Source organism: Paenarthrobacter sp. AB444, from assembly GCF_028736865.1.
Classification (GTDB): Bacteria; Actinomycetota; Actinomycetes; order Actinomycetales; family Micrococcaceae; genus Arthrobacter; species Arthrobacter nicotinovorans_B.
Map to the genome: position 1 here is coordinate 1 of NZ_JAQZBY010000005.1, position 111,736 is coordinate 111,736.

The window sequence follows — 111,736 nt, forward strand, 5'->3', positions numbered from 1 at the left end:
CCGGCTACGAGAGGCATGCGTTGTTCCTTTGGCGGGGGTTGCGGTGGTGGGAGTGGCTTAGCGGGCGCCGAGGAGGTGTTCGATAGCCAGCTGGTTGAGGCGGATGAACGCGAACGAGCGCTCAGCTGCCTTGTCGGCGTCGAACGTGTCGAAGGCGCTGGCGTCAGCCAGCAGGTCAGCGGTGGTTTCGCCTGCACCCAGGGTGCTCTCGCCGAGCTCGAACACGCCCGAGGTTGCCAGGGCTTCCTGTACTTCGGGATCCGCGCGGAAGGCCAGGGCGCGTTCCTTCAGCAGGAGGTACATGGACATGTTGGACTTGGCCGATTCCCAGACGCCGTCGTAGCCATCGGTACGGGAGGGCTTGTAGTCGAAGTGGCGCGGGCCCGTGTACTTGGGGCCGCCGTTGGGGAAGCCGTTCTCCAGGAGGTCCACAGTGAAGAAGGCGCTGGTGAGATCGCCGTGGCCGAAGACGAGGTCTTGGTCGTACTTGATGCCACGCTGGCCGTTGAGGTCAATGTGGAAGAGCTTGCCGGCCCACAGTGCCTGGGCGATGCCGTGGGTGAAGTTCAGCCCGGCCATCTGCTCGTGGCCCGTTTCAGGGTTGAGGCCCACGATGTCGCCGTGCTCCAGCTGGGCAATGAACGCAAGGCCGTGGCCCACGGTGGGGAGGAAGATGTCGCCGCGTGGCTCGTTCGGCTTGGGTTCCAGGGCGATGCGCAGGCCGTAGCCCTTCTCCTTGATGTACCCGGCGGCGGTGTCAACGCCTTCCTTCATGCGGTCCAGTGCCGCTGCGAGATCCTTTGATCCGTCGTACTCGCTGCCTTCGCGGCCGCCCCACATGACGAAGGTTTCGGCGCCAAGCTCAGCCGCGAGGTCGATGTTCCGGAGGATCTTGCTCAGTGCGAAGCGGCGGATGGAGCGGTCGTTGGAGGTGAATCCGCCGTCCTTGAAGACCGGGTGGCTGAAGAGGTTGGTGGTGACCATGGGCGTCTTCAGTCCGGTTTCGGCCAGGGCTGCCTTGAAGTTCTTCAGGATGAGTTCGCGCTCGGAGGCGCTCGCATCGAAGGGAATCAGGTCATTGTCATGGAAGGTGATGCCGTAGGCGCCGAGTTCGCTCAGCTTGTGGACTGCTTCGACCGGATCCAGTGCCTGGCGCGTCGCCACGCCGAAGGGGTCGGCGCCGGTCCAACCGACCGTCCAGAGACCAAAAGTGAACTTGTCTGCAGGGGTGGGCTGCGGGGTCATGATTGCTCCTTTGCAAGGCAACGGGAAAGAAATGAAAAACAGCGTTCCAATTAGTTTTCAATCTGAACTATATGGGGGATGATGGATCATGGTCAATGGAAGTCCGCAAGAAATTTTTCAATCGATGAGGAGGTCCCTGCCGATGAATGAGCCAACAGCGCCCGGACGCGTGGGTGACGTCCGCCGTCGAAATCTTTCGCTGGTGTTGGACTCGATTGCCAAAACCGCTGACGCCAAACCCAGCCGCGCGCAGCTCGCTGCCGGCACCGGGCTCACCAAGGCCGCGGTCTCCAGCCTTGTGGCGGATCTTGTCGAGTCGGGGCTGGTGTCCGAGGTCGGCCTTTACCGTGATGGCGAGCGGGGACGGCCGGGGCAGGGCTTGGAACTGAACTCCCGCCGGGGTGTGGTCGGCATGGAGATCAACGTCGATTATCTGGCCGTGGGCCTGGTGGACCTCGCGGGAAACCTTCGTTTCCATTCTGCCGTTGAGTCGCGGAACCGCGCAGTGCCGCCCGCACAGGTCATGGACCAGCTGGCTGTTTTGGCCGCTGAAGCCAAAGCTGCGGCAGCGGCCGAGGACATTGCCATCCTGGGCGGGGGGTTGGCGGTGCCGGGTCTGGTGGATGACAAGGGTGACGTCGTGCTGTCCGCCCCCAACCTTCATTGGGAGCATGAGAAGTTGCGTCCTCAATCCCTGCTGGAGGGCGCACCGCTGGGCGTCAAACTCTCCAACGAAGCCAACAGCGCAGCCCTCGGCGAGCTTTGGTATGGCGGAGGGCCAACTGACTTCCTGTACGTCTCGGGTGAGGTTGGTGTCGGTGGTGGAGTCATCATTGGCTCCGAGCTGTACACCGGACCAGGGGGATCGGCGGGCGAGCTGGGGCATATCGTGGTGCACCCCGAGGGTCCCGCATGCTCGTGCGGCGGTGCGGGCTGCCTTGAGACCTTTGCCGGCCAGGAAGCCATTTTCGAAGCGGCCGGGATTGCCGCGGGCACGCTGGGTGAGCGGACCGACATGCTGCTGGCGGCGTTGGGCGCCCACGAGCCCAGGGCCACTGCGGCAGTTCACGACGCCGGTCGCTACCTGGGCGTTGCGCTCGCCTCGGCCGCGCGGTTGATGGATATTGAAGCCGTGGTCCTCGGCGGGCATTTCGCTGTTCTTGGGGAGTGGCTCAGGCCCTCCCTCCTGGCCAGCCTGGAACGGCATGCGCCCGGGCTCCTGGCTCCGGAAAACCTCACGGTGTCCGGGCTGGAGCATTCCGGCACGCTCCTGGGCGCCGCCGGCCAGGTGATCCGCTCTGTTATCGAGTCGCCTTTCGAGTTTCTGTTGGCGAGCAAATTGGCCTGAAGCACAGGCAATTTCGGCGGGGTTCTTCCGGAGTTTTCATCAGTATGCTTAGTATTGATGAGTCAGCTGTTCGCGCAAACTACCCACGGACGAGTGCCTCATGACTACACAAGACTCAGCCCACAAAAGTACAACCAAAGCGCAGACCGCGCCTTCGCCGGAAGATTCCAGTAAGCCGGACAGTCCCAACGACCTCGTCAAGCCTACGTGGACCTACATCGCCAAGCGCACGCTCAGCGAGTTCAGCAAGGACCAGTGCCCCGATGCCGCTGCAGGTCTGACGTACTACGCTGTTTTGTCGCTCTTCCCGGCGCTCTTGGCCCTGGTGTCGGTCCTGGGACTCTTTGGCGATGCGGGCAAGACCACTTCAGCCATCCTTGATATCGTCCAGCAATTCGCGCCAGGACCTGGTGTGGAGGCCATGCGCCAACCGATCGAGGAGCTCACCCGATCCAACTCTGCGGGCTTCGCCTTGGTTTTCGGTGTCCTGGCGGCTCTCTGGTCCGCCTCCGGCTATGTCACCGCCTTCAGCCGGGCCATGAACCGGGTCTACGAAGTGGACGAAGGCCGCGGACTCGTGAAGCTGCGCGGAACGATGCTCGCCGTAACGGTCGTGGCCGTGGTGGGTGCTGCCCTGGTGGCGGCCATGCTGGTCCTCAGCGGGCCCGTAGCCGAGGCGATCGGCGGGGCCATCGGCCTCTCCGAAGCTTTCGTCACCGTGTGGAACATCGCCAAGTGGCCGGTCCTCATCGTGATCGTGGTGGCCATCATCGCCGTCCTCTACTACTTCACTCCCAACGTCAAGCAGCCCAAATTCCGTTGGATGAGCATGGGCTCGCTGATCGCGCTCGTGATTTTCGCCCTGGCTTCTCTGGGCTTCGGCTTCTACGTGGCCAACTTCAGCAACTACAACAAGACCTACGGTGCGCTGGCGGGCGTCATCATCATGTTGCTGTGGCTGTGGATCCTGAACATGTCCCTGCTGTTCGGTGCCGAGTTCGACGCCGAGATGGAACGCGGCCGGCAGCTCCAAGGCGGCATCAAGGCTGAGGAAAGCCTTCAGCTGCCTCCCCGGGACACCAAGCGCAGCGAGAAGCAGCAGAAGAAGGAAGAAGAGTTGGTCAGCCGTGGCGAGGAACTCCGCGAAACCCACGGCGAAGACTCCAAGAAAGACAAATAGATGCCGGCAAGCAAAGATACGAAGCTCAAGACGGTCAGGAACGGCGACCGGCTGCGGATCGGCGGTGAAGTCTTCGAAGTAAGCGCCGTTGAGCCGCAGACTGATACGCACAACATCCGGCTCGAGCTGCAAGGGCACGACGGCGGACTGGTCACCTTGATCGGACTGCCGAAGACCCGGGTGGAGCTGGCAGCGAAAACTTGACAGGGTGTGCGGGGTTTGCGTTTTGCTCTTCACGCCGCGAGTCGACCATGTCATGGTGTTCAGCATGCAGACGTTGTACGAGGCGGCCGGGGGTACCAACTTTTTCCTGAGGCTGGCCGCGGCGTGGCATGCCAGGGTTGTGGCGGACGAAGTAGTGGGCCACGCGTTCCGCCACGGAGTACATCCTGAACATGTCCAGCGATTGGCCGCCTACTGGTGCGAGGCCCTGGGTGGTCCCCGGCTCTATTCCGGGGTGTATGGAGATGAGTCGTCCGTAGTAAGGATGCACAGCGGGAACGGGCCCCACTCAGAGATGGATCGCCGGGCCATCGAGTGTTTTGATCAAGCGCTGGCGGACGTCGGACCTGTGGATGCCCGTCTCCGTAGCGTCCTACACGACTACTTTGCCTGGACTACCACCAACACCATGGCCCGCTACGAACACTCAGCCCAGGATGTTCCGGCCGGACTGCCAATTCCCACGTGGTCCTGGGACGGGCAGGTGATGCGCTGAGACTTGCATCGAAAGCGATGTCGAGCGTGCGGTCACCACCCCTTATGAAACTCAAAACCACGGGACACGCCCACAAGCCGGCGCGTCCGGTCAGCTCCGAAATCAAAGTAGGTGGTGGCCGCACGCCCTTCGGACGCAAAGCGGGCCCCTGCCGTGACCGTGACAGGGGCCCGCTGGATCTTGGAGTGGTCCTCCCGCGGAGCTTAGGGCATCGGCGGGAGGACCACGCTTTTACGCGAACGGGAGGACGAGCTCCGCGTAGCGCTGCTTCATGGTTTCCAGGACAGAGTCGCCGTCCGCGTCCCAGATGTCCTGGTTGAAGATTTCAACCTCGATGTCGCCCGTGTATCCGGCGTCCCTGACCCAGGTGCCGATGGTCGCGAAGTCGATGACGCCGTCGCCCATCATGCCGCGCGAGAGCAACGCGTCGGCGGCGATCGGCAGGTTGAAATCGCACACCTGATAGGAGGCGATGCGGTCTTCGCGTCCGGCACGTTCGATCTGCGCCTTCAGCTCCGGATCCCACCAGACATGGAAGGTGTCGACGGCGACGCCGACGGCCTTCGCGTCGTACGGCGCGGCAAGATCCAAGGCCTGGCCCAAAGTGGAAATGAGTGCACGGTCAGCCGCGTACATCGGGTGGAGCGGCTCAAGGACCAGGCGGACGCCGTTCTCCGAGGCGAACGGGACCAGTTCCTCCAGGCGATCGGCCACACGCTGGCGGGCGGCGACGACGTCCTTCTCTCCGGGAGCCAGTCCGCCGACCACCAGGAACAATTCCTGCGTGTCCAGGGCAACGGCTTCACGGATGGCCTCGAAGTTGTCGGCCAGCGCGGCGGCCTGTCCCTCGGTGTCGGCCGCGGTCAGGAACCCGCCACGGCACAAGGACGAGACACGAAGCCCGGCGTCCTTGATCAGCTTGGCGGCCTTGTCGAGCCCGGCCTCTGCCACGCGGTCACGCCACGGTCCAATGGCCGGAATGCCTGCCCGTGCGCAACCATCCACGGCCTCGGCGAGGGTCCACTTCTTGGTGGTGGCGCTGTTGAGGGAGAGTCGTGAGAAGTCGCTCATGCGCCCACCCCGTTGATGCGCAGGTAATCGGACATGCGGAACGCGGCCAGCGATGGATCCTTCAGCAAGCCCGCTTGGTCGGCCAGCTCGAAGGTCTTTGCCAGGTGCAGGACCGAACGGCCCGAATGCAGGCCGCCCACCATCTGGAAGCCGGGCTGTTTGCCGTTGAGCCAGGACAGGAAAGCGATGCCTGTCTTGTAGTAGAAGGTCGGGGCGCTGAAGATGTGCTTTCCGAGCTCACGGGTGGAGTCCAGGATGGCGCGCCCTTCCGCACCGTTGCCGGCGTCGTACTTCTGCAGGGCGACCGAAGCGGCAGGGTAGATGGCCGCGAAGATGCCCAGCAGGGCGTCCGAGTGGTGGGTCTCGTCGCCGTCGATCAGTTCGGGGTAGTTGAAGTCATCGCCCGTGTACAGGCGGACGCCTTCCGGCAGGGTCGCGCGGAGGGCGACCTCGTGCGAGGCGTCCAGCAACGAAACCTTGACCCCGTCGACCTTGTCCGCGTGTTCCCGGATCAGGCTGAGGAACGTTTCGGTAGCTACGGAAACGTCGTCCGAGCCCCAGTAGCCGGCCAGCGCGGGGTCGAACATGGTGCCGAGCCAGTGCAGGATGACGGGCTGGTCCACCTCCTGCAGGAGCGTGGAGTAGACATGCAGGTAGTCGTCGGCGCCATTCGCAACTTTGGCCAGGGCGCGGGACGCCATCAGGATCACCTTGGGACCGGCTTCGCTGACGACGGCGATCTGCTCGCGGTAGGCATCAATCACCGCCTGGACGCCGGCTGCGCCGTCGGGAAGGGAAGTGATGTCCAGCTGGTCGGTGCCCGCGCCGCAGGACACAAGGTCGCGGACGGACTTGCCGGCAATTGCGGCGTTTCCTGCTGAAACAACCGAAGCGGCCTCCGCGCCGGTGCGCTTGATGAGCTGCTGGGTTGCTGCCCAGTCCAGGCCCATGCCGCGCTGGGCAGTGTCCATGGCGTCGGCGACGCCCAAGCCGTAGGACCAGAGCTCGTGGCGGTAGGCCAGCGTCGCGTCCCAGTCGAGCTGTGCCGGCGCGCCGGGCGTGTTGTCGGCAGCGACTTCGGGGATGACGTGGGCCGCGGCGTAGGCCCGGCGGGCGCTCAGTGGAGCGGTTGGTTTGGCCCACGTGGTGGCGGCCTGGAGGCGGTACTCGCGGGTGCCGCCGTCGTCGGTGGGAAGGATCAGTGACGTCATTAGAGGGTGATCTCCGGGATGTCGATGGTGCGGCGCTCGGCCGAGGACTGCAGGCCCAGCTCGGCCAGCTGCACGCCGCGGGCGGCGGAGAGCAGGCCGAAGCGGTGCTCGCGGCCGGCGACGACGTCGCGCAGGAACTCTTCCCACTGCAGCTTGAACCCGTTGTCCAGTTCAGCGTTGGCGGGGACTTCCTGCCACTGGCTGCGGAAGGACTCGGTGACGGGAAGGTCCGGGTTCCAGACCGGCTTGGGGGTGTGGGCGCGCTGCTGCGCAACGCACTTGTTCAGACCGGCGACGGCGGAACCGTGCGTGCCGTCGATCTGGAACTCCACCAGTTCGTCGCGGTAGACGCGGACGGCCCAGGAGGAGTTGATCTGGCCGATGACCTCGTTGCCGCCCGGCGTTTCGAGTTCAAAGATGCCGTAGGAAGCGTCGTCGGCAGTGGCCTTGTATTCCTTACCGGCCTCGTCCCAACGTGCCGGGATGTGCGTGGCGGTCTTGGCGTTCACGCTCTTGACCTTGCCGATGATGCCTTCCAGGACGTAGTTCCAGTGGCAGAACATGTCCGTGGTCATTCCGCCGCCGTCTTCCTTGCGGTAGTTCCAGGACGGCCGCTGGGCGGCCTGTACGTCGCCTTCGAAGACCCAGTAGCCGAACTCGCCGCGGATGGAGAGGATGCGGCCGAAGAAGCCCTCGTCCACCAGGCGCCGCAGCTTGACCAGGCCGGGGAGGTACAGCTTGTCGTGGACCACGCCTGCAGTTACGCCGGCTTCCTTGCCGATCTGTGCAAGCTCGATGGCCTCATCCAGGGTCTCGGCGGTGGGCTTCTCGGTGAAGATGTGCTTGCCGGCGCGCATGGCCTTCTTGAGGGTGGCTGCGCGGAGACTGGTCATGGAGGCGTCGAAGACGATGTCCACGGTGGGGTCGTTGATAACGGCGTCCAGGTCCGTGGTCCATTCGGAGACCTTGTGAAGCTCGGCGAGCTCGCGGATCTTGGCTTCGTTCCGGCCAACCAGGATCGGTTCCACCTGGACCTTGGTGCCGTCTTCAAGGGTGAAGCCGCCGGCGTCGCGAATGGGGAGGATGGACCGCAGCAGATGCTGGCGGTAGCCCATCCGGCCGGTGATGCCGTTCATGGCGATGCGGATCGTCTTTGTTTCGAAGCCCATGTTTTCTCCAGTGCCTGATGTGCCGGTCGCTGTGCGGATGCCGGTGCTTGGTTGGTCTTGTCTTGGGAGAGCGCCCATCTTGGAAAGCGCATTCCCGCTGAGATTGATGATGCATCATCGCGCGCTCGTTGGCAAGCGCTTTCCCGGAATTGACGAGGAACTGCCATAATTTTCTTAGCGCCAGCCCCGGCGCTTGAAGAAGAGGAGTCTCCCCTTTGGCCGCCAGCACACTGAGTGAAGTTGCCCGCCTGGCCGGGGTCTCCCTGGCTACGGCCTCCCGGGTTCTGAACGGCTCGTCCCGGAAGCCCGCCGAGGACATCGCGGAGCGGGTCCGGGAGGCCGCCGACAAGCTCGGCTACATTCCCAACGCCCAGGCCCAGGCTCTTGCGAAATCCAGCTCCGGACTCATCGGACTTGTAGTCCACGACATCGCGGATCCCTACTTCTCAGCCATCGCGCGCGGCGTCCAGGAGGCCGCCCGAAAGCAGAACCGCATGGTGTTGCTGGCCAGCACCTCCGGAGCTCCCATGGATGAGAAGGAAGCGGTAGCTGCCTTCGCCGCACGCCGCGCCGACTCCATCGTGATCGCCGGGTCCCGCTCCGCACGGGAAGAAGACCAGCAGGGCAACGCGGAACTGGCTGCTGAGTTGGATAGATATTGCCGCAACGGGGGACAGGTGGGCGTTGTAGGCCACCCCGTCGTGGGAGCTGCCGCTTCGGAGGGCTACCACGTGGTGAAGGTTCCCAATGAGGACCTTGCTTCCGGGCTCGCCGAGCAACTTTCGGCCCACCATGACGGCGGATTCGTGATCATCGCCGGTCCTGAGGGGCTGTTCACCTCAGACGACCGCGTCCGCGGCTTCCAGCGTGGCTTGTCCGACGCCGGCCGCCCGGCTGCCGAAGTCATCCGCACCGGGTTCAATCGTGCCGGAGGTTTCGAGGCGGGCCGGGCACTGGCGGAACGCATCAAGTCCTCGAAAGAACGGCTCTGCATCTTCGCCGTCAACGATGTCATGGCCATCGGGGTCACCGCTGCCCTCCGGCCGGAGGGTGTGTGGATTCCCCGCGATGCCACTGTTGCCGGCTTTGATGACATCGAAACCCTCCGTGACTTCCGCCCCGCCCTGTCCACGGTTCACCTGCCCTTGGAAGACATTGGGCGCCTCGCAGCCGGCGATCAGGACACTCCTCCGGTCAGTGGATCTGTGCAGCTGCGCCGTAGCACCGAGTTCTAAGGCCTGCTTGTGCCGAGATCGCTGGAAACCTGCCATTTCACCGCAAGCTTCCATACGAAACCGCAGCGTTGCAGCGAACTCGATGCCGTGCCCCCGCCCTAGTCCTCGCCCAGGGTGAGCGCGTGCAGGAAGACGGCGTCGCTGAGCACGTTCTCCGGCAGGTTGTCCTGGACGAACTCCAGCATGATGTCCAGGTCCGTGCCGTTGCCGCGCAGGACATCGGCGACCATCTGCCAGAGTCCGGCCCGGTTCTGCAACGGAAATCGCTCGCCTGCCGGTCCCCAGGAGAAGCAGTGGACGCCTGCCACATGCGGGAGGACCTCGTGCAGCGAGTCCAGCGCCTGCTGGTCTGAAAGCCCGACGGCGGGTTGCCAGTAGGTGCCGACGTTCCGGTGATTCACCCTGTCCAGCAGTTCGAGCGTCGTAGCGGAGGAGTCTGTCAGGGTGTTGCCGTGGTACTCGAAGGCGACGGCGATCCCGCGTCCTGCGGCGAGGTCCGCGATGCGCCGGGTGTCAGTGACCACGGCTTCCCAATGATCCGCAGTGGCCACCGCCGACCCCAGTTCACCGGCCCAGATCCGGATGCGCGGCGCGCCAAGAGCCTCCGCCAGGTCAAGGTTCCGCCCGAAATCGCTGAAGGCCCCAGCCCGGTAGTACGAGCCGAGCGAGAGTACCGCGAGGCCGGCTTCCGTGGTCGCCTGCCTCGCCTGGCGGGCGGACGCGGCGTCACTGACGTGCACATCCGTACCCCATTCGATCCCTGCCAGACCTGCTTCAGCGGAAATCCGGACGACGTCGTCTATCCCGTAGGAGCGGAGGGTAACGGAACAGATGCCGGGGGTGAGGTCAGCCAAGGTGGTGAGGTCGATCATCGGAACAGGATAGCGGGAATGCGCTTACCCGGGTAGCCTCCGGGTTCATTCGAACACCTTCGAAGGCTAATTCGACTTGCTCAGCGTCCGACCCATGATGGCCTGGGTCAAGGCGTCAATGACCTCCGCGTTGGCCAGCGGATTGCGGATCAGCGTGAAGTCGACGTCGCCCACCGGCGGCAGGCCGAACCGCTGGGTGATCACCTTCAAGTCCTCCGGAACGAGTGAGGCGGGCATGACGGCAACCCCAATGCCGGCCCGCACTGCGGCCAGGACACCGCTGATCTGCTTGGTGCTGCAGGTGATCCGCCACGTGCGGCCCGCGGCTTCCAAGGCGTCAATGGCGAGCTTTCTGCTGAGGCTCGGGGCGGGGTAGGCGATCAGGGGGACAGGAGCGCCGGGTTCCAGGACTGTCTGCTCAACACCCACCCACGCGAAGTTGTCATGCCGGACCACGGTTCCCTCCTTGGCCCCGGCCACCCATTTGACGAACACCAGATCCAGCTGGCCCGCGTTGAGCCGTTTGTAGAGTTGGTCGCTTTGGCTGACCGTGAGTTCAAGGTTGATCTGGGGGTACAACTGCCGGAATTCGCGCAGGATCCGGGGCAGGCCCGTGATGGCGAGGTCGTCGGCGGTGCCGAAACGGAGGCGCCCGCGCATGGCCGATCCCGAAAAGTAGCGGGCAGCCGAGTCGTGGGCCGCGAGAATGCTGCGGGCGAAACCGGCCATGGCGTCCCCGTTGTCGGTGAGCCTGACCTCGCGCGTATCGCGGGCCACGAGAACCCGCTTGGCGGCTGCTTCCAACTTCCGGACGTGCTGGCTCACTGTCGGCTGGGCGAGTCCAAGCCGTTCTGCGGCCTTGGTGAAACTCAGCGTTTCCGCAACGGCGAGGAAGGAGCGGAGCTGGACAGGTTCGAACACGGAACTCCTCAAAGCGCAGGTCAGCGCAGGGCACGGGTGCTGCGCGGGGGACGGGAGCCCATTGCATTCCGCAATGCTAGTTATAGGCGCAATACGCTTCCACAATTGCTGCTGGCAACCCTAGCGTTAAACGCATCCCACCGAAACTCCCATCCGAGGACTACTTTTGGCACCCCCACCGCCTTCAGCGGCACACGTCAGCCAGCCCGTCATCGATTCCCTGTCCGCTGGTCCCCTGCCGGAGACAAAGCAACCGGACACCGTCACCCAGCCACTCGCCGTCGTGAGTGAAAAGCTGCCCTGGCGGCACACCTTCATTTCCCTGAAGGTGCCCAACTTCAGGATCTTCGCGATCGGCCACTTCATCGCGGTCATCGCCATCTGGATGCAGCGCATCGCCCAGGACTGGATGGTGCTCCAACTCTCCGGTTCCGTCACCGCCGTCGGAATTACCGTAGCGCTGCAGTTCATGCCGTCCCTGTTCCTTGGCCCCTGGGGAGGCATGATTGCCGACCGCTTCGCCAAACGGAAGATCCTCATCATCTGCCAGTCTGCGGCAGCGGTGCTGGCGGCCGTCCTTGCGGCGCTGTCCCTCACCCACACCGTGCAGGTCTGGCACGTCTACGTGATCGCGTTGGTTCTGGGCTTCGTCACGGTCCTTGACCAGCCCGCCCGGCAGGTGTTCGTCAACGAACTCGTCGGACCCACGTACCTGCGCAACGCCATCAGCGTCAACTCCACCACGTTCCAGCTTGGCGGGCTCATCGGCCCTGCCCTCGCCGGCTGGTTGCTGACCGCCGTCGGTGCGGGCTGGGCTTTCGCCGGGAACGCCGTGGCCTGCTGCTCGACCGTGGCCATGTTGATGATCCTCCGGAAGGACCAGCTCCACCTCAGCCAGCCAACGCCGCGGAAGAAGGGCATGCTGCGCGAAGGCCTCAACTACGCGCTCAGCAAGCCCACCATTTACTGGCCGTGGCTGATGGCCGGATTCGTGGCTGTTTTCGCCATGAGCCTGCCGGTCCTGCTGGCCGCCTTCGCGGACCACGTGTACGACGCCGGTGCCGGAGGCTACGGACTGCTGAACGCCATGGTTGCGCTCGGTGCGCTGACAGGGGCCATTGCGTCCACCCGCCGCAGGCAGCTGCGGTTGCGCTCGGTGGTGCTCTCCGCCGGTCTCTACGGACTGATGCTCTGCCTGGCGTCGGTGATGCCGTCCATGGTGTTGTTCAGCGCGACCATGGTCCTCTCCGGTTTCTGGTGCCTGATGTTCCTCACCGCCGCCAACCAGATGGTCCAAACCAGTTCCAACATGAGCATCCGCGGCCGGGTCATGAGCCTTTACCTGGTGGTGCTCATCGGCGGCCAGGCCATCGGCGGTCCCATGATGGGCTGGCTTGCCGAGCACCTCGGTCCGCACTTGGCCATCCTCGTGGCAGGCGGCGTGCCGGCAATCGCTGCTGCGGTAGTCGCCGTCGTTCTTGCCCGGAAGTCCTCGCTGCACATCAAGGTGGACCTGCGGGACCGGCGCCGGGTCCTTCGGATCGTGCAGGAGCCGCAGACGGCCTGATTGCCGTGGTGGCGGAAGCCGCCGTCGGGGCTCCAAGCATGGAAACAAAAGAACCCCGGATCCTTGAGGATCCGGGGTTCGCTGTGAGCGGGCGACGGGAATCGAACCCGCGTATCGAGCTTGGGAAGCTAGCGCTCTACCATTGAGCTACGCCCGCGCTGCCGGCGGAAATCCACCGGGCGAGTCCTAGCTTAGCGCAGTTGTGGGACTCCTCCTGACAAGCGCTCCCGGCCGGGCCCAACGTACGCGGCGGGGTGCCTACTTGAACAGATTCATGCCGTTCCAGCCGATGCCCACCTGCCGTTGTGCGCCCCATGCGCCACTGCCCAATCCGTAGTCCACCAGGTACCCGTCGACTGTTTGAGCGGTGATGCTGCGCGTTCCCGGGCCCGACAAACCGAAGCTTGGGACAAGGGCTTTCATGGTTCCCCACCCGGTTCCGATGCTGCTCGGCAGTCCCTTGAAACCGCCGACGCCGTTGCCCGGGTAGCTGAGCAGGACTCCGGAGGTGGTGGTGGCGAGGATGTCGTTGGCGCCGTCCGCGTCCCAATCGGCCATGGTGAGGCCCATGCCGGCCCACCCCGTCCCGATGTCGACCCGGTACGTCAGCGCCCTGCCGGACGTGTTGGGGTAGTAGCGCAGGCCGCCGTCGGGGAAGTAGCCCACGACGCCCGGGTAGCCCTGGTTGCTGGACCACTTCCCGACTGTGATGGTCATGGCGTCCCAGTCGCCGGTGCCAACGACGATCTGCGTGGAGAAAGCCCCGCCGGGCCAGCCCTTGAACAGACCCAGGGTCCCGTTGTTCCACTGCGCCAGGAGATCGTAGACGCCGTCCGAATCCCAATCGACCACGAACGCCTGCTTCAACCCTGTCCAGTTGGAACCGATCTGTACCGGCGCTCCGTAGCCACCGCTGGCCAGCGCCGGGTAGCGGAGCAGCCGTCCCGCTCCGTCCGCGGCGACGAGGTCCGCCCCGGAAGTGATGCTCGAATAGATGGCGGGGTTGCCGGCAAAGTACTGCTCCAGAGTGGCAAAGCCCCGGCGCTTCATGTCGGTTGCCAGGTCGACGCCGACGTAGCGCAGGTGCCACGGCTCGTAGCTGTACCCCGTGATGTTCGTGTAGCCGTTGGGGTAGCGGATGATGAAGCCATATTTGTACGCATTCGCCGCCACCCACATACCCGCGGCAGTGTCGCCAAAGCAGGTGCTGAGCCCGCAGGAACCGTTGGCGTTGCCGACGTCCACCGCCAACCCCGTTTGGTGCTCGCTGTAGCCGGGCCGGGCCGAGATCAGGTCTGCTTGGGCCTGGCCATACAGGCTGACGTAATAGGCATAAACCTGTTGCTGCTGCGCGTAGGAACGGTAACCGCTCACCACTGCCAGCCCACCCGTCCCGGCATCGGCGGCGCCTTGGAACAGCCCGTTCAGCCAGGCCGCCGCCTGGGCCCGCAGATATTGGCCCGAACCGCGGGCGTTCACCAGGTCACCCGGTGCGTAGGTCACCGGGTTCAGTGGTCGGGACTTGTTCACCAGAACAGACTGGTTGGCAGGATCGCCCACGGGGTCGAGCGCCGGAAGAGGATTGGCCGCCGACGGCACCAGCGCATTCACGACGGCGGCAGTTGCCTTGGCGGGGCTGGCGGCGGTGGTTGAGGTGGCCGGTGCCGCTGTTGCGTTGCCGGCTGTTGCGGGGGCCGCGGCAGCGAGGCCGCCGGCCAGGACGGTGGCGAGGAAGGCAGCGCAAGCCGCCAACCGGCGTCGGCTATTCTTTGGTGTTCCTGCTTGATCCTGAACCCGCATGTCGCCCCCAGTCGGTTTTCTCCAGCGGCAGGACTCTACCCGGCACGGCGGCGCGTGTCAGCAGTGTGCGCTAAAAAGTCATCAGGTAACCATTCGATCAAGGCTCGGTGGTCGTGTGTCGCGGTCGGCGCCGCGCTGACTATTCTGAAGGTGTTAGCTGCAGTGTATGGGGAACCCGGCTACGACATTTGAACCGTAGGCCGAAAGTGGGTTTTCCGTGGCATTCGCAGCCAATGAAGTGGTGATCAGTCGGGACGCCATGACCGTTTACGGTTTCCTTATGGACGGCATGAACAACTCGCTCTGGCGTCCGGACGTGCGCAGCATCGCGCTGCGTTCGGGCATCCGTGGCCAGAAAGGCGCGTTGTACCAGCAGACGGTGGCAGGACCCGGTGGCCGGCCCATCGCAGCGGACTTCACCATCACCGAGGCCCGCCCTGGCGCGGAAGTCCGGTACGCCGTCGTCGCTGGACCCGCCCGCCCAACAGGCGGCTACTACCTCAGTACCGAAGGCGCCACTACCCGGCTCCGCTTCGCGCTGGAGTACCACCCCAAAGGGCTGCGGAAGCTCATGAACGGGATGATCCAGAAGGCGCTGGAAGACGAAGTCGGACAGCTGGAACGGCTCAAGACCGCCATCGAGGCCAGCTCCTAGCTGGCGAACCTCAGGCCACCCCAGCCGTTGCCGATGGTCACGGGAGTGGTGAGGCGACCCGAGGTGAGGTCCCAGTACTCCACCATGCCGTTGCGGTCCAGGCCGGCCACGCCAACGGAGTCGGGACCCGTGAGGCCGCTCAACGCCCTCAACCCGATGTAATCCGTCCACGCGCTTCCCACCACCGGCCGGGACTCCTGCTTGGGCGTGCCCAAACCGCTGCCCCGGTACAGCCGGAGGGTCCCGTTGGGCTCGGTACTGAGCAGGTCCTCGAAGCCGTCGGCGTTGTAGTCCACCATGGTCACCCGGACGGAGGGGTTGCCGGTTCCGATCGCTGCCTGGCTGCGGATGTAGCTCAACCCTGTGTTCTTGTACAGGTACAAGTTGCCGCCCTTGTCCATGGCGACGATCTGGGGCAGCCTGTTGTTGGCACACCACGTCCCTACGGAAATGTTCAGGGTTCCCCACCCCTGGCCCAACACCACAGGATCCTTGAAGCCGCCGCTTTGAAGCCCGGGATAGACCAGCAGCGCACCGTCAAGGCGTTGATACAGAAGGTCGAAGACACCGTCGCGGTCCCAGTCCGTTACAAAGAGATCCTTGAGGCCCACGAATCCGGCCCCGATCCGCTTGCCCGGACCAAACCTGCCGTTGCCCCACGATGGATACGCCACCACGGAACCGTCACCTGCGATGGACACAAGATCGGCGGCGCTGCTGATCGAGGCCGCACCCAAGTCGACCGTTGGTGGCTGATGCTTCGATCCGGGTTCACAGACAGCCACGGGATCAGTCGGCGGTGTGACCGTTCCGCCGGGGCTGGTGGTGGTCCCCGCTGGCAGCGTCGTGTAGCCGAAGAAGTTGACCACGCCCCAAAGGGTGTAGCGGTTGGGGGTCGTCTGCCAGTTGCCGTCCGTGTACGTGATGCCGATGCCCATGACGTTGAACCGGGGATCCCGCAACAAAGCATCGTGGCCCGGTGAGCCCTTCCACCACTCCACAAGCTGCGCCGCGTCGCGGTCCCAACGCACAGCAATGACCTCGCCCGCCCCATTGTTCGGGTTCATCGCGCGGGGGTCGGTCCAGAAGTTGGGGCGGTGCTGGATCACTTCACGCGTTGCAATGTTGTTGGACCACTCCTGGGCCAGGCTTGCCACTGTTGCGTGGTACTTCACCGGTGCCAGGCCCAACGATGCCCGGTAACTGTTGATCGCGTTGAACACCGTCAGGATCGCGGCACTGTTGTTATCCGGCAGGAGCGCCAGGGCTCCGTCCTCGAGCTGCGGATCGTGCTGGGGGGCTTTGCCGGGGAAAGGCGTGGCGGAGTCGGTGCTGGGGGCTGCCGGGCTTTCCGGACCGGTTGGGTTCTCCGGGGCGGCGCCCGTTGGGGTGGTTACTGGCGACGGCGTCTGGCTGGGTGACGGCGATTGGCTTGGTTCCGTTGCTGTTGCCGTTGGGGTTGGGGTTGGGGTTGGCGTCGCGTTCTGAGTGGATGTGGGCTCGGCGGTCAGTGTAGGCTGCGCGGGCGCCGGACCGGCGGCCTCCGCCGTAGGCGTCGAGCCGGGGGAAACACTACCGGCGCTCTGCTGGGGAGCGGGTTGAGCCTCTGTCGGCTGGGGAGTGGCGGGCGTAGCGGAGGGAGTGGGATCTGACGGATTATCCGGCCCCCATGATGGCCCGATGTTCGGCACAGGCGGAGGTGTCTCAAACACCGGATCGACTGCGACCGGACCGCTTTCGCGCACCGCGGGTGTTTGCGCGGGCGGCTCTGTTGTGGGCTCGGTACTGGAAGAGCCGCCCTCGGCAGGACCCACCGCCGAAGGTGAGGGAGCCGCCGTCGGGCTTTCTTCAGGGACCGCCAGGCCGGAAGGGACGCTGGACGACGGAGTGGCGCTGGTGCCAGGTGCCGCCTCCGTCGCCGGCAGGATCTGGCTGGACGCGGCCATGCAAAGTGCCAGTGCGCCAGCCAGCACAAGAGCGGCAGGCGCTGCCAGTTTGTTCACAATTACCCCGCGGTTGCTCGTTGCCCCCAAGTACGGGCGCGGCTTTACATGTCCGGGAACTATAGTCCCATGGGGCGGCCGGAACAATGCGTGGGGTATTTGGCCGATGGGGTATTTTTGATGACGTGCTGATCTCTGACCGCGACATACGTGCCGAAATCGACTCCCAACGGATTGTTCTTGAGCCGTACGATCCCGCGATGGTGCAGCCGTCTTCGGTGGATGTACGTATTGACCGGTTCTTCCGGCTTTTTGACAACCACAAATACGCCCACATCGACCCGGCAGAAGAGCAGCCCGAGCTGACCCGCCTGGTGGAAGTGGAAGGCGATGAGCCTTTCATCCTGCACCCCGGGGAATTCGTGCTGGGCTCCACGTATGAAACCGTGAGCTTGCCCGATGACATTGCCGCCCGGCTGGAGGGCAAGTCCTCCCTGGGCCGTTTGGGGCTGCTCACACACTCGACCGCCGGCTTTATCGATCCCGGATTTTCCGGACACGTCACTCTTGAACTCTCCAACGTGGCCACGTTGCCCATCAAGCTGTGGCCGGGCATGAAGATTGGCCAGCTGTGCTTCTTCCGGCTCACTTCCGCTGCTGAGCACCCCTACGGTTCCGGCGAATACGGCAACCGCTACCAGGGCCAGCGCGGACCCACCGCGAGCCGCAGCCACCTGAACTTCCACCGGACGTCCATTTAGCTATTTGCGGCGAGAGGTGGGCTTTCGCTTCTTTGTGGGCCATTTCGTCGCCTCTTTCGATTGAGGCGTCGTCCCTCGGTTTAGGGGCGTTACGCCGGAGCGCGGTCCGGGGTCCGGGGCGGGGCTTTGGGGGTTCTCCGGAGGGCCTTGACCGCGGGCTCCACGAAACGGGCTGCCAGTGGGCCAAGGATGGCCATGAGGAGGACGTAGGCCGTGGCCAGCGCCGCGAGTTCGTGTGGAACTGTTCCGGAAGCCACGGCCAGACCGGCGATGACAATCGAGAACTCACCACGGGCAATCAGGGCCGCCCCGGCGCGGAACCGACCGGGCATCGCAATGCCGGCCCTCTTGGCCGCCCAGATTCCCGTGAGCATCTTGGTGGCGGCGGTGAGTACGGCGAGCAGGAGGGCCCAGCCCAGGACCGGCGGAATCGAGGTGGGGTCGGTGTTGAGCCCGAAAGCCACGAAGAAGATCGCCGCAAACAAGTCCCGCAGAGGTTCCAGAATGCGGGTGGCGGTGTGGGCTGTTGCGCCGGAAATGGCGATGCCCAACATGAATGCTCCCACAGCGGCGGAGACCTGAAGGGCCGAGGCAATGCCTGCCACCAGCAGCGCAAGGCCCAAAACATTGAGCAGGAAGACTTCGGAGTTCTCGCTGTGGATGGCTTGGGAGACGCGCTGACCGTACTTGAGGGCGATCACCAGCACCACCGTGACCACGGCCAGGGCGATGCCCACTGTCTGCAACCCGCCCAGGAATCCTACGCCCGCCAGGATCGCGGTCAGGATGGGCAAGTAGATAGCCATGGCCAGGTCTTCGAATACCAGGATCGACAACACGACCGGCGTTTCACGGTTGCCGATGCGGCCAAGGTCGGTGATGACCTTGGCAGCGATGCCCGATGACGAGATGTAGGTAACGCCACCCATGACGATCGCGCCGACCAGCCCCCAACCCAGCAGAACGGCCAATCCCGCGCCGGGCAGGAAGTTCAGGACAAAGTCCATAACGCCCGCCTGCCACGAGCGGCGAAGCCCTGTGACCAGCTCCGACGCCGTATATTCCAATCCGAGCATAAGCAGAAGGAGAATGACGCCAATCTCGCCGGAGAGATGCGCGAACTCGTGCATGCCGTCAAGCTTGACGAACCCGCCGGCACCGAATGCCAACCCGCCGACAAGGTAGAGGGGGATGGGCGACATGCCGATTCGGCCCGCTAATCGAGCCAGGAGGCCGAGGCAGAACACGACGGCCCCCAGTTCAACGAGGGCTAATGCGAGCGGATCCATTCCGGTCAGCCGTTGCGGAGGATGTCGGCTGCCGAGTCAAGTCCTTCCTGGGTGCCGACCGCTACGAGCAGATCGCCGGTGTGAAGAACGACGTCGGGTGCCGGCGAGGGGACAACCTCACCTTCGCGCATGATCGCCACGATGGAGACACCGCTGCGTGTGCGGATTTGGGCCTTCCCCATGGCCTGGTTGACGAACGGGGAATCAGCGGTGATGGAGAACTGGCGTGTGACGATGCCCGGGACTTCGCGGTGTGCTTCGGCCAAGCGCATGGCAATGTGCTGCCCGCCCAGCAGGTTCCCGAGGGTCGAGGCCTCGTCAGCTGTCAACGGAATGGAGGCCTGGCACGTATCCGGGTCATCCCACGTTGAGACGAAAAGCTCCGTTTCGCCCTCGCGCAGTTCCACCACCCCAATACGGCGGCCTGATGCCGTCACGAAGTCCTTCCGGATGCCAAGGCCCGGAAGTTCGGTCTCATCCACGTTCATAGCTCCACCCTAAACTCTGTTGAACCGGTCCGGTACGTTGTTGACGCTCGACAGGTCCTATGTAGTTAACGCTCTGGTATTACGGCTATTTCCACCTTGGCTGGCGGCTTTACGGGAAGGATCACCAGCAGGCCCGCCAGGAGCACCACCATGATCCCCAGGATGCCCCAGCGCTGGGCTTCCCCGGCCGGGACGAGGGGAGAGGCGATGGCAATGCAGAGCGTGAACAGGGTGGGGGCCAGGAAACTGACGGCCCGCCCCGTAGTGGCGTAAAGACCGAACAACTCGCCGGACTCACCTGCAGGGGCAAGCCTGGCGAGGTAGGCCCGGGACGAGGACTGCGCGGGGCCGACGAACAAGCACAGGAGAAGGCCGAAGACCCAGAAGGTGGAACTGCCCGGCCAGGGGCTGCCGAAGAAGACGTAATCACCGTTGCCCAGGACCAGGATGAAGGTTCCCGCGGTCAGCAGGCCGATCAAGGACAACACGATGACTGCTTTGGGTCCGATCCTGTCGTCCAGGAAGCCGCCGATGATTGCGCCAACGGCGGCGACTACGTTGCCGAAGATGGCGAAGAAGATGACTTCCTTGAGCTCAAAACCGAAGGTCCCTGCGGCAATCACCCCGCCGAAGGTGAAGACCGCGGCGAGGCCATCACGGAAGATGGCGCTGGACAGCAGGAAGTAGATGGTGTGCGGGCTGGTCCTGTAGATGGCCCCGATGCGGCGGATCAGCAATTTGTAGGAGTCGACGAAGCCCAGCGCCGCCGTGTCCTTCTTCACGGAGACCTCAGGGACGGCAAACATCACGGGGAGGGCAAAGATGAAGAACCACAGGGCGGAGAAGACGGCGACCAGCCGGATGTTGAGCGAATCCTGGGTGGACGCCCCAAACCAGTCGAACGAAGGCTGGACAAAAAGCTGCAGCACCAGCAGGAGCGCCACGATCCCGCCCAGGTAGCCCATTCCCCAGCCGAAGCCGCTGATTTTGCCGATGTTGCGGGGTGTGGAGATCTGGGCCAGCATGGCGTTGTAGTTCACGCCGGCGAACTCGAAAAACACGTTGCCCAGTGCGATCAGGCAGACTCCGAGGAGCAGGAACTCGGGCCGCGGGAAGACGAAGAAGCACAGCCCGGTGAGCAGTGCTGTGGCGGCCGTGTTGACGCCAAGCCATAGCTTCCGCCTCCCGCCGGCATCGGAACGTTGGCCCGTGACCGGCGCGAGCAGCGCTATGGCCAGGCCTGCGACGGCAAGGGCGGCGCCCAATGCGGCCGAGGCCGCATCTTCTCCGCCGAACGCATTGGAGGTGAGGTACACCGTGAAGACGAACGTCGTCATGACGGCGTTGAAGGCTGCCGATCCCCAATCCCAGGACGCCCACGCAAGGATTTGTCCCTTCTTGGAGGTGACCGGACCAGAGGCAAGCTCGGATGTCGGGTTGGAGGCTTCGGGAACTGCGGCCGCGTTCATAGTGTGAATGCTATCCGGGCGGAATGGACTGCGCGTGGATGACAGACCGCTATGTGGACAACGGCAGGCGTCGGGCGGTTGGGGCGGGGACAGTGGCCTAAAAGTGTCCTTCCCCCTTGATAAACTAGATGAACTGAACCCAACGTATGACCGCCTGCTCCAACTTTTGACAATTCTTTTCTGACTTTGCGGAGAAAACAGTGATCACAGTTCTCGCCATCACCTTTGCAGCGGCAACTGTGGCGCCCTTGATCTTCCGCGCGCTGCGCAGGAATGCGTTCTACCTTCTCGCCGCCGTCCCCGCGGCCGCCTTCATTTGGCTGGTCCTTCAGTACAACTCCGCATATTCCGGGGAGGGCATAGAAGAAGTCCTGCCTTGGATTCCCAGTTTGCACCTGGAACTCGCGTTCCGCATGGACCCCTTGGCTTGGGTCATGTCGCTGCTCATCCTGGGAGTGGGTTCGCTGGTGCTGGTCTACTGCGCCCGGTACTTCAAAAACAAGGATTCCGGTCTGGGTGGCTTCGGCGCCCAGCTGCTGGCTTTCGCCGGTGCCATGTTCGGATTGGTTACCTCCGATGACCTCCTGATGCTCTTCATCTTCTGGGAGCTCACCACCATCCTGTCGTACCTCCTGATCGGCTATGCCCGCACCCGTCTGGCGGCGCGACGGTCTGCCCTGCAGGCATTGATGGTCACCACTGCGGGTGGTCTGGCGATGCTCGTGGGCTTGATCATCCTGGGCCAGGCCGCCGGAACTTACCGCGTCTCCGCCATCCTCGACCAAGCCGGGTCGCTCCTGACTGGACCTATGCAGGGCGCGGTGGACGCCGCCGTCGTCCTGGTCCTTGTGGGTGCCATCACCAAATCGGCGCTCGTCCCCTTCCACTTCTGGCTGCCGGGGGCGATGGCGGCCCCGACGCCGGTCAGCGCCTACTTGCACGCGGCTGCCATGGTGAAGGCGGGCATCTACATCGTGGCCCGCCTGGCGCCAGGCTTCGCGTCCTCGGAGTTCTGGCTGCCGTTGGTCCTCGGCCTTGGCCTGGCCACCATGATCATCGGTGGCTACCGTGCGCTGCGGCAGACGGACATCAAACTCATCCTCGCTTACGGCACCGTGAGCCAGCTCGGCTTCCTCACCATGGTGGTGGGGCTCGGCCGGCCCGACGCCGCCTTGGCCGGTCTGGGCTTGCTGCTGGCGCACGGCTTGTTCAAAGCCACGCTGTTCCTGGTGGTGGGCATCATCGACCACCAGTCCGGCACGCGCGATACCCGTAAGCTCTCGGGCGTCTTCCGATCGTCGCGCGCGCTGGGCGTGGTTGCGGCGATTGCCGCCGCGTCGATGGCCGGTGTGCCGCCGTTGGCCGGGTTCGTCGCCAAGGAATCGGTCTTTGAGGCCTTCGTCCAGTACGGAACAGGCGACGAGGGCGCTTTGGGGATCTGGATCCTGGTGGGCCTGGTCATCGGCTCCATCCTCACGTTCGCCTACAGTGCCCGTTTCATATGGGGAGCGTTCGCAATCAAACCGGGCGTGGAGCCCACTCCGTTCAAACCCATCAAGCCCTCGTTCCTTGCTGCCCCGGCGATCCTCAGCCTGCTCAGCATCGTGTACGGGGTCTGGCCTGCGCCGGTGGACACCTGGATCCAGCCTTACGCTGCGTTGTTCGCCACCGGACCGGACGCCGTCGACGCCGGACACCTGGCGTTGTGGCACGGCTTGACGCCCGCGCTGGGCCTGACAGCGATAACGTTCGTGCTGGGCGCGGCGATGTTCTACGGCCGCAACCTCGTTGCCCGCCTCCAGGGCCTGGTCCCCGATTGGGTCGACGGCGACCGTGCGTACCAGAACACCATTGGCGCGCTGGATGATGTTGCGGTCTGGATCACCGGCCGCACCCAGCGGGGTTCGCTGTACTTCTACCTGGCAGTGATCCTTACTGTCGCTTTCGCCGTTCCCCTGGCTGCCATCGTGATGGCCAACAAACCGTTGCCTGAGGGGATCTACTTCGTCGACCCCAACTCGCCGCTGCAGATGGTGCTGGGCGTGGGAATCGTGGTAGGAGCCCTGGCCGCAGTCCGGGCCAACAAGCGATTCCTCGCCGTGCTGATGGTGTCGGTCACCGGTTACGGCATCGCCCTCATGTTCGCGCTGCAGGGCGCGCCGGACCTGGCCCTGACACAGATGCTGGTGGAAACCATTGTGCTGGTGGCCTTCGTCCTTGCCATGCGCAGCCTCCCTGCTGAGCTGCGGGACAGGACCGGCGGACGGCTCAGGGTCATCCGCGTCATCATCGGGGCAGCGTTTGGCATCACCATGATCTTCGTGGCGATCTACGCGATGGGCGCCCGTGTGGCCACCCCGGTGTCCCTCGACTTCCCGCGCCTGGCTTATGAAGGCGGCGGCGGCTTGAACGTAGTCAACGTGACCCTCGTGGATATTCGCGCCTGGGACACTTTCGGCGAGATTTCCGTGTTGGCGATCGCCGCCACAGGCGTGGCGAGCCTGATCTTCGTCCGAAGCCGTGGCGACCGCATCAAAACGTCCGAAGCCGTGCCGGAAGGCAGCGTGGGGCGCCGCACCGGCGTCGAGCGTGATTCCCGGGCGAGCGCCACGCTGGCCGTCGCCCGGAAGTTCTCGGCGGTCACCCGTGACGCGTGGCTGGTAGCGGGCCGGACGTTGGCACCCGAACGGCGTTCGATCATCTTCGAAGTCGTCACCAGGCTCATCTTCCATTCGCTGATCGTCTTCTCCATCTACCTCCTCCTGGCGGGTCACAACCTGCCCGGCGGAGGGTTCGCCGGTGGTCTCACCGCGGGGCTTGCCCTGACCATCCGCTACCTGGCGGGCGGGCGGTTTGAGTTGAGCGAGGCAGCGACAGTCAGTGCCGGAACACTCTTGGGAACGGGACTCGCGACGGCGGCAGCCTCCGGGGTCGTCCCGTTGTTCCTTGGCGGACAGGTGTTCCAGAGCGCCATCATCGAGTTCTGGCTGCCCGTCTTCGGTGACGTCAAGTTCGTCACGTCCACGATTTTCGATATCGGCGTGTACATCGTGGTGGTGGGACTGGCGCTGGATGTCCTCCGGAGCCTCGGTGCGGAAATCGACGAGCATTTTGAAGGCCAAGGCGCGCCCCTGACAGCGGAAGACGCCGCAGAACAGGCCGAACAGGCTGAGCAAGCCGAGCAAGCCGCGTGGGCCCAGACCGCCGCCGAATCTTCCGCCTCCGGGAAAGGTACCGCATGAGCATCAACCTGACCCTGCTGATCGTCATGGGCGTTCTCTACGCCTGCGGCATCTACCTCATCCTTGAGCGCAGCCTCACGCGTGTGCTGCTCGGGCTGATGTTGCTGGCCAACGCCACCAACATCCTCATTTTGAGCACCGGAGGGTACGCCGGGCTGGCTCCCTTCTTCAGCAAGGAAACAAGCCCGGATTCCTACAACGACCCCCTCCCGCAAGCGCTGATCCTCACGTCGATCGTCATCTCCTTCGCCGTGACAGCATTCATGCTCGGCATCATTTACCGCACCTGGGTCCTTGCCCGCCAGGACGAAATCCAGGACGACCTCGAAGACGTCCGCGTGGCAAAAACCCCCAGCTTCGACGCCGAAGACGACGCCATCGTGCCGTTGGAGACCTCGGAGTTCGCGGTCACCCCGTCCAGTCCGTCAGACCGGTTCCACCCGGAAGCCACGGAAACACCCAGTTCTTCGACAAGGCAGGAAGGGGGCAGCGCGTGAACCTCGCAAACCTGTCACCGCTGGCCGTCCTCCTCCCCATCCTTGGCGCCGCGCTGGCGTTCCTGCTGATCCGGCACCAGACCGCCCAGCGGGTAGTCAGCATCGGCATCCTCAGCAGCACCTTGCTCCTGGAATGCCTCCTGCTGTTCTCCGTTTGGAGCGGCGGCACCACCTCCGTCACTTTGGGTGGCTGGCTGCCGCCTTGGGGCGTGGTGCTGGTCGTAGACCAGTTCTCTTCGCTCATGCTGGTGGTTTCGTCCGTGGTCAGCCTGGCGGTTTTGATCTACGCGACGGGCCAGGGCATGGCCGACGGCGACCAGGAAGCACCCGTTTCGATCTTCCACCCCACGTACCTCATCCTGGTGGCGGGCGTCTCCAATGCCTTCCTCACAGGTGACCTCTTCAACCTTTACGTCGGCTTCGAGATCCTGCTGACGGCAAGCTATGTGCTCATGACCCTGGGCGGCACCGGTCCGCGCATCCGTGCCGGTGTCACGTACGTGGTGGTCTCCGTAGTGTCGTCCGTCCTGTTCCTTATTGCCATTGCCATGATTTACGGGGCCACAGGGACCATTACGATGGCGGACCTGGCGGTCAAGCTGGCTGAACTGGACCCGGGCACGCAGAACCTGCTGCACGTGATGCTCCTGGTGGCGTTCGGTATCAAGGCGGCTGTCTTCCCGTTGTCGTTCTGGCTTCCCGACTCCTATCCCACGGCCCCGGCCCCCGTTACAGCGGTGTTCGCAGGCTTGCTGACCAAGGTGGGCGTCTATGCGATGGTCCGGACTGAAACCCTCCTGTTCCCTGGAGACACCCTCAACGTCCCCTTGATGGTGGTGGCGCTGCTGACCATGGTGGTGGGCATTCTGGGTGCCTTGGCCCAGAGCGACATCAAACGTCTGCTGTCCTTCACCCTGGTCAGCCATATCGGGTACATGGTGTTCGGGCTGGCCATCAGCTCGGTGTCCGGCCTGGGCGCGGCTGTGTTCTACGTGGCCCACCACATCACCGTGCAGACCAGCCTGTTCCTGGTGACGGGCCTGATCGAACGTCGTGGCGGCAGTTCATCCATTGACCGGCTGGGTGGCCTGGCCAAGCTCTCGCCTTTGCTGGCGTTGCTGTTCTTCGTACCGGCCATGAACCTGGCAGGTATTCCACCGTTCTCCGGGTTCCTTGGAAAGCTTGGCCTCCTGCAGGCGGGCGTGGAACTCGGCACGCCGTTGGCGATCGTGCTGGTTGTGGGCGGCGTGGTCACCAGCCTCCTGACCCTGCTGGCCATCGCAAGGGTTTGGAACAGGGCTTTCTGGCGCAAACCCGAAGATGCCGAGTACCCGGACCCCGTGCTGCTGACCCCCGGTAACGTCGGAGTGCTGCCGCGCACCATGGTGGGTTCCACGGCAGCGTTGGTGGTGTTCGGTGTGGCATTGACGGTCTTCGCCGGCCCTCTCTTCCAGATCGCGGACGGTTCGGCTGAAATCATGTTGGACCGCTCGGCCTACATCCATTCCGTGCTGGGCGACGCCGTTGAGGTGCCGCCCCTGCCTCAGAACAGTGGTGCCAAATGAGCCGCAAACCGACCTCGTTCCGCACGGAACTGCCTCTGCTCATCTGGTTGGTCATCGTGTGGGGTGCGCTGTGGCGGGACTTCAGCCCCGGAAACCTGCTCTTCGGCGCGCTGATCGCCGTGCTGGTTGCCAAGTTCTTTTACCTCCCGCCCGTGGAGCTCAGCGGCAGGTTCAACGTCCTGCGCGCCATTCCGTTCGCCGTGGTCTTCCTCGCGAAAGTGGTGGCAGCGAGCTTCGTGGTTCTGTACCTGGCGGTGGTCAAAGGGCCCAAGGTGCGCAGCGCCGTCGTCGCTGTTCCCTTGCGGAGCCATTCGGACCTCATGGTGACTGCGACCGGCCACGTCATTTCGTTGATCCCCGGGTCCCTGGTGGTGGAGGTGGACCGTTCGACGTCCACCCTGTACCTGCACGCACTCAACATTGACGGGGAAGCGGACATCGCGAAAATACGCCACGAAACCCAGAACATCGAGGCCGGGCTGATCCGCATCATGGGCACCCGGGAAGAGGTCGAGGCGCTGAAAGCGGAACCCCGGGCCGGCCTGGAAGGGGCAGCGCTGTGAAGGAATTTGTCTTGGTGGCTACGGCGGTGATCCTCAGCCTCGCAGCTGCAGGTGCAATCATCCGCATCGCGATCGGTCCGTCCCTGCTGGACCGCGTCCTCGCCTCCGATGTCCTGCTGGCCATCGTGGGTGCAGCCCTCGCCGTGGACATGGCAGTGAACCGGCACCTGAACAACCTGATGCTCCTGGTAGCACTTGCGATCATCGGGTTCATCGGCTCGGTAACGGTTGCCCGCTTTGTGGCCGAGAGGAGGGAACACAGCAATGAATCCTGATGCCTCCGGCGTGGACGTCGTCATCGACGCCGTTACCGTCGTGTTCCTGATTGTCGGTGCGATGATGTCGCTCGGTGCTGCGATCGGCCTGCTGCGGTTTCCGGAGCTTATGAGCCGCATGCACGCCGCCACCAAGCCGCAGGTGCTCGGACTGTTCCTGATGCTCTCGGCAATCGGCTTGCAGATGCGCACCTGGTGGGTGTGGCCGGTCCTGCTGGTGGCGTGGATCTTCCAGCTCCTCACGGCGCCGGTCTCCGCACATATGGTGGGACGTTCGGCGTACCGGACCAAGCACGGACACCGCGAGAAGCTCACCAAAGATGAACTCGAAGCCGTAGTCCAAAGGGCTGCCGCCGGCCAAGAGCCCCTGGAGCCCTAAAGCAACGCGGGGTCACTTATGGCCCATCCCCAGGGGATTTATGGGCCATAAGTGACCCCGCGTTGCTTCTCCTGCTTAGACGATGTCCTGCGACTTCGCGAAACGGGCAATGGCCCGCTGCGTGCCCCGGCTGGTGAGGACTTGGATCAGCGTGCTCACGAAGGCGGAAACCAACGCAAAGGTCAGGGCCGAACGAAGGCTCGTTTCCATGTCGTCATGGCCTGTGGGCGGCTTGTTGCCCGTGGCCTTTTCCCAGCCTTTGTTGACGAGTTTGGTACCGACAAAGCCTGCGCCGAGGCTGATCCCGGTGCCCAACAGCTTGAAGAAGAGGTTCATGCCCCCAGCCTAGCTGTATGGCAGGCTACCTGCGGCTCTCCCTTTCCTTGAGAAACGCAGTCAAGGAACCGACCGGCGCCAGCACCGGGATCACTGGGTGCTCGGCCGACCAAACGGCGTCCACGGAGTCGAAAGCCGCGAGTTCCTTGAGCAGGTAATACGTGGGCGGCATCAACTTAAGTCTGCCTTCCGCTTCGGAAGCCAAGATTCCGCTGACAGGCATCCACAGTGATTGCCAGGCCTCCGTGGTCTGGTGGCGTGGCTGTGCTTCCGGGGCGGGCTTGGCGAGGTAGAAGTAGGTGTCGAAACGCTTGGGCATGTCCACGGGAGTGATCCAATTGGCCCACGGACGCAGGGCTGCGGCCTCTATGGCCAGCCCCGCTTCTTCCTGGACTTCGCGGATGGCTGCAGCAAGGACGGTCCCAGCGGCCTTCTGTGCCTGGGCTGGATCCGAGGAAATCGAACTCTGCCCCCAGGCGGCAGCGTGGCTGTGGAGAAGTTCCGCCGGGTAATCCCATCCGGCCTGATCCGCGGCATCCACCCGGCCGCCCGGGAACACCACCATTCCCGCAGCGAAGTCCATGGTGCTGACCCGGTGCTGGACGAACGCCTCGAGCCCGGATGGGGTATCGCGGAGCAGGATGACGCTGGCGGCGAGGCGTGGCTCGGACACTGGCGTGGTGTCGGGAAGGCTGGAACCGGGAAGATCCGTCATGAAGTCATTCTCGCAGGTGCGTTGCGGGGCCTGCTCTGCGTGCAACGAGCGAGGAATGGGGCGCAGAGCGGGCCTCGCAACGGCAAGGACGGAATATGACCCCGCCTACCCCGCCTGGCCCGGCCTCACAGGCACGCCAAGGTGTAAACTGAACCAGCCCATCAGGGCAGATTTGATAACGACAGGGGAGCGCCGCCGTCGAATCCTGCACCACGCAGGAGACGCGAGGGCGCTGAGAGTGCGGACAGCCGCAGACCCTCGAACCTGATCCGGTTAGTACCGGCGCAAGGGAGTCGAGCTTCTCAGAGTGTCCGGGTCCGGACGGCGCGCACGCCGGCCGGAAACCGGGGAGCACTTTCCCCTCCTGTAACCTCAGGAGGCAGAAAAATGACCACGGTAAACGTGAAGAAGACCAGTTACGGCTGGCGAGTTGTAGACATCGTAGTGGCAGCCCTCATCGCCATCGCCGGCGGCGTCATCTTCTGGGCCTGGTCCCAGGGCGCCGCGATCGTATCCATCCCCATGAACGCGGCCTACCCGCCATTGACCGGCCTCATCGCCGGTGGCTGGATGATCCCCGCAGTCCTGGGCATGCTCATTATCCGCAAGCCCGGCGCAGCCCTGTTCTGCGAGGCTGTGGCCGCCACCGGCGAACTCATCATGGGCTCGCAGTACGGCACCACGGTGCTGATCTCCGGCATCCTGCAGGGCCTCGGCGCCGAGCTCATCTTCGCGGCGTTCCGCTACAAGAAGTTCAATCTGCCCACGTCGCTTCTCGCGGGTGCAGGTGCCGGACTCTTCTGCGGCCTCAACGACTCCTTCCTCCCGTGGGGCTGGAACATCGCCTATGAGGCCGTCGACAAGCTCACCTACATCGCGTTCTGCACCCTTTCCGGCGCCATCATCGCAGGGGCCCTTTCCTGGGTGGCCACCCGCGGTCTGGCGAAGACGGGCGTTCTCAGCTCCTTCGCCTCGCGCAAGGCCGCTTCGGAGCCAGTCTTCAGCTGATGCCCGCCACACAGAGCGGTACGGTCAAGCCTGCCGCCATTTCCGCCGAGGGGTGGGGGTGGCGGCATGCCGGGCGCTCCACGCCTGCCATCCAGGGCCTGGACCTGCGGATCGAACCGGGGGAGCGGGTCCTCCTCTTGGGCCCGTCCGGGGCCGGCAAGTCCACGCTCCTGCACGCCCTGACCGGGGTGCTGGGTGATGAGGAAGACGACTCGGACGAGACCGGCTCGCTGCTGATCGACGGCGTCGCGCCCCGCGAGTCCCGTGGCCGGGCGGGACTGATGCAGCAGGACCCCGAAACCCAGGTGATCCTCTCGCGCGTGGGCGACGACGTCGCCTTCGGTGCGGAGAACTTGGCTGTGCCCCGGGACGAGATCTGGTCCCGCGTGCATGAAGCGCTCGACGACGTCGGCTTGCGTACCGCTGCCGGCGGCGGTTTGGCGTTGGACCACCCGACGGCGGCACTCTCCGGTGGCCAGAAGCAGCGGCTCGCGTTGGCGGGCATTCTGGCGATGCGGCCCGGGCTGATCCTGCTCGACGAGCCCACGGCCAACCTTGACCCCGCAGGCGTACTGGAGGTCCGGGACGCGGTGCGCCGCTGCCTGGACAAGACCGGTGCCACGCTGGTGGTCGTGGAGCACAGGGTGTCCGTGTGGAAGGACATGGTGGACCGGATCGTGGTCCTGCAGCCCGGTTCTGCCGGTGGGGGAACACTCCTGGACGGGCCGCCGGACCAGGTTCTCTCCGAGGCACGATCCATGCTGATGGCAGCGGGCGTATGGGTACCCGGTTACGTTCCCGCGACCCGGGCAAGGCTCCAGGCGGACGGTCCCAGCGAGCTGCTCCTCGTGGCCCAGGACTTGGCGGTTTCCCGGGAAAAGCCCAAGCGGAAGGGCTTCAGGACCATCCCGCCCGTCCCCGCGCAGAAAGACATCACGGCCCAGGTCAGAGCCGGCCAGGCACTGACCATTACCGGGCCGAACGGGGCCGGCAAGTCCACCTTCGCACTCACCTTGGCTGGTCTTCTGGCGCCGGTGGACGGCGCGGTGAGTGCCGGCGTCGAGCTTTCACAAGGAGCGGGCATTGACCCGTACAAATGGAAAGCCGATCAGCTGATCTCCCGGATTGGCACGGTCTTCCAGGAGCCGGAGCACCAATTCGTCACCGGCAAAGTCCTGGACGAGCTCATGTTCGGCCCCAGGCACCTCGGCCACGGGGAAGAGCGCGTTGACGAACTCGTGGAGCGGTTGAGGCTGGGCCATTTGGTGGACGCGAATCCCTACACCTTGTCCGGCGGGGAGAAGCGGAGGCTCTCAGTAGCCACAGTGCTGGCGGCCCACCCCAAGGTGCTGGTCCTGGATGAGCCCACGTTCGGCCAGGACGCCAACACGTGGGCAGAGCTGGCGTCGTTCCTTTCGGAGCTGCTCGATGCCGGGACGGCCGTTGTGTCGGTGACCCACGATCAGGAGTTCAGCGCGGTCCTGGGCGGGACGGAGCTGCGGCTGGGGCCGGCAACACAGGGCGAAGCAGCGCATCAGGAAGCGGGTGCCGCGTGAGGGACGCCCTGAACCTGAGCGGAAACCACGCACTCCTGACCCGGGCGAATCCACTGGCGAAGTTCGTGGCCGTCTTCTTCATCTCGCTGGTGCTGGCCCTGTCCATCGACTGGGTTTCGGCATCCACTGCGCTGATTGCGGAACTGGCGCTTTTCCCGTTGGCCGGCCTCACGCTGCGGCTGTTGTGGCTTCGCGCGTGGCCGCTGATTATCGCGTCAGTGATCGGCGGCTGGAGCACCGCCATTGTGGCCGCCGACAGCGGCGCTGTACTGCTCGACGTCGGACTCTGGTCCATCAGCGAAGGTTCCCTTCAGCTGGGGCTGGGTTTCATGTTGCGCGGTTTGGCGATCGCCCTCCCGGCGATCCTGCTGATGTCGTGCACTGATCCGACTGACCTTGCCGACGCCTTGGCCCAAAAAGCGAAACTGCCGCACCGTTTTGTCCTCGGGTCCCTTGCTGCCATGAGGCTGGTGGGCCTCATGGCAGAGGAATGGCAGACCATTGGAATGGCCCGCCGTGCCCGCGGCGTCGGCTCGCAGGGCAGCCCGCTGCAGAGGCTCAAGGCGACGCTGGGGCAGAGTTTCGGTCTGCTGGTCCAGGCTGTCCGCCGGGCTTCGAGATTGGCCGTGACCATGGAAGCGCGCGGCTTCGGGGGCGGGCAACGGACATGGGCGCGCGAATCCACCTACTCACTCCTGGACGTGTGGGTGGTGCTCGGCGGGGTGCTGGTTGCCGCGGCCGCTGTGCTGACCGCTGTGGGTGCCGGGACGTGGAGCTTCGTCTGGCGCTAGCTGCCTAGCGCTGGCGCTGGATTTCCTCGAAGCCGGCGCGGGTCAGGAAGCCCAGCTGGGCTTCCTTTTCTTCCAGCTGGATGATCGGACCCAATTCGAAGCAGGTGGCTTCCAGCCGGCGAAGGGCTTTGGCGTTGCGGGCATCCGGTTCCACGACGATCCTGTCCTTGCCCGGTACGGAGAACATGTACTTGATGAGCGAGGTTGCCAGGCGGGGCGTGAAGTGCGGGATGGGCCGCGTTGCCGGGGCGAGCAGGAGGTGCATTCCGATGTCCTCGGCCCGGGCCGGATAGGCCTCTCCCACGGGGTCGTGCAACGGCTCATAGGTCTGGAACAAAGCCAGCGGTTCGCCGTCGAGGATCACCAGGAACGCGTGGTGGGTGTCCAGTGAGTCAAGGAACTCGTAGATGCCCAGTACTTCCTCACGCGGCTTCTCCGTCATGCCCCAGAACCTGGCCCTGGGCTGTGAAACCCACTCGTGGATAAGTCCGATGTCCTCGGCCGGGATCAGGGGAACGATCCGGAGCGGGCCCCAGCCGTCGAGCTCCTCGGCGTAGACGGTGGTGCGGGCAGAGAAATCCTGTGCGGTGGTGATCATGGTTTCCTTCGGTAGATGCGGCCGGTGCCGCTGTCAGTGGGTGTCTTTGGCCAGGGCGGACCAGTCGGTGGCCACGGGGACCAGCCGGCCGTCAGTCCACAGCGGGAGTTGGTCTGCGAAGTGCCTGTGGCCGGGGGTGCCTGCGGCTCCAAAAGGAACGACCCAGCGGCTGCCGGCCCGATCGCCCAGGTCCCAGACGTAGCGGGCCACAGGACCCCTGAAACTTCGGTCCTCCACGCCAGGGAGGCTTTCTGTGCTCAGCACGCAACCGGTATCTCCGCCCAGGCCGGACGTGGGCACGCTTGCCGCGAGAGCCTCGGGGAGGACATGAACTGCCAACAGCTTGTGCCGGTCACCCCAGGATGCCCGGTCCAGCGAAACGACTTCCAGTGCCGTGTCCTCCAACGCCGCCACAGCTTCCGTGTTCACGTCGATACCCAGTTCGGGGGCCCGGGCCAGCAGTGTCTCCAGCGCGAAGCCGATGCGCGATGCCACCGACAACCACGGCCCGAACAATGGTGAGTATCCGCTGGGCGTGTTCAACGGAGCCAGGGCCGCATGCCCGTGGAAGCGACGGACCAAAGAACCACGCCAGGCTGCGAAGAGCGCCGCTTCGTGGCTGTCCGCGTCCATCCGGCCATCCCAGGCCATCAGCTGGGATCTCGCGTCCTTTGCCTTCGGGGAGAGCGCGCCGGGGTGCAGCCCGCTGAGAATCTTCCGGAATACTGGCCAAGGGCCCAGCAGCGTGTCAGTGTGGATGGCCTGCATATCGTCCACTGTCAACGTCCCCGCGGGCGCGGACTCCAACAAGTGCCGGATGCGCCTGGCACGGTGGGCAGGCGCGAACTCCATCGCGGTGGCTTCCCCGCCGCCGGCTGCCCGGTCGTTGGCGCTCACGGCGAACCGCTGGACCTCGGTGCGGGGCAACGCTGCGTAGTGCCCGTCCCAGGCGTGACGCGCTGAAGGCGCCGGTGCGGGCAAACGGCGGTTTGCGGGATTGCGCTGTGGGACCAGTCCGGCAACGAAATGCCTCACCGCACCGGAGGAATCCGCGGTCACCACGCTGTTGACGGGCTCCACCCAGCCATCAAGGGCAGCTTCAACGTCGGCGACGCTCCGGCTCCGCAGCAGCGGCAGGAGGGCCTCGAACCCCAACCGCCCCTCAACGCGCGCCGGAAAGCGCAAACTCAGTGCGCCGCCGTCGGGCGTTTCAGAGATCACCGGGCCTCGGGCAGTCTCGATGATCTCGACAATGACGGCGTCGCCGCCGCGGACCCTGATGGTCTCGGAACCCACGACGGCGGTTTCCCAGCCTTCCGGGCCGCGGGCCTCGACGTGTTCGCCGTCGGCGTCCCGGATCCGGCGGAGTTCCTCCACGAAGAGGTCCTGGTAATCTGCCATGGCGTTGGTGACGGCCCAAGCAGCGTGGCCGGTGTGGGCGAAGTGCGGCAAGCCCGGGACGCCGGGGAACGCGAAGCCCACTACGTCGAATTCCGGGCACGCGAGCCGCACCTGCTGGTACACGCCGGGCAGTTCCATGAGGCGGTGGGGGTCTCCGGCGATCAACGGCTGCCCGCTCGCCGTCGTGGAACCGTGGGCGGCCCAGGCGTTGCTTCCGGACCAGACCGGGGCTTCGATGCTGAACAGGTCCACGGCATTTTCACCGAGGGTCCGCGCGACGTGGGCGCGGAACATCTTGTTGGGGAACGTCGAGAAGAGGATATGGTGCACCAGGAAGACGCCCAGTGGGGTCCACGGTAGCCAGGGTTCCGGGGTGCAGCCGGCTTCATCGAACTCCGGGCCGCCGCGGAGCCCGTCGTCCAGGGCCTGGTTGATGCCGGCCACGTACTGGGCACACCAGCGCTGGATCTGGTGCGGGAGCTCGTCGAAGCAGCGGCGTGCTGTGTCATTGAGCCGGGCCTGCCGGGCAAAACGGTCCCAGACTACTGCTTCAGGGCCGAGTACTTCTGCTGTCCGGCCTTCCGACCGCCAGCGTTCCAGCTCGATCTGCCATGAGCGGTCCGCCGCCGCGTTACGGCCTTGGAGGAAAGCGAGTTCATCCGCCGAGTCAGCCCAGAGGTGCGGAATGCCCCAGTTGTCCCGGTAGCTCCCGGGACCACCTGCCGGGGCGGAAGGTGGCGTCATGTTCTCTGGCTGCTCTCTGGCTTAGGTTAGGCTTACTTAAGTTCAAGATAGGTGGCATCGGCTGCACGCACAAATTGTGGCCGTTCGTGAAGGGGTGCTGGTTGAAGCGCAATTGGGAAGGCGTAGTGCTCAAGGTCATGGGTGCCAAGGATTTCACCTTGGAGGTCACCGGCCAGGAAGAGATCACGCCGGATTTCCTCCGTGTGCACGTCCGCGACGGCGGACTCCTGAAAGCCAGTGACCTGCACCCCACCATGTGGATCCGGCTGTGGTTCGACGACTCCGGCAAGGCCCATCAGCGCGCCTACACCCTGGTGGACGCGGATCCGGCCGCCGGCACGTTCAGCATGGACTTCGCAATGCACGGCGGGGTGGCGGCTGACTGGGCACGCACTGCCCAAGCCGGCGACACCATCGACGCCACCGTCCAAGGCAGCTCGTTCAGCTTCCCGCAGCCCGCGCCGCGCCGCATTTGGGTAGTGGGTGACCCTGCGTCCATTCCCGCCATCAACTCGCTGCTGGACTCGCGGGGAGAGGCACCTGTCACCGCCTGGCTTGAATACCAGCACGACGCCGACCCCTCCCTTGAGGTACGGGCGTCGGCTTCCGATGTGGTCACCTGGATACCGCGCAAACGCGACGGGGCAGCCCTGGTTGAGGAGGTGTGTGGTTCGCTGACGTCCGGTTCCGTGGCCGTGGCGGAGGACTTCTTCTGGATCGCGTGCGAAGCGTCAAGTACCCGGGCAATCGTCAAGCATTTGCGGAAGGGCTTGGGCGTGGACAAGAACCGGATTGATGCGTTGGGCTACTGGCGGGCATAGGTCCTTACTCGCGCCAGTTCAGGAAGCCCTTTTTGCCTTCCGGAGGGGTGAGCACCACGTCCCGGCCATACTTCTTCTTCGCGTCGGCTCCGAAGAACGCATCCGGGACTATGCGGACTGCCTTGGCCACTTTACCGTCCTTCAGGAACACGAACAGCGCCGGTGATGCGGTGTACCGGTTCTCCTTGGTGAGGGGTTCGCCGAAGACGTCCTCGATGTCCTTCGCCGGCGTTCCCGACAGGACAAACCCGGCCTGGTCCCACTCGAAGTCCGTGGCATCGGCCAGCTTCAAGGCAGTGCCATTTGCGGCGGAATCGAGCACTTTGCTGTTGAGTGACTCGTTCGATTCGGGCATAACGGTTCCTCCCAGGGAACAAGCGGCAAGAGTGAAGGCCAAGGCCAAGGTGAGCAGGCAGGCAAGAGTCGCGCGGCCTGCGGTAGTCTGCATCCGCCGTCGGGCTTGTTGTTGGTGCGGGACGCTCACGAGGTTGTCCTCGACTCGTCGTTGAAGTCCGGTTCCTTGCCTGGGGCCGGTTCGGCGTTGTTCGCGTCGCCCGTTTGGTCCATGGGAACTTCGTTGGACGGGTGCGGCAAGAGGTCCGGCCCCACCACCACGGTATCGCCGTTGTTCACGGCTTTCTCAATCAAATCGGCAAGCTCCTCAGCGCTGGCGTCCGGGTGGGCGATAGCCACGTTGCGGCCTACTTCATTGTTGTACAAATCCATGGCTTCGCGGGGAGCCGGGTTTCCGGGCAGCTGTTCGTGTGCCGTGGCGTAGTCCTCAGCCCAGTCGGCGCCGAACTCCTTGACCATCAGGGCGTTCCAGTACGCGTGCCGGAAGGCGTCATTCTGGTCATCGTTCTGGTCGGCGCTGGGGAAGCGCTCATCGGCAACACTGAACGCGTCGTCGTGGATGCCCTTGAAAGCGTTCATCTCGAATGGCCCGAGGCCGTTCAGCAGTTCTGCTTCCTTTTCGGTGACCACCCTTTGGTCAACCACAAAGCGCAGCGGGTCCCAGTCGCCGGGCCAATTGGTGGTCTTGGCGTCACTGACCTGGTACTGCTCCAGTATTTCCTGGGGCGACGGACGATCGTCATCCGTGGCAGCTACGGTTCCCGCCTTGACGGTCGGTAAAGTCCCAGGACCCTTGCCGGCGGAGCCAGGTGCGCCCTCCGTGGATGCGGCAGATTGCTCGTCTGCATTGGCCAGCACTGACCGGGAGGCCTCGTCCATCTGCCGCGAGGTCCTCTCCAGCAGTGGTCGAAGGCTGCCCTGCCATTCAGCCGCGAAACGCTCTGAATCATTGCCGCGCCAATGACCATTCCGGGTGATGAGAGAGTCAAGCTCCCGGGCCCGGCCGGACAGCGCCAGGGCGCCGCTGGCCAGGGACTTTGAGAGTGCTTTGAGTTGGTCGACGTCGGCGCCGTAGAAAGGCATGTTTCCCCCTGTGGTTTCCACTTCATGGTCAGCCATTTCTTCCCACGGAAACAATGGGCAGCGGTGCCCATGTGGAAATCTCCGTCCGGTGCTGCGAGCCGCCGTTTGCTGCGCGCCGCCTTCGTTCGTTATCGCATAAAACGGGTAGGGTGTGACGTTTGCCGCGAGAACCGCGTTTCAGTAGCCAGTTCTAACTCATTTGTGATATTTCTTGGGTATGACTCAAGCTACGCCAGAACACGTCGGCCTCCTGCTCCGCAATGCACGTGGAGAAAAGGGCTGGACGCAGGGGCAGTTGGCTACTGAGCTGGGAACCAGCCAAAGCGCAATCGCCCGGATGGAGCAAGGTAAACAGAACCTGAGCCTCCGGATGATCGAACGCCTCGAGGCGATCTTCGGCCGTTCCATCGTTAAAGTAGGCAAGCCGCAGATGACCCACCTGCGGGTGGAAGGCGGCCGGACGCTTTCGGGCGAAGTGGATGTCAACAGCAGCAAGAACGCCGGTGTGGCCCTGCTGTGCGCCAGCCTCATCAACCGCGGCACCACCACCCTGCGCCGTTTGGCACGGATCGAAGAGGTAAACCGGATTGTTGAAGTCCTGACATCCATCGGCGTGGAGTGCACTTGGCTCAATGGCAGCGATCTGCGCATTCGCCGGCCTGAGGTCCTGGATCTCGAATCGATGGATGTCGACGCCGCCCGCCGTACCCGCAGCGTCATCATGCTGCTCGGACCGCTCCTGGATGAGACCAGCGAATACCTGCTGCCGTACGCCGGTGGATGCGACCTCGGCACCCGAACAGTTGAACCCCACATGCAGGCGCTGCGCGAGTTCGGCCTGACCGTTGAAGCAAAATCCGGATTCTATTCGGTGGCAGCTCCTCCGGCCGACGGACACCACCGCTCCTTCGTCCTGACCGAACGCGGCGACACGGTCACGGAAAACGCCATCATGGCCGCTGCCCACCGTGAAGGCACCACGGTGATCCGCAACGCCAGCCCGAACTACATGGTCCAGGACCTCTGCTTCTACCTGGAGGGCTTGGGTGTTGATATCCAGGGCGTCGGGACCACCACTCTGAAGATCACCGGCCGGCCGGCAATCGACGTGGACATCGAGTACTTCCCGTCCGAGGACCCCATCGAGGCCATGAGCCTGATCACCGCCGGCATCGTGACCAACTCCGAGGTAACCATCCGCCGCGTTCCCATCGAGTTCATGGAGATCGAACTGGCCACCCTGGAGCAGATGGGCCAGAAGCTGGAGGTCTCCGGTGAATACATGGCCCGCAACGGCCGCACCCGGTTGGTGGACGTGACCACCAAGCCTTCAGAACTCCATGCCCCGCAGGACAAGATCCACCCGATGCCGTTCCCGGGCCTGAACATCGACAACCTGCCCTTCTTCGCCGTCATCGCCGGCAATGCCGAGGGCCAGACCATGATCCACGACTGGGTCTACGAGAACCGTGCGATCTACCTGACGGAGCTGAACAAGCTCGGCGCCCAGGTACAGCTGTTGGACCCGCACAGGATCTACGTCAACGGACCCACCAAATGGCGTGCCGCCGAGGTCGGTTGCCCGCCCGCCCTGCGCCCCGCCGCCTGCCTGCTCCTGGCCATGCTGGCCGCCCGGGGCACCTCGGAGCTGCGCAACATTTACGTGATCGAGCGCGGCTACGAGGACTTGGCCGAGCGCCTGAACACCATTGGCGCGAAGGTCGAGTACTTCCAGGACTGATGGCCGGCAAATTTGTTGGATCATCCGCATGAGAAGGAGGAGGCAAGCCCGGAATGACGGGCTTGCCTCCTCCTTCTGTCCGCAATGATCCAGCAGAAAACTCAAGGGCAGGGCCGGGTGTGCGGCCGTCCCCGTGCAAGAAACCCATGAATCTGCGCCATGACATCGTCCGGAGAACGCCAGATCTGCTCAGGAGCAAAGCTCAGGATGGTGAAACCCCGTTCCTGTGCTGCGTTCAGCCTGCCCATGTCCTTACGCCACGCGTCCCTTGAGCTGTGGAACTGATAGCCATTGACCTCCACAATCAGCCAGCCATCAATCAAGGTGTCCACCCGGCCCACTCCGGGGATACGGACCTGGCGTCTGAATGAAAGACCCTCTGACTCGAAAAGCAGACGGGCACTGATCTCCGGAACGGACTCGGACAGACCATCGGCCATCCGAAGTCGTTTCCTCGCATTCCCGAAGTACTTGGCCCGCAACTCGCCCTCCAGGACGTCCCGCGAAACTCCACGGTTCTTCATCGCGGACTGGGCCACGGCAATAGCGTCGACCTCTGGCAGGCACGTGAGAGCGTGAATGACAGTGTCTTCCAAGGATGCAACCGGCATGTGGGACTCCGAGCCCAGCCTTGAACCGCCGTGCCGGATAAACCCCCGGCCTCGGTTGTGCCTGGTTGCCAAGTGAAGTCTTCCCGGTTTGTCCTTGAGCCAGAGGCCATAACGGACGGCAGCGCTGGCGCACGTGATAAGTCCGTTGTTCACGAGGGCGAAGACAAACTCCGAATCTGCGGATGGCAAAGCCCATATGCCGTGCCGTGGTTGATAGGCTCCCTCGAGCTTCTTCAGGTCCGCCGGGGTGTGCCCGTGGGCCCTGAGAAGACCCACTTTGGCCACGCCACCTACTGATGACAGGAATTCGAACGCGTTCATGCATTCAGTCAGCCACGGGCTGGTGCCTTCCCGATCCGGAAACTTCGCGTATGTGGACAATTCTGCTGGATCATCGGCCTTGGCCCGCTTGCGTGACCCCGCTAATCCGCGGGTCGGCTCCGCTTCCAGTGGCGATGATCCAGCAGAATCTATTGCCGCAGCCCGCACCACACGCTCCACCCTGTGTTCTGGAAAGCCACTCGTGACGCAGAATGGAGCATGCGGACTTTCGGGGTGGAGGAAGAACTGCTCATTGTGGATCCGGTGACGGGCGCGCCCCTTGCCCTCGCGGATGCGCTTCTGGCTGGCCATGACGAGCCCGCGACGGCGACCGGCCTCAGCCCGGAGCTCAAGCTGGAGCAGATCGAAACCCAAACACGCCCGTGTCACAGTTACGCCGACATCCTCCAGCAGATCCGCCGCGGCCGTGCGATGGCCGACCAAGCCGCACGGCAGCACGGCGCAAGGGTTGCTGCGATCGCGACCTCTCCGCTGGCCTCGAACACCCACACCACTCCGGACCCGCGCTACGCCGCCATGCTGGACCACTTCGGAATCATCGCTACCGAGCAGCTGACGTGCGGGTTCCACGTGCACACCTCCGTGGAGTCACCCGAAGAAGGCGTAGTGGTGCTGGACCATATCCGGGACAAGCTAGCCGTCCTCACGGCGCTCTCCGCGAATTCCCCCTACTGGCGCGGAGTTCCCACGGGCTTTGACAGCTACCGCACGCAGGCGTGGAACCGGTGGCCGACGTCTGGTCCGTCCTCCCTTTTCGGATCGCTGACCGCCTATCGACGCGTGGTGCAGCGCTTGCTTGATACCGGGGTCATCCTGGATGAGGGCATGGTCTACTTCGACGCCAGGATTTCCAGAAACCACCCAACGGTGGAGGTCCGGGTGGCCGACGTCTGCCTCCGGGCCGAGGACGCGGCACTGATCGCTGTGCTGGTGCGAGCGCTGGTGGAGACGGCGTCGTTGGAAATGCTCGACGGCGTTGACCCCACCCCGGTTCCGACCGCCTTGCTGCGGATGGCGGGTTGGCGGGCCAGTAATTCCGGGCTGCGCGGAGACCTCCTGGACTTCGGCGATTTCCGGCCCCAGCCTGCGGCGGACGTGGTGTGGGCTTTGGTCGATTACCTAAGCCCTGTCTTGGATGACCAAGGTGAATTGACGCTCGTCAAGTCCGGTGTTGCGGAGATTCTAGAGCGCGGCAACGGCGCACTCGAGCAGCGGGATGCTGCGGCACGATACAGCGGGAGGCACCGCGACGGGGCCACTCCGCCCGGAAGTCCTCCTGACGAAGAAACCCTTGCGGCCGTCGTAGCGCATGCTGCGAAAGTGACTGTTCGTGGCAGCGCGCCGGCCGGGTCCAAGGACGCCCCACCCATGATGACAAGGGTGCGGCGGCCCTAGTCGTCCTTCTGTTCAGCGTCCGCAGGGTCTTCAGCCCAGGTCATCAGATATGTGCCCACGGCCCCTTCAGTGAGATAGAAGACGAAGGGCGGAATGTCTTTGGCCGTTGCAAGGACCACCCCGGAAACAGCGGCCACCCCGGCCGCCGTGATGCCCACCCATCGTTTGGCGGGGGACTTCAGGAGGCTGCCTCCCAGTGCCGCGAGACCCGCCACGTGCAGCCAGGAGTAACCGAGGAACGGTACGTTGGATCCCCGGAATGAAGCGAAGCGCTCAAGGTCCGACGCGCGGCGGCTCAGGCTGTAGATGAAAAGCGGAGCTCCTGCGAGCAAGGCCGTAGCAGCCGTGGAAGCCCATGTTTTGGAGGCGCCGGGACGTTGCGCGCCGGCAAAGGCCGCGATGCCGAGCGGCACCGCGGCTGTTCCCGCAGCGGCCAAATGATGTCCGATGATCCAGCCCCGTTCACCATGGACGAGCAGCCGCAAACGCTCGGCCGGATCCAGCGTGGTGTACACGCGTGGCACCGGAGAAATCCCCACAAGCCAAACGACCGAACCCGCAACGATGACAGCCCCCGCCCGGCGGTATGGATGCCTCATGCCAGCAAGGTTAGACCTGTTTGAGGGCCTTCTCCAGATCCAGGATGAGGTCGTCCACGTCCTCGAGACCCACAGACAAACGGACCACGCCGTCGGACAATCCGATGGCCGCACGCCCCTCCGGACCCATGGCCCGGTGCGTGGTGGTGGCCGGGTGGGTGATGAGGGACTTGGAGTCGCCCAGGTTGTTGGAGATGTCGATGACGCCCAGGCCATCGAGCAGCGCGAACGCAGCTTCCTTGGCGCTGCGCCCACCGGAGGGGGAGAGCTCGAACGTCAGCACGGTGCCGCCGGCCTTCATCTGCTTGGTGGCGAGCTCGTACTGTGGGTGCGACTTCAGAAGCGGGTATTTGACCCAGCTGATGGCCGGCTGCTGTTCGAGCCATTCGGCGATCTTCAGGGCCGACGCCGAGCTGTGGTTCACGCGCAGCCCGATGGTCTCAAGGCCCTTGGTGAGCACCCAGGCATTGAAGGAGGACAGCGAGGGGCCGGTGTGGCGCATGAGTTGCTTGACCGGGCCGTCGATGTATTCCTTGGTGCCCAGGATGGCGCCACCCATGACGCGTCCCTGGCCATCGATGTGCTTGGTGCCCGAGTAGACAATGACGTCGGCGCCCAGGTCACCGCAGCGCTGCAGCAGGGGAGTGGCAAAGACATTGTCGACGACGACGGTCGCCCCGGCGGCATGCGCCAGTTCGCTCACGGCCGCGATGTCGACGATCTCCTGCATCGGGTTGGACGGGGATTCGAAGAAGACGGCGGTGGTCGGCTCCGAGAGGGCCTCGCGCCACTGCTCCAAGTCCGGTCCGTCGACAAAGACGGTCTCCACGCCCCACCGCGGCAGGATCTCATTGAGGATCACGAAGCACGAACCAAAGAGGGAACGGGCGGCAACCACGCGGTCGCCGGCAGCCAGCAGGGCACCCAAGGCGGTGAACACTGCGGACATGCCGGACGCCGTCGCAAAGCACGCCTCGGTTCCTTCAAGCAGACGGAGCCGCTCCTGGAAGGTGGCCACGCTCGGGTTGCCGTAGCGGGAGTAGACGAAGCGTTCGTCCTCGCCGGTGAAGGCGCGTTCCGCAGCGGCAGCGGATTCGTACACGAAGCCGGAGTTGAGGAAAACGGGCTCGGCCGTTTCCTGGAAGTTGGTACGGTCAAGTCCACCGCGGACGGCCTGAGTGTCAGGGCTCCAGCCGGCGGCGTCAGGATTGAAAGTCACTTTTAGTCGTTCCCCAAGTTGGTAGGCAGGCCGCGGTTCTTCCAGCCGTTTACAGTGCGTTCGCCGTAACGGTCCGGCTCACCCTCAAAGCCTTCCAGCACGTTGTAGGCGGTGAATCCGGCCTGCGTGGCGGCGATGGCGGCGGCGATTGAGCGCTGGCCCGAGCGGCAGAGGAACACCAGCTCCACGCCGTCGGCTTCGGGAGCCTGCTGCTGCAGCTCCTCGATGAAACGGGAGTTCGGGATGCCACCGGCGAGGTTCCACTGGATGAACAGGGGATCGTTCTCGGTGGCTTTGGTGTCGGGGATGCCGATGTGGGCCCATTCGCCCTCAGTGCGGACGTCCACCAGGATGGCGCCTTGTTCAAGTTTGGCCCACGCGTCGTGCGGGGTCAGGTCACCTGCGTAGCTCATGCGTGGCCCTCGTATGATTCTTCGTAGTTTTCCAACTCGTCCACGGCGCTTGCTACTGCGGCGTCGGAACTGGCGACGGCGGCAGGCAGGATCACGGCCTGGGCGACGATCACGTCGGTGCCGTTGAAGGTTGCTGCGGGATTGCCGTGCAGGACGTAGCCCTCGGCCAAGGCATTGCTGATGCGTTCGCAGAATTCACGGGTGTCGGGACCGGTGATCAGGCGATACGCGAGTTTTTCTTCAGTGGGTTCAGGCATTCGTGGTGCTCCTCAGTCACGCTTGCAGTTCGAATGTCGAATAAGCCGAGTAGTCACCTGAGGCACCCCGCCGCGGGAGAGGGTTGCCGACCAGCAAGTCAGGGCTTAACGCTGGTGCTCATTACTCAAGAAAAACGTAACATCCAAGGCGCCGTCGCCGCATTTGGGGACAGCGCCGCCGTCGTCATGTTGCGTAACCGGTCCCTGGGCGGGCCGCTGAAGTCAGGCCCCAAATGTGACCTCCCGGGAGCATAATTGACGCAGTACGACCCCCTGTAACTTCGTGTGAAATCAGGTCGCGGTGAGCGGACAGAGCAGTTCTACACTCAAGCCCATGCTTCATTTTGGATGGTTCGTGGGCCACGGTTTCGGGGTCCAAGGTTGGGGGACTCCCGGCTACAGCCTGGGCTATGACTGGAAGAAACCCGCCCTCTACCAGGAGGCTGTCCGGGCCTTTGAGCGATCCGGGCTGGACCTGTTCATTATCGAGGATTCCCTGACTGTCCCGGATACCTACGGTGGCACAGCCGAGGTCTCCCTGGCCCATGCCTCCTTTGCGCCCAAGCACGATCCCCTGGCGCTGGTGCCCTACTTGCTCTCCGCCACCGAACACCTTGGAATTGTGCCGACCGTCAGCGCCTCCTTCTACCCACCGTTCACCGCGGCCCGGCTGCTGGCGACGCTGCAGCATTTTTCGGAGGGCCAACTCGGCTGGAACGTGGTCACCTCGGGCAGCGACCTCGCTGCACAGAACTACGGCCTGGACCAGCAAATCGAACACGACCTCCGGTATGAGAAGGCGGAGGAATTCGTCGACGTCGTCAGGCGGCTTTGGCGGAGTTGGGAACCTGGCGCCGTACTTGAGGATGTGGACGCCGGGAGGTTCGCCGACCACACCAAGGTCCACCCCATCAACCATGAAGGCGAGTTCTTCAAAGTCCGGGGTCCGTTGAACACAGCGCCTTTGCCGGAGGAACCTGTCCTGGTTCAGGCTGGGGCTTCACCGCGAGGCAAGGCGTTCGCCGGCGGCCACGCGGATGTTGCCATTGCGTTGGCCCGCGGGGTTGACGGTATGAAGTCATACCGCGATTCCATCCGCGCCGAGGCCGCGAAGGCCGGCAGGAACCCCGACGACGTGAAGGTACTTTTCGTGCTGAAGCCCACCGTGGTGGGCTCCACCGCGGAGGCAGAGGAGCTGCGTGCCCAGCGTCGGGAGCTGACCCAGCGCGACATCGACAGCCAGCTCAATTCCATCTCCTACCTCTCCGTTATCGACTTCAAGCAGTTCGACCTGGATCAGCCCCTTCCCGAGCTCAGCACCAACAGCAACCAAGGCACGCTGGAGCATTTCGCCAAGGCCGCCCCTCCCGGATCCACCTTGCGTGAGATCCTGCAGGCACGCAGCGGCGGTGCGGGTGACTCGATCATCGGCACAGTGGGAGAAATTGCGGACTACCTCGAGGAAACAGGCTCGGCTGTGGGCGGCGACGGGTTCCTGTTCTCCGGTTTCGTAGATCCGGTTACAGTTCATGGAGTTCTGGACAAACTCACACCTGAGCTGCGGCGCCGCGGCCTGTTGAGGAAGAGTTACGGCAACGGTGGTTTCCGGCAGAAGCTCTTGGATTTCTAGTGGCAACCTTCAGCATCGGGACGGGCCCCGTTTCCGCGTTCCTTGCCGCGAAGGTGGCCGCTGACCCGGCGTTTCACGTGGAACTCAACCAAGATGCGTTGAATTTGCTCCGACAATCCCGCGAAGTCGTGGAAAGGACTGCCGCGTCCGGCCAGCGGGTTTACGGCCTCAATACTCTCCTCGGATCCGGCCGCGACACCGCTGTGGAAGAGAAGTCGCTCCTGGCGTACCAAGTCCAGGTGGTCCGGTATCACAACAGTGGGGTTGGCCCGTACTTGGACCGGACTGCCGCCCGCTCAGTGATCCTTGCCCGCGTCATAGGCTTCAGTCGGGGCGGCTCCGGCGTCCGTCCGGAAACCGCCGCCTTCTATGCTGAACTGCTCAACCGCGGCGTCTTTCCTGCCATCCCGGGCGAGGGCTCGGTGGGTTCGTCCGACCTGACGCAGCTGGCCGCCGTCGCCGCCGTTGCTTTGGGCGAAGGCGAAGCGTTCGACGCCTCCGGCTTGCTGGTTCCTGGCGCCAAAGCGCTCGCCGACGCAGGCCTTCAACCCCTCCAGCCCGCTGCCGGTGAGGCCCTGGCCCTGGTGAGCGCGAACGCGTTCTCCGTTGGCGCGGGAACCCTCGCCTTGGTGCGCCTGCAGCACCTGGCCCGGTTGGCCGACGTCGCGCTTTCACTTTCGCTGGAGACCATCGCAAGGTACGACGGCGGCGGGAACCTCAGTCCCTTTTCGCCGGCCATCCAGGCGGCCAAGGCAGTGGACGGGCAGGGCGACTCGGCGGCCGCTGTCCGCGGCCTGTTGAGCGGGGGATGGCTGGAGGATGTCCGGCCGGAAGTGTCGGTGCAGGACGCGTTGTCGTTCCGTGCCGCGCCGCAAACCCACGGTGCGTTCCGGTCTCTGGTGTCGCAACTGCGGTGGGCCCTCGAAGTGGAACTGAATGGCCGGGGAGATAACCCGTTGGTTGATGTGGCGTCCGGTGCGATGGTGTCCGGCGGGAACTTCCAACCGATGCAGCTGGCCTTGTCTTTTGAGGGGCTTCGGCTGGCCTTGGCGCATGTGGGCATTTCCAGCGAACGACGCATCGCCAAGCTGTATCCACCGCAGCGGGCCATCCGGGCCCGACACCTGGCAGCGGCATCCTCCGAGCCGGGATCGGCGTCGGCATTGATCCAGGAGGAGCTGCCCGGGCTCCTCTGGTATTCCGCGGCGGGACTGTTGGCCGAGCTCAAATTCCTGGCGGCCCCGGCGACCCTGGGTGCTCCCACCCTCTCGGCCGACGTCGAGGACCACTCCACGTTGGCGCCACTGGCCCTGCAGCAACTGGAGAAGTCCATTGATGCGGCGGAGAAGCTCCTCGCCATCGAGGCCCTGACGGCGTCGTACCTTTTGCTCGAAGCGGAAGCGGCGCAACCTCTTGGAAACGGGACAGGGCTGGTGGTTGGCCGGCTGGCCGACGTGTTGTCGGACCGGCCGTCGGCGCCGGAGCTGGTGGAGCGGGCACGGACAATCCTGCGGGAAGCCGTGGACCAACTATTTCCTGAAACTGAGGAGGAGACGTCATGAGTACGGCTACCCGCAAACATGGGCTGCACGCCAGGCCCGCGGCTCTTGATGGGCTCGATGCGTCGGTTTTGGACAAGGTTGGCAACACTCCGCTGGTGAAGTTGGAGGCGCTAAGCCGCGGGCTGGGCAGTTCCATTCATATCAAGCTGGAGTCCGAGAACCCCGGAGGCTCCATCAAGGACCGCACGGCATTGAGCATGGTGCGGGCGGCTGAGCGTTCGGGGGAGCTGCAGCCCGGTGCCACGATCGTTGAGAGTACGTCCGGCAATACCGGTATTGGGCTGGCACTGATCGGACACCTCACGGGCCATCCGGTTGTGGTGGTCACGGGAGACACGATTTCCCAGGAGAAACTTGCCGCCCTCCACAACTACGGCGCCCGGGTGATCCTGACGGATTGGAACGCCCCCTCCGAGTCCCCGGAGAACGCCCGAGCCGTGGCGGCCCGGATTACCGAGGAGACTCCGGGAGCATGGCGGCCCATGCAGTTCGACAACCCGGCCAATCCGCTGGCCCATTATGAGACGACCGGGCCGGAGATCTGGGAACAGACCGGCGGCCTCGTGACGCACTTTGTGGCCGGGATCGGTACGGGCGGGACCATCAGCGGAAACGGGCGGTACTTGAAGGAACAGGTTGCGGCTGCACGGCCTGGCGCTCACCTGGAAGTCGTGGGCGCGGACCCCTACGGTTCCGCCTACAGCGGCGGGCACCCCGGGAAGATCCTGGTCGATGGGGTGGGGAACTCGTGGCCGCAGGCAGAGTGGCCCAAGATCTTCGACCGCTCCATAGTCGATCGCTTCCTCCGGATTCCCAACGACGAGGTCTACTCCACCGTCCACCGGCTCCTCGATGAGGAAGGGCTGGCCCTGGGGCCCTCGTCCGGGCTCGCCGTGGCGGCGGCGATACGGGTGGCCCGCGCAGCGCCTCACGGCTCGGTTGTGGTGGCAATAGCCCCCGACGCCGGCACGAACTACATGAGCAAGGCTTTCAACCCCGTGTGGCTGGCTGAGAACGGCATCCGCCTCTCCGGCGACATCCCGGACGCCCGGGACTAGCAACCCTCGCTCACATCCCTCCCGTTTGGGGCGGTCCCTCGCTCACATCCCTCCCGTTTGGGGCGGTCCCTCGCTCACTTGGTGGCCCCACTGCAGGGTGGGTTAGGCTCCAACCATGCCCGAACAGGAAACGAAACCCCGGCTCGCCGGTTACCTCGATAAGCAGCAACCCGACCTTTACGCAACGCTCAGTCACTATTCACAGCAACTGGTTGACGAGGCTGACCGGCTTGGAATCTCACGCCAGACCCTGGAACTCATCAATTACCTGTGCTCACAGATCAACGGCTGCGCGTTTTGCCTGGACCTGCATCATCGGCGGGCGCTGAAGTACGGGGAAACTGAACAACGGTTGTCCTTGGTTGCCGTCTACAAGGAAGTGCAGCTCTTCGAGCCCGCCGAAGTCGTAGCCATGCAGATTGCCGAGCAGATTACCCGGATGAGTACGTCCCGGCCCAGTCCTGAACTCTTTGCCCAAGCCCGTCAGCACTACAGCGACGAGCAGATCAGTGTCATCTGCATGGCCGCGATCGGCATCAACGCCTTCAACCGCCTGTCGATTCTGAGCGAGCACCCGGTCAGGGCGGGCAAGAAGTAGCCAGAGCCACCTTGCCCGCCTACCAAACCGGGAGGCCGCGCAGGTGAGCCTGCGCAGGCGAGGTAAGGGCCGGCGTCGTGCTTTCAGCGCAACGGCGAGCCCCAAGCGGGCCGCCACGACCCGCTTCCAGAGCCAATCAGCCCTTGGTCAACCGGAATAGGTTGGCCAAGGGCTGATCTGTCTCCAAAGAGGGTCAGGAGGCCAGGGCTAGGCGCCCAGGGCCTTCTTGAGTGAGCGTCGGCGTCCGTACTTGAAGTAGAAGAACGCGTAGCAGGCGCCCACAAATGGAATTCCAAACAAAAGGGCGGCTACTTGGTTTGGATCGAAGGCAATGCCGATGAGGGACACCACGCACAGTGCGAACGCGAGGATCGGCACCAGCGGGAAAAGTGGCGCCTTGTACGGCAGCGTGTTGACGTCGCCGCCGTTCCTGACGAACGTCCGCCGGTAAATGAAGTGTGAAGCCACAATCGACATCCATACGCCAACCGTTGCGAAGCCAGCCACCGAGACCAGCACCAGGTAGACCGTAGCCGGCGCCACAACGCTGCTGATGAGTGAAGCCAGCCCTCCGAGCATGCTCACGCAGAGGGCAACCAAGGGAATGCCGCGCTTGGTGAGCTTCTTGAAGACCTGCGGTGCGTGGCCTTCGTCGGCCAGCGAAAACAGCATGCGGGCACAGGAGAACAGGCCGCAGTTTCCGGCAGAGAGCAGGGCCGTGATGATCACGAAGTTCATGATGTCAGCCGCATAGGGGATGCCAAGCATGGAGAACACAGTGACGAACGGGCTCTCATCCACGCTGACCTTTTCATACGGGATGGTGGCCGCGATGACCGTGATGGCACCGACGAAGAAGATCATGAGGCGGATCACCGTGGTGCGCATGGCCTTCGGGATGGTGGCGCCGGGGTTGGCGGTCTCACCCGCTGCAACGCCGATCAGCTCGGAACCGGAGAAGGCGTAGAACACGGCCAGGCAGGTGACAAAAACCCCGGTGAAGCCGTTCGGGAAGAGCCCGTCAGGGGTGCTGAAGTTCGATCCGAAGGAGGGATAGTCGCCCGCGGCGAGGGGGTGGAAGCCGGCAAGCGCGGCGCCGCCCAGGATGATCAGGCCGACGACGGCGGCGACCTTGATGAGCGCGAACCAGAACTCCGATTCGCCAAAGACACGCGATGAGATGGCGTTCAACGTGAAGAGGACGGTGGCGAACACGAAGCACCAGATCCAGACGTCGACGCCGGGGAACCACCGCTGCATCAGGAGGCCTGCTGCCGTGAATTCCGAACCCAAGGCCACGGCCCAGCAGAGCCAGTAAAGCCAGGCGGTGGCAAAGCCCGTGGCCGGTCCAATGGTCCGGGCCGCATAGATGTGGAATGCGCCTGAGACGGGGAACGCAACAGCGAGTTCCCCGAGGCAAGCCATGACGAGATAAACCACGACGGCGCCAATAAGGAAGGCGAGTACCGCACCCAAGGGGCCGGCGGTGGCGATGGTGTAGCCGGAACTGACGAAAAGGCCTGAACCAATGACGCCGCCCATGGCGATCATGACCAGGTGCCGGGCCTCCATGGACCGGCGAAGTCCTGATGATGAAGCGGCAGTCGCGGACTGCGCTTCGGTTGCCGATGCATCGGCTTTTGTGGGGGAGCTGAGTCCCATATTCCCTCCGGGAAGTTAGCCAGCAAAGTCTGAAGGAAGTGCCAGCCGGACGTGATCCAACTAACACGAGAACAAGATTCATCACATGACGAATGACCATTTCAAGGAGGATAAGAAATGCGATTCAACGCACAACAAGGTCATGGCCGAGGCCAAGAGTTTCTTATCGTTGAGTCATGCGAGCAATTACTCTACTTGTGACCTGCTAGGTTCCAAGCGGAGCAAACGTGCCAAGCGCCTGGGGCGGGACTCTATTCGATACCCGCGAACAGTTCGTTCAGTTCGGCCGTGAGCTGCTTTCGGATAGCGGGCGTGCCCACTTCCTGGCCGTTGATGTGGTTCACGGGCGCGATCAAGCGGATGCTCGAAATGAGCCAGACAGCGTCGGCATCGAACAGGTCCTGTGGCTCCAGCGGCCCGTAGCCCAATTCCCAGCCCGCCGCCTTGGCCGCGGCGAACAGGGCACCCTGCGAGGTGCCCGGGAGGATCCCGCTGTCGAGCTGCGGCGTGATGAGGCGACGAACAGTCCTGACGGAACCGTCGCCGTCGTCGACTGTTTCAAGGTGCGCCAGCAACACAGTGGACGTGGGCCCCTCCAGGACGCGGCCGTCGGTCGACGTGAAGATCGCGTCATCCGCGCCCTGTTTGTGCGCGTAGCGCAGCGCCGCCATGTTGACGGCGTAGGACAGCGTCTTGGCGCCAAGCAAGAGCCAGGGCGCGCGCTCGCCGGCTTCGGTATCGAAACCGCGGTCCAAAAGCACGACATCGATACCCGTCTCCCGCTGCCGGCGGCTGCCCGCGGGTGAGGGCGACGCCTGCACCCAGCAGGTTGGGCTCGCAGCACCTTCAACACCTCGGGTGACGAGCAGCTTGACCACCACTTCGTCTTCCTCGGGTGTAGGCGCGGGGTAGACTTCGCGGAATTCCGTGATGGCGGTGTCGATTGCCCTTCGCCACGCGTCCTGTGACGGCAGGGTCAGGTCCAGTGCTGCCGCGGAACCGGCCAGGCGGTTGAGGTGCGCCTGGACCTTCCGGGGGCGGCCCTGAACGGCCAGGAGCGACTCGAACACGCCATCACCCCGGGTAGCTCCCAAGTCCGTGGCCATGAGCTGCGGCTGGCTGGAGTCGGCAATACGGCCGTTTTCGAAGGCGGGGTCCAGGAAAACGAGGACCGTGGGAGCTACTGAAGTCATGGTCCCAGCTTAGTGCGGGCCACTGCTGGTGGCTTTGCCGGATAGGCTGTGGTCACTGTTGTTCATGAACCGTGGGGGTTTGTCACGTGCTCTTTCCTTTTCCGTTTGGCCAGGAATGGACCTGGTTGCTGGGCGCGTGGGCCATCGCAGAAGTCGTCATGCGGATCGTCCTGCTGGGAATCATTCCCGGCAACCGCCGTCCCACCACCGCCATGGCGTGGCTCTTGGCTGTGTTCCTCATCCCTTCCGTGGGCTTCGTCCTGTTCGTCCTTTTTGGCAACTTTAAACTCTCCAGGCGCAGGCGGGAGCAGCAGGAAGAGGTTAACCGCCGTGTACGCGCAGTCACCTCCGACCTCTCCGATCCGGTGAGTATCTACTCCGGCCCCGAGTGGGTGAAGTCGGCCAGCGAGCTCAATCACCGGCTGGGTTCCCTGCCCATGGTGGATGGCAACAAGGTGGAACTGATTCCTGGGTACGAGGAATCCATCAAGGCCATGGCCGAGGCGGTCAGGGGCGCCACGAACTACATCAACGCAGAGTTCTACATCATGAGCAGTGACTCCGTGACGGACGAGCTTCTGACCGAGTTGGAGAAAGCCGCTGAACGTGGCGTCACCGTAAGGCTCCTCTTCGACCACATCGGAACCTTGCGGGTCAAGGGCTACCGACGCCTGATCCGCAGGCTCAAGGCAGGCAAGATCCAGTGGAAGAGGATGCTCCCGCTGCTGCCCATCCATGGCCAATGGCGGCGTCCGGACCTGAGGAACCACCGCAAGATCATGGTGATCGACGGGCACGTCGCTTTCACGGGCTCACAGAACCTGATCGAACCCTCCTACAACAATCCCAAGCATCGCAAGGTCGGCCGCAAGTGGGTCGAGCTGATGTCCAGGCTTGAAGGACCGATCGTGCCCACCCTCAACGTGGTGTTCGCGACGGACTGGCTCAGTGAAACGGACGAATCCCTGGAGGACCAGTTGCGTCTTCCGGCTCTCCCTCCTCCCGGACAGGTGACAGCCCAGGTAGTGCCGAGCGGCCCGGGGTTTGCCACGGAAAACAACCTGCGCCTTTTCAACACGCTGATCTACTCGGCGCAGCACAGGATCTCGATTTGCAGCCCGTACTTCGTCCCCGATGATTCACTGCTCTACGCCATCACCACAGCGGCCCAGCGCGGCGTGGATGTGGAACTGTTCGTCTCGGAGAAAGGCGACCAGTTCCTGGTGCACCACGCGCAGCGCTCCTACTACGAGGCCTTGCTGGATGCTGGCGTGCGGATCTACCTGTACCGGGCGCCGTACGTCCTCCACGCCAAGCACTTCACTATTGATGACGAGGTAGCGGTTCTTGGTTCCAGCAACATGGACATGCGCTCCTTCTCCCTTAACATGGAGGTCTCGGTGATGCTGTTGGGCGCCGAAACCGTGAACCTCATGCGGGCCGTGGAGTCCACGTATCGCGAGGTATCCCGTGAGCTTACGTTGGACGACTGGATGGACAGACCCCCTCTGGCCAAGTATGTGGATAACGTCGCCAGATTGACCGCGACGCTGCAGTAAAAACTCAGTGGGGGAAGCCGGAGCCAAGGGTTGAGAGCACTCCGAACGCCTTGGTCCGGATTTCCTCGTATTCGTCATCCGCGACGGAATCCGCGGTAATGGCCCCGCCCACGCCCAGGGACAACGTCCGGCCGCCGTCAGCGTCGGGGTTCACCACCAGGGTGCGGATGACCACAGCGAGGTCGGTGGCGGCGTTCAGGGAAAAGTAGCCAATGGCGCCGGAGTAGATACCTCGCGGCCCTGATTCGAGCTGGTCGAGGATGTCCATGGTGCTGATTTTTGGCGCGCCTGTCATGGACCCTGCGGGAAACGCTGCGGCGACTGCTTCAGCCCGGGGAGCACCCGGCCGGAGGTGGGCATCGATAGTGCTCACCATCTGGTGGACGGTGGCGTAGCTTTCGATGGCGCAAAGCCTGCTCACCGTTACCGAGCCGGGGATTGCGAAGTGGCTGAGATCATTGCGCAGGAGGTCAACGATCATGATGTTCTCGGCGCGATCCTTCAACGACGTCTCAAGATCCTGCCGCAACGCGGCGTCCTCGGCCGGGTCGGCAGAACGGCCCCGGGTGCCCTTGATCGGCTCGGCGCGCATGCCGCCGTCGGACAGTATCCGCAGGAACCGCTCAGGCGACGTGCTGGCAATCTCCAGTCCGCCGAACCGGAGGTAGCTGGCAAACGGCGCCGGGTTTCGGCGTCGCAAGGCAAGGTAGCTGCCCCACGCGTCCAGCTCTCCGGCGGGCGCCTCGAGTGTGGTGGTCAGGCAGATTTCGTACGAGTTGCCTTCGCTGATCTGGTGCTGGGAGTCGGCGATCTTGCGCTTGTAGTCGGTGGCGGAATCCCGGCTGGCGAACTCGGGAATCGTCCCGGCGGAGTGTTCGGAAGCAGCGGCAGCACCGCCGTCGGAAGCGCTGACGACGGCGGCTCGCGCCTCCCGCAGCCAGTCGCCGGCGTCGGGGGCTTCCAAAGCGAGCAGCCAGGCAGTGTGTTCGCGATGGTCGAGCACCACGGCCCGGCCGGCGAAGAGGAGCGCGGCGTCAGGGGTGTCCGACTGGACATCGTTCCCGCCGGTTTCGCGCTTGAGTTCGTAGCCCAGATATCCAAGCCAGCCGAGCGTGAATTGGGCGTCGTATCCGCGGGGTGCGCGGACGGCCCGCCGGCCCCAGACGGAGTCGAGCCAGCGGAAGAAGGGGCCGGGCGTGGTCACCGTGGCCGAACCTGCGGTTACTTTGGTGACTCCGGAACGGTGCTGTACTGATTGGCCAAAGGTGCCTCCGTCGTCGGCCAGGATGCTGAAGCGGCTGCGTGCGGCTGCCTGGGAGCGGGCCGGTACGGCCGCGGCGTTGGAGGAATCGAGCCACACGGCGTTCGGTGAGCGGCCGTAGAGGGTTTCGAAGAGCCGTGCGGCGTCCGGGGTTGCTTCGAGGCGCTCGGACCGCAGCTGCAAGCCCCGGCGGGCACTGAGTTCGGGGGAGAGGATCGCGGCCAGCGACGGCAGATACATCAGCGCCCGCAGGACATCCTCTGGTGCGGTGCCGTCGGCCTGATTCTGGACGTGGATGTCAGCGTCCTCCATGACCGAATCCGCCGAGAGCCATTCTTCCTCTTGTGCGGCCCAGCTGTCCCAGTACGGTTCGTAGGTGCTTCCGTCGCGCGTCAGGGCACGACGACGGCGATCGTCACCTGGCGCTTCCACCCACACCACCGCGTCCAGCATGGAACGGGCCGCTTCCGCTCCAGCCCCAACACCCTCGACGATGACGATTTCGGCGGGCAGCGTGACGTTCAGGCCGCCGTCGTAATGCCGTTCCCAATCCCAGCTGACCCATTCGGCGGCCTTGCCCTCGCGAAGCGGCGCCAGGACGGTGCCCACGTAGCGCTCAATGCCGGTGCGCAGCCCGTTCCACCCGGGATAGATGTCCTCAAGGTGGAAGAGCGAGACTTTGTGGTGTTGCCGCAACCGGGCCGCCAGTTCCACGGCCAGAGTGGTTTTGCCTGCGCCGGACCTGCCGTCAACAGCGATGATCACGGGTGCGGGGGTCATGTCATAGAGGTTACCTGCTGGTGCTCGTGCCCTGCTTCGGTGTCCGCCTTGGCGATCGCTGACTTGACGTGCTCCACGATGCCCGGAATGGCAGCCTTTATCAGCGTCCAGGTGTTGTCAAAATCTGTGTGCCCGCCGTACCAAGGGTCTTCGATGCCGAGATCAAGGGTGTTTCGCCCTGCCACCTTCGGGTCGAAGCTCCTCAGCATGCGGACTTTTTCCAGGGATCCGCGGTCCGGAGCCCCTTCCTGGAGCCAGCCGAAATGGTCGACGTCGAGGGCGAGGATCAGGTCACGGCCTGCGAACCATTCGTGCCTCCACTCGCGGGCGATGTGGTCTTCCGACGCGATGTGCTGGGCAGTCAGGACCCTGGCGGCGCGGGGGTCGATGGGATGGCCGACCTCGTACCCCGTGGTGCCTGCAGAGTCGACAACTACGAGTCCGCCGAGCCCTTCCGCTGCGAAGGCTTCGGTCAGCATGAGCGCGGCCATGGGCGAGCGGCAGATGTTTCCAGTGCAGACCGTGATGATGCGGTATGGGCTCGTCGTTGAGTACATTCAGCAAGCATGGTCGATGTCACCCCCTCTTGGCTAGGGGCAACTTCACAGCTGAGTCACTTTTGGTGTCAAAGTTGTCACAGCGTGGGCGCAGGGCGCCTGCGTCAGGCCGTGGCGGCTTCCGCTGCTTCAGCCGCCAGCGCGGCTGCGGCCAAGTGAACAGTACGGACGACGGCGGCCCGTCGCCTGTGGATGCGGCCGGGGTCATTGCCTGCCATGAGACCGTCCAAAGCGGGCAGGACGGGAGCGGAATCGCAGAGGCTCACGATGGTAATGAGGAGATCTCCGGCATCCTCCCTGGAGATTCCGGGCAGGGCTGCGATGGTGCTGTTGACCTTGGAGGCGCAGTTGGCCATGCGTTTGGGCAAGCCCACAACTTCGGTACCGCGCTCCAGGCCCTCCCAGAACAGAAGCCGGGGTGCGGTGGCGTCTTTTTGATGGTGGTCAAAGAGTCGCCCGGCATAGTCCGCCATGGCCTCGGGACCAGTTCCTTCGATGGGTACCTCGTCCATGAGGGAGCTGAGGGCGGTGACGATGACGGCGTCGAACAATCCGTTCTTGTTGCCGAAGTACTGGTAGATCCGCTCTTTGTTGACCCCGGCCTCGGACGCGATCCTGTCGATGCGGGCGCCCGCCAATCCGCGGGTGCAGAACTCGGTAGTGGCGGCCTCGAGCAGCAGGGCCTTGGTCCGCTCTGTGTCCCATGCCATAGGGTCATATTAGCAGTTTCCAACTAAGTAGTTGTAATTGACTGCCGTCAGGGTTATGGTGATCTCACATCAATTACAACTATCTGGTTGGAGAATCTGATGACGACCCCCGTCGCCGCCGAAACAACTGCCCCCGAAGCCCTGGCTGTCGCGCCCAACTCAAGCGCCGCCGTCGTCCGGCCTCTGGGACCCTCGGTGCACATGCGTGCACTCATCACCTGGATCGCGATCTTCCCGCTCGTCTCGGTGGGCATGCTGTTGCTTGGCCCCATCATGGAACCGTGGCACCCGGTCCTTCGTGCCCTGGTATTGACCGCGTTCGTGGTTCCCACTGCTGTGTATGTGGTTGTGCCCCGCCTCATGGCCGGACACGGTGCGCTGAGCCGCAGGGCGGTCGAGCGTTCAGCCCAGCGCGCAGCCCGCAAGTCCGCTTAACCCAATTGGGGGACAGCTCCTGCTCCACTGAGCACTCAATGGAGCAGGAGCTGTGCCCCAGTTGGGTACTCGGGGGTTAGGAGGCGCGGGCGGCTTCGACTTCCTCAAGGGTTGCGTAGGCGGCCTGGGTACCCTTCTTCGTTGCGGCCAACGCGGCGGCCACCGAAGCGAACGACGCCGCATCAACGAGCGAATCGCCGGCGGCCAAGCGCGCGGCCACGGCACCGGTGAACGCATCGCCGGCACCCGTTGTGTCGACGGCGGAAACCCGCGTCGGAGCGATCCGGGTCAGCTGCTCCCCGCGAGCCAAGGAATCCAGCACCACGGATCCCTGCGAACCAAGGGTCACGAGCACCCGCTGCAGGCCGCGGTCGGCGAACTGGCTGCGGACGGGCTCCCACGCTTCCGCGTTCGCATCGGCGGAAGGGATGTCCGCTTCGCTGCCAAGGAACAGGGCGGCCTCGTGCGCGTTCACCAGCAGCACGTCGCTCAAGCCCGCCAACAACTCAGGCACCTCAGCGTACGGCGAGAGGTTCAATAGAACGGTCGCCCCGGCGTCGTGCCCGGCCTGTGCGGCGGCCACCACCGTATCGATGCCAACCTCCAGGCAGAGGCACACGACGGCGGCGTCCCGGAACGCGGCGAAGTCGACGTCGGCGGGGGTCAGCGTGCCGTTGGCACCGGCGGAGATGATGATGCTGTTCTCACCGTTGGCGTCCACCGAGATCACTGCGACGCCGGTCGCGGTATCTGAGCGTCGGACCCGCGAGACGTCCACCCCGGCGTTGGCGGTGGACTCAAGGAGCATGGTCCCGTTGGAGTCCTCGCCCACTGCGCCGATCAGGGTCACCTTGCCGCCCAGCTTGCTGGCCGCGACGGCCTGGTTGGCGCTCTTGCCGCCGGGATTCACGGCGAAGCCGTTGCCATGGACGGTCTCGCCGGGCTGGGGGAGTCGCTCGGTGTAGATGGTCAGGTCCGCATTGAGCGAGCCGACGACGACAATTCCGGACGTGCTCACGCGGCCACCTCTTCGTCTTCGTGGACCTCGGCGTCAACCGGCTTGGGAATCAGCAGCGAGGCCGCGAACGCAGCGAACGTGATGGCAAAACCAACGACGACGACGGTCAGGTAGGACGCTTTCGCGTCACCGAGCGCTGATGTAGCCACCAGGACGGCGGGCAGGACCAGGAAGCTCAGTCCTGCACCGAGGTTGAAGGCACCGGCGTTCATACCGGGGAGGAATCCGGGGTTGCCCTTGGGCGAGAGCACCACGCCGAGTCCGTTCAGCATGATGTTGACGGTACCGGCGTACATGATGCCCAGTAAGGCCGTTCCCACGATCATCATGGGCAGGTTGTTGAGGCCGAAGAGGGCAATGATGGCCAGGGCCACGAGGCTGCCGATAAGGCCGATGCGGAGCACCTTGGTGTAGCCCAGGACCGGAGCGAGTCGGCCGCTGATCGGTCCGAAGACCCAGCCAAGGAGGGCGTACGGGGTGAGGATCATGAGCGACATTTCAGTGGGTCCCACGCCGAAGCCCGGGTCCGCGGCCTGGACGAACGCGGGGACGATGCCGTTGATCACCGCGAAGATACCGGTCATGGTGAGCGTCGTGGTCAGCAGGGGAGCCCACGTGGAGCGCTGGCGCAGGTGCACGGTTTCCACCATCGGCTGCTTGGCGCGCTTCTCCACAGTCCAGAAGGCAGCGAACGCCACCACGGCAACTACCGTGAGGCCGACGGCGAGGGCCAGCGTGCCGCCGTCGAATGCCGACGCGAGCTTGGAGCCTTCGTTCAGTGCGGTGAGCAGGGCACCGACAGCAATGACGATGAAGAACACGCCAAGCCAGTCCATGGTGGTCCCGGCGGCCGGCTTGCTTTCGCTGGCCAGGAACGCAATCAGCAGCGTGGCGACCACAGCCAGGGCAACCATGAGCCAGAAGATGCTGCGGAAGCCGAAGTTTTCTGCGAAGTAGCCGCCCACGAAGGAGTCGACGCCGGCCACGCCACCGTTGACGGCCGTGATGAGGCCCATGAGTGCGCCGTACTTGCGCGGGTTGCTCACGGCGGAGCGGAGCATGATGAGGCAGAGCGGAACGGTCGGGCCGCTGACTCCCTGGATGATGCGGCCCACGAACAGCCATGTCACGTCCGGAGCCACGGCTGCGATAACCGAGCCGACGGCCATGAGGAGCATCATGCCCACAAGGATCTTCTTGCGGCCGACGATGTCGCTGAGGCGGGGTAGGAACAGGGAGAACAGCGCTGCCGCCGTGAAGAACCAGGTCTGCGAGAGGCCGATAGTGGCTTGGTCAGTCTGGAGTTCGTTGCCCATGGTCACCAAGGCAGGGCTGAGCATGGAAGCGTTGAGCTGGAAAGCCACGCACGCCGCCAGCAGGGCGACCATGAGGGCTGTCACGTTGTTGCGGGTGGACTTGGTTTCGGCAAGGGTGCTCATTACTTCGCCTCTCCTGCCAGAACTGAGTCCGCGAGCTGCGCGCCCGAGGGGGCGCCGCCGTCGGGCTCGCCGATCCGTTCAATCGCGTCGGTGACCAAATCCCAGAACTTCTTGTGGTCCAGCTCGACGGCGACCGAGGTGTGGCAGTCCTCCGGGGCGGGTGCGCGGAAGTCGGCCACGGTCATGCCGAGGGTGAGCTTGCCCTGAAGTTCAATGTCGACGGGAACCTTGCGGGTGGTCATGACGGTGGGGTCGATGACGTAGGCGACGGCGCAGGGGTCGTGCACCGGCGGGAAGTCGAAGCCCTGGGCGTCCTTGTAGGTTTTCTTGAAGAACTCCATGAGCTCCAGGACGAACTTGGCCGGCTTGGTGCCGATGGCCGCGATGCGCTCCACTACCTCGTCGGTCGCCAGCGCCTGGTGCGTCAGGTCCAGGCCCACCATGACAACCGGCCACTTCTCGTTGAACACGATGTGTGCGGCCTCGGGGTCGATGATGATGTTGAACTCAGCCACGGCACTCCAGTTGCCCACGTGGTAGCCGCCGCCCATCAGGACAACTTCCTTGACGCGTTCCACGATGCGCGGCTCCTTGCGGGCAGCCATTGCAATGTTGGTCAGGCCCGCGGTGGGAACCAGGGTGACCGTGCCCGGCTCATGCGCCATGACGGTTTCGATGATGAGGTCGACGGCGTGGCGCTGGTCGAGCTCGATGGCGGACTCGGGCTGCTCCGGCCCATCCATGCCGGAGTCGCCGTGGATGCTGGGGGCCGTTTCGATGGTGCGGACCAGCGGGCGGTCGCAGCCTGCGGCGAAGGGGACGCCCGTGATGCCGGCAATGGTGGCTACGGAAAGCGCGTTGCGCGTGACCTTTTCCAGGGTCTGGTTGCCAACCACGGTGGTCACGGCGAGCAGCTCGATGTCCGGGTTTCCGTGCGCCAGCAGCAATGCCACTGCGTCGTCATGGCCAGGATCGCAATCAAGAATGATCTTTTTGCGGGGGTTGGTTTCCACGTTTCTCTCCACGTCATTGGGGCCTGCCACGAACTTGCCCGGGGCAGGGCGATAAGCATTCAGGGTGATTTTGGCATTGCTTCGGCGGCTGCGTCAAACGCTTAACGTTGAGAGCGTCAAGCGCTTGATGCCTTCTCGCAGGTCAGGGTCGTATAACAACGCTACGATCGATACATGGAATCCCTGGAGAGGCGCAGTGGCCGCGCACATCGCTCGCCCCGGGTAACGGCTGCCATGGTGGCCGCGCGGGCGGGTGTTTCCACAGCCACGGTTTCCTTGGTCGCCAACGGCAAGACCCAGGGACGGGTATCGGACGACAACATCTCCCGCGTCCGGTCCGCCATCGCCGAACTGGGCTACGTGGTGGACAGCATTGGGAGTTCCCTTGCCCGCGGCGTCAGCTCCATCGTCATCCTGGTGACGCCCGATGTGTCCAACCCGTTCTTCGCCAATGTGATCGCAGGGGTCAGGGAAGCCTTGGGCGCGGAATATCAACTGCTGCTCTCAGTGACCGACGCCGGCGAATCACCCCAGGCTTCCGACGTGCGCAAACTGCTCGCCCTCCGTCCTGCCGGCCTGCTGGTGGGAGCTCCGAGCGCCGAATTCCTTGAAGATCTCTCCGCGGCCGGTCCACTGGTACTGCTGGACGCCCCGGGCTTGGAAGCCTACGCACCCTCGGTAAACCTCGACGTTGCCCAGGGTGCGCGCGAGTTGGCCCGCCATTTGGCTTCCTCCGGGCACACCCGCGCCGCCTACGTCGACGGCGTCACCGGGACCACCACGTTCCAGCTGCGCCGCGACGCCTTCCTTGAGGAAGCAGCAGCCTGCGGACTGGCGGTCGACGCCGGGCACGTCATCAGTACAGCGATCGACGTCGGTGCTGCCGCTGCCGCGTTCGCCCAAGCGTGGCCCGGGTGGCAGCGCGAGGGGGTGACCGCCGTCGTCTGCGGTACTGACACGCACGCCTACGGCGTGTTGCAGGAGGCGCGGGTGGAGGGCGTAGCGATCCCCAAGGAGCTGGCAGTGGCAGGCTTCGACGATCTTCCCTACTCCGCCACCAGCAACCCCAGCCTCACCAGTGTGCACCTGCCCGCGACGCCTTTGGGGCGCAAGGCGGGGGAGCAGCTTCGAGGACTCATGGAAGGCACCCCGCTGGCCGAGCCGCACGTGACGCTGGAGAGCTCGTTGGTGGTGCGGGGATCTTCCTCGTAGCTATCGGGTCAGTGGGCGAAGTTTGTCTTCGCTGACGGGCAGCGAAACCGTGAAGTAGATCTGCGGAGCCGTCATGTCGCCCCAATCGTCCTTCTTCACCCGAACTGCCGACGGCGTGACTTCGGCAATCCGCACGCGGAGCCAGCCGCCGTCGTCGAGCCGTAGTTCATGAGGGTCGGCCAGGTAGCGAAGCCCGAGGTCATCGAGAACTTCCTCCGCGCTCAACCAGTCCACCACCTCGGTTCGCGGACGGCCCAAGAGGTCGACGGCGACAAAACCTTCGTCGACCGGCTTCATCCATCCGATGTGCTCGCCGTCGTCCGCGCGTCGGTGCTTGATCCAGTCCGGTTTCATGCCTCCGACCGTAGCATTCACGCGTTCCCGGAACTGGCTAGTGGATGACTGCCAGCAGGATGCCGACCAGTACGAACAGGCAACCGAAGATCCGGTTGAGAATGGTCTGGCCCTTTTGGTCGTGGGTGAACCGTTGGAACGAACGTGCCGCCAAGGCGAAGAAGAACCACATGACCATAATGTCGATGGCCAGGACAGTGGCGGTCAGCACGACATATTGCTGTACCAGGGGCTGGTCCGGGCGGATGAACTGCGGCATGAAGGCCAGGAAGAAAACGATCGCCTTCGGGTTCAGCAGGTTGACCCAGATGCCGCGCTGGAACATGGACAGGGCGGGCTCGTTCTTCTTGTTATCGACCTGCTCTTTGTCCAGGTCAGGCTTGTGCAGGAACTGACGAATGCCCAGGTACACCAGATACGCGGCACCGGCGTAGCGAATGACATTGAAGATCACGGGCGAGTTGGAGACCAGGACGCCCACACCCAAAGCGACGATCAAAATGTGAATGATCAGGGCCACCTGTTGGCCGAGGATGCCCCAGATGGAGCGTCGGAAACCCGAATTGAGCGAGTTGCTCATGGTGAAGATCGCGCCGGCGCCGGGAGTGAAACTGATGAGGGTGCCGGCGCCTACCAGGGCCAGCCAAAGTGAAAACTGCACCACCTCAGCTTATGCGGGGCCGTGCCTGCGGCGGGACGAGTGCCGCCACGACCCTGACTGGCGGCGCATTGGCGACTCTGACGGTGGCCGCCAGCCGGAACTGGCGGCCACCGCTCCCTGTTACGGGATGTTGTGCCAGAACCAGCGGGCAACATCAACGGCTAGCCGGATGATGTTGACCACCAAGTTCCAGGCGCCCCATGATTCCTTCCATTTGCGTTTGGAAGTCATGCCGGCACCTCCTCCATGGGAACAGGGCGCGGCCACACTACGAGGAGCTTCAACGAGCGTTGCACCTATAGCGTGTGGGGCCATAGACTCAAGGGGTGATGTTTGAGGTTCTATGGCCCTCCAACCGCACCAAATGAGCGCACCGCGCTGAACAGGGACCCGATTGCCGTCGGGTCCATTGTTCTTTAACGGCACCACAGGACTTCTTCCTGGTCCTCCAACCCTAAAGGGAATGGAACCTTCTTACCCCGAGGGGTTTGAAGCTGTGGATCGCTTCCCTGCCACTTTGTTGAGAAAGCTCCGTGCCTGCGGCGGGACGAGTGCCGCCACGACCTACTTTCACGCCGCGGGCGGCTGAATGCACCCGAAATCGGTTGATTTTGGCAGTAGCGAAGCTGAAAGAAGGTCGTGAAGCTACAGCCAACCCGGCACCCGATGAGGCAGACTGATCCCGTGAGCGGAACTCCATGGGTGCTGCACGTTGACCTCGACCAGTTCATTGCGGCGGTCGAAGTACTGAGGCGCCCGGAGCTTGCCGGTAAGCCGATCATCGTGGGCGGCCGCGGGGACCCCACCGAGCGTGCTGTCGTGTCGACGGCGTCCTATGAGGCCCGGGCTTTCGGCGTTGGGTCGGGCATGCCACTGCGCATAGCAGCCAGGAAGGTGCCGGACGCCATCATCCTCCCAGTCGATCAAGAAGCGTACCTGGCTGCTTCCGAAACCGTGATGACCACCCTCCGCGAGCAGCCCGGTGCCACAGTGCAAGTGCTGGGGTGGGATGAGGCATTTGTTGGCGTCCGCACCGAGGACCCGGTGGCGTACGCAAAGCAGATTCAGGCCGCCGTCCTCGAGAACACCCAGCTGCACTGCAGCGTGGGCATCGGCGACACCCTGGTCCGAGCCAAGAACGCCACCGATTTCGGCAAACCGGCCGGCATCTTCCGCCTGACCAAGGACAACTGGCTGGATGTCATGGGGGAGAAGCCCACCATCGGGTTGTGGGGCGTAGGTCCCAAGATTTCCAAGCGATTGGCAACCCACGGAATCACCACGGTGAAGGAACTCGCCGCCGCCGACCCGCAGGACTTGGTCCCCGAGTTCGGCCCGAAAATGGGCCCGTGGTACGCGCAACTTGGCAGGGGCGAGGGCGCCACGGAGGTGGATGACACGCCTTGGATTGCCCGAGCCCACGGCCGTGAAACCACGTTCCAAGAGGATCTCACCGAGCCCGGGCAGATCGAAAACGCCCTCAAGGAACTGACCGCCCGCGTCCTGAAAGACGTCGCAGCCGAGGGCCGGCCCGTGGTCGGTCTGACCCTCAAGGTCCGCCATAAGCCCTTCTTCACCAAGACCTACGCGAGGAAAATCCCCGAAACCTTCGACCGTGACGAAGTCCTGGCCCAGGCGCTGGACCTTTCCGCCAAAATCGAACCCGAGCGCCCGATCCGCCTTCTCGGCTTAAGGGCGGAAATGTCGATGCCCGAGGAAGCACGGAAGGGCCACACGCCGACACGCAGCGGTTGGTGAAGCCGAAACTAAAAACGCCCGACGCCGGCCTGCCGCCTACCAGCGCGGGTCGCGATCTGTTGGATGCTTGAAAGCCGCCAATGCTCGCGGTTGATGCCATCGCGGTTTAGTACTATTCTCTGGCTGGGGGTCCCGTCATGGGAATGGAGAAGTAATGCAGATCGCTACATCAAAAAGCGGTTCCACGTCAGTTGAGCTCAATCGAGTGCATAGCGACGTCAAATATGAATTCTCGAATTTACCCTTGACTTTGAAGTAGCAGTTCAAATGTACCGCCCAAAACTCGTGGCAGTAGTGATGCCGATCGGCTCAGTGCTGGTGGTGCTGGTGGCTGGTTACTTGGCTCTTCAGACGGAGGGGATGCTCAATGGATACTTGTTCGATCTCTCCGGAACACCAACCACCTCAGTTGCCAAACGGTTTCCGTGGGAGCTTCAAATCGCTACCGTGCTGGTGTGCTTCGCCGCCTCTGTTGGCTATCGAAGACTTGCGCTGGTCAGAGGCCTGAAAATGCTCGTACTCGGCGCCCTGATATTGGCGTTGGTTCTGTCGCTGCTGTTTTATGAAACCGTTCACACGACAAGGACGAGTCTCTTGGCCATGGCATTTGTTGATGGGGGCATTTCCCCACTGATATTGGGGTTTATCGCGGTCGTGGCAGCGGACACGCTTTACAGCAAGCGAGGCATGGAACTGGACGCGGCATAGGACGGTCGGACCGGCGTCGCACCCACGTGCGACGCCGGCCTGCCGCCTACCAGCGCGGGTGGATCGCTTCGCGGAAGTAACGGTCGTAGATGTCCCGAACCCCGTCCGATAATCCTGCGCCGACAACCTGCATGTCTCCGGCTTCGGCGTTGGCCGCGGCTTGCTCGGCCGAGCGGGCTCCGGGAATCACCGACGTGACGCCATCCTGGGCCACGACCCAGGCGAGGGCCGCTTGCGGGGTGGTGACGCCGTCGGGAACCAAAGCGCTGAACTCCTGCGCTGCCTTGACGCCGGTGGCGAAGTCCACGCCGGAGAAGGTCTCGCCGACATCGAAAGCTGCACCGTCGCGGTTGTAGTTCCGGTGGTCATTCTCCGGGAACTCGGTCTCCGGAGTGTATTTGCCGGACAGCAGCCCGGAAGCCAGCGGAACGCGGGCGATGATGCCCACACCGGCTTCCTTGGCTGCGGGCAGGACCTCATCGAGCGGCTTCAAACGGAAGGCGTTCAGGATGATCTGGACTGAGGCCGTGTTGCCGCGCTTGATGGCTTCAAGGGCCTCGTCCGTCCGTTCCACGCTGACGCCATAGTTGCGGATAGCTCCCTCGCTGACCAAGGTGTCCAGGGCGTCATAGACCTCGGAGTTGCTGTACACGGAGGTGGGCGGGCAGTGCAGCTGGACGAGGTCCAGGGTGTCCTGCTGAAGGTTGCGGCGGGAACGGTCGGTCCATTCCCGGAAGTTCTTGAGGTTGTAGTTTTCCGGGACTTGGTCCACACGGCGCCCCATCTTTGTGGCAACCGTGACGTTGAGCTCCGGGTGCTCGCTGAGGAAACGGCCAATGAACTGTTCGCTGCGCCCGTCGCCGTACACATCGGCGGTGTCGAAGAACGTGACACCGTGCTCCACTGAAGCTTCCAGCACGGCAAAAGCGTCCGCTTCGGTGACGGAACCCCAGTCGGCTCCGAGTTGCCACGTTCCCAGCCCGACAGTAGAAACGGGTCGGCCGGTCTTGCCAAGTATGCGCTGTTCCATGGTTCCGACTATAGGGGGTCAGGACCCGCCGTCGTCCAGCTTTGTGACCTTCCCCAGCATGTAGCGACGCTCCTGCAGGCTCTGTGTTTTTTTGGCTGCGGCAAGAAAAGCGGCACGGGCCTGCGGAATCGAGCCGGCCATCTCGTACAGATGCCCACGCACGGCGTCCAACCGGTGCGAGCGACCGAGCTCAGCATCCAGCCCGGCAAGCAGCTCAAGACCCGCCGCAGGCCCCTTCACCATGGCCAGGGCCACTGCGCGGTTCAGCGTCACCACCGGACTCGGAGCGACAGCCTCCAACACCGTGTACAGGGCAAGGATTTGCGGCCAATCGGTTTCCTCGTTGGAGGCCGCCTCCGCGTGAACGGCCGCGATCGCGGCCTGCAGTTGGTACGGTCCGGCAGCACCGCGTCCCAGCACTGATGACAACAGCGCAATGCCCTCGTCGATCTGCGCGCGGTTCCACAGACCTCGGTCCTGCTCAGCCAGCGGAACCGGGGTCCCATCGCCCAGAGTCCGCGCCGATCGCCGGGAATCGCTCAGCAGCATCAGAGCCAGCAGCCCCGTCGCCTCAGGTTCGGACGGCGCAGCGGCCGCGAGCAGGCGGGCCAGCCGGATGGCCTCCGTAGTAAGTTCTTCGCGCTGCAGCGACGCACCGGAGCTCGCAGCGTAACCTTCGTTGAAGATCAGGTAAAGGACGTGAAGTACGACGCCGAGCCTCGCCTTCCGCTCGGAAGGCGGCGGCATGCTGAACGTGGCTCCGGCCTTCTGGATCCCCTGTTTCGCGCGGCTGATGCGTTGTCCCATGGTCGCTTCGGGGACGAGGAAGGCTGAGGCGATTTCCGCCGTCGTGAGTCCTCCAACTGCCCGCAACGTCAAGGCCAGTTGCGATGGTGCCGACAACGCGGGGTGGCAGCAAAGGAACATGAGCGTGAGGGTGTCGTCTGTCTCCGGGGCGGCGCTGTACTGGAAGTCCATGGCCGCGACCCGTTCTTCACGTGCCCGCCGGGCGCTTTCGCTGCGGTAGAAGTCCACCAGACGCCGTGATGCAACCGCCAGCAGCCATGCTTTCGGGTTGTCGGGCAGGGCGGAGGGCCACTGGAGGGCGGCCTCCAACAGCGCTTCCTGGACGGCGTCCTCGCACGCATCGAACTGGCCGTGCTTGCGTGCCAGCACGCCGAGGACCTGCGGCGCGAGGGTGCGCAGCAGGTCCTCTAATCGCGTGTCGCGAGGGGGTTGGGTCAAAAGCTAAACCTCCGGAGGGCCGTCCGCGAGGGCACGGAGCTCAACCACCTGGGAGTACTTCACAATGCTGGAACAGATTTCCACGGCACGTTCCTCGCTGGCCACATCAACCACCCAGTATCCGACGAGGGATTCCTTGGATTCGGCGTAGGGGCCATCGGTGGTGATGACGCCGTCCGGGGTCTGCTTGACGAGCTTGGCGGTGCTGCCGTCGGTCAGGCCGGCGTTGAAGACGAGTTCCCCGGATTCGGTCAGATCCTTGTCAATCTGGATCATGAATCCGATCATTTCCCGGATCCATTCAGGATCGGCGGTCTCCATCATGCCCTCAGCGGACCCGAACATCATGATCATGTATTTCATGGCTAACTCCTTGTGACGTGGCGCCCTGGATGGGTGCTTCACTCATGGGTCGGAACTGGCGAGCGCATTTCTACATGGTTCCGGAATCTTTTTTGAGCCTTATGCCCGGGCGATGACTTCGCCGTTCGGAATGAGGAAATAGCCGTCCTCGGTGGCACCCCAGCGGTGCCAGCCTGCGGCGATCCGGGCAAGGTCGGCCTCGTTGGCCAGGCCATATTCCAAGGCCTGCTCGGCGAACGCGGAATGGAGAACCCGTTCGCTCCACACCCGGGATTGCCAGGCACGCTGCTGGGCTGTGGCGTAGAGCCAGTTGCTGCTGGTGGGGGCCACCTGCGTGAAACCAGCCTGCTGCGCCCATGAGACCAAGCGCCGGCCGGCGTCGGGTTCTGCTCCGTTGCGCCGGGCGATCTTCTGGTACAGCTCCATCCAATCGTCGAGTTCCGGAACTTCCGGGTACCAGCTCATGCCGTGGAAATCGGCGTCGCGCACGGCCACTATGGCACCGGGTTTGGCTACGCGGCGCATCTCACGCAGGGCCGCGACGGGGTCGGTGAGGTGCTGCAGGACCTGGTGGGCGTGGACGAGGTCGAACGATTCGTCCTCGAAGTCGAGATCATAGATATTGCCGGTTTGGAAGGTCACGTTGTCCACGCCGCGCTCCCTGGCCAGTTCGGTTGCCTGCGCCACGATATCGGCAGAGCGGTCCAGCCCGATCACTTGCCCCGGCGCAACCAGCCCCGCGAAATCGCAGGTGATGCTCCCAGGTCCGCAACCGACGTCGAGAACCGACGTTCCGGGGGTGAGATAGGGGATCACGAACGCCGCCGAATTCTCGACCGTCCGTGAAGCATGGGCCCGGACAACCGACTCGTGGTGCCCGTGGGTATAGACATCTTCTGGCTGCTGCGCGTTCATAGGGAAACGCTACAACCACCCCACCCCAACTGGGGGACAGGAAACGGTCCAATAGGGGCTCATTGGGCCGTTTGCTGTCCCCTAGTTGGGTTCCGCCGCTGTGGCTTGGCGCCGGGCATCGATGGTCGCCTCCACCATGTCGGCCATGAAGCGGCGTACGAGTTCCAGTTCCTCCGCGCTGTACGCGGCCATGGCCTTGCCCATGCGCATGGCGAGCGGCATGAAGATGGCACTGCCGTCCTGGTACGCCTTGGGGGTCATCTGGAGTTGGACCTGGCGACGGTCCGTGCCCAGGCGCTCGCGGACCACGTGACCGCTCGCATGGAGGCGGTCGACCAGCGCGGTGGTGGCGGGGGAGCTCAGGCGCAGTTCGCTGCGTAGCACTCCCGGCGTCACCACGAGTCCGGCGGCCGAATGTCGCATGATCACCGCCAAGGCGTTGAGGTCGGTGCGGTGCATGTCGTTTGCTCCGCCGGCAGCGTCCACGTAGTGGTTGGCTTCCAGCGTGAAGTCCTGGAGCAGGCGGACCAGGTTCTGGGAGGGGCCCGACGGCGGGCCGGCACCTTCCGGGGCTGCGTCCGACGGCGGGACGGCGCCTTCCGGCGCGGCGGCAGGATTGCCGGGCTGCTGCCCGTTCGTGTCCGCCATCTGCCCTCCTTGAGTCATTTCTGCCCTCCGGATATTACTCCCCGGCACGCCCCTACAGCGCATCCATCAGGGCAAGCCTCTTGATTAGTTCCATCATGGAGATACTCTATAGTCTAATGAAACCACTCAGAAGCTTCCCCAAGAAGAAGGACTCATGAATCCGCAGAAAGTACCGTTCTGGCTACGCTGGCTGGTGCCGGTGGTGCTCGTCATCACGTGGCTGGGCATCGCAGGAGTGGGCGGCCCCACGTTCGGGCGCCTGGACGAAGTCTCCTCCAACGACCAGGCATCCTTCCTGCCCGCCGGGGCGGAAGCCACCGAAGCCGGCGACTGGCAGGCCAAGTTCCGTGATTCCAAAGAGATCCCCGCTGTGGTCATCATCGAGAACGACGCAGCATTCACCCCGGCCCAGCTGGGCGAAGCAGCCAAGCTGAAAGCCGACATCGAGGCACTCAAGCTGGGTAGCGCCGTCGTCGGTCCTATCCCTTCGGAAGACAGCAAGGCCGTTCAGTACATCGTTCCGATCGCGTCCACGGATGAAATCCGTGACGTGGTGAAGGAGTTGCGTGACGTTGTGCAGCCGGGTGCCCCGGACGGCATGAAAGCGTATGTGACAGGTCCGGCGGGATTGACGGCTGACCTCGTCAACGCCTTCGGCGGCATCGACGGAATCCTGCTGCTGGTAGCCCTGGGCGCAGTGTTCGTGATCCTGCTTCTGGTGTATCGCTCGGTGGTGCTTCCGCTGGCCGTGCTCTTTACGTCGGTCTTTGCCCTGTGCGCCGCGATCCTGCTGGTGTTCGGCATGGCCAAGATCGGCTGGATCCAGCTGAACGGCCAAAGCCAGGGCATCCTGTCGATTTTGGTGATCGGTGCCGCCACCGACTACGCGCTGTTGTTCGTGGCACGATTCCGTGAGGCGCTGACCCACACACGAAACCGCACGCAGGCCGTTCTGACCGCGTGGAAGGCGTCCTTCGAACCGATTCTTGCCTCCGGCGCCACCGTCATCATCGCCTTGCTCTGCCTTCTCTTCTCCGACCTGAATTCCAACAAGGCGCTGGGCCCCGTGGCCGCAGCAGGGATCCTGTGCGCACTCTTCGCTGCGCTCACGCTCCTGCCCGCGCTGATGGCTTTGCTGGGACGCGCCGCCTTCTGGCCCTTCCGGCCCAAGCTGCTGCCCGACGACGAACGCGAACCTGACGTTGTGACCGGACTTGAGGGACAAAAGGGTCTGTGGCGCGCCACCGGCCGCCTGGTCTCGCGGCGGCCGCGCGTCGTCTGGATCGCGTCTGTGCTGTTGCTTCTCGTGGCCGCGACGGGTGTCCTGCAACTGAAAGCCAACGGTGTGCCGCAGACCGACGTGATCCTGTCCAAGTCCGACGCCGTGGACGGCCAGGACGCCCTGGCGCGCCATTTCGACGCCGGCAGCGGCAGCCCCGCCGTCGTGGTCGCCTCCGAAGGTTCGGCGCAACAGGTCCTGGACAGGGTCAAAGCCGCCGACGGCGTTGGCGACGCCTACCTGCTGGCCGACGGAAGCGTGCCCATTACGGGAGCTCCGGGAACGCCATCCGAACCCGCAGTCCGTGACGGCAAAGTGCTCATCAACGCCACGTTGAACAACGCGGCGGACTCGATCGAGGCCGAAAATGCCGTGAAAGCCCTGCGCGTTGCCGTCAAGGAAGCAGACCCGGGAGCGTTGGTCGGCGGTGTCACTGCCACAGCCCTGGACACCAACACCACCGCACAGCGTGACTTGGTGGTCATCATCCCGATCGTGCTGGTAGTCATCCTCTTCATCCTGATGCTGCTGCTGCGCTCGGTGGTTGCGCCGGTGCTGCTGGTGCTCTCGGTGGTGTTGTCCTACGGCGCTGCCATGGGCGTCTCCGCCTGGGTATTCAATGGGATTTTCGGATTCCCGGGAGCTGACGCAACAGTGCCGCTGTTCGGCTTTGTGTTCCTGGTTGCGTTGGGCGTTGACTACAACATCTTCCTCATGAGCCGAGTCCGGGAAGAATCACTCAAGCACGGGACGCGTCCGGGTATCCTCCGGGGACTTTCCGTAACAGGGGGTGTCATTACCTCGGCCGGCGTTGTCCTCGCCGCCACGTTCGCTGCGCTGGGCGTCATCCCGATCATGTTCCTCGTGCAGCTGGCGTTCATTGTCGCGTTCGGCGTGCTCCTGGACACCGTGCTGGTTCGGTCCTTGCTTGTTCCAGCATTGGCCTACGACATCGGCAACAAGATCTGGTGGCCGGGCAAGCTTGGGCGCGGATCTTCGGCGGACCCAGTTGATCCGCGTGGGGAGCGCGAGGAAGAAGCAGCGTCCGTGGGGCGATAGGTCGTGCCCGTCCCGTCAATCCATGGCGGGCGTGCGGCACTCAAGCAGCCGGGTGTCGCGCCATTGTCCGGCGGTGGGTCCGTTGACCGGAAGGCCAACGGAACCCTCCGCCGGCATTGGCGAATATGAGGACTTCTCTCCAGCCGTTGCCCGCCTGTGAAAATTGTCAGCGGACGGAGCGATCTTTAGCGCATGGATGTATCCTTCGTGGCAGCGGGTGCGGACGACCCCGACCAGATCAATCCAGGAGAATAAATGGAACAGCTGATCATCATCGGGTCCGGCCCTGCGGGGTACACGGCAGCAATTTACGCAGCCCGGGCGGGCCTGAACCCCTTGGTCCTGGCTGGTTCGGTCACGGCCGGCGGAGCCCTCATGAACACCACGGAAGTGGAGAACTTCCCCGGCTTCCCTGGAGGGATCCAAGGCCCTGAGCTGATGGACGGGCTGCAGGCCCAGGCGGAGAAGTTCGGCGCCCGGATAGTGTTCGACGACGTCACTGAAGTTTCGCTTGCAGGTCACGTCAAGACTGTGGTCACCGGCGGCGGCGAGAAGCACGAGGCCACGGCGGTCATCCTGGCGACCGGCTCGGCCTATAAGGAACTGGGTTTGCCGGAGGAGAAGAAGCTCAGCGGGCATGGTGTGTCGTGGTGCGCCACCTGCGACGGGTTCTTCTTTCGCGAGCAGGACATCATTGTGGTCGGCGGCGGAGACTCGGCCATGGAGGAAGCGACGTTCCTGACGCGATTCGGTAAGTCCGTGACCGTCGTCGTGCGCAAGGGTGAGCTGCGCGCCTCGCGGATCATGGCCCAGCGCGCCAAGGACAACCCGAAGATCTCGTTCGCCTGGAACTCAGCCGTGACCGCCATCCATGGCGATACCAAGGTCACGGGGGTGACCCTTACTGATACCCGCACCGGGGAAACCCGTGAGCAGGCAGCAACGGGCATCTTCGTGGCCATCGGACACTTGCCGCGGACGGAGCTTGTTGCGGGCCAGGTTGAGCTCGACGCGGAGGGCTACATCAAGGTGGATTCGCCCACCACGTGCACCAACCTGTCCGGTGTCTTCGCTTGCGGCGACGCCGTGGACCACCGCTACCGCCAGGCGATCACGGCCGCGGGGACGGGCTGTTCAGCAGCACTGGATGCCGAGCGGTACCTCGCGGCCCTGGAAGATGCCGACAGCATCGCCACGGCACTTGTGGAGGAGCCGACGCATTTTTAGCTTGGCCGAATCAGCGAGGCTTGTAGACGTCTGCGCGGTGCTGAATCCGATGGACGTAAAGTACGTGCTCTTCAAGGTCGAGTGTGAACAGCACACGGTAATCTCCCCGGCGTGCCGTGCGCAGGCCAATGAGCTCATTGGTCAGCGGCTTGCTGAGGCGGTGAGGGTTATCGGCGAGTGCTCCGGTGACGAATTCGACAATCGCTGAGGCGGCCTTCTCCGGCAGGCGGTGAAATGTTTTCAGAGCCGGGCTGGTGACCTGTACTTTCCAAGGTTCGTATTCCTCGTTGTTGTTGTCGCTCACCGGGGCGGCAGCCCGAACTCGCGGCGCAGATCATCGCCGCTCTTTGTGTTGCCATCTGCGATGTCGCGACGGGCCTGAGCCAAATCTTCATGGATGTTCGGCTGGGAGAGCCAATGAATGGTTTCCTGGAGCGACTCCAGGTCATCCGCTGACATGAGGACAGCGGCGGGGTGCCCGTGGCGGGTGATTTGGATGATCTCGTGTGTGGTGTCTGCTTCTTCGACCAAGGCCGAGAGCTTGTCCTTGGCTTCGCTAAGAGGGACTGTCTTCATTCGGACAATTTTAGCTTGATTTCTAGCTTATAACTAGCCTTAGTTGTAGCCTGAGGTGCCTCTCAGGCCTTGACCGTGTTCCGCTCCCGATATGCATCGGCTGCATAGACGCCCAGGACGCGCACTTCGGTGGTGAAGAACTCCAGTTCCTCCAGCGCGCGGCGCAGACGAGCGTCCTCCGGGTGGCCTTCGACGTCGGACAGGAACATGGTGGCCGCGAACTCGTCGCCGACCATGTAGCTTTCCAGCCGGGTCATGTTCAGTCCATTGGTAGCGAAGCCGCCCAGTGCCTTGTACAGGGCAGAAGGAACGTTGCGGACACGGAAAACAAAACTGGTGATCGCCGGGCCGGGGAGTTCTTCCTTGGTGGGAAGTTCGCGTTCACGAGCCAGGACAACAAAGCGGGTGGTGTTGGTGGGGTTGTCCTCGACGCCGGAGGCAAGGACTTCGAGGCCGTACAACTGGGCCGCCAGCGGCGGAGCGAGCGAGAGCTTGCGGGGGTCGTTCCAGTCCCGGACTTCCCGTGCCGAACCGGCGGTGTCGCCAGCAATGACCGGCTTCAAGCCGGCCTCGCGGATGATGCGGCGGCACTGGCCCAGGGCATGAATGTGGCTGTGCACCTCGGTGGCAGCCTCGATGGTGCTGCCGGGAATGCCCATCAGGTCAAAGTGGATCGGGAGGAAGTACTCCCCGACGATCTGAAGATTGGACTGGGGGAGCAGGACATGGATGTCGGCCACCCGCCCGGCGATGGAGTTCTCGATGGGGATCATGGCCAGATCGACATCCCCGTTTGAGACAAGTTCAAACGCGTCCTCAAAGCTGGCGCACGGCACGCTTTCGAGTTCGGGGAACATTTCCTTGCACGCGAGGTCCGAATTGGCTCCGGGCTCACCTTGGTACGCAATCTTCTGGGCCATACTGCTCATGGTTTCACGCCGGGTATACGGCTGCGCAAAAGCGTCCACCGTGTGGCCAACGGGAACCGACGCAGCCACCCGCAGCCCAAGTAGGGGACAGATAACGTCGCTGTGGAGGCTCAGTGCGACGTTATCTGTCCCCTAGTTGGGCGGGGAAGGGGATCAGCCGTTGATGATCTGCGGCACTCCCAAGGCCTTGAGGCCTTCGGCGCCGAACTCCAGGCCGTAGCCGGACTGCTTGGCTCCACCGAAGGGCACGCGGGGGTCCACGGCGCCGTGTTTGTTGATCCATACCGTTCCGGCCTGGATGCGCGCGGCGACTTCGCGGGCGGCGGCGGGGTCGGAGGACCAGACCGAGGCGCCGAGTCCGACGTCGAGCGCGTTCGCCTTGGCGACGGCCTCGTCAACGGTGCTGTACTTGATGATCGGAAGCGCCGGGCCGAACTGTTCTTCCGCGACGAGTGGGTTGTCGTTGTCGATGTCGGCCACGAGGGTGGTGGGGTAGAAGTTGCCGGGCTGCTCGGGGTCGGGGTTGCCGCCTACCAGGATGCGGGCGCCGGAGTCGCGGGCGGCGTCCACCAAGCGGGCGACGATGTCGTACTGCTGGCGGTTCTGGAGCGGGCCCAGGAGGTTGTTCTCATCGAGCCCAACACCCATCGGCATCGCCGCTGCAACTGCTGTGAGCTCTGAGCAGACGGCTTCGTACTGGGACTCGTGGACGTAGAGGCGCTTGAGGGCGGCACACGTCTGGCCGGTGTTGATGAACGCGCCCCAGAACAGGCCTTCGGCGATGGCCTTGGGGTCGGAGTCGGGCAGGACGATGCCGGCGTCGTTGCCACCGAGCTCGAGCGTGAGCCGCTTGACGGTGTCCGCGGAGGAACGGATGATCGCCTTGCCCGTGGCGGTTGAGCCGGTAAACATGACCTTGCCGATCGCGTCATGCGAGGCAAGCGCTTCACCGACGTCACGGCCCCCGGACACCACAGTGAGCAGGCCCTCGGGCAGTTCCTGGTTGATAATCGAGATCAGGGCGAGCACGGACAACGGCGTGTACTCGGAGGGCTTGACCACCACGGCGTTACCCATGCGCAGGGCCGGCGCGATCTGCCAGACGGTGATCATCATGGGCCAGTTCCAAGGACCAATCGCGCCTACGACGCCGATGGGCCGGTAGTGCAGCTCGGCCCGGGTTTCGCCGTCGTCAACTACCACTTCGGGTTCCAGCGGGGTGCCGGCGGTGGCGCGCAGCCAGGCGGCGCAGGCGCCGACTTCGAAGCGTGCGTTCGGGCCGTTCAGTGGCTTGCCCTGCTCGCGGGAGAGCAGCTGGGCGAGTTCTTCGGCGGAACGTTCGACGGCGTCGGCTGCTTTCAGGAGCGCGGCCGACCTGGCGTCATGGCCCAAGGCCGCCCAGGCTGGCTGGGCTGCGGCGGCCGCATCGATTGTGCGCTGGAGGTCCTCCACGGTGTGGACCGGGGCCTCGCCAACAGTTTCTCCCGTGGCGGGGTCGAAGATGGTGCGGCTGTTCTGGCCGGGGGCTGCGGTGATCGAGGCCAGCAGGGCGTCGTAAGTCTCCATTGGTACTCCGCTCAGGTAGTAAGTCTTGGCGGCCGATTCGGCGCGCGGCGATGTCTCCAGTGTGGTTGGCGTCACGAGGAGCGGTCTTGTCATTGGACGAACAGGCTTTGACGGCAAGCGAACGCTTTCCAGGCTTTCGCTACCTGCCGGTATCCTCCACAATCGATCTTGTGACTCTCGCTTCCCTCGCTGCTTTCGCTGGTCTCTGCCTGGTCCTGTCTGTGACTCCTGGCCCCGACACTTTCCTGGTGCTGCGCATTGCGTTGAACAGGCCTTCAGCTGGAATTGCTGCCGCGGCGGGTTCGGCGGGTGCGGCGATTGTGTGGGCGGCGCTGGTGGGTGTGGGCCTGGCCGCGATCCTGGAGCAGTCCGCGGAGCTGTTCCGCTGGATCAAGATCGCCGGCGGGTTGTACTTGCTGTACTTGGGGATCTCCTCGTTCATCAAGTCGCGTCGTGCTGCGAAGGCTGGCGCCGGTGGATCCGCTGAAGAGCCTTTGCCCTACAACCGGCTTTCGGCGCTTGGCGCCGGGGCTCTGTCCACGCTCCTCAACCCGAAGGTTGGCCTGTTCTACCTGGCGGTGGTCCCGCAGTTCATCCCGCACGGCGGCGACACGATGGGCACCTCGTTGATCCTTGGTGTAGTGGTGGCCGTGATCGCCTTCGCCTACCTCTCCATGATCGCCGTCGTGGCCTTCAAGGCAATGAAGTGGCTCAAAAAGCCCAAGGTGAGCACCGTCGTCGAACGTACCTCCAGCGGGATTATCGCGGGGCTGGGCGTGGGTGTGGTGGCGTCAGGGGCGACGAGCTAGCTCAGCGACAGACGGAGGCGTTCCACGCCCTCGCCACCTTCCGGGAACTGATCCATAAGCTCCGGTTCATTGGCGAGGCGACCCAGCATATTTGCAAGGTGGTCCCGTTCAGCCGGCTTGTAAGCCACACCGCGAAGGTCGGACGCCCGGATAACAGAGGCCAAAGTGAGGAAATCGTCGATGTGCCGCTGCCTGCGGGGGTCGTTAATGATGGTCAGTGCTGCGGCCTTACCGATGAGGCTGCCCAGGAGCGTGGCCGGACCACGCTGCCGGTCGCTGATCCTGCCTGAACGGCAACGGTCTCCGAACGGTCGAGCGCTTGCTGGCTGGCTGGTGCAGCAATTGTGGTTCCACCCGTAACACCGCGTCGCTGCCCGGCGCGTTCACCGAGATGGCGCGGGATCAGGACATCAATCACGGCCTGTCCGCGTGTCCATCTATGTTGATAGCCCTCCAGTGATTCCCCTGCGGACTCGAATCCGAGCCGCACGAGGAGGGCGGTGAAGTCGTGGAGCATCGTCGGGAAGGCACGGATGTCCAGGGCCATATCCGCGTCATTCGTGGCCCGCACGGTCGGAGCTCCTCGCTCCACGGCGTGCAGGAAGACGGCTTGGCCGCCGACCAAGACCCAGCCGTCGGGCATGGAGCCATGGATTTCGAAGACCGCTTGCCATGCTTCCTGTTGTTCGAGGGGCATCGCTGGAAGCTCAATGGGCATGAATGCTCCCAAGGATTTCACGTGCGGCCTGTTGTTCGCGGACACCTGGCCGCTCTGCGAGGTCTGCCGCCACAGCAAGTGGTGGAAGTTCATCCGGGATTTGATCGGCTGCTCTGAGAATGACATTGGATCTCTTGCCGGAGGCAGGTTCAACCAGGAACCAGTCTTTGACGACGTCTTTTAGTTCGTCGCGTCGCACGTACGCCTCCAGCTCTGCGTTCGCCAGCAGTCCTGACCGTGGATGGGAAACCCCGGAGAGGTAGATTCGTTTGTCCTCGCGAAGCTCGGCTATGTCTGCCGGGTTGGAGGAGAACTCGAACTTTTCGGCGCGATTGGCGAGCCATGCGGCGAGGAGGTCCTGAGGAGCGGAGGAGTCCTGAAGCCGCCTGATCCGTTCGTTGAGACGATGTCTCTCGATGGGTGAGATCGCTAAGTAATCAAGGGGAGAGCGTGGGCTCTCGTCCCAAAAGGATGACATGAGCAGCCAGGCGCTTCGTTCGGAAAGTGGTCGGCCGGCAAGCCTCCCTGGGCGGTACTGGGCGGCATCGGCTTCCTCAACTATCCAGCGTCCACCGACCCGTTGCCCGCGTATGCGTCCGGAATTGACGAGGTGCCGTGCTCGGCTCTCGTTCACATGGAGGCGGTTTGCCAACTCGGAGATGCTGAGCGCCATTTCATAATGGTAGCGGTATCGCTATGAATATGTAACGGTTCTTGGCGCAGCTTGTGGACATTTCACATTCATAGCGATTCCGCTACGAATGTGGAATCTCGCGTGGGACAGGCGGCCGTGCTCACGCAGCCAGTAGTGCCAAATAGTTGTCCAGCTGGCCTTCAAGGTCCTGCGAGAAGTGTTCAGCCGGTGACAGTGCCGCCACAATCTGCGCGCCCAGCATCATGTTGAGCAGGTGATCGGCGACGGCGGCATCCTCCAGCGGGGTGGCGATCTCACCGGCCGCCCGGGCTGCTGCGGCATGGGCGGTGATGGTGGTGTGCCACTGGTTCATGGATTCGCTGTGCAGGGCGGCCATGTCGGCGTCGTTGAGTGCCTTTTGCCAGAAGGGGATCACGATGCGCGCTTCGTTGACGCGTTCCTCGTCCAGCGGAAGGACCTCGGCGCAGAAGGCGCGCAGGGCCGCCAGTCCTGACAACCCTTCCGTCACGACTGCGATGCGTTGGTTGGTCCGGTTGAATACGTGCCCGAAAGCGGACGTGAGCAGGAGATCCTTCGTAGGGAAGTAGGGCTTGAGGGCGCCGTTTGCGAAACCTGCCTCTTCGGCGATTTCCCGCATGGTGGCGCCTTCCATGCCAAGTCTCGCGATGATCCGCCAGGTTGCGTCCACCAGTTCGAGGCGTCGTTGATCGTGGTCGACAATCTTTGGCACGGGGTGGGCTCCTGGGAAAAATGTCGGCGAAAGGTCTTGTGACCCATCTTACGTTTTGGTTATTCTCTACAACTATAGAAAATAAATCCTGACCATCACAGGTCCCGGACCAGAGGCAACCATGACGCCCACAGCAACTGACATTTCCACCCAGTACAGCCTTGCCACCGCGGAAGAAATCACCGCGGTCCAGGGCATCCTGCAGGCTGCCGGACACCTCGGAGACGGGCATCGGATCGCGTATCTGGGCCTGGTGGATCCATCGCGCCGCGCCGAGGACCACGAGCGGCGGTTCCGCGTCTTCATCCACGACATCTCCGGAGGCGCCCCCACGGACATCCTCGTTTCCGCCACCCGCGGGCAGGTCCTGTCCGCCGTCGAACTTGATACCAAAGTCTCCGGCGAACTGCCGGTCCTTGAAGAGGAGTTCGAGGTAGTCGAGACGCTGCTGGCCACTGACGAGCGTTGGCTCGCCGCGCTCGCCGCCCGGAACCTCGACGTCGAAAAGGTTCGCGTGGCGCCGCTGTCCGCGGGTGTTTTTGAGTACGAGGAAGAGCGCGGCCGGCGCATCCTCCGTGGGCTGGCGTTCGTGCAGGACTTCCCTGAGGACAGCGCCTGGGCCCATCCCGTGGACGGGCTCGTGGCCTACGTAGACGTGGTCAACAAGGAGGTCACCCAGGTCATCGACCTTGGTGTCATGCCGATCCCCGCCGAGCACGGAAACTACACGGACCCCCAGCTGACCGGCCCACTGCGCGATACCCAGAAGCCCATCAGCATCACCCAGCCCGAGGGTCCCAGCTTCACCGTCACCGGCGGCAACCACGTCGAGTGGGAGAAGTGGAGCGTCGACGTCGGTTTCGATGTCCGCGAAGGAGTTGTCCTCCACAACCTGGCGTTCCAAGATGGGGACCGCAAGCGGCCCATCATCAACCGCGCCTCGATCGCCGAAATGGTGGTCCCGTACGGTGATCCTTCGCCCATCCGGTCCTGGCAGAACTACTTCGACACCGGCGAATACCTGGTAGGCCAGTACGCCAACTCCCTGGAACTGGGCTGCGATTGCCTGGGTGACATTACCTACCTCAGCCCTATCATCAGCGACGCGTTTGGCAACCCCCGCGAAATCCGCAACGGCATCTGCATGCACGAAGAAGACTGGGGCATCCTGTCCAAGCACTCGGATCTGTGGACTGGCATCAACTACACCCGCCGCAACCGCCGCCTGGTGATCTCCTTCTTCACCACCATCGGCAACTACGACTACGGCTTCTATTGGTACCTCTACCTGGACGGCACCATCGAGTTCGAAGCCAAGGCCACCGGCGTCGTCTTCACCTCAGCCTTCCCGGAAGGCGGCTCGGACAACATTTCCCAGCTCGCGCCGGGCTTGGGTGCGCCCTTCCATCAGCATCTCTTCAGCGCACGCCTGGACATGGCCATCGACGGCTTCACCAACCGCGTGGAAGAGGAGGACGTGGTCCGTCAGCCCATGGGACCGGGCAACGAGCGCGGCAACGCGTTCTCCCGCAAGCGCACGCTGCTGGCCAAGGAGTCCGAGGGTGTCCGCGAAGCCGACGCCCGCGCCGGAAGGACCTGGATCATCTCCAATCCGGAATCGAAGAACCGCCTGGGCGAACCTGTCGGCTACAAGCTCCACGCCGAGAACCAGCCCACGCTCCTGGCAGATCCGGGTTCCTCCATCGCCCGCCGCGCAGCCTTCGCCACCAAGGATCTGTGGGTCACGCGCTACGCCGACGAGGAACGCTACCCGACCGGTGACTTCGTGAACCAGCACTCCGGCGGCGCAGGCCTTCCCGCGTATGTAGCCCAGGACCGCGACATCGACGGCCAGGACATCGTCGTATGGCACACCTTCGGCCTGACCCACTTCCCGCGCGTGGAGGACTGGCCGATCATGCCTGTGGACACCGTTGGCTTCAAGCTGCGTCCCGAGGGCTTCTTCGACCGGAGCCCTGTCCTGGACGTCCCGGCCAACAACTCCGGATCGAGCTGCCACACGGCTCCTGAAACCGGGCACGGCGAAGCCGCCGGGCACTGCCACTAGCCATGGCGATCATTGCAGGACGGGTCCGCACCTCAGGGCCCGTCCTCCATCCCCGGATCTGCGCAACCCTCACGGCCATCTCCTGCGTTACCCACCTCTGGCTGGCCGCCTCCGGACACCACGAGGCCTGGATCGGCGTGCTCATGATCGCCCTCGCGGCCGTGTGCGTTCCGTGCACCATCCACATTTGGCGCCACAGCCGCGTCGGGGCCCTCCACAAGGTCACCGGCTCGGCCCTTGCCATGGTTGCCCTGCACGCTGCGCTGCTGCTCGGCGCGGGCGGTGCCGGACACGCGCACGGCGGCAGGTCGTCGTCGAACGCTGTTGATACAAGCGGAGCCGCGCAACTGCTGCTGGTGATCGGACTGGAAATCACGACGGCGTTGCTCGCCTCGACGCTGGTCGCCCGGCTCAGGCGGCGGGCGGCTGTGCGCTACTGACCCACTTTGCCGCCGAAAGGGCGTGAAGACACCCGGATTCGGTTGCAGAATCCGCCCAAGCGGTCGAAAGAAGGTCGTGGAGGTACGCGCGCCCGGAAGTTCGGCAGGATATTGCTCTTGGCAGGCAGTTTCCCTGCTTGTTGGAACCCCTCCGAACGCTGTTCAGTGGAACGGTGATCAAAGCTGTCAGTAGTTCGGGCCTTGGGCTGTTCAGGGCGACCGGTATTTATGTAGGTGCCATTCTCGGTTCAGGAGTACTGGTGTTGCCCGCCATCGCCGCCCAGGTGGCCGGCCCGGCGTCGATCTTGGCATGGGCTTTGCTCCTGGTGTTCTGCACCCCCGTGGCGTTCAGCTTCGCCGAAATGTCCAGGCAGCAGCCCGACGCCGGTGGCATCGCAACGTTCGTCACCAGGGCATTTGGGCAGCGGGCGTCAGTGGTGGCCGGCTACCTCTTCTACTTCGCCATTCCCTTTGGCGCGCCCGCGACCGCGGTGATTGGCGGGGAGTACATCGCCCACGCGACCGGAGGCGGCCGCGAAACAGTGTTGATCGCCGCGGGGCTGATCCTGGCGGCAGGTTTCCTGAGCAACGCGGTGGGCATCAGGGTTTCCAGCAAACTGCAGCTGCTCCTGATGGTCTTGCTGGTGGCGTTGCTTGCCTTTGCTGTAGCCGTGGCGGCGCCGTACGCCCGGGCAGGGAACTTCGTGCCCTTCGCCCCGAATGGCTATTGGGCCGTGGGTGGCGCAGCGAGCTTGCTGTTCTTCTGCTTCGCCGGGTGGGAAGCCGTGACGCACTTGGCAGGCGAATTCCGCAACCCCGAGCGAGACCTGAAGCGGGCAACGTGGCTGACCCTGATGGTGGTTGGCGTGATCTACATTGGCCTCGTGGCTGCTTGCGTAGCCGTTCTGGGGCCGGGGCTCGCGGGCAGCAGCGTCCCGGTCGCGGAACTGCTGGCGAAAGGACTCGGACCCGCGGCAGCACCGGTGACTGCAGTGGCGGCGGCAGTGCTGACGTTCGGGCCGCTCAACACTTTTGTCGCCGGCGCCAGCAAGCTTGGTGCCCGCTTGGCGTCCGACGGCGTGCTGCCGCGGGCATTGGCGCGTGGCACCGGGCCGGGGGAGGTGCCGTCGGTGAGTCTGGGCGTCCTGGGAGTGATGGCGTCGATCTCCTTTGTGCTCGCGGCGACCGGGGTGCTGAGCATGGAGTTCCAGATCGGCGCGGCCTCGGCGTGCTTCACCGCAGTGACGGCCTTTGGATTGGCTGCCGGGGTGGTCCTGCTCCGGCGTCGGACTCCAGCGTGGTACGGGGTGATCGTGGCAGCGGCAGTGATGTTGGTGGTGCTCGTGTTCAGCGGATGGGCGCTGCTGGTCCCGGCCGGGTTGGGTGTGGCGGCGTTGGCGGCAGGGCGCCTTCGTCGAGTTCGCGGGAAGCCTGCCACTTCGCAGGCAAGTTTCCCGGCGAACTCGCAGCCTTCCCGCGAACTCGCGGCTAAGAACGGCGGACCCTCGTAAGTTTGTCCGGATTGGAGAGTTGACGCAGCCCACGGATGCTTCCATCCGGGGCCGAGTCCACCTCGATAACGTCGGCGCGGCCATTGTGCCTGAGCACCAAGGCTGCCCCTCCGTTGATCTCCACAACCCAGGCACGGATCGGCTCCACGGGATCGAAGGCCACCGCCTTGCCGAGGATGGCCGTAAAGAATCGAGCGATCCTTGAGGCCCCGAACAGCGGGTTCATCGCGCTCTTGACCTTGCCGCCGCCGTCGGCCCATAGCACTGCGTCCCGGTGCAGCATCGAAACCACCGTGTTGATCTCACCCTCCTCGATGGCCTGGACGAGCTTCTCCAGCACGGCCCGGTCCTTGGCCCGGGGAGCGGGCGCATCGGGGTCGATGTCCAGGCGGCGTTCGGCCCGTGAAATCAGCTGGCGGACGGCGGCCGGCGTCTTGTCCAGGATGTCCGCGATCTCCGGCGCGGGCATCCCGAAGGCGCGGTGCAAGACCAACGCCGCCCGCGCCTCCGGTGCCAGTTGCTCGGCCAGATGCAGCAGGGTCAAGGACAGCAGTTCGCGGTTGGCCACTGCTTCCTCGGGCAATTGCGCGGTGTCCACGGGCTCAGGCAGCCATGGTCCGGTGTAGTCTTCCCGGACCGCGGCGAGCTGGCGCACACGGTCGATGGAACGGCGCACGCACACGGTGGTCAGCCACGCCGGCCAGGAGTCCACACGCCCGCCGTCGGTGTTCCGTTCCTGCCGTACGGCGTCGATCGCGACCTCGGAGACCACGTCCTCGGCATGGCCGAAGTCGCCCAGCATCCGGTAGGCAATCCCCAGAAGGCGGTTCCGTTCGCTTTGCCACGCCACAGTGGCCGAGACTGCAAGAGTCATGCTGCCCACGTTACCGTTCAGACCAGCGGATTCTTCTCATCCACGGGCGGCTCCATCTGCGTGCTGATGGCGATCCTGTTCCAGACATTGATGGTGGAGATCGCCAGGACCAAGCCGCCCATCTGGCCGTCGTCGAAATGCGTCGCGGCAGCATTCCAGATCTCGTCGGTCACTGTGTCGGGTCCCAACTGGGTCAAGGCATCGGTGAGGGCAAGGACGGCCTGCTCGCGGGCGTCGAAGAACACTTTCGAGTGCTGCCAGGCGGCCACGGCATGCAGCTTGCGGGCCGGAATGCCACGCTTCCGGCCGTCGGTCGCGTGCATGTCCACGCAGAAACCGCAGCCGTTGAGGATCGAAGCGCGGAGCTTGATCAGCTCGTACAGATCCGGATCCACAGCGGTGCGGGCGTAACCTTCCAGGCCAATGACGGCAGCGTAGCCGAGTTTGTTGCTGCGGCCGATGTTGATGCGGGTCATGCTGACTTCCCTTCAGAGTTTTTGCGTTACATCAGTGATGTCGGAAGCCGCAGCGAAAGTGTGACAGTGCCGGCCGATTGTTAGAGTCAGTCCGTGCGCGCAGTTGTTTTTGATGAGGTCCGGACCCAGCCCGAAGTCAGGGAAGTCGCCAAGCCCGGCGCCCCTGATGGGGGTGTGGTGGTGAAGGTGCTGGCAACGGGCATGTGCCGCAGCGACTGGCATGCCTGGGCCGGCCACGACGACATTGCCGTGCCCCACGTGCCTGGCCACGAACTCGCCGGCGTCATCGACGCCGTGGGCGAAGGTGTCCGGAACTGGAGGATCGGCGACCGTGTCACGGTGCCCTTCGTCTGCGGCTGCGGCACCTGCGAATGGTGCGTCGCCGGCGACGCGCAGATCTGCCCGGACCAGCAGCAACCCGGTTTCACCCACTGGGGTTCGTTCGCCGAGTACGTTGCCCTGCACGCCGCCGACAGCAACCTGGTTGCCCTCCCGGACAACGTTGAATTCACGACGGCGGCAAGCCTCGGCTGCCGCTTCGCAACGGCCTACCGCGCTTTGGCTGCCCGGGCGCAGGTGAAGACCGGTGAATGGGTCACCGTGGTGGGCGCTGGCGGCGTCGGGCTCAGCGCAGTGATGATCGCCAAGGCCATGGGCGCCAGGGTCATCGCCGTGGACCGGAACCCGGAGGCTTTGGCCGTGGCTGCGCGTTTGGGTGCCGAACACACTGTGGTGGCTGACGGTACGGACATTCCGGAAGCGGTGTCCCAGCTGACCGATGGTGGCAGCCACGTGGCGATTGACGCCGTCGGAAGTGAACAGACCTGTGCCGATGCGATCCTCAGCCTTCGACGGCGGGGACGGCACGTCCAGATCGGTTTGTTGCCCTCGATCGACGGAAATCCCCAGGTTCCCATGGCCCGGGTGATCGGCTGGGAGCTCGACGTGTTGGGCAGCCATGGGATGGCCGCCGTGGACTATCCGGGAATGATGGCGCTCATTGAGCAGGGAACGCTCCAGCCGCAGCTACTGATCGAACGCACCATTGGCTTGGAGGATGCCGCGGCGTTGCTGCCCGGCTTCGACAAGGCCAATCCGGCGGGCATGACCATGGTGGACCCGGCCCTTTAGTTCCCGGTTAGTCCTGCACCGGGCGCTCGCGTCAGGGAGAGGCGACTCCACTGAGGATGAGGTCCACTACGTCCCCGGCCAGGGCCCGGATCCCCTCTGCGGCCTGCTTATCCTGCTCGCGGTACCAGACGTCCACGGCGTTGAGGCTGCTTAGCAAAACGCGGGTGGCCAGTGGTGGATCGACCTTCCGCAGTGACCCGTCGGTGACGCCTTCCTCCACCACGCGCCGGAACAGGAGCTCGTAGTCCTTCCGGAGCTGGTTGAGCTTCACCAGGGCCTCACGTTGACCGACGGTGAGCGACTCAGATGACTGATCCCGCACGCCTTGATGCACGACGTGGTGGTAGTCCACGTCCTCCATCAGGTTGATCACGTGGGCGGTCGCCATGCGCTCCAGCCGCACACGCCCGGATCCAGATGAATCCGCCAAGGGCTCCACTACTGCCTTGACCTTGTGCATGCCTAGCTCGTACGCGGCAAGGAAGATATCGAACTTTGATCTGAAGTGATAGTAGACCAGGCCCTTGGTGGCCCCAACGGCCAAGGCGATGTCGTCGATCGTCGTCTTCGCGAATCCCCTGCGCGCGAACGCAGCAGCGGCCGCATCCAGGACACGCGCCCTGATGCCGGGGTCGGCGTCGGCAGTACTGGTCACATGTCCTCCATCAGGCGTTGGTCCCAAATCATCATGCCATCCGTTGCCCTGGGCCCTTGACGTCGATGTGAGCCGCGCAACATAATACTGAGTAGTATGTTGGCGAATCAAAGGAGACCTCTGTGGGCATCGACCTCCGCGGGCAAGTAGCGATCATCACCGGAGCTGGGGCCGGACTGGGGCGTGCGCACGCTTTGGCTCTGGCCGAGCGGGGCGTCAAGGTCGTCATTAACGACGTTGGCGGGCCAGCAAGCGGCGCCGGGAGCCAGTCCGCTGCCGCAAGCGTTGCGCGGGAGATCCAGGATGCCGGCGGCCAGGCCATGGTGGCGCTGTGTGATGTCTCGGACGAGCAGGCTGTCGCCGGAATGGTGGACCGGGTGATTGACACGTGGGGGCGCGTGGACATCCTCATCAACAACGCGGGCATCCTGCGGGACAAGTCCTTCGCGAAGTCGGACCTCCAGGCATTCCGAACAGTAGTGGATGTCCATCTGATGGGGTCCGTGAACTGCTCGCATGCGGTCTGGCCGCATATGGTCAAGCAGGGGTACGGGCGGATCCTGATGACGACGTCGGCGTCCGGCATTTATGGCAACTTCGGCCAAGCCAACTACGGCGCGGCCAAGTCCGCTGTAGTCGGGCTGATGAACGTCCTGGCGATCGAGGGCGGGAGCAAAGGCATCCGGGTCAACTCCCTGGCACCCACCGCAGCGACGCAAATGACCGAGGACCTCCTTGAACCCCAGGAGCTTGCATTGTTAGCGCCCGAGTCGGTGTCTCCTGGTGCAGTGTTCATGGTGTCGCCGGAGGCTCCCACCAAGACAATCCTGGCGGCGGGCGCGGGAGTGTTCGCCGTCGCCCGGATGGAAGAGTCGGCCGGTGTCTACCTCCCGGAGGACAAGCGAACGCCCGAGCAGCTTGCCCTCGAATGGTCGCGGGTCAGTGACATGTCCGGTTCCGTGCTCACGGACAGTGCCTTCGACCAGACGCGCCGGTACATCGCCATCGCGGAGCGTGACGACGTTGCCGAGGCCGCGCTGTGAGGGAGGCAGTTGTCGCTTCGACGGCGAGAACGCCCATCGGTCGTGCGTACAAAGGAACTCTGAGTTCAGCTACGGGCCCCGGGCTGGCCGCCCACGCAATCGCGGCCGCCGTCGAACGCGCAGGCGTGCAGCCCGAAGAGGTCGAAGACGTCGTGCTGGGGTGTGCCATGCAGGAAGGCACCACCGGATTCAACGTGGCCCGGCAATCCGTGCTCCGTGCCGGGCTTCCCGATTCCGTGCCGGCCATGACCATTGACAGGCAGTGCGCCTCAGGGCTGATGGCAGTGGCAACGGCGGCCAAGCAGATAGTTGCGGACGGTATGTCGATTGCCGTCGGTGGCGGCGTTGAGTCCATTTCGCTGGTCCAGAACCAGCACCAGAACCGATACTTGGCCCACGATCCCTGGCTGCTGGAACGCCGCCCTTCGATGTACCTGTCCATGCTCGAGACGGCTGAAATTGTCGCGGAGCGCTACGGCGTCGGCCGCCAGGCCCAAGACGGGTTCGCGCTGTTGTCGCAGCAACGCACCGCCCAAGCGCAGGCGGCAGGACTTTTCGACGACGAGATCGTTCCGTTCAACGTGTCGGGAAACGGGCGGGATGTGGAAGACGGGACCACCTTGTCGCGGGACGAGGGCAACCGCCCGTCGACAACCCAGGAGGGCTTGGCATCGCTGCGACCAGTCCTTGCCGATGGCCACGCCTCCCGCTCGTCGACGGTCACAGCCGGCAATGCCTCGCAGCTTTCCGACGGCGCTTCAGCTCTGGTGCTCATGGAAGCAGCAGCCGCCAACCGCCGGGGGATCGAACCCCTCGGCATCTACCGCGGCATGGCGGTGGCTGGTTGCGAGCCCGGCGAGATGGGCATCGGGCCAGTCTTCGCGATTCCCAAACTGCTGCGGGAACACGGGCTGCGGGTGGAGGACATCGACCTGTGGGAACTCAATGAAGCGTTTGCCTCTCAGGCCCTGTATTGCCGCGACCGGCTGGGGATCGACCCGGACCGGATGAACGTCAATGGAGGGGCCATCTCCATTGGCCACCCCTACGGAATGACCGGCGCCCGGATGGTGGGCCACGCCCTCCTGGAGGGCCGCCGCAGAGGCGCGCGCTACGCCGTCGTCACCATGTGCGTCGGCGGCGGAATGGGAGCCGCCGGTCTGTTCGAAGTCTGCTGACATCCCACCCTTTCAAGACACCAAGACCACTCCGAGCGAGGATCAAGGCACCATGACCGAACCATCTCTGCGTACCGACGTCGTTCACGCAAGAGCCACCCGCAAAGCACTGTTGAAGTTGATTCCATTGCTCTGCGTTGTCTACTTCATGTCCTATGTGGACAGGACGAATGTTTCCCTGGCCAAGACCCACCTGGAAGCGGATATAGGACTAAGTGCCGCCGCCTACGGGCTGGGCGCCGGCATCTTCTTTATCAGCTACGCGTTCCTTGAGGTCCCGAGCAACCTGATCATGTACCGTGTGGGGCCACGGGCGTGGATCACCAGGATCGCACTGACCTGGGGTGCAATTTCCGCCCTCATGATGTTCGTGCAGGGAGAAGCGTCCTTTTACATCCTGCGGTTTATCCTGGGTGCCGCGGAGGCCGGGCTGTTTCCCGCGTTGGCGTACATGGTGACGGTGTGGTTCGCGCAGAACCAGCGTGCCAGCGTCATGGGGTTCATCTACCTGGCACCGACCATTGCCCTCATCATCGGCGGCCCCGCGGGCGGAGCGCTGATGGAACTGGACTCCTTGTTCGGCCTGCACGGTTGGCAGTGGATGTTCATGATCGAGGGCCTGCTCACGATGGTGGTCGGCGTCGTCGTGTGGTTCAAGTTGCCGTCGACGCCCCAGCAAGCGTCCTGGCTTACAGCGGATGAAGCAGACAGCCTGTCCCGGCATGCCGGGAGACCGGATGAGCACGAGCACCGCATCAAAGGGAACGTGCGCAGGGCATTTGGCCGTCCTTTCATTGTGATCATCGCCCTTGTCTACTTCCTGAACCAGGTAAGCAGCGTTGGATTGGTGTTCAACATCCCGGCGATCATTGAGTCCATGCACGTAAAGAGCCCGTTCATGATTGGACTGATCTCCGGGAGCGTCGGCATTGGTGCGACGATCGGCGTACTGCTCATTCTGAGGCTGTTCCGACGTTCCACCACAGAGGCTGCCTGGGTTGGCTTCATGGCCTTGGGCACCCTCGTTACAGCCGTGGCGTACGTCCTTGTCGAGCCCCCGGTGGTCCGGGTGGTTCTCATCGCGCTCGGAGCAGTCTTCATCTTCGGCACGTTGCCGGTCTTCTGGTCCATTGCGATGGGGCGGATGTCAGGTATTGTGGCCGCTGCCGGTTTGGCGTTCATCAATACGATCGGGCTCATCGGCGGATTCGTTGGCCCCTACCTCTTCGGTGTGGCTGAGACGGCCACGGGAGACCCGGCCACCGGCTTCTTCATCATCATTGCCGCGTCCGGAATCTCCGTAGCCCTCACTCCTGTCCTGACGTGGGCGCTCAAGCGGGAGGACCGTGACTCAGCGCTGAAGGCCGGTCCGGACAGCGAACGCGGTGCCTTGTCATCCCGCGGGCTCATGGATTCACGGCAGGAAGGCTGACGCGATGCACGGACTTATGCAGGACCACCCCCTGGCCACGCCCATGCTGGTGGACCGCCTCGAAGGAGCATTCGCCAACAAAACGGTGGTCACGGGTGGGTTCGATGACCGACAGTCTGCAAACTACGGCGAAGTGGCGCAGCGGATCAGGAAGTTAGCCGGTGCATTGGATGCATTGGACGTGCCCGTGTCCGCCCGGGTTGCCACCCTCGGGTGGAACACCCAGCGCCATTTCGAGCTGTATCTCGCGGTGCCCAGTTCCGGCAGGGTGCTCCATACGATCAACCACCGCCTGGCGCCCGCCGACATCCAGTACATCATCAACGATGCCGCGGACGACGTCCTCTTCGTGGATCGCTCCTTGCTCGACGTCCTCTGGCCTATTGCGGACAAGCTGCCCAGGCTTCGGCACATAGTGGTCATGGACGACTGTGACAAGCCGTCGGTGCCCCAAGACCCCCGCATCCTGGACTACGAATCGATCCTTGAACAGGCGCAAGGCGTAGAGACTTTCGACGTCCCGGACGAACGAGCAGCCGCCGCACTCTGCTACACCTCAGGAACAACAGGACGCCCCAAGGGAGTGCTGTACGACCACCGCTCCATCATCCTGCATGCAATGTCCCTGCTCTTCGCCGACGTCTTTGCCCTCGGCGAGGGCGATGTCGTGATGCCTATCGTGCCCATGTTCCACGCGAACGCATGGGGGCTTCCCTATGCCGCAGCCTTGTGCGGGGCATCCCTGGTCCTGCCGGGCCGGGCCACGGCGCCGGAAAAGCTGGCCGGTCTCATGGAACGGGAGCAGGTCACGGTGTCGGCCGCCGTGACCACGGTCTGGAAGAGCCTGCTGCCGCATCTGCAGGGGCGGGACCTGTCCAAGCTGCGGCGCCTGGCCAATGGTGGAAGCCCGCTCCCCGTCGAGTTGGCCCGCCAGTATCTTGAGGAACTGAAGGTGCCGTTGGTAGGAACCTGGGGGATGACGGAGGCAAGCCCGCTGCTTACCTCTTCGCGGACACCAGCCAAAGGGGAGCAGCCCGCCAGGGACGAAACGGGAGACAAGGCACTTGCCCTGATGTGCGCTCCGGGCTATCCCAGTCCCTTGGTCAAGCTCCGCGTCGAGCGGCCGGACGGAACCTTTGCCCCGCACGACGGCCAGGAAACGGGAGAGCTGCAGGTATGCGGAGCCACGGTCGCCGGAGGATACTTCGGCGCATCCGACGGCTCGGAGGCTTTTACAGCCGATGGTTGGCTGAAGACCGGAGATGTGGGGACCATCGATCCGGATGGCTGCGTCCACGTAGTCGACCGCCTCAAGGACCTGATCAAGTCCGGTGGCGAATGGATCGGCTCTACAGAGATGGAGAACGCCATCCTCAGCCACCCCCAGGTGTGGGAGGCCGCCGTCGTCGCTGTTCCTGACGAGAAGTGGGGCGAGCGGCCGGTGGCCTACGTTGCTCCCCGACAGAACGCCGTCCTCACCGCAGAATCCGTGCAGTCGCATCTTGAGGGGAAGGTAGCCAAGTGGTGGATCCCGGAACGGGTGGTCATCATTGCCGAGATCCCCAAGACATCAACCGGGAAGATCGCCAAGAAGGCGCTGCGGGAGTCGGCCGCTGATACAGGGGGACTGTAGGCCACCTGGGTCAGTCCTCCGTCGGGCGGTTCCGGTAAGCGGCGAGGAAGTGCGCGATCCTGCGCACGGCTTCCTCGATGTCCTCAACCGCGGGGAGGATCACGAACCTGAAGTGGTCCGGGGTGGGCCAGTTGAAGGCCGTTCCGTGCGACACCAGGATCTTTTGTTCCTGCAAGAGCTGGAGGACGAATTTCTCGTCCGAGGCGATGGGGTACACCTCCGGATCCAAGCGTGGGAAAAGGTACATCGCGCCTGCTGCCGGTACGCAGGACACGCCAGGGATCGCGGTGAGCAGCTTCCATGCGAGATCACGCTGCTCCCGCAACCGGCCGCCCGGGGCGATGAGGGCCTCAATGCTCTGGTAACCGCCCAGGCAGGTTTGGATCGCGTGCTGCGCGGGCACATTGGCGCACAACCGAAGCGAAGCCAGGAGCTCCAAGGATTCCCGGTAGGCGGCGGTGGCAGCCAAAGGTCCTGTCACGGCAACCCATCCGGCCCGGTAGCCCGGCATCCGGTAGGCCTTGGACAAGCCGCTGAACGTGAGCACGCAGACGTCATCCGCAACGGATGCCGTATGGATATGCGGGGCATCGACGTAGCGGATCTTCTCGTAAATCTCGTCGGAGAAGAGCACCAGATCGTGCTTCCGGGCGAGGGCTGCGAACTGCTCCACGATGTGCCGGGGATAAACCGCACCAGTGGGATTGTTCGGATTGATGATGACTATTCCGCGGGTGCGGGGCGTGATTTTGGCTTCGACGTCGGCCATGTCCGGCCACCAGTTTTCGTCCTCGTCACAGAGATAGTGCACGGGCTTGCCGCCCGTGAGGGTCACAGCGGCGGTCCACAAGGGGTAGTCCGGCGCAGGGATAAGGATCTCGTCGCCGTTTTCCATGAAGGCCTGCAGGGTCATGGAAATCAGCTCGCTGACACCGTTGCCGATGAAGATGTCCTCGACGCCGATGTTCATCAGTCCGCGGGTTTGGTAGTACTGCGAGATCGCCGTGCGTGCGGAGAAGATTCCCTTGGAGTCGCTGTACCCCTGCGCGCCGCGGATGTGGTGGATCATGTCCACCACCACTGACTCCGGCGCTTCCAGCCCGAACGGTGCCGTGTCCCCAAGGTTCATCTTCAAAATGCGGTGGCCCTCGGCTTCCATGGCCTTGGCTGCCTGAAGGATGGGGCCGCGGAGTTCGTACCGGACGTTCTGTAGTTTGCTGGAGTGCTGCATGGGACGCATGGTTGATCTTTTCATGGCATGGGCACCGGCGAGCAAACCATTCCGGAAAGTGATCCCCTAAACCCAGCGGATAATCACTGGGAGGCTGCGGGTGGTTGCCGAGACTTCCCGTTCCGTGCCGCCCACCGCCACCGCGAAATGCTGGAGGTCGTCGGCGGAAGCCATGACCTCGAAATGCCCGGTGGCATCGCTCACGACGGCGACGGCCGAGGAATGCGCATGGATGTAGGCGTCAGGAATCCCCTTGTTGTGCGCGTCGACCAATCGCCCGCGGATCCTACGCCCGGCATCGGCATTCCCGTGAGCCGGCTCGTGGAAGGGCGGACCCGAGGGTTCCTCAAAGGGGAGGGACACTGGTACGCGGACCATGAACCCCAACCCTTGCTGGATGGCATTGGAGTACTCTTCGAGCCGGAACTCTCCACTGGATATCACTGAGTAATGGCTGTGGAGCTCCACCGCCAAAAGAAGCTGCTCCATGTTGTCCAGTTGTTCCGGCCCGTGGCATTCCACAGCCACCCGCAGTTCGAGGTCCAGGACGGGTCCGTCCCGCCGGGACCTTCCCACCCGGTTAAGCGCGACGGCGCGGACCGTCACCGGAGCGTCAGGGGGCGGAACAACCGCAGTGGGGGACCCGTCGTCGAACCTTACATGCTGGGGAGCGACGGCACTGGAAAGTACCCCCAGAAGGTCGGACAGCGACGCATGCACATGGCCCACGGCAGAACCCCAGCCGGACAGAGATCCACAACTTCAACTGGAACTAGGCTACTCCCGCAATTCCGCGTAGTCACTGGGATCCGGGGGTCAGGATGACCTCACAACATCGAGGCGACATCAGCCAGGGCTAAGCCGCTGCCTGGTCCGCTCGCCGGGCGGCCTGCCGCCACCAGGCCACAGTAGCCGCGGCCGCTTCCGGCAGGGGAGTCGGTTGCAGTCCCAGGAGCCGCTGGCTTTTGGTGGAATCCATGATGAACGGCCGCTCGAACTGGTACAGCAGCTCGGCCAGTTCGCGCATGTCCGTGGAAAACACGCCGGCTGTCCGCAGCACCCAGCCAGGCACGGCGCCCACCTTCGGCGCAGCAACGCCGGCGGCTGAGGCGTACGCTGCCGCCATCTCACGCTGGGTGATGGCAGGACCCGTAGGCGCGTGCAGCACAGTGTTCCAAAGCTCCGGCTTCCGAGCTGCCGCGATCATGGCAGCGGCAAGATCGGGGACATAGGTAAACGAATGCGGCCGGCGTGCGCTCCCGATGACCTGCAAGGCCTTACCCGCCAGGACCGGCGTGACCATGCGCTCGCCGGCGTGGGCCGTCTTCACGAGAGGGCCGTAGAAGTCGCCTGCCACCACGCTCACGGTGTTCGCCGCGTGGGTCTCGCGGGCCTTCAACAGTGCGGTCCGGATGCCGCGCTTACCGCCGCTGGCAGCCCGCGGCCCGGCCTCCGTCATGATCCGGTCCGGCTCGCTGTACGAATACAGGCTTTCAGGAAAGACGACGACGGCGCCCGCGGCCGCCGCTGCATCCATCACCACTTGCTCGGCACGGGGGAGTTCGGCGGCCCACGCTGCGGCGCGGTAGGCCGATCCGTGGATGCAGTGGAATATGGCCGATGCTCCTGCCACGGCCTCGTTGAGCCGCGCGGGGTCGGAGGCGTCCACCCGCTTCCTTTCCACGAGGGGATGTTCCGGGCCGCTGCCGGAGCGGGTCAATACCCGCACCCTGTGGCCTTCCGCCGCAAGTTGTTCGGCAATGGTGTATCCGACAGGTCCTGCTCCGGTGACAACGTACATGGTGGCCTCTTTCGTGGTTTTTGGCTTGAAGGCAGCGAGAGCACTGCTCTCTTTCGTTCAGCATGGCGACCATGGATCAGAATGTCAAGAGCACTGCTCTCGAATGTTGACAGCGCTCTCTCTTGTGGCAAGCTGTAGCCATGTCTGCCGCCAGAGCCTCCAATGCCAAAGCTGCCACTCCGCGCGAACGCGCCCGCGCCCAAACGCTGGTGGACATCGTAAGGATTGGTCGGGAGCACTTGGCAGTCCATGGTGCTGCTGCCCTGTCCTTGCGTGCCGTGGCGAGGGATCTCGGCGTCGTATCTTCTGCGGTCTACCGCTATGTCCAGAACCGCGACGAACTCCTCACGCTCTTGCTGATCGACGGCTACAACGAGCTCGGTGATCAGGTGGATGCAGCCGTGGCAGCCGTCCCGGAGGCGGACTTCACCGGGCAATTCAGGGCTCTGGGCCGTGCCGTCCGGCAGTGGGCGATCCGGGAGCCTGCCAGCTACGCCCTCCTCTTCGGCAGTCCAGTGCCCGGATACCAGGCTCCAGGGGAGCGCACCACCGTCCCTGGAACCCGGGTGATTTTCCGATTGGTGGGCATCTTCGACGCAGCCCAGCGGGCGGGGGCGCTCAACGCGGAGGTGCGGCCCGGCGTCGTGATTCCTCCGGCGCTGGCCGCGGACCTGGACGCAATCCGCTCCGAACTGAACCTTGAGGTCCCGGAGCCGTCCCTCGCGCGCGGCGTGCTCGCGTGGACGTCCATTTTTGGCGCGATCAGCTTCGAAGTTTTCGGCCAGTACGGTCCGGACACCTTCAAGGCCCGCGACGAGTTGTTTGAGCATCAGCTGGCAGTGCTCGAGGGTGTGGCCGGGCTCTAAGGCGGGAGCGCTAGAGTATTCGGATGGTTCGGGGATTGGCGGATATTGGAGCGGAGGGCGTCCTGCTGGCCGGTGCGGGGCGCGCTATCCTCCTGCAGATCGCCAACCCGCGCGTGGGGCATGGCGTGGCGGAGCACAGCAATTTCGCCGAGCGTCCCATGGACAGGCTCCGCGCCACCATGACCTACGTCTATGCGGTGATATACGGCTCCGAGGAACAACAGAAGGCCGTGCGACGAGCCGTTAACCGTGCCCACGCGCCGGTACGCCGGGACGCTGATGAATCCTCCGCAGGCTACAGCGCGTTCGACGCCGAATCCCAGCTGTGGGTGGTCGCCACCCTGTACCAGACCGCCGTCACCGTCTACGAGCAGGTCCATGGACCGCTCGACGACGACGCCGCCGACCGCATCTACGGCGATTACGCACGGATCGGGACTGTCCTGCAGTTACCGGCCAGCATGTGGCCGGCGGACCGGCGCGCGTTCGTGGAGTATTGGAATGCCCAGGTCGCCGCGCTCCAGCCGGACGCCAAGGCGTTGGGCGTTGCGCGGGACTTGTTCCACCCCTCCGGAGGGCCGCAGCTGCTGCGGCTGGCCATGCCGCTGGCCCGCTTCCTCACGGCCGGCCTGCTGCCCAACCATGTGCGGGACGCCTACGGCTTTGAGTGGAGCGCCGGGCATGAGCGCCGCTTCAACAGGATCATGAGGACTGTTGGGCGCGTCTACCCCCGGCTGCCGCAGAGGGTGCGGCACTGGCCCCGGGACTACTACTTGAGGCAACTTGCTGTGGGGAGCGGGGTGCCCCATGCGTAATTCCACATCGGTGGAGCAGGCGATCGACCAGGCCGCGCACCGCTACCTGGACCGCTCCGGGGGAAAGCTCCGAGGGCGGCTCACCGAGTTTGTGGTCTTCGGCCTGAAGCAGGCGTGGGCTTGCGTGTTTGGTGCCTTGCTGCTGGCTGTGATCATCGGCGTCCGGCTCTGGTATCCCGCTGACGCGGGTTTGGCCAGCAACGATTTCCTGACCATCGCCGCCGTCGTCATCCAGGTCCTGATGATCTGTTTCAAGCTCGAGACGCTGCGGGAACTCCGGGTGATCCTGCTGTTCCACGTGGTGGGGACTGTCATGGAATTGTTCAAGACGGACGTCGGATCCTGGGCCTACGATGCTGACGGCGTGCTCCGGATCGGTGCCGTGCCGTTGTTCAGCGGATTCATGTACGCCGCCGTGGGTTCGTACATGGTCCGGGTGTTCAGGCTGTTCGATCTCCACTTTGACCGCTACCCTCGACGCTGGGTCACGGCCCTGGTTGCCGGTGCGATCTACGTCAACTTCTTCTCGCACCACTACATCCTTGACCTTCGCTGGGTGCTGCTGGCCGCCGTCGTGATTGTCTACGGCCGGTGCGTGATGCATTTCAGGGTGTTCCGGAAGCGCTTCCGGATGCCGATCCTGGTGTCGTTCCTGCTGGTGGCGCTGTTCATCTGGTTTGCGGAGAACATCGGCACGTGGTCGCGTGCGTGGCTGTATCCGAACCAGCTGGCGGGATGGCAGGCGGTGTCCATCGACAAGCTCCTGGCATGGTTCCTGCTGATGATTATCTCCGTGGTGCTGGTGGCATGGGTGTACAAACCGGAGCCCTTGGAACAGTTCACCGTGAGCGAAAAGGGCGATGAAATCCCTGCAAACACAGGGAAGTAGCATCCCCTACTGGGAAAGTTGAGCGCACTCGACTCAACTTTGGATTGACATCTTTCCGAGGCTGAGTACAGTTGAGTGCAGAACGCTCAACTAGCCGATTGTTGAGCAGGCTCCCGAACCAGCAAGACCGCACCAGCGGACCCTTGCGGGCCGGATGCAATCGTCAACATCGGTCATTGAAAGGAAGCAAGATATGTCACGTGCAGTAGGTATCGACCTCGGAACCACCAACTCCGTGGTCTCTGTTCTTGAAGGCGGCGAGCCCACCGTCATCGCCAACGCCGAAGGCGGCCGCACCACGCCGTCCGTCGTCGCGTTCTCCAAGTCCGGCGAGGTCCTGGTTGGCGAGATCGCCAAGCGCCAGGCCGTCAACAACATCGATCGCACCATCGCCTCCGTCAAGCGCCACATGGGCACCGACTGGACCGTCGCCATCGATGACAAGAAGTACACGCCGCAGGAAATTTCCGCGCGTATCCTCATGAAGCTTAAGAACGACGCCGAGAGCTACTTGGGCGAAAAGGTCACCGACGCTGTGATCACCGTTCCGGCTTACTTCAACGACGCCGAGCGCCAGTCCACCAAGGAAGCCGGCGAAATCGCAGGCCTCAACGTCCTGCGCATCGTCAACGAGCCCACCGCAGCTGCTCTGGCCTACGGTCTGGACAAGGGCAAGGAAGACGAACTCATCCTGGTCTTCGACCTCGGTGGCGGTACCTTCGACGTCTCCCTCCTCGAGGTTGGCAAGGACGAAGACAACTTCTCCACCATCCAGGTCCGCGCAACCGCCGGTGACAACCGCCTCGGTGGCGACGACTGGGACAACCGCATCGTCGAATGGCTCCTGAGCCAGCTCAAGGTCAAGGGCATCGACCTCTCCAAGGACAAGATCGCCCTCCAGCGTCTCCGCGAAGCTGCTGAGCAGGCCAAGAAGGAACTCTCCTCCTCGACCAGCACCAACATCTCCCTCCAGTACCTCTCCGTCACCCCCGACGGCCCGGTCCACCTGGATGAGCAGCTGACCCGTGCCAAGTTCCAGGACCTCACCAAGGACCTGCTGGACCGCACCAAGAAGCCGTTCCACGACGTCATTGCTGAAGCCGGCATCAAGGTTTCCGACATCGACCACATCGTCCTCGTCGGTGGCTCCACCCGTATGCCTGCTGTCTCCGAGCTCGTCAAGGAACTCGCCGGCGGCAAGGAACCCAACAAGGGCGTCAACCCGGACGAAGTTGTCGCCGTTGGTGCCGCACTCCAGGCCGGTGTCCTGAAGGGTGAGCGCAAGGACGTTCTCCTCATCGACGTCACGCCGCTGTCCCTCGGTATCGAAACCAAGGGTGGCGTCATGACGCACCTCATCGAGCGCAACACGGCCATCCCGACCAAGCGTTCCGAGACCTTCACCACCGCTGACGACAACCAGCCGTCCGTGGCCATCCAGGTCTTCCAGGGCGAGCGCGAATTCACCCGCGACAACAAGCCGCTGGGCACGTTCGAACTGACGGGCATCGCTCCGGCACCGCGTGGCGTTCCGCAGGTTGAGGTCACCTTCGACATCGACGCCAACGGTATTGTCCACGTGTCCGCCAAGGACAAGGGCACCGGCAAGGAACAGTCCATGACCATCACCGGTGGCACGGCACTGTCCAAGGACGACATCGACCGCATGGTCCGTGAAGCCGAAGAGCACGCCGCTGAGGACAAGGCCCGCCGCGAAGCTACGGACACCCGTAACTCCGCTGAGCAGCTCGCCTACTCGGTGGACAAGCTGATCGCCGACAACGACGACAAGCTGCCCGAAGAGGTCAAGACTGAGGTCAAGGCCGACGTCGACGCCCTCAAGTCCGCGCTCGAAGGCACCGACGACGCAGCCGTGAAGACGGCGTTTGAGAAGCTCCAGGCTTCCCAGACCAAGCTCGGCGAAGCCATCTACTCGCAGGCCTCCGCAGCTGACGCTCCGGGTGCCGGCGCAGAAGGTGCTCCTGCCGGTGGTGCAGGTTCTGCCTCGGCCGACGAGGACATCGTTGACGCCGAAATCATCGACGAAGACGAAGCGAAGAAGTAGCCATGCCTCATCACGGCAACGAAGCAGAGCACTCTGACGAGCGCGGCGCCAACGAGGGATCGGGCCAGCAGAAGCCGGTCATCCGGGACAACCGCAAGGTTGACCCGGAGACCGGGGCCGCCCGCCACCCTGAAGGCGAAGCTGGCGCTCCCACCGACGGCGACGCCCTCTCCCAGGCTGAGGAAATCCTCAACGGCGTAGAGGTGCCGGCTGAAGAGTCCGTGGCCTCGGGCGCGGCGGCCGAAGCCCAGGCAGCGGAGCTCCGCAACGACCTCCTTCGCCTGCAGGCCGAGTACGTCAACTACCGCAAGCGCGTCGAGCGCGACCGCGCCGTAGCAGGGGAGATGGCCGTCATCGGCGTCCTGAACTCCCTGCTCCCGGTGCTTGACGACGTCGACGCCGCACGCCAGCACGGTGACCTCGAAGACGGCCCGTTCGCCGCCATCGCCACCAAACTGGAGAACGCGCTGAAGACGTATGGACTGGAGCGCATCGCGGACACGGGTGTCGAATTCGACCCCACCATCCACGAGGCACTCATCCAGCAGCCCGGCGAGGACATCCAGGTTGACACTGTCAGCCAGGTGTTGCGCTCCGGATACCGCTCAGGCGAGCGTGTCCTCCGCGCAGCCCAGGTGATTGTGGCTGTACCCGCTTAATAACTCATCGAGATGGCAGTTCGTGACAGTGTTTGAGTGAAACATTGTCATGAACTGCCATCTCGTTACCAACGAAAGGAAACGCTCTTGGCCAGCCAGGACTGGGTTGAAAAGGATTTTTACGCGATCCTTGGTGTTGCCAAGGACGCGTCCGACGCTGACATCAAGAAGGCTTACCGCAAGCTTGCCCGGCAGTACCACCCCGATACCAACGCCGGGGATGCTGCTGCGGAGAAGCGGTTCAAGGATATTTCCGAGGCTTACTCGGTGTTGTCGAGTCCCGAGGACCGGCAGCAGTATGACGCCATCCGGGCCATGGGTGGCGGTGCGCGGTTCGCTCCGGGCGCCGGACGTGGCGGTGCCGGGGCCAACGGCGGGTTTGAGGACCTGTTCGGTGGCTTGTTCGGCGGCGGCGCAGGCGCACGTCAGCCACAGGGCGGAGGTATCCCGCCGGAGTTCGCTGACCTGTTTGGCGGCGGATTCGGTGGCGGCCCCACCGGCTTCCAACGCGCGCCGCAGAAGGGCTCGGACCGCACCGCGTCCACCACAATCTCGTTCGCGGGTTCCATCAAGGGCACCACGGTGAGCCTTCGTGAGAGCAACGGGAACGTCATCGACGTCAAGATTCCCGCGGGAATCAAGGACGGGCAGAAGGTACGCCAGCGCGGCAAGGGCAACGTTGGCCCGGCCGGAAATGGCGACCTCATCATCACGGTCAACGTGAAACCCCACGATTTCTTCCAGCGCGACGGCGACAACATCCGCATCCACGTGCCCGTCACGTTCGCGGAAGCGGCGCTCGGCGCCACCATTGAGGTCCCAACGCTCGACGGCGACACCGTCAAGTTGCGTGTCCCGGCGGGCACACCCGCTGGCCGCACTTTGCGGGTGAAGGGCCGCGGCGTGAAGACATCGAAGGGGACCGGCGACCTGCTGGTGACCATCGACGTCGCCGTTCCTCAAAACCTGAACAAGGAAGCTGAAGAAGCTGTGAAGGCGTTCGCTGCAGCCACCTCCGACGCCAATCCGCGTCACGACCTGGCCGCGAAGGCCCGGTTGTAAGGAGAGGGTCATGGCAATCGACGTCAATCAGCCGATCTTCGTCATCTCCGTCGCTGCGGAGCTTGCCGACATGCATCCGCAGACGTTGCGCCAGTACGACCGGCTGGGCATCGTCTCGCCCAGCCGTGCACCGGGCAAATCCAGGCGATATTCGCAAAACGATGTCAACAAGCTGCGTGAGGTCCAGCGCCTCTCACAGTCCGGCGTGTCCCTTGAGGGCATCAAACGCATCCTGGCCCTCGAAAACCAGGTAGCCGCGCTGCAATACCGCGTGGCTGAGCTGACCGAGGAACTGTCGCGGCGCCGGACGCCTGTGGATGCCCGGATCTTCGCTGCGGGAGCCGCGGGAGACGTGGTGAGCCTGGCCCGGGGCCAGCGCCCGCGCGGAAGGTCCCAGGCCGTCGTCGTATGGCGTCCGAGGTCGGGAGAAGAACTTTAGGAACGGGAGCTAGTCCCGGGTCCGGTCCCAACTGACCACCACCCGGGCGGCTCCCGTCTCCGTGCGCTCCACGTCGGTGACAATCTGCGACTCCTTGGCGCCCATCTCCCGGATCCGGCGCCGATAGTCCTCGACGTGCGCCTGAAGGGACTCTTCGGTCCATTCGCCCGGGCGCATTCTCGTCGAGATTTCTACAGGTTCTTCCCTGGGGAGCGTCTCACTGGGCTGGGGTTCAAGGTCCCGAACCGGTTCAGGTTCGCCGGGCGGCACCAGCATCCTGACTGCGAAGGCACCGCCTGCAATACCGGCAACGAGGCCTGCCGCGATGAGCCAAAGGGTGCGCCCGCGTGAACGTTTCTTGGGGAGGCGGACGGGTTTTCCGGGACTGGACGTGACTGTGGATTTCTTGGCCATGGGAAGACGCAACCTTCCGATCAGTGGTTCGTTGTCCGATTACAGAGTAGAACTCCCACTCAGTCTGCCACTGTATCGCCGTGTCTGTGCGCTACCTTCCACTCACCGTCCTCGCGGCGGTACACCTGGGTTGCCCTGAGCGTGTAGGTCCGCGGGGTTCCATTCAGTGTGGCTGAGGTGTGTTCCATTCCGGCCGTGTACGCCATGTCCCCGATGACGTCGTATGCCTGGAGCTCGAACTCATACGACGTGCAGTCGGAAAAGCTGGCCCCCAGTGCCTCGAAGAGTTCATTGAGTTCCTGCTGCCCGTAGGCATTCTTGAAGGCACCCAGCACGCTGACCGGTTCATGTCTGGACCAGAGCGCCCGGCGCGGTGTCGCATCGCCGTTATGGAGGGCCAACTCTGCTTCGTACAAAGCCGTCCTGATCCACGCCAAAAAGTCATCCTTGTCGCTCATGGACCCAGTATGCGCGTGGCGTGTCAGCAGGTGAAGGAGAGTTGCGGCAGTGGCGGGAAGGGCAGTGGCTGGAAGGCCGGATCAGGAAGATAATGAAGGCAAGGCACGGCAAGCAGTGTCCGCGCCGATATCTGAGCAGCAGTGCCACAACAACCATGCTGCTCGTGTGGTGAGGAAGATTCCGGTGTCCTTGTCGGATGAAGAGCGCAGGAGCTTGGAGGAGCTGGAGCGGGATCTGGCTGCAACGGATCCGGACCTTGCCCTTGAACTGAAGTCGGGCCGCCTTCGCGGAGCAATGGCCCGGACTTCAGGTGGCGTCCTTGCCCTGGTGGGTGGCTTCGTGATGGTGATCGTGGGAATCACCACCCAGCTGGTGGTGCTGGGCGTGGTCGGATTCCTCTTGGCCAGCACAGGAGCGTATCTGCTTCTGGCCGGATCTTCGTTGCGGCGGCGCATTGGCAGGCGCGGCAGGGATTCTTCGGGCTAGCCGGGCAGGCGCTCGCGTTTCAGGGGACGGGTGGCACGGGAGGTTGCACAGGCCCGTCCGCCTTTTTCACGGGATCAGGCTCGGCGGAGGGCATCATGGTCCGCCACGCAAGGACGGCGCCGGCGCCGATAAGGGCTGCCAGCAGGGCGATCAGCAAGCCCCGCGGACGGTTTGTCGGCTTCCGGGTCTGGCGGGACAAGGTGCGCGTTGCCCGGCTTACGGCCTTGGCCGCCGTGCGCCGGGCCTCCTTGGCAGTCTTCTTGTTGCCGGTGAGGGTGAGCATCACGCCATGAACCACCGACGGGACATCCGCATGGTTGATCCTGGCCAAGGCCCACCGCACCACGGCATCGGTCTGTGAGCTGGTTCCCTCTGCTGCGTGGTTTACCCATTCCCGGGCAAGATCCTGGGTCGCTGCAAAGATGTTCTGCGGTTTGTACATTGTGCACCCCAATCGGAGTAGATGGCCCCGTGAGCCAGCCTACGCCGTGCTTCCTACAGGCAACAGGCCCGCAGGAGGGCCCCGGAACCTAGTTCCGGATCACGGAGGCCAGCTCCACCGGCTTGTCCAGGCCAGCCCACTGTCCGTTGAGGACAAGCTCGTGGTGAAGTTCCTGTGCCTCGGCCGTGGCAGCTGATGCATCCGCCGCGGCGTCCAGTACACGGATCACCTTCAACCGGAGATCACCGGCATCAATGATTGTCACGCCGCTGCCCGATACCGGCGCCGACGCACTCACGGTGGGCAAACCGCCGTCGAGCGTTCCACTGCCCTTGACGGTAACGCTGCTGGGACGGGGTTCGGACTCGCCGTCGACCAGCAAGGCTGCCTCTTCCTGGCCGGTGAGGATAGCTGTAGCGAGGGCTTTGACGTAAACCGGGTCGGCGCAGGCGTCGTACACCCAGCGCTTGCCGAGGACCGAGTGTTCCATGGTGCCGATCAACCATTCGTTGGCGCCGCCCAGCTCGTGGCCGCGGTAGCTGAGGGGAACCTGGTAGATCCGCTCGCCCGCTGCCACGACGTGCGTCTCGAGCCCTACCTCGCCGGCGGGGTCGTCAAAGCGGTAGGCGCCGATGAGTTCGGGAGTGCCGTCCTGGATGAACCACGGCTGCGTGGGCAGGTAGTCAGCGATGAGTTCGAGCTTGGAGGGGGACAGGGTTGCTTTGTGAATGATCGCCATGTCACCCAGCCTAGGGCAGCCCGCATCATGCCCCTAAGCAGGCCCGATGCGTGGGCTTGGCCCTGCTCTGTTTACAATCAAAGGGACGTCGACCACTGAGGGAATCATGAAGAAACTCACCACTGTCCTGATTGCTGCCGGGCTTCTTGTCTCGGCTTCCGCTTGTTCAGCACCGCAGCTGACCACCGCACAGACCTGTGACAGGATGGCCGCCGCCGCCGCAGGTTTGACCCAGGAAAACAACAAGACCGCCACCACCCGCGTGGCCAACGCCATCCGTCCCATCGAGGGCGTGGCTTCCGACGAAATGAAGCCGGTGGTGACCTCCATCCTTGATTTCTTCGATGAGCAGGCCAAGGAGAACCCGGACGAGAAGAAGCTGGGCGAACTCACCACCGCATACCAGGAAGCAGGCAGCAAGTACGGCCAGCTCTGCCGCGGCGGACAGTAACCGCGTACCGTTTCAACGCTCCCCCATCAGCACTCTTCCGGAGTTGCGGGTGGGGGAGCGTTGTCGTGTGCAGTAGGCTCTCCACAATGAGCCACGCTGATGCGAAGAAACGCCTTCTCGCCGCCTATGACCAGCAGCTTCGTACTGATGCGGAGACGTCGGATGCGCTGACGGTTACGTCGCTTGGGCCGCTGTGTTTGGCCACGTTCGTGGGCGGCCGCGGCTTCATCACCTACCGGGATCTGGGCGGGGCGGACGAGGAAGGTATCCGTGGCCTGGTTGCTGACGGTGTTGCGTACTTCAAGAGCCAGCCTGAAATCACCAGGGTCGAGTGGAAGACCCGCGGGCACGATGACGCCCCTGGCCTCCACGAAGCGCTCCTTGCCAACGGCTTCGCCGCTGAGGAGCCCGAATCGATCATGATCGGGGAGGCACAGGCGCTCAGCGTGGACGTGCCGCTTCCCGACGGCGTGACGTTGCGTCGCGTCGTCGACGAGCCGGATGTGCGGGCCATGACGGCGATGCAGGACGAGGTGTTCGGTGATCCTGTGTCGGACGAGATGGCCGATGGCCTGCTGCACAGGTTGACGTTGGACGACGGCATGGAGCTGTGGGTCGCTGAAGCGGAGGGTCATGTTGTCAGCGCAGGCCGCCTGGATCCCGTGGCCGGGACCGATTTTGCCGGGATTTGGGGAGGGGCAACCCGCCGGGAATGGCGAGGCCGTGGAATTTACCGTGCACTCACTGCGCGCCGCGCCCAATCCGCGCTCGCCAAGGGCAAACCCTTCATCCAGAGCGACTCAACCGAATACTCGCGCCCGATCCTGGAGCGCTCCGGTTTGCTCAAGGTCTCGACGACGACGCCGTACCGCTGGGCGCGGAGCTAAAGAGCGCGGCCGGCTAGGCGATTGTTGAGCCTGTCGACCTCATCGAGCACTTCCGTAGCTGCCCACGCGCGGTTCCGCTTTGACTGGGTAATCAGTGAGAGCACTCCAGCCTCAGTCAGCCTGTCCAGGACTCTGTAGATGGAACGTTCATCAACGCCCGCAACATAGGCGGCGCTGTGGGCTTCGAAAACCGGCCGTTCCAACAGCCAAGGGAGGATCTTTTCATCGGCTGAGCCCTTGCGTGGACGCACAACCTCAACCCACGCCGAAGGCAGAGAATCCAAGGCAGTCACAGACTCACTTGCAGCTTCCGCTGCACGCAGGGAGGACCTGGCCAGATAGAGCACGAAAGGATCCAGGTCTCCCGTGCGGTAGTTGTTCAGCAGCGAGAAGTAAGTATCGATATCTGCGACCATCGCCGAGGCAATAGGAGTGACAGTGTTTCTGGTGAGGCCCCGTCGTCGCGAAATGGCGCCTATCAAGGCCCGTCCGATGCGGCCATTTCCATCGGTGAAGGGGTGAATGGACTCGAATTGAGCGTGGGCAATGGCTGCTTGCGCCATGATAGGGACGTCTCTTCGCGCGCAGAACGACAAGAGGTCATCCATGAGACCGGGAACCAGCGCGGGAGGAGGCGGAACATGCACGGCGCCTCTTGGTGAATAGTCGCTTCCCCCAATCCAGTTCTGGACATTCCGGAACAAACCGGCGTTGTGCCCGTCGACCGGGTCGTCCTTCATGAGCTTCCTGTGAGCTGCCAGGAGGGCTTGCAGTCGAACCTCGCCAGCTTCACCCGCGTCCTGAATCATGCTCTGAACGGCCTCTGCCGCAGCCACCATGGACTTGGCTTGATCGGAGGCCTTGAGTCCAACAATTGCTCTGGCATAGTCATCGCGGTTCGCGTCCACATGCTCGATCTTTGACGATGAAACCGCTTCGCTCCGCAGCAAGAAGCCGCTGATGGCCGCCATCCGTGAACCCGCCCTCACGTCGAGGGAGGCCACGGCGATGGCGGCTTCTTCGAGGGCCACGATCGTTTCCCGTCCAGGCTCGTACCAAAGTTCTCTAATCTCCGGCGGGAGCGAGACTTCCACCTCGGTGAACATTCGGTCTTCTCGAGGGGGACGGCCGGAGCTCTTCCAAGGCATTACCTCACTGCCGTGAATCGGCCATGTACCCATCAACCCTCCAGAAGAGTGAACAACCCAAGCATTATTCGCATTTTATGCCGGAAATGCGAATAACGGAGCTGTTGTTTGCTCTTCGCATGAGGCCGGGATGAAAAAGGTAGCTCCGGGTTCGCAATCACTTATTTACAAGGGACCCTATCTGCTCGGACTGACAATGATGCGGTGCAGCAGAGTGTATAAATGTATACAAGTACACCTTCTCTACATGGCGGCAGAATTGACAGACCCACAAGCCCGGAACACCGGCGCCCACCTCGTCTACAGCGAACTCAAGCGGCGAATCCTCAGCTTGGAACTCAAACCTGGTGAGCGCATCTACGAACCCGCCATGGCGAATGAGCTGCAGGTCAGCCGGACCCCCCTGCGGGAAGCCATCCGCCGGCTGATCTCTGAAAGCCTCCTGGAGCAGCAACCCACCGGCGGAGTACTGGTTCCGGTGCTCGACGAAAAAGCCATTTCAGAGTTGTACGACGTCCGTGCTGCCTTGGAGTCCTTGATGGCCCGGGAAGCGTGCGCCAAAGCCACCGCGGAAGACCTCGAAGAGCTTCGGGGGATCGTGGCCCGCAACGCGGCGCTGGTGGACTTCGCAGATGAAGCTATGAAATACGGGGTCGCCCTGCACGCCGCCATCGCCAGGATCGCCGGCAACTCCTGGGCCCAACGCTTTCACGGGCAGATCTCCAGCCACGTGGAGCGCTACCGATACTTCACCAACAACGCTCCCCACCGACGCGACGAAGCACTTGCCAATCATCGGCTGCTGGTGGATGCCATTGCGTCCAAGGATGCGGAAAAAGCCGCCCGGATCGCTTTCGAGCACGTCATCGGTGCCCGGGATGAGACCTTGCGGGTCATTTCCCAGCACGGTCTCGACGTCTCGTGATCGGCGAACTCGGACGCCGTTCGTCTACAGCGCTTCTCATCCACTCTGCGCTGATTCAGGCCGTGACTTTCCTGGTCCGGCCGGCTGCGACTTACAGGGCCCTGGAACTTGATGTCCCTGCCTTCGCCCTCGGCGTGCTGGCCGCCAGTTACGCCGTCTTCCCTTTGCTGCTGGCCCTGCCGATCGGCGGCCTCGTGGACCGGTTGGGAGAGCGTCGCCTCATGGCGATCGGGTCCGCCGTCGTCCTTGGCTGTTCCGCGTTCCTGCTCTTCTGGGGGACGTCGGTGGCAGCTTTGGTGGCCGGGACGGCCCTCCTTGGTGCTGGCCAGTTGGCGTGCGTGGTGGGCCAGCAGGCGGTGGTGGCGAACAATGCTGCTTCATCGCGGCTGGACTCGGCGTTCGGCTACCTGACGTTCGCGGCGTCGCTGGGGCAAGCCCTTGGCCCGCTGGCTATCTCCGTGGTGGGCGGTGCCTCGGTGCATCCCGACACTCAGGCCATCTTTATCTTGTCGGTTGGCATGAGCCTGGTGCTGTTCCTGACCACGTTCGTCATCTCACGCAGTGTCAGTGGCCGCACCGGCAGAACAAAGGCCAGGAATGCCCCCAAGGGTGGCGCGATCGCGCTTCTGAAGACGCCCGGCGTCGTACGGGCCCTCGCGACGAGCGCCACCGTTCTGGCCGTCGTCGACCTGACCGTCGTCTACCTTCCCGCGCTCGGTGCCGAGCGCGGCCTGTCCGCCGCCACGGTGGGCCTCATGCTGACCGTCCGCGCCCTGTTCTCCATGGTGTCCCGGATTGGCCTGGGCAGCATGTCCCGCAAGCTCGGCCGGATGCGGCTGCTGGTCCTGAGCTTGGCCATCTCGACGGTCGCCCTTGCGGTGGCGGCGATTCCGATGCCCGGTTGGCTGTTGTTCGTGGTCATGGCATTCCTGGGCCTCGGGTTGGGAATCGGTCAGCCCCTCACGATGTCGTGGCTTTCCGCGCAGGCGCCGGCCGGTCAACGCGGGCGCGCGCTGGCGCTTCGTTTGGCTGGAAACCGTGTGGGCCAAGTGTTATTGCCCAGTGGCATCGGTGTAGTCGCGGTGGGTCTGGGGGCGGCCGGGGTGTTCCTTGCATCGGCGGTTGCCGTGGGCGGGACGATGCTGCTGCTTCGGGGTGTGCGACTGGACGACTGATCCACCCGTCACGTTCTGCCCCCTCGCCTCACTGCTAGTTAAGCGGGAAAGTGAGGGGGCAGTTCCCAGTGGAAGAAAGCACTGTGTTCGTGATGTCGGATCCGGAGAATTTGCCGGTACGTTACTACAAGGCATGGGAGTACTTCGTGACGGGTGACGAAGTCGAGGTCAGGCAACCAGGTGCTGCCCTTGATGCGGGCGTGGTTGTGAATGTCATGCCGGATGGCAGTGGCGTCTGGGTCTACGTCAACGGAGTCGGGCAACGCCTTTTCTGCGTCGAGGAGGATGTGGCAATCACGATTAGGAACGCCACGGAGCGCGCGGATACCACGCTGACCGGAAGTCAGAAGAGGAACCCATGAAGTCACGACTTTTAGCATTTGCAGGAGCGTTGGCAGTTGGCGGTCTCTTTGGCTATGTATCCGGCCCTGTGATTGGTGTAACAGTTGGCCTCTCCGTTCTCGGAGGCGCGCTGCATGACATGAAGAGACAGCGCAAAAAGCTGTCATCGGCATCCGAAGCAAAGGAGTAACTCCATGGAGAAACCGCTGTCCCCTATCTTTGACGACTATGGCATGGAAGTCAGTCGTGATGCCTTTTGGGGCCAGAAAGAGTTGGGGGCCGAATTACGTACAACCCCGCAATACGTTGGTACGTTGTTGCGCTTGGTGGGCCTTCTGCAGGATGGATCCAAAGATCCCAGTGGTGAAGCGCTCAGAACCGGTGCAGTAATCTACGTTACGGTTGCGACGGCGGATGGGCCTCATCGTTATCCGAGATGGAGGAAAGAGCTGGTCCTGGGTGTTCTTTCGCGAGCTTTACGGGATCATCCAAAGCCATTGACGGCGACCGAAAAGGGAAACCAGAGGAATGCAGGTTCCTTCCATCCTCAGCCCCAATCGTTTGATGAAAGGCTTTCGGATTTGGAGCGCCGGGTCGAGCGGCTGGAGAGGCAGACAAACCAAGGCTTCCGCTCCAGCTGAGTCTCGCCCGTGACCCACCCCTACTCCGCGAACAGCGCCGCCAGGTCCTCCGCCGTCAACGACCCGCCAGCCAGTGCATCGCCCTCCATCACGTCCGCGAACAGCTGAGACTTCTTGGCCTTCAACGCCATGACCTTCTCCTCGATGGTGTCCTTGGCAACCAGCCGGTAGACCATGACGTTCCGAGCCTGCCCGATGCGGTGGGTGCGGTCCACGGCCTGGGCTTCGGAAGCTGGGTTCCACCACGGATCCAGCAGGAACACGTAGTCCGCCTCGGTCAGGTTCAAACCGAAACCACCGGCCTTGAGGGAGATCAGGAACACCGGCGCGGTGCCATTCTTGAACTCACTCACCACGTCTCCACGGTTCCGGGTACTGCCGTCGAGGTAGCAGTACTCGATCCCCTCCGCATCCATGCGCTCGCGGACCTTGCCCAGGAAACCGGTGAACTGGCTGAAGATCAAGGTCCGGTGTCCCTCGGAGATGATGTCCTCGAGTTGCTCGAACAGCACATCCAGCTTGGACGAGCGCACGGCAGCAAGCGAGGAATCCACCAGCGACGCATCCAGGCTCAGCTGCCGCAGCAGGGTCAGCGACTGGAAGATTGTGAAGCGGTTCTTGTTGACGTCGTCGATCAGCCCCAGGATCTTCTGCCGCTCACGCTGCAGGTGTGTTTGGTAGACCTTTTGGTGCCGCGGGTTGAGCACCACTTCGAGGATCTGCTCCTGCTTGGGCGGCAGATCCTTGATGACCTGTTCTTTGGTGCGGCGCATCATCAGCGGACGGACACGACGCCGGAGCTTGTCCAGTTGCGCCGAGTCACCGTTCTTTTCCACCGGCTTTTGGTAGTTCTCGGCGAACCTCTTGGGGCTTGGGAACAGGCCCGGAGCCACGATGGATGTCAGCGCCCAGAACTCCATGAGGTTGTTTTCCAGCGGGGTGCCCGTGATGGCCAGCTTGAACTTGGCAGGCAGTTTCCGCGCGCATTGGTATGCCTTGGACTGGTGGTTTTTCACGAACTGGGCCTCGTCCAGCATCAGCCCGGCCCACTGGAAATAGGCGTAGGCCTCGTAATCGATACGGAACAAGGCGTAGGAGGTAATGACGACGTCGGCCCCCGCCATGGCTTCCGACGGCAGCAGGCCACTCTTGGCGAAGGTCTCCGAAACCGTGCGCACCACCAGGCCGGGAGCGAACCGCTGCGCTTCCAACGCCCAGTTGCTGACAACGCTGGTGGGAGCCACGACCAAGAACGGCGCCCTGTCGTTGCCACTGGACACGGCCAGCTCCTTGGCCGCGCACATCAACGCGATCGCCTGGACAGTCTTGCCGAGGCCCATGTCGTCGGCCAGCACGCCCCCGAGGCTGTGCTTGTACAGGAAGCTGAGCCAGTTGAAACCCTCCAGCTGATACGGACGCAGCTCAGCGTTAAGGCCTGCCGGCAGCGGCAGCCCGGTCACGCCGTCGTCGAGCAATCCGCCAACGGCCTCGCGCCACGCGGCTGCCTGTTCGTCCACAATCCCCAGCTGTGCCAGCTCGTCCCACAGCCCCACCTGGAAGCGGCTGATCTGCAGGGTGCCGTCCTTGTTGTCGGGGTTGTCCTGGAGTGAGCGGGCTTCGTCGATCAGGGCGCGGAGCTGGTGCAGTTCGGGCAGGTCCAAGGAGAAGTGCGCGCCGCTGGGAAGCAGCATACGGGTCTGGCCGGCGGCGAGCGCGGAGAAAACAGCCGCGAAGGAAACCGGTTCGCCTTCGAGCGTGATCACAATTCCGAGGTCGAACCAGTCGCCGCTGGCGGTTTCCTTGGTGGAGATGGACACTACCGGTGCTTCTTCAGCCTCCCGGTAGTCGGCGATGTCGCCCGAGGTTTCCACGACGACGTCGGGCAATTCCTTGAGCGCGGGCAGCACCTCTTCGGTGAAGGCCAGGGTGTCCAGGCCGCCCAGTTCCGCAGTAGCGGCCAGGCGCGGGGCACCCCACCCTCCAGTTGCCGACTCCGCGAGCGCGGGGACCGCGTCCCACGGCCGGCCGAGCGATTCAAGAATGCGTGCCTCGGCAGCATCATCCCGGTACCCGCGGTCGTCCGGGTGCCGCCACAGGGGCTGGGCGGTGACGAGCGTGCCCGAGCTGTAGTGCCATTCCCAGTGCAGCCGGACTTTGTGGTCGTTGCCGTAGTTGGCCAGGAGCGAGAGCGTCGGTACGGCCAGCGTGGGCAGCTCGACGGACTTGTCTGCAGCCTGCACGGGCGTGGATTGCCGCAGCTTGGGGTAGAACGATGTGAGGAAGCGGCCCTCGTCCTCGGCCGGTATCTGGAGCGTCTGCCCATCGGTGACGAATTCGAGCAGTTCGTCGCTGATGGCACCCTCGATCGGGGCCAGTGTGATCAGGTTCTTCTGCTGCGGTACGCCGGGGAGCGTGTCGCCGGAATGCGTAAAGAAGATGCCGTTGGCCGGCTTTCCCAGGAAACCCACGGTTCCGGGATCCACGGCTTCCCCGCCAACGGTGACGGACGGCGCGAGCTCCAGGCCGCCGTCGTGCGTTGCGCTTTCGGTACCGTTCGCGTCCAGGCGCGCCAGACTAAGACCGACGACGGCGGGCTGGGCCTCGACGCGGACGGGCTCGCTCCCAGCGGAGTGGACGAGCGGGAGGCCGGCCTTTTTCGCCTCATCGAGGAGGCTCCACAGGTTCTTGGCAGCGAAGTCGTTCAGGCTCAGCCACATCGCACCGGAGGGCTGTTGCCGTCCGTTGCTGGAACCGTGGGCGGCCAGGAAAGTCTGAAGCCATTCGACGTGTGCCTCGTTGAATTCGCGCCGGAAACTGACGTAGCTCAGGTTGTTCCAGGACACGTCGCCACGGATCCACTTGCCCTTGGCGCCCATCATCACCGGGCGTGCCTTCAGTTGGCGGACGCTGCGCATGGGGTCGCGTCGTCCTGTGTAGGAGAAGTGTGCGGCGGGTTCTTCCACTTCGAACTGGAGGGCAAGGGGGATTCCTGCGG

At 63.9% G+C, this 111,736-nt stretch carries 110 protein-coding genes, 1 tRNA gene and 2 riboswitches (1 of these 113 cut by a window edge); of the genes, 54 read left to right on the top strand and 57 right to left on the bottom strand.

Annotation, left to right across the window (positions count from 1 at the left end; translation table 11 throughout):
- Positions 1-57: 57 nt before the first annotated feature.
- On the bottom strand, positions 58-1,245 hold the full coding sequence (gene xylA, locus PQ627_RS07840; RefSeq protein WP_274259783.1) for a xylose isomerase: 1,188 nt from the start codon (positions 1,243-1,245) through the stop codon (positions 58-60).
- A gap of 142 nt (positions 1,246-1,387) precedes the next feature.
- On the opposite strand from xylA, the gene PQ627_RS07845 reads away from it, so the two are divergent.
- The 4 genes from PQ627_RS07845 (at position 1,388) to PQ627_RS07860 (ending at position 4,491) form a co-directional block, all read left to right on the top strand.
- Positions 1,388-2,593 carry an ROK family transcriptional regulator gene (locus tag PQ627_RS07845; RefSeq protein ID WP_144660893.1) on the top strand — a complete coding sequence of 402 codons (1,206 nt, stop codon included), beginning with the start codon at positions 1,388-1,390 and terminating at the stop codon, positions 2,591-2,593.
- A gap of 100 nt (positions 2,594-2,693) precedes the next feature.
- Positions 2,694-3,773, top strand: coding sequence for a YihY/virulence factor BrkB family protein (locus PQ627_RS07850; protein ID WP_274259785.1), 1,080 nt, complete (start codon positions 2,694-2,696; stop codon positions 3,771-3,773).
- Positions 3,774-3,977, top strand: a complete 204-nt coding sequence (locus tag PQ627_RS07855; RefSeq protein WP_274259787.1) for a hypothetical protein — start codon at positions 3,774-3,776, stop codon at positions 3,975-3,977.
- A gap of 64 nt (positions 3,978-4,041) precedes the next feature.
- Positions 4,042-4,491, top strand: a complete 450-nt coding sequence (locus tag PQ627_RS07860; RefSeq protein WP_274259789.1) for a group II truncated hemoglobin — start codon at positions 4,042-4,044, stop codon at positions 4,489-4,491.
- Between the two features lie 231 nt (positions 4,492-4,722).
- Here PQ627_RS07860 and PQ627_RS07865 read toward each other — a convergent pair whose 3' ends face one another.
- The 3 genes from PQ627_RS07865 to PQ627_RS07875 are packed head-to-tail and all read right to left on the bottom strand — an operon-like array spanning position 4,723 to position 7,942.
- A complete protein-coding gene (locus PQ627_RS07865) occupies positions 4,723-5,562 on the bottom strand; it encodes a sugar phosphate isomerase/epimerase family protein (RefSeq protein WP_274259791.1) in 840 nt (279 codons plus the stop codon).
- Positions 5,559-6,773, bottom strand: a complete 1,215-nt coding sequence (locus PQ627_RS07870; protein WP_274259793.1) for a dihydrodipicolinate synthase family protein — start codon at positions 6,771-6,773, stop codon at positions 5,559-5,561. The genes PQ627_RS07865 and PQ627_RS07870 overlap by 4 nt, the downstream gene beginning before the upstream one ends.
- Positions 6,773-7,942, bottom strand: a complete 1,170-nt coding sequence (locus tag PQ627_RS07875) for a Gfo/Idh/MocA family protein (RefSeq protein ID WP_274259795.1) — start codon at positions 7,940-7,942, stop codon at positions 6,773-6,775. The genes PQ627_RS07870 and PQ627_RS07875 overlap by 1 nt, the downstream gene beginning before the upstream one ends.
- 215 nt (positions 7,943-8,157) lie before the next feature.
- Here PQ627_RS07875 and PQ627_RS07880 point away from each other — a divergent pair, with 215 nt between their 5' ends.
- Complete coding sequence (locus tag PQ627_RS07880) at positions 8,158-9,177, top strand: LacI family DNA-binding transcriptional regulator (protein WP_274259797.1); 1,020 nt, start codon at positions 8,158-8,160, stop codon at positions 9,175-9,177.
- A gap of 98 nt (positions 9,178-9,275) precedes the next feature.
- Here PQ627_RS07880 and PQ627_RS07885 read toward each other — a convergent pair whose 3' ends face one another.
- A complete protein-coding gene (locus PQ627_RS07885; RefSeq protein WP_274259798.1) occupies positions 9,276-10,049 on the bottom strand; it encodes a sugar phosphate isomerase/epimerase family protein in 774 nt (257 codons plus the stop codon).
- 66 nt (positions 10,050-10,115) lie between these two features.
- Positions 10,116-10,970, bottom strand: coding sequence for a LysR substrate-binding domain-containing protein (locus PQ627_RS07890; protein ID WP_144660919.1), 855 nt, complete (start codon positions 10,968-10,970; stop codon positions 10,116-10,118).
- Between the two features lie 166 nt (positions 10,971-11,136).
- On the opposite strand from PQ627_RS07890, the gene PQ627_RS07895 reads away from it, so the two are divergent.
- A complete protein-coding gene (locus PQ627_RS07895) occupies positions 11,137-12,537 on the top strand; it encodes an MFS transporter (protein WP_274259801.1) in 1,401 nt (466 codons plus the stop codon).
- 86 nt (positions 12,538-12,623) lie between these two features.
- On the opposite strand, the gene PQ627_RS07900 is transcribed toward PQ627_RS07895, so the two are convergent.
- Positions 12,624-12,694 (bottom strand) — tRNA-Gly (locus PQ627_RS07900).
- A 101-nt stretch (positions 12,695-12,795) separates the two neighbouring features.
- Positions 12,796-14,289, bottom strand: a complete 1,494-nt coding sequence (locus PQ627_RS07905) for a M15 family metallopeptidase (RefSeq protein ID WP_274259803.1) — start codon at positions 14,287-14,289, stop codon at positions 12,796-12,798.
- Positions 14,290-14,554: 265 nt separating this feature from the next.
- Here PQ627_RS07905 and PQ627_RS07910 point away from each other — a divergent pair, with 265 nt between their 5' ends.
- Positions 14,555-14,992 carry an SRPBCC family protein gene (locus PQ627_RS07910; RefSeq protein ID WP_144660929.1) on the top strand — a complete coding sequence of 146 codons (438 nt, stop codon included), beginning with the start codon at positions 14,555-14,557 and terminating at the stop codon, positions 14,990-14,992.
- On the opposite strand, the gene PQ627_RS07915 is transcribed toward PQ627_RS07910, so the two are convergent.
- Positions 14,989-16,938 carry a CAP domain-containing protein gene (locus PQ627_RS07915; RefSeq protein WP_274259805.1) on the bottom strand — a complete coding sequence of 650 codons (1,950 nt, stop codon included), beginning with the start codon at positions 16,936-16,938 and terminating at the stop codon, positions 14,989-14,991. The genes PQ627_RS07910 and PQ627_RS07915 overlap by 4 nt on opposite strands.
- 182 nt (positions 16,939-17,120) lie before the next feature.
- Here PQ627_RS07915 and dcd point away from each other — a divergent pair, with 182 nt between their 5' ends.
- Positions 17,121-17,696: a dCTP deaminase gene (gene dcd, locus PQ627_RS07920; protein ID WP_021474048.1), complete on the top strand. Its 576-nt coding sequence runs from the start codon at positions 17,121-17,123 to the stop codon at positions 17,694-17,696.
- Between the two features lie 89 nt (positions 17,697-17,785).
- On the opposite strand, the gene PQ627_RS07925 is transcribed toward dcd, so the two are convergent.
- The 3 genes from PQ627_RS07925 to PQ627_RS07935 all read right to left on the bottom strand — a co-directional run bounded on the left by PQ627_RS07925 (position 17,786) and on the right by PQ627_RS07935 (position 20,942).
- The gene (locus PQ627_RS07925) at positions 17,786-18,985 is read right to left on the bottom strand and encodes a cation:proton antiporter (protein ID WP_144660933.1); all 1,200 of its coding nucleotides are present in this window, start codon (positions 18,983-18,985) and stop codon (positions 17,786-17,788) included.
- 5 nt (positions 18,986-18,990) lie between these two features.
- Entirely contained in the window at positions 18,991-19,473 is a 483-nt protein-coding gene (locus PQ627_RS07930) for a cation:proton antiporter regulatory subunit (protein ID WP_018778177.1), read from the bottom strand.
- 65 nt (positions 19,474-19,538) lie between these two features.
- Entirely contained in the window at positions 19,539-20,942 is a 1,404-nt protein-coding gene (locus PQ627_RS07935) for an MFS transporter (protein ID WP_274259818.1), read from the bottom strand.
- Positions 20,943-21,142: 200 nt separating this feature from the next.
- Between PQ627_RS07935 and PQ627_RS07940 the strand changes: the two genes are divergently transcribed.
- From PQ627_RS07940 to mnhG, 6 genes are read left to right on the top strand one after another with little or no spacing between them, the layout of a single operon-like run.
- On the top strand, positions 21,143-24,184 hold the full coding sequence (locus PQ627_RS07940; RefSeq protein WP_274259821.1) for a Na+/H+ antiporter subunit A: 3,042 nt from the start codon (positions 21,143-21,145) through the stop codon (positions 24,182-24,184).
- Entirely contained in the window at positions 24,181-24,681 is a 501-nt protein-coding gene (locus tag PQ627_RS07945) for a Na(+)/H(+) antiporter subunit C (RefSeq protein WP_144660942.1), read from the top strand. The genes PQ627_RS07940 and PQ627_RS07945 overlap by 4 nt, the downstream gene beginning before the upstream one ends.
- The gene (locus tag PQ627_RS07950; protein WP_144660946.1) at positions 24,678-26,246 is read left to right on the top strand and encodes a Na+/H+ antiporter subunit D; all 1,569 of its coding nucleotides are present in this window, start codon (positions 24,678-24,680) and stop codon (positions 26,244-26,246) included. The genes PQ627_RS07945 and PQ627_RS07950 overlap by 4 nt, the downstream gene beginning before the upstream one ends.
- Positions 26,243-26,809, top strand: coding sequence for a Na+/H+ antiporter subunit E (locus PQ627_RS07955; RefSeq protein WP_144660949.1), 567 nt, complete (start codon positions 26,243-26,245; stop codon positions 26,807-26,809). Before PQ627_RS07950 ends, PQ627_RS07955 begins: the two co-directional genes overlap by 4 nt.
- Positions 26,806-27,084 (top strand): monovalent cation/H+ antiporter complex subunit F, encoded by a 279-nt coding sequence (locus PQ627_RS07960; protein ID WP_144660952.1) that lies wholly within the window; start codon positions 26,806-26,808, stop codon positions 27,082-27,084. Before PQ627_RS07955 ends, PQ627_RS07960 begins: the two co-directional genes overlap by 4 nt.
- The gene (gene mnhG / locus PQ627_RS07965; protein ID WP_274259826.1) at positions 27,074-27,463 is read left to right on the top strand and encodes a monovalent cation/H(+) antiporter subunit G; all 390 of its coding nucleotides are present in this window, start codon (positions 27,074-27,076) and stop codon (positions 27,461-27,463) included. The genes PQ627_RS07960 and mnhG overlap by 11 nt, the downstream gene beginning before the upstream one ends.
- 75 nt (positions 27,464-27,538) lie before the next feature.
- On the opposite strand, the gene PQ627_RS07970 is transcribed toward mnhG, so the two are convergent.
- Positions 27,539-27,799: a DUF4235 domain-containing protein gene (locus PQ627_RS07970; protein ID WP_274259828.1), complete on the bottom strand. Its 261-nt coding sequence runs from the start codon at positions 27,797-27,799 to the stop codon at positions 27,539-27,541.
- 25 nt (positions 27,800-27,824) lie between these two features.
- Entirely contained in the window at positions 27,825-28,514 is a 690-nt protein-coding gene (locus tag PQ627_RS07975) for an NUDIX hydrolase (RefSeq protein ID WP_274259830.1), read from the bottom strand.
- A 173-nt stretch (positions 28,515-28,687) separates the two neighbouring features.
- A riboswitch (TPP riboswitch) is annotated at positions 28,688-28,823 on the top strand.
- Between the two features lie 78 nt (positions 28,824-28,901).
- Between PQ627_RS07975 and PQ627_RS07980 the strand changes: the two genes are divergently transcribed.
- From PQ627_RS07980 to PQ627_RS07990, 3 genes are read left to right on the top strand one after another with little or no spacing between them, the layout of a single operon-like run.
- On the top strand, positions 28,902-29,522 hold the full coding sequence (locus tag PQ627_RS07980; protein ID WP_274259832.1) for an ECF transporter S component: 621 nt from the start codon (positions 28,902-28,904) through the stop codon (positions 29,520-29,522).
- A complete protein-coding gene (locus PQ627_RS07985; RefSeq protein WP_274259834.1) occupies positions 29,522-31,078 on the top strand; it encodes an ABC transporter ATP-binding protein in 1,557 nt (518 codons plus the stop codon). The genes PQ627_RS07980 and PQ627_RS07985 overlap by 1 nt, the downstream gene beginning before the upstream one ends.
- The gene (locus PQ627_RS07990) at positions 31,075-31,869 is read left to right on the top strand and encodes an energy-coupling factor transporter transmembrane component T family protein (RefSeq protein WP_274259836.1); all 795 of its coding nucleotides are present in this window, start codon (positions 31,075-31,077) and stop codon (positions 31,867-31,869) included. The genes PQ627_RS07985 and PQ627_RS07990 overlap by 4 nt, the downstream gene beginning before the upstream one ends.
- A 4-nt stretch (positions 31,870-31,873) precedes the next feature.
- Here PQ627_RS07990 and PQ627_RS07995 read toward each other — a convergent pair whose 3' ends face one another.
- Together PQ627_RS07995 and PQ627_RS08000 are read right to left on the bottom strand one after the other, a co-directional pair.
- Positions 31,874-32,467, bottom strand: a complete 594-nt coding sequence (locus PQ627_RS07995; RefSeq protein WP_274259837.1) for a GNAT family N-acetyltransferase — start codon at positions 32,465-32,467, stop codon at positions 31,874-31,876.
- 33 nt (positions 32,468-32,500) lie between these two features.
- The gene (locus PQ627_RS08000; RefSeq protein WP_274259839.1) at positions 32,501-34,612 is read right to left on the bottom strand and encodes a penicillin acylase family protein; all 2,112 of its coding nucleotides are present in this window, start codon (positions 34,610-34,612) and stop codon (positions 32,501-32,503) included.
- A 101-nt stretch (positions 34,613-34,713) separates the two neighbouring features.
- Here PQ627_RS08000 and PQ627_RS08005 point away from each other — a divergent pair, with 101 nt between their 5' ends.
- The gene (locus PQ627_RS08005; protein ID WP_274259841.1) at positions 34,714-35,433 is read left to right on the top strand and encodes a siderophore-interacting protein; all 720 of its coding nucleotides are present in this window, start codon (positions 34,714-34,716) and stop codon (positions 35,431-35,433) included.
- 4 nt (positions 35,434-35,437) lie between these two features.
- On the opposite strand, the gene PQ627_RS08010 is transcribed toward PQ627_RS08005, so the two are convergent.
- Both PQ627_RS08010 and PQ627_RS08015 read right to left on the bottom strand, forming a co-directional pair.
- Entirely contained in the window at positions 35,438-35,917 is a 480-nt protein-coding gene (locus PQ627_RS08010) for a hypothetical protein (protein WP_274259843.1), read from the bottom strand.
- On the bottom strand, positions 35,914-36,906 hold the full coding sequence (locus tag PQ627_RS08015; protein ID WP_274259845.1) for a WXG100 family type VII secretion target: 993 nt from the start codon (positions 36,904-36,906) through the stop codon (positions 35,914-35,916). Before PQ627_RS08015 ends, PQ627_RS08010 begins: the two co-directional genes overlap by 4 nt.
- A gap of 181 nt (positions 36,907-37,087) precedes the next feature.
- Between PQ627_RS08015 and PQ627_RS08020 the strand changes: the two genes are divergently transcribed.
- Positions 37,088-38,611 (top strand): UDP-N-acetylglucosamine 1-carboxyvinyltransferase, encoded by a 1,524-nt coding sequence (locus PQ627_RS08020; protein ID WP_274259847.1) that lies wholly within the window; start codon positions 37,088-37,090, stop codon positions 38,609-38,611.
- Positions 38,612-38,712: 101 nt separating this feature from the next.
- Here the strand turns inward: PQ627_RS08020 and PQ627_RS08025 are convergent, their stop codons facing one another.
- Complete coding sequence (locus PQ627_RS08025; protein WP_274259849.1) at positions 38,713-39,543, bottom strand: endonuclease domain-containing protein; 831 nt, start codon at positions 39,541-39,543, stop codon at positions 38,713-38,715.
- A gap of 219 nt (positions 39,544-39,762) precedes the next feature.
- On the opposite strand from PQ627_RS08025, the gene PQ627_RS08030 reads away from it, so the two are divergent.
- Positions 39,763-40,959 carry a glutamate--cysteine ligase 2 gene (locus PQ627_RS08030; protein ID WP_274259851.1) on the top strand — a complete coding sequence of 399 codons (1,197 nt, stop codon included), beginning with the start codon at positions 39,763-39,765 and terminating at the stop codon, positions 40,957-40,959.
- On the opposite strand, the gene PQ627_RS08035 is transcribed toward PQ627_RS08030, so the two are convergent.
- From PQ627_RS08035 to PQ627_RS08050, 4 genes are read right to left on the bottom strand one after another with little or no spacing between them, the layout of a single operon-like run.
- Positions 40,956-41,558 carry a hypothetical protein gene (locus PQ627_RS08035; RefSeq protein ID WP_274259853.1) on the bottom strand — a complete coding sequence of 201 codons (603 nt, stop codon included), beginning with the start codon at positions 41,556-41,558 and terminating at the stop codon, positions 40,956-40,958. The genes PQ627_RS08030 and PQ627_RS08035 overlap by 4 nt on opposite strands.
- Positions 41,559-41,568: 10 nt before the next feature.
- Entirely contained in the window at positions 41,569-42,777 is a 1,209-nt protein-coding gene (locus PQ627_RS08040; RefSeq protein ID WP_274259855.1) for an O-succinylhomoserine sulfhydrylase, read from the bottom strand.
- Positions 42,778-42,779: 2 nt separating this feature from the next.
- Positions 42,780-43,190: a rhodanese-like domain-containing protein gene (locus PQ627_RS08045; RefSeq protein WP_262276231.1), complete on the bottom strand. Its 411-nt coding sequence runs from the start codon at positions 43,188-43,190 to the stop codon at positions 42,780-42,782.
- Complete coding sequence (locus tag PQ627_RS08050; RefSeq protein WP_144661009.1) at positions 43,187-43,447, bottom strand: DUF1737 domain-containing protein; 261 nt, start codon at positions 43,445-43,447, stop codon at positions 43,187-43,189. Before PQ627_RS08050 ends, PQ627_RS08045 begins: the two co-directional genes overlap by 4 nt.
- Before the next feature lie 13 nt (positions 43,448-43,460).
- Positions 43,461-43,573: riboswitch (SAM riboswitch) on the bottom strand.
- Between the two features lie 175 nt (positions 43,574-43,748).
- Between PQ627_RS08050 and PQ627_RS08055 the strand changes: the two genes are divergently transcribed.
- From PQ627_RS08055 to PQ627_RS08070, 4 genes are all read left to right on the top strand, one after another.
- Positions 43,749-45,077 (top strand): NtaA/DmoA family FMN-dependent monooxygenase, encoded by a 1,329-nt coding sequence (locus PQ627_RS08055; protein WP_337993554.1) that lies wholly within the window; start codon positions 43,749-43,751, stop codon positions 45,075-45,077.
- Positions 45,077-46,639, top strand: a complete 1,563-nt coding sequence (locus PQ627_RS08060) for an aromatic amino acid ammonia-lyase (RefSeq protein ID WP_274259862.1) — start codon at positions 45,077-45,079, stop codon at positions 46,637-46,639. Before PQ627_RS08055 ends, PQ627_RS08060 begins: the two co-directional genes overlap by 1 nt.
- The gene (locus tag PQ627_RS08065) at positions 46,636-47,697 is read left to right on the top strand and encodes a PLP-dependent cysteine synthase family protein (protein ID WP_274259864.1); all 1,062 of its coding nucleotides are present in this window, start codon (positions 46,636-46,638) and stop codon (positions 47,695-47,697) included. Before PQ627_RS08060 ends, PQ627_RS08065 begins: the two co-directional genes overlap by 4 nt.
- Positions 47,698-47,812: 115 nt before the next feature.
- Entirely contained in the window at positions 47,813-48,295 is a 483-nt protein-coding gene (locus PQ627_RS08070) for a carboxymuconolactone decarboxylase family protein (protein ID WP_144661021.1), read from the top strand.
- Between the two features lie 207 nt (positions 48,296-48,502).
- Here the strand turns inward: PQ627_RS08070 and PQ627_RS08075 are convergent, their stop codons facing one another.
- On the bottom strand, positions 48,503-49,957 hold the full coding sequence (locus tag PQ627_RS08075; protein WP_274259866.1) for an amino acid permease: 1,455 nt from the start codon (positions 49,955-49,957) through the stop codon (positions 48,503-48,505).
- A gap of 251 nt (positions 49,958-50,208) precedes the next feature.
- Positions 50,209-51,150, bottom strand: coding sequence for an aminodeoxychorismate lyase (locus PQ627_RS08080; protein WP_274259869.1), 942 nt, complete (start codon positions 51,148-51,150; stop codon positions 50,209-50,211).
- An 86-nt stretch (positions 51,151-51,236) separates the two neighbouring features.
- Between PQ627_RS08080 and cls the strand changes: the two genes are divergently transcribed.
- Positions 51,237-52,709: a cardiolipin synthase gene (gene cls / locus PQ627_RS08085; RefSeq protein WP_274259871.1), complete on the top strand. Its 1,473-nt coding sequence runs from the start codon at positions 51,237-51,239 to the stop codon at positions 52,707-52,709.
- Between the two features lie 4 nt (positions 52,710-52,713).
- Here the strand turns inward: cls and pabB are convergent, their stop codons facing one another.
- The 3 genes from pabB to PQ627_RS08100 all read right to left on the bottom strand — a co-directional run bounded on the left by pabB (position 52,714) and on the right by PQ627_RS08100 (position 56,017).
- Entirely contained in the window at positions 52,714-54,750 is a 2,037-nt protein-coding gene (gene pabB, locus PQ627_RS08090) for an aminodeoxychorismate synthase component I (protein WP_274259873.1), read from the bottom strand.
- Positions 54,747-55,307, bottom strand: a complete 561-nt coding sequence (locus PQ627_RS08095) for a low molecular weight protein-tyrosine-phosphatase (protein WP_274259875.1) — start codon at positions 55,305-55,307, stop codon at positions 54,747-54,749. Before PQ627_RS08095 ends, pabB begins: the two co-directional genes overlap by 4 nt.
- 104 nt (positions 55,308-55,411) lie before the next feature.
- Positions 55,412-56,017 (bottom strand): TetR/AcrR family transcriptional regulator, encoded by a 606-nt coding sequence (locus tag PQ627_RS08100; protein WP_274259877.1) that lies wholly within the window; start codon positions 56,015-56,017, stop codon positions 55,412-55,414.
- A 99-nt stretch (positions 56,018-56,116) separates the two neighbouring features.
- Here PQ627_RS08100 and PQ627_RS08105 point away from each other — a divergent pair, with 99 nt between their 5' ends.
- Complete coding sequence (locus PQ627_RS08105) at positions 56,117-56,452, top strand: hypothetical protein (RefSeq protein WP_274259879.1); 336 nt, start codon at positions 56,117-56,119, stop codon at positions 56,450-56,452.
- Between the two features lie 76 nt (positions 56,453-56,528).
- Here PQ627_RS08105 and PQ627_RS08110 read toward each other — a convergent pair whose 3' ends face one another.
- The 3 genes from PQ627_RS08110 to uriH are packed head-to-tail and all read right to left on the bottom strand — an operon-like array spanning position 56,529 to position 59,922.
- Positions 56,529-57,470: a ribokinase gene (locus PQ627_RS08110; RefSeq protein ID WP_274259881.1), complete on the bottom strand. Its 942-nt coding sequence runs from the start codon at positions 57,468-57,470 to the stop codon at positions 56,529-56,531.
- The gene (gene uriT / locus PQ627_RS08115; RefSeq protein WP_274259883.1) at positions 57,467-58,909 is read right to left on the bottom strand and encodes a uridine transporter UriT; all 1,443 of its coding nucleotides are present in this window, start codon (positions 58,907-58,909) and stop codon (positions 57,467-57,469) included. The genes PQ627_RS08110 and uriT overlap by 4 nt, the downstream gene beginning before the upstream one ends.
- Positions 58,909-59,922: a uridine-preferring nucleoside hydrolase UriH gene (gene uriH / locus PQ627_RS08120; RefSeq protein ID WP_274259884.1), complete on the bottom strand. Its 1,014-nt coding sequence runs from the start codon at positions 59,920-59,922 to the stop codon at positions 58,909-58,911. The genes uriT and uriH overlap by 1 nt, the downstream gene beginning before the upstream one ends.
- Positions 59,923-60,096: 174 nt before the next feature.
- Here uriH and PQ627_RS08125 point away from each other — a divergent pair, with 174 nt between their 5' ends.
- On the top strand, positions 60,097-61,134 hold the full coding sequence (locus tag PQ627_RS08125) for a LacI family DNA-binding transcriptional regulator (RefSeq protein WP_274259886.1): 1,038 nt from the start codon (positions 60,097-60,099) through the stop codon (positions 61,132-61,134).
- Here the strand turns inward: PQ627_RS08125 and PQ627_RS08130 are convergent, their stop codons facing one another.
- Together PQ627_RS08130 and PQ627_RS08135 are read right to left on the bottom strand one after the other, a co-directional pair.
- Positions 61,135-61,488, bottom strand: coding sequence for a hypothetical protein (locus PQ627_RS08130; protein ID WP_274259888.1), 354 nt, complete (start codon positions 61,486-61,488; stop codon positions 61,135-61,137).
- Between the two features lie 37 nt (positions 61,489-61,525).
- Positions 61,526-62,149 (bottom strand): LysE family transporter, encoded by a 624-nt coding sequence (locus PQ627_RS08135; RefSeq protein ID WP_186313577.1) that lies wholly within the window; start codon positions 62,147-62,149, stop codon positions 61,526-61,528.
- A 666-nt stretch (positions 62,150-62,815) separates the two neighbouring features.
- On the opposite strand from PQ627_RS08135, the gene PQ627_RS08140 reads away from it, so the two are divergent.
- Complete coding sequence (locus tag PQ627_RS08140; RefSeq protein ID WP_274259890.1) at positions 62,816-63,907, top strand: DNA polymerase IV; 1,092 nt, start codon at positions 62,816-62,818, stop codon at positions 63,905-63,907.
- Between the two features lie 267 nt (positions 63,908-64,174).
- The gene (locus tag PQ627_RS08145; RefSeq protein WP_274259892.1) at positions 64,175-64,615 is read left to right on the top strand and encodes a hypothetical protein; all 441 of its coding nucleotides are present in this window, start codon (positions 64,175-64,177) and stop codon (positions 64,613-64,615) included.
- Positions 64,616-64,661: 46 nt separating this feature from the next.
- Here PQ627_RS08145 and PQ627_RS08150 read toward each other — a convergent pair whose 3' ends face one another.
- The 5 genes from PQ627_RS08150 to PQ627_RS08170 form a co-directional block, all read right to left on the bottom strand.
- Positions 64,662-65,645 (bottom strand): aldo/keto reductase, encoded by a 984-nt coding sequence (locus tag PQ627_RS08150; protein WP_274259894.1) that lies wholly within the window; start codon positions 65,643-65,645, stop codon positions 64,662-64,664.
- Between the two features lie 18 nt (positions 65,646-65,663).
- Positions 65,664-66,890 carry an RNA polymerase sigma factor gene (locus tag PQ627_RS08155; protein WP_274259896.1) on the bottom strand — a complete coding sequence of 409 codons (1,227 nt, stop codon included), beginning with the start codon at positions 66,888-66,890 and terminating at the stop codon, positions 65,664-65,666.
- Positions 66,891-66,893: 3 nt separating this feature from the next.
- Positions 66,894-67,253 (bottom strand): YciI family protein, encoded by a 360-nt coding sequence (locus PQ627_RS08160; protein WP_144661061.1) that lies wholly within the window; start codon positions 67,251-67,253, stop codon positions 66,894-66,896.
- Between the two features lie 99 nt (positions 67,254-67,352).
- Complete coding sequence (locus PQ627_RS08165; RefSeq protein ID WP_274259898.1) at positions 67,353-68,168, bottom strand: methyltransferase domain-containing protein; 816 nt, start codon at positions 68,166-68,168, stop codon at positions 67,353-67,355.
- A gap of 81 nt (positions 68,169-68,249) precedes the next feature.
- Complete coding sequence (locus tag PQ627_RS08170) at positions 68,250-68,816, bottom strand: MarR family winged helix-turn-helix transcriptional regulator (protein ID WP_274259900.1); 567 nt, start codon at positions 68,814-68,816, stop codon at positions 68,250-68,252.
- A gap of 154 nt (positions 68,817-68,970) precedes the next feature.
- Here PQ627_RS08170 and PQ627_RS08175 point away from each other — a divergent pair, with 154 nt between their 5' ends.
- Positions 68,971-71,154: an MMPL family transporter gene (locus PQ627_RS08175; RefSeq protein ID WP_274259902.1), complete on the top strand. Its 2,184-nt coding sequence runs from the start codon at positions 68,971-68,973 to the stop codon at positions 71,152-71,154.
- A 255-nt stretch (positions 71,155-71,409) separates the two neighbouring features.
- A complete protein-coding gene (gene trxB, locus PQ627_RS08180; protein ID WP_274259904.1) occupies positions 71,410-72,381 on the top strand; it encodes a thioredoxin-disulfide reductase in 972 nt (323 codons plus the stop codon).
- A gap of 10 nt (positions 72,382-72,391) precedes the next feature.
- On the opposite strand, the gene PQ627_RS08185 is transcribed toward trxB, so the two are convergent.
- From PQ627_RS08185 to PQ627_RS08200, 4 genes are all read right to left on the bottom strand, one after another.
- Positions 72,392-72,685: a type II toxin-antitoxin system RelE family toxin gene (locus tag PQ627_RS08185; protein WP_274259906.1), complete on the bottom strand. Its 294-nt coding sequence runs from the start codon at positions 72,683-72,685 to the stop codon at positions 72,392-72,394.
- Entirely contained in the window at positions 72,682-72,957 is a 276-nt protein-coding gene (locus PQ627_RS08190) for a type II toxin-antitoxin system Phd/YefM family antitoxin (protein WP_274259908.1), read from the bottom strand. The genes PQ627_RS08185 and PQ627_RS08190 overlap by 4 nt, the downstream gene beginning before the upstream one ends.
- A gap of 62 nt (positions 72,958-73,019) precedes the next feature.
- Positions 73,020-73,877: a prephenate dehydratase gene (locus PQ627_RS08195; protein ID WP_274259910.1), complete on the bottom strand. Its 858-nt coding sequence runs from the start codon at positions 73,875-73,877 to the stop codon at positions 73,020-73,022.
- A gap of 162 nt (positions 73,878-74,039) precedes the next feature.
- Positions 74,040-75,452 (bottom strand): aldehyde dehydrogenase family protein, encoded by a 1,413-nt coding sequence (locus PQ627_RS08200; protein ID WP_274260222.1) that lies wholly within the window; start codon positions 75,450-75,452, stop codon positions 74,040-74,042.
- Positions 75,453-75,622: 170 nt separating this feature from the next.
- On the opposite strand from PQ627_RS08200, the gene PQ627_RS08205 reads away from it, so the two are divergent.
- Positions 75,623-76,261 (top strand): LysE family translocator, encoded by a 639-nt coding sequence (locus PQ627_RS08205; RefSeq protein WP_274259911.1) that lies wholly within the window; start codon positions 75,623-75,625, stop codon positions 76,259-76,261.
- 214 nt (positions 76,262-76,475) lie between these two features.
- On the opposite strand, the gene PQ627_RS08210 is transcribed toward PQ627_RS08205, so the two are convergent.
- The 3 genes from PQ627_RS08210 to PQ627_RS08220 all read right to left on the bottom strand — a co-directional run bounded on the left by PQ627_RS08210 (position 76,476) and on the right by PQ627_RS08220 (position 78,364).
- Entirely contained in the window at positions 76,476-76,979 is a 504-nt protein-coding gene (locus PQ627_RS08210) for a hypothetical protein (protein ID WP_274259913.1), read from the bottom strand.
- Positions 76,969-77,652, bottom strand: coding sequence for a helix-turn-helix domain-containing protein (locus PQ627_RS08215; RefSeq protein ID WP_274259915.1), 684 nt, complete (start codon positions 77,650-77,652; stop codon positions 76,969-76,971). Before PQ627_RS08215 ends, PQ627_RS08210 begins: the two co-directional genes overlap by 11 nt.
- 121 nt (positions 77,653-77,773) lie before the next feature.
- Positions 77,774-78,364 (bottom strand): TetR/AcrR family transcriptional regulator, encoded by a 591-nt coding sequence (locus PQ627_RS08220; RefSeq protein ID WP_274259916.1) that lies wholly within the window; start codon positions 78,362-78,364, stop codon positions 77,774-77,776.
- A gap of 121 nt (positions 78,365-78,485) precedes the next feature.
- On the opposite strand from PQ627_RS08220, the gene PQ627_RS08225 reads away from it, so the two are divergent.
- The 3 genes from PQ627_RS08225 (at position 78,486) to PQ627_RS08235 (ending at position 82,383) form a co-directional block, all read left to right on the top strand.
- Positions 78,486-80,432 (top strand): primary-amine oxidase, encoded by a 1,947-nt coding sequence (locus PQ627_RS08225; protein ID WP_274259919.1) that lies wholly within the window; start codon positions 78,486-78,488, stop codon positions 80,430-80,432.
- 2 nt (positions 80,433-80,434) lie between these two features.
- Positions 80,435-80,872: a hypothetical protein gene (locus tag PQ627_RS08230; protein ID WP_274259921.1), complete on the top strand. Its 438-nt coding sequence runs from the start codon at positions 80,435-80,437 to the stop codon at positions 80,870-80,872.
- Positions 80,873-81,009: 137 nt separating this feature from the next.
- Positions 81,010-82,383 (top strand): APC family permease, encoded by a 1,374-nt coding sequence (locus PQ627_RS08235; protein WP_274259923.1) that lies wholly within the window; start codon positions 81,010-81,012, stop codon positions 82,381-82,383.
- On the opposite strand, the gene PQ627_RS08240 is transcribed toward PQ627_RS08235, so the two are convergent.
- Both PQ627_RS08240 and PQ627_RS08245 read right to left on the bottom strand, forming a co-directional pair.
- Complete coding sequence (locus tag PQ627_RS08240) at positions 82,361-83,257, bottom strand: sigma-70 family RNA polymerase sigma factor (RefSeq protein WP_274259925.1); 897 nt, start codon at positions 83,255-83,257, stop codon at positions 82,361-82,363. The genes PQ627_RS08235 and PQ627_RS08240 overlap by 23 nt on opposite strands.
- A 17-nt stretch (positions 83,258-83,274) precedes the next feature.
- The gene (locus PQ627_RS08245; protein WP_274259927.1) at positions 83,275-83,733 is read right to left on the bottom strand and encodes a carboxymuconolactone decarboxylase family protein; all 459 of its coding nucleotides are present in this window, start codon (positions 83,731-83,733) and stop codon (positions 83,275-83,277) included.
- Between the two features lie 93 nt (positions 83,734-83,826).
- Between PQ627_RS08245 and PQ627_RS08250 the strand changes: the two genes are divergently transcribed.
- Positions 83,827-84,864: a zinc-dependent alcohol dehydrogenase family protein gene (locus PQ627_RS08250; protein ID WP_274259929.1), complete on the top strand. Its 1,038-nt coding sequence runs from the start codon at positions 83,827-83,829 to the stop codon at positions 84,862-84,864.
- Positions 84,865-84,895: 31 nt separating this feature from the next.
- Here PQ627_RS08250 and PQ627_RS08255 read toward each other — a convergent pair whose 3' ends face one another.
- Positions 84,896-85,519 carry a TetR/AcrR family transcriptional regulator gene (locus PQ627_RS08255; RefSeq protein ID WP_274259931.1) on the bottom strand — a complete coding sequence of 208 codons (624 nt, stop codon included), beginning with the start codon at positions 85,517-85,519 and terminating at the stop codon, positions 84,896-84,898.
- 122 nt (positions 85,520-85,641) lie between these two features.
- Here PQ627_RS08255 and PQ627_RS08260 point away from each other — a divergent pair, with 122 nt between their 5' ends.
- The 4 genes from PQ627_RS08260 to PQ627_RS08275 are packed head-to-tail and all read left to right on the top strand — an operon-like array spanning position 85,642 to position 90,805.
- Positions 85,642-86,562: an SDR family NAD(P)-dependent oxidoreductase gene (locus tag PQ627_RS08260; RefSeq protein ID WP_274259933.1), complete on the top strand. Its 921-nt coding sequence runs from the start codon at positions 85,642-85,644 to the stop codon at positions 86,560-86,562.
- Positions 86,559-87,740, top strand: coding sequence for an acetyl-CoA C-acyltransferase (locus tag PQ627_RS08265; protein ID WP_274259935.1), 1,182 nt, complete (start codon positions 86,559-86,561; stop codon positions 87,738-87,740). Before PQ627_RS08260 ends, PQ627_RS08265 begins: the two co-directional genes overlap by 4 nt.
- A 52-nt stretch (positions 87,741-87,792) precedes the next feature.
- Positions 87,793-89,172: an MFS transporter gene (locus PQ627_RS08270; RefSeq protein WP_274259937.1), complete on the top strand. Its 1,380-nt coding sequence runs from the start codon at positions 87,793-87,795 to the stop codon at positions 89,170-89,172.
- Between the two features lie 4 nt (positions 89,173-89,176).
- Complete coding sequence (locus PQ627_RS08275; RefSeq protein WP_274259939.1) at positions 89,177-90,805, top strand: long-chain fatty acid--CoA ligase; 1,629 nt, start codon at positions 89,177-89,179, stop codon at positions 90,803-90,805.
- A gap of 10 nt (positions 90,806-90,815) precedes the next feature.
- On the opposite strand, the gene PQ627_RS08280 is transcribed toward PQ627_RS08275, so the two are convergent.
- The 3 genes from PQ627_RS08280 to PQ627_RS08290 form a co-directional block, all read right to left on the bottom strand.
- Positions 90,816-92,045 carry a pyridoxal phosphate-dependent aminotransferase gene (locus PQ627_RS08280; protein ID WP_274259941.1) on the bottom strand — a complete coding sequence of 410 codons (1,230 nt, stop codon included), beginning with the start codon at positions 92,043-92,045 and terminating at the stop codon, positions 90,816-90,818.
- Positions 92,046-92,102: 57 nt separating this feature from the next.
- On the bottom strand, positions 92,103-92,765 hold the full coding sequence (locus tag PQ627_RS08285) for a hypothetical protein (protein WP_274259943.1): 663 nt from the start codon (positions 92,763-92,765) through the stop codon (positions 92,103-92,105).
- A 127-nt stretch (positions 92,766-92,892) separates the two neighbouring features.
- Complete coding sequence (locus tag PQ627_RS08290) at positions 92,893-93,837, bottom strand: NAD-dependent epimerase/dehydratase family protein (protein WP_274259945.1); 945 nt, start codon at positions 93,835-93,837, stop codon at positions 92,893-92,895.
- Between the two features lie 140 nt (positions 93,838-93,977).
- On the opposite strand from PQ627_RS08290, the gene PQ627_RS08295 reads away from it, so the two are divergent.
- From PQ627_RS08295 to PQ627_RS08325, 7 genes are all read left to right on the top strand, one after another.
- Positions 93,978-94,703, top strand: a complete 726-nt coding sequence (locus PQ627_RS08295) for a TetR/AcrR family transcriptional regulator (protein ID WP_274259965.1) — start codon at positions 93,978-93,980, stop codon at positions 94,701-94,703.
- Positions 94,704-94,726: 23 nt separating this feature from the next.
- On the top strand, positions 94,727-95,518 hold the full coding sequence (locus PQ627_RS08300) for an oxygenase MpaB family protein (RefSeq protein ID WP_274259967.1): 792 nt from the start codon (positions 94,727-94,729) through the stop codon (positions 95,516-95,518).
- The gene (locus PQ627_RS08305) at positions 95,511-96,407 is read left to right on the top strand and encodes a DUF817 domain-containing protein (RefSeq protein ID WP_274259969.1); all 897 of its coding nucleotides are present in this window, start codon (positions 95,511-95,513) and stop codon (positions 96,405-96,407) included. The genes PQ627_RS08300 and PQ627_RS08305 overlap by 8 nt, the downstream gene beginning before the upstream one ends.
- 193 nt (positions 96,408-96,600) lie before the next feature.
- Complete coding sequence (dnaK, locus tag PQ627_RS08310; protein WP_144661138.1) at positions 96,601-98,472, top strand: molecular chaperone DnaK; 1,872 nt, start codon at positions 96,601-96,603, stop codon at positions 98,470-98,472.
- Between the two features lie 2 nt (positions 98,473-98,474).
- On the top strand, positions 98,475-99,131 hold the full coding sequence (locus PQ627_RS08315) for a nucleotide exchange factor GrpE (protein WP_144661141.1): 657 nt from the start codon (positions 98,475-98,477) through the stop codon (positions 99,129-99,131).
- An 87-nt stretch (positions 99,132-99,218) separates the two neighbouring features.
- Entirely contained in the window at positions 99,219-100,193 is a 975-nt protein-coding gene (locus PQ627_RS08320) for a DnaJ C-terminal domain-containing protein (protein WP_144661144.1), read from the top strand.
- Positions 100,194-100,203: 10 nt separating this feature from the next.
- Complete coding sequence (locus PQ627_RS08325) at positions 100,204-100,632, top strand: heat shock protein transcriptional repressor HspR (protein WP_274259972.1); 429 nt, start codon at positions 100,204-100,206, stop codon at positions 100,630-100,632.
- A 9-nt stretch (positions 100,633-100,641) separates the two neighbouring features.
- On the opposite strand, the gene PQ627_RS08330 is transcribed toward PQ627_RS08325, so the two are convergent.
- Positions 100,642-101,046, bottom strand: coding sequence for a hypothetical protein (locus PQ627_RS08330; protein ID WP_274259974.1), 405 nt, complete (start codon positions 101,044-101,046; stop codon positions 100,642-100,644).
- A 59-nt stretch (positions 101,047-101,105) separates the two neighbouring features.
- Complete coding sequence (locus tag PQ627_RS08335) at positions 101,106-101,504, bottom strand: nuclear transport factor 2 family protein (RefSeq protein ID WP_274259976.1); 399 nt, start codon at positions 101,502-101,504, stop codon at positions 101,106-101,108.
- Positions 101,505-101,688: 184 nt separating this feature from the next.
- Between PQ627_RS08335 and PQ627_RS08340 the strand changes: the two genes are divergently transcribed.
- A complete protein-coding gene (locus PQ627_RS08340) occupies positions 101,689-101,991 on the top strand; it encodes a DUF3040 domain-containing protein (protein WP_274259978.1) in 303 nt (100 codons plus the stop codon).
- Positions 101,992-102,010: 19 nt separating this feature from the next.
- On the opposite strand, the gene PQ627_RS08345 is transcribed toward PQ627_RS08340, so the two are convergent.
- Together PQ627_RS08345 and PQ627_RS08350 are read right to left on the bottom strand one after the other, a co-directional pair.
- Positions 102,011-102,433 (bottom strand): hypothetical protein, encoded by a 423-nt coding sequence (locus PQ627_RS08345; RefSeq protein ID WP_274259980.1) that lies wholly within the window; start codon positions 102,431-102,433, stop codon positions 102,011-102,013.
- Between the two features lie 88 nt (positions 102,434-102,521).
- Positions 102,522-103,172, bottom strand: coding sequence for a CG0192-related protein (locus PQ627_RS08350; protein ID WP_144661160.1), 651 nt, complete (start codon positions 103,170-103,172; stop codon positions 102,522-102,524).
- Positions 103,173-103,278: 106 nt separating this feature from the next.
- On the opposite strand from PQ627_RS08350, the gene PQ627_RS08355 reads away from it, so the two are divergent.
- Together PQ627_RS08355 and PQ627_RS08360 are read left to right on the top strand one after the other, a co-directional pair.
- Positions 103,279-103,623 carry a hypothetical protein gene (locus PQ627_RS08355; protein WP_144661163.1) on the top strand — a complete coding sequence of 115 codons (345 nt, stop codon included), beginning with the start codon at positions 103,279-103,281 and terminating at the stop codon, positions 103,621-103,623.
- Positions 103,624-103,709: 86 nt separating this feature from the next.
- Positions 103,710-104,510: a GNAT family N-acetyltransferase gene (locus tag PQ627_RS08360; RefSeq protein WP_274259982.1), complete on the top strand. Its 801-nt coding sequence runs from the start codon at positions 103,710-103,712 to the stop codon at positions 104,508-104,510.
- Here the strand turns inward: PQ627_RS08360 and PQ627_RS08365 are convergent.
- The gene (locus tag PQ627_RS08365) at positions 104,507-105,616 is read right to left on the bottom strand and encodes a Fic family protein (protein ID WP_274259984.1); all 1,110 of its coding nucleotides are present in this window, start codon (positions 105,614-105,616) and stop codon (positions 104,507-104,509) included. The genes PQ627_RS08360 and PQ627_RS08365 overlap by 4 nt on opposite strands.
- A gap of 301 nt (positions 105,617-105,917) precedes the next feature.
- On the opposite strand from PQ627_RS08365, the gene PQ627_RS08370 reads away from it, so the two are divergent.
- From PQ627_RS08370 to PQ627_RS08385, 4 genes are all read left to right on the top strand, one after another.
- Positions 105,918-106,583, top strand: coding sequence for a GntR family transcriptional regulator (locus PQ627_RS08370; RefSeq protein WP_274260224.1), 666 nt, complete (start codon positions 105,918-105,920; stop codon positions 106,581-106,583).
- Positions 106,580-107,758 (top strand): MFS transporter, encoded by a 1,179-nt coding sequence (locus PQ627_RS08375; RefSeq protein WP_274259986.1) that lies wholly within the window; start codon positions 106,580-106,582, stop codon positions 107,756-107,758. Before PQ627_RS08370 ends, PQ627_RS08375 begins: the two co-directional genes overlap by 4 nt.
- A 68-nt stretch (positions 107,759-107,826) precedes the next feature.
- Positions 107,827-108,120 carry a hypothetical protein gene (locus PQ627_RS08380; RefSeq protein WP_274259987.1) on the top strand — a complete coding sequence of 98 codons (294 nt, stop codon included), beginning with the start codon at positions 107,827-107,829 and terminating at the stop codon, positions 108,118-108,120.
- Between the two features lie 174 nt (positions 108,121-108,294).
- Entirely contained in the window at positions 108,295-108,741 is a 447-nt protein-coding gene (locus tag PQ627_RS08385) for a hypothetical protein (protein WP_274259989.1), read from the top strand.
- 20 nt (positions 108,742-108,761) lie between these two features.
- On the opposite strand, the gene PQ627_RS08390 is transcribed toward PQ627_RS08385, so the two are convergent.
- Positions 108,762-111,736, bottom strand: partial view of a DEAD/DEAH box helicase gene (locus PQ627_RS08390; protein ID WP_274259991.1) — the 3' portion only. 436 nt of this gene lie beyond the right edge of the window; the window shows 2,975 of its 3,411 coding nt (coding positions 437-3,411); the start codon falls outside the window, past its right edge; the stop codon is at positions 108,762-108,764.

Bases quoted from the DNA above. Each gene is read 5' to 3' on its own strand.
- PQ627_RS08305 (WP_274259969.1), top strand. From the start codon at position 95,511: ATGCGTAATTCCACATCGGTGGAGCAGGCGATCGACCAGGCCGCGCAC.
- PQ627_RS08000 (WP_274259839.1), bottom strand. From the start codon at position 34,612: ATGACGCCACCTTCCGCCCCGGCAGGTGGTCCCGGGAGCTACCGGGAC.
- PQ627_RS08165 (WP_274259898.1), bottom strand. From the start codon at position 68,168: ATGAACGCGCAGCAGCCAGAAGATGTCTATACCCACGGGCACCACGAG.
- PQ627_RS08275 (WP_274259939.1), top strand. From the start codon at position 89,177: ATGCACGGACTTATGCAGGACCACCCCCTGGCCACGCCCATGCTGGTG.
- trxB (WP_274259904.1), top strand. From the start codon at position 71,410: ATGGAACAGCTGATCATCATCGGGTCCGGCCCTGCGGGGTACACGGCA.
- PQ627_RS07930 (WP_018778177.1), bottom strand. From the start codon at position 19,473: ATGAACGTGGATGAGACCGAACTTCCGGGCCTTGGCATCCGGAAGGAC.
- PQ627_RS08125 (WP_274259886.1), top strand. From the start codon at position 60,097: ATGGAATCCCTGGAGAGGCGCAGTGGCCGCGCACATCGCTCGCCCCGG.
- PQ627_RS08150 (WP_274259894.1), bottom strand. From the start codon at position 65,645: ATGGAACAGCGCATACTTGGCAAGACCGGCCGACCCGTTTCTACTGTC.
- PQ627_RS08030 (WP_274259851.1), top strand. From the start codon at position 39,763: ATGCGGACTTTCGGGGTGGAGGAAGAACTGCTCATTGTGGATCCGGTG.
- PQ627_RS08215 (WP_274259915.1), bottom strand. From the start codon at position 77,652: ATGGCGCTCAGCATCTCCGAGTTGGCAAACCGCCTCCATGTGAACGAG.
- dnaK (WP_144661138.1), top strand. From the start codon at position 96,601: ATGTCACGTGCAGTAGGTATCGACCTCGGAACCACCAACTCCGTGGTC.
- PQ627_RS08270 (WP_274259937.1), top strand. From the start codon at position 87,793: ATGACCGAACCATCTCTGCGTACCGACGTCGTTCACGCAAGAGCCACC.
- PQ627_RS08050 (WP_144661009.1), bottom strand. From the start codon at position 43,447: ATGCCTGAACCCACTGAAGAAAAACTCGCGTATCGCCTGATCACCGGT.
- PQ627_RS08330 (WP_274259974.1), bottom strand. From the start codon at position 101,046: ATGGCCAAGAAATCCACAGTCACGTCCAGTCCCGGAAAACCCGTCCGC.
- PQ627_RS08095 (WP_274259875.1), bottom strand. From the start codon at position 55,307: ATGTACTCAACGACGAGCCCATACCGCATCATCACGGTCTGCACTGGA.
- PQ627_RS07865 (WP_274259791.1), bottom strand. From the start codon at position 5,562: ATGAGCGACTTCTCACGACTCTCCCTCAACAGCGCCACCACCAAGAAG.
- PQ627_RS07955 (WP_144660949.1), top strand. From the start codon at position 26,243: ATGAGCCGCAAACCGACCTCGTTCCGCACGGAACTGCCTCTGCTCATC.
- PQ627_RS08325 (WP_274259972.1), top strand. From the start codon at position 100,204: ATGGCAATCGACGTCAATCAGCCGATCTTCGTCATCTCCGTCGCTGCG.
- PQ627_RS08300 (WP_274259967.1), top strand. From the start codon at position 94,727: ATGGTTCGGGGATTGGCGGATATTGGAGCGGAGGGCGTCCTGCTGGCC.
- pabB (WP_274259873.1), bottom strand. From the start codon at position 54,750: ATGACCCCCGCACCCGTGATCATCGCTGTTGACGGCAGGTCCGGCGCA.
- PQ627_RS07945 (WP_144660942.1), top strand. From the start codon at position 24,181: ATGAGCATCAACCTGACCCTGCTGATCGTCATGGGCGTTCTCTACGCC.
- PQ627_RS08230 (WP_274259921.1), top strand. From the start codon at position 80,435: ATGGCGATCATTGCAGGACGGGTCCGCACCTCAGGGCCCGTCCTCCAT.
- mnhG (WP_274259826.1), top strand. From the start codon at position 27,074: ATGAATCCTGATGCCTCCGGCGTGGACGTCGTCATCGACGCCGTTACC.
- PQ627_RS07875 (WP_274259795.1), bottom strand. From the start codon at position 7,942: ATGGGCTTCGAAACAAAGACGATCCGCATCGCCATGAACGGCATCACC.
- PQ627_RS08360 (WP_274259982.1), top strand. From the start codon at position 103,710: ATGAGCCACGCTGATGCGAAGAAACGCCTTCTCGCCGCCTATGACCAG.
- PQ627_RS08070 (WP_144661021.1), top strand. From the start codon at position 47,813: ATGCCCGAACAGGAAACGAAACCCCGGCTCGCCGGTTACCTCGATAAG.
- PQ627_RS08065 (WP_274259864.1), top strand. From the start codon at position 46,636: ATGAGTACGGCTACCCGCAAACATGGGCTGCACGCCAGGCCCGCGGCT.
- PQ627_RS07980 (WP_274259832.1), top strand. From the start codon at position 28,902: ATGACCACGGTAAACGTGAAGAAGACCAGTTACGGCTGGCGAGTTGTA.
- PQ627_RS08105 (WP_274259879.1), top strand. From the start codon at position 56,117: ATGACGACCCCCGTCGCCGCCGAAACAACTGCCCCCGAAGCCCTGGCT.
- PQ627_RS08100 (WP_274259877.1), bottom strand. From the start codon at position 56,017: ATGGCATGGGACACAGAGCGGACCAAGGCCCTGCTGCTCGAGGCCGCC.
- PQ627_RS08195 (WP_274259910.1), bottom strand. From the start codon at position 73,877: ATGGCCCAGAAGATTGCGTACCAAGGTGAGCCCGGAGCCAATTCGGAC.
- PQ627_RS08280 (WP_274259941.1), bottom strand. From the start codon at position 92,045: ATGCGTCCCATGCAGCACTCCAGCAAACTACAGAACGTCCGGTACGAA.
- PQ627_RS08210 (WP_274259913.1), bottom strand. From the start codon at position 76,979: ATGCCCATTGAGCTTCCAGCGATGCCCCTCGAACAACAGGAAGCATGG.
- PQ627_RS07995 (WP_274259837.1), bottom strand. From the start codon at position 32,467: ATGATCACCACCGCACAGGATTTCTCTGCCCGCACCACCGTCTACGCC.
- PQ627_RS08035 (WP_274259853.1), bottom strand. From the start codon at position 41,558: ATGAGGCATCCATACCGCCGGGCGGGGGCTGTCATCGTTGCGGGTTCG.
- PQ627_RS08075 (WP_274259866.1), bottom strand. From the start codon at position 49,957: ATGGGACTCAGCTCCCCCACAAAAGCCGATGCATCGGCAACCGAAGCG.
- PQ627_RS08365 (WP_274259984.1), bottom strand. From the start codon at position 105,616: ATGTTCACCGAGGTGGAAGTCTCGCTCCCGCCGGAGATTAGAGAACTT.
- PQ627_RS08025 (WP_274259849.1), bottom strand. From the start codon at position 39,543: ATGAACGCGTTCGAATTCCTGTCATCAGTAGGTGGCGTGGCCAAAGTG.
- xylA (WP_274259783.1), bottom strand. From the start codon at position 1,245: ATGACCCCGCAGCCCACCCCTGCAGACAAGTTCACTTTTGGTCTCTGG.
- PQ627_RS07855 (WP_274259787.1), top strand. From the start codon at position 3,774: ATGCCGGCAAGCAAAGATACGAAGCTCAAGACGGTCAGGAACGGCGAC.
- PQ627_RS08240 (WP_274259925.1), bottom strand. From the start codon at position 83,257: ATGACTCTTGCAGTCTCGGCCACTGTGGCGTGGCAAAGCGAACGGAAC.
- PQ627_RS07925 (WP_144660933.1), bottom strand. From the start codon at position 18,985: ATGGATCCGCTCGCATTAGCCCTCGTTGAACTGGGGGCCGTCGTGTTC.
- PQ627_RS08290 (WP_274259945.1), bottom strand. From the start codon at position 93,837: ATGTACGTTGTCACCGGAGCAGGACCTGTCGGATACACCATTGCCGAA.
- PQ627_RS08140 (WP_274259890.1), top strand. From the start codon at position 62,816: ATGAGGCAGACTGATCCCGTGAGCGGAACTCCATGGGTGCTGCACGTT.
- PQ627_RS08170 (WP_274259900.1), bottom strand. From the start codon at position 68,816: ATGGCGGACACGAACGGGCAGCAGCCCGGCAATCCTGCCGCCGCGCCG.
- PQ627_RS07885 (WP_274259798.1), bottom strand. From the start codon at position 10,049: ATGATCGACCTCACCACCTTGGCTGACCTCACCCCCGGCATCTGTTCC.
- PQ627_RS08355 (WP_144661163.1), top strand. From the start codon at position 103,279: ATGAAGAAACTCACCACTGTCCTGATTGCTGCCGGGCTTCTTGTCTCG.
- PQ627_RS07975 (WP_274259830.1), bottom strand. From the start codon at position 28,514: ATGACGGATCTTCCCGGTTCCAGCCTTCCCGACACCACGCCAGTGTCC.
- PQ627_RS07985 (WP_274259834.1), top strand. From the start codon at position 29,522: ATGCCCGCCACACAGAGCGGTACGGTCAAGCCTGCCGCCATTTCCGCC.
- PQ627_RS08315 (WP_144661141.1), top strand. From the start codon at position 98,475: ATGCCTCATCACGGCAACGAAGCAGAGCACTCTGACGAGCGCGGCGCC.
- PQ627_RS07970 (WP_274259828.1), bottom strand. From the start codon at position 27,799: ATGAACCTCTTCTTCAAGCTGTTGGGCACCGGGATCAGCCTCGGCGCA.
- PQ627_RS08245 (WP_274259927.1), bottom strand. From the start codon at position 83,733: ATGACCCGCATCAACATCGGCCGCAGCAACAAACTCGGCTACGCTGCC.
- PQ627_RS08200 (WP_274260222.1), bottom strand. From the start codon at position 75,452: ATGGAGACTTACGACGCCCTGCTGGCCTCGATCACCGCAGCCCCCGGC.
- PQ627_RS07845 (WP_144660893.1), top strand. From the start codon at position 1,388: ATGAATGAGCCAACAGCGCCCGGACGCGTGGGTGACGTCCGCCGTCGA.
- PQ627_RS08350 (WP_144661160.1), bottom strand. From the start codon at position 103,172: ATGGCGATCATTCACAAAGCAACCCTGTCCCCCTCCAAGCTCGAACTC.
- PQ627_RS08345 (WP_274259980.1), bottom strand. From the start codon at position 102,433: ATGTACAAACCGCAGAACATCTTTGCAGCGACCCAGGATCTTGCCCGG.
- PQ627_RS08015 (WP_274259845.1), bottom strand. From the start codon at position 36,906: ATGGCTGACCATGAAGTGGAAACCACAGGGGGAAACATGCCTTTCTAC.
- PQ627_RS08080 (WP_274259869.1), bottom strand. From the start codon at position 51,150: ATGACTTCAGTAGCTCCCACGGTCCTCGTTTTCCTGGACCCCGCCTTC.
- PQ627_RS07870 (WP_274259793.1), bottom strand. From the start codon at position 6,773: ATGACGTCACTGATCCTTCCCACCGACGACGGCGGCACCCGCGAGTAC.
- PQ627_RS08335 (WP_274259976.1), bottom strand. From the start codon at position 101,504: ATGAGCGACAAGGATGACTTTTTGGCGTGGATCAGGACGGCTTTGTAC.
- PQ627_RS07935 (WP_274259818.1), bottom strand. From the start codon at position 20,942: ATGAACGCGGCCGCAGTTCCCGAAGCCTCCAACCCGACATCCGAGCTT.
- PQ627_RS08175 (WP_274259902.1), top strand. From the start codon at position 68,971: ATGAATCCGCAGAAAGTACCGTTCTGGCTACGCTGGCTGGTGCCGGTG.
- PQ627_RS08385 (WP_274259989.1), top strand. From the start codon at position 108,295: ATGGAGAAACCGCTGTCCCCTATCTTTGACGACTATGGCATGGAAGTC.
- PQ627_RS08225 (WP_274259919.1), top strand. From the start codon at position 78,486: ATGACGCCCACAGCAACTGACATTTCCACCCAGTACAGCCTTGCCACC.
- PQ627_RS07860 (WP_274259789.1), top strand. From the start codon at position 4,042: ATGCAGACGTTGTACGAGGCGGCCGGGGGTACCAACTTTTTCCTGAGG.
- PQ627_RS08130 (WP_274259888.1), bottom strand. From the start codon at position 61,488: ATGAAACCGGACTGGATCAAGCACCGACGCGCGGACGACGGCGAGCAC.
- PQ627_RS07850 (WP_274259785.1), top strand. From the start codon at position 2,694: ATGACTACACAAGACTCAGCCCACAAAAGTACAACCAAAGCGCAGACC.
- uriT (WP_274259883.1), bottom strand. From the start codon at position 58,909: ATGAGCACCCTTGCCGAAACCAAGTCCACCCGCAACAACGTGACAGCC.
- PQ627_RS08295 (WP_274259965.1), top strand. From the start codon at position 93,978: ATGTCTGCCGCCAGAGCCTCCAATGCCAAAGCTGCCACTCCGCGCGAA.
- PQ627_RS08045 (WP_262276231.1), bottom strand. From the start codon at position 43,190: ATGAGCTACGCAGGTGACCTGACCCCGCACGACGCGTGGGCCAAACTT.
- PQ627_RS08190 (WP_274259908.1), bottom strand. From the start codon at position 72,957: ATGAAGACAGTCCCTCTTAGCGAAGCCAAGGACAAGCTCTCGGCCTTG.
- PQ627_RS08020 (WP_274259847.1), top strand. From the start codon at position 37,088: ATGACTCAAGCTACGCCAGAACACGTCGGCCTCCTGCTCCGCAATGCA.
- PQ627_RS08145 (WP_274259892.1), top strand. From the start codon at position 64,175: ATGTACCGCCCAAAACTCGTGGCAGTAGTGATGCCGATCGGCTCAGTG.
- PQ627_RS08160 (WP_144661061.1), bottom strand. From the start codon at position 67,253: ATGAAATACATGATCATGATGTTCGGGTCCGCTGAGGGCATGATGGAG.
- PQ627_RS07915 (WP_274259805.1), bottom strand. From the start codon at position 16,938: ATGGCCGCGTCCAGCCAGATCCTGCCGGCGACGGAGGCGGCACCTGGC.